Origin of the sequence: Arthrobacter sp. BL-252-APC-1A (genome assembly GCF_009696625.1) — a bacterium.
In the GTDB taxonomy this organism is placed as follows: domain Bacteria; phylum Actinomycetota; class Actinomycetes; order Actinomycetales; family Micrococcaceae; genus Arthrobacter_B.
Map to the genome: position 1 here is coordinate 1 of NZ_VULS01000004.1, position 115,343 is coordinate 115,343.

Annotated in this window: 86 protein-coding genes and 1 tRNA gene (1 of these 87 running past the window's edge); 56 read left to right on the forward strand and 31 right to left on the reverse strand. The window is 64.7% G+C overall.

Annotated features, from left to right (window positions below; genetic code table 11):
- Nucleotides 1–148: 148 nt before the first annotated feature.
- Nucleotides 149–1,381: a helix-turn-helix domain-containing protein gene (locus FYJ28_RS07465; RefSeq protein WP_154578871.1), complete on the reverse strand. Its 1,233-nt coding sequence runs from the start codon at nucleotides 1,379–1,381 to the stop codon at nucleotides 149–151.
- A gap of 232 nt (nucleotides 1,382–1,613) precedes the next feature.
- Between FYJ28_RS07465 and rsmA the strand changes: the two genes are divergently transcribed.
- Genes rsmA through FYJ28_RS07480 form a run of 3 tightly spaced genes read left to right on the forward strand, consistent with a single transcriptional unit; the run spans nucleotide 1,614 to nucleotide 5,331 of the window.
- The gene (gene rsmA, locus FYJ28_RS07470; protein WP_326831583.1) at nucleotides 1,614–2,492 is read left to right on the forward strand and encodes a 16S rRNA (adenine(1518)-N(6)/adenine(1519)-N(6))-dimethyltransferase RsmA; all 879 of its coding nucleotides are present in this window, start codon (nucleotides 1,614–1,616) and stop codon (nucleotides 2,490–2,492) included.
- Nucleotides 2,489–3,448 (forward strand): 4-(cytidine 5'-diphospho)-2-C-methyl-D-erythritol kinase, encoded by a 960-nt coding sequence (locus tag FYJ28_RS07475; protein WP_326831584.1) that lies wholly within the window; start codon nucleotides 2,489–2,491, stop codon nucleotides 3,446–3,448. The genes rsmA and FYJ28_RS07475 overlap by 4 nt, the downstream gene beginning before the upstream one ends.
- A gap of 23 nt (nucleotides 3,449–3,471) precedes the next feature.
- Nucleotides 3,472–5,331, forward strand: coding sequence for an ABC-F family ATP-binding cassette domain-containing protein (locus FYJ28_RS07480; protein ID WP_154578872.1), 1,860 nt, complete (start codon nucleotides 3,472–3,474; stop codon nucleotides 5,329–5,331).
- 81 nt (nucleotides 5,332–5,412) lie between these two features.
- Here the strand turns inward: FYJ28_RS07480 and FYJ28_RS17625 are convergent, their stop codons facing one another.
- Entirely contained in the window at nucleotides 5,413–6,507 is a 1,095-nt protein-coding gene (locus FYJ28_RS17625) for a TetR family transcriptional regulator (protein ID WP_154578873.1), read from the reverse strand.
- A 118-nt stretch (nucleotides 6,508–6,625) separates the two neighbouring features.
- Here FYJ28_RS17625 and FYJ28_RS07490 point away from each other — a divergent pair.
- The 7 genes from FYJ28_RS07490 (at nucleotide 6,626) to FYJ28_RS07520 (ending at nucleotide 16,546) form a co-directional block, all read left to right on the forward strand.
- Nucleotides 6,626–6,697, forward strand: a tRNA-Gln gene (locus FYJ28_RS07490).
- Nucleotides 6,698–6,779: 82 nt separating this feature from the next.
- A complete protein-coding gene (gene glmU, locus FYJ28_RS07495) occupies nucleotides 6,780–8,291 on the forward strand; it encodes a bifunctional UDP-N-acetylglucosamine diphosphorylase/glucosamine-1-phosphate N-acetyltransferase GlmU (RefSeq protein ID WP_154579021.1) in 1,512 nt (503 codons plus the stop codon).
- On the forward strand, nucleotides 8,288–9,271 hold the full coding sequence (locus tag FYJ28_RS07500; RefSeq protein ID WP_055240271.1) for a ribose-phosphate diphosphokinase: 984 nt from the start codon (nucleotides 8,288–8,290) through the stop codon (nucleotides 9,269–9,271). Before glmU ends, FYJ28_RS07500 begins: the two co-directional genes overlap by 4 nt.
- A gap of 322 nt (nucleotides 9,272–9,593) precedes the next feature.
- Nucleotides 9,594–10,202, forward strand: a complete 609-nt coding sequence (locus FYJ28_RS07505; protein WP_055240272.1) for a 50S ribosomal protein L25/general stress protein Ctc — start codon at nucleotides 9,594–9,596, stop codon at nucleotides 10,200–10,202.
- 6 nt (nucleotides 10,203–10,208) lie between these two features.
- Nucleotides 10,209–10,793 (forward strand): aminoacyl-tRNA hydrolase, encoded by a 585-nt coding sequence (gene pth, locus FYJ28_RS07510; protein WP_154578874.1) that lies wholly within the window; start codon nucleotides 10,209–10,211, stop codon nucleotides 10,791–10,793.
- 480 nt (nucleotides 10,794–11,273) lie between these two features.
- Nucleotides 11,274–13,856, forward strand: coding sequence for a helix-turn-helix transcriptional regulator (locus FYJ28_RS07515; protein WP_195840623.1), 2,583 nt, complete (start codon nucleotides 11,274–11,276; stop codon nucleotides 13,854–13,856).
- A gap of 14 nt (nucleotides 13,857–13,870) precedes the next feature.
- On the forward strand, nucleotides 13,871–16,546 hold the full coding sequence (locus FYJ28_RS07520) for a helix-turn-helix transcriptional regulator (RefSeq protein ID WP_154578876.1): 2,676 nt from the start codon (nucleotides 13,871–13,873) through the stop codon (nucleotides 16,544–16,546).
- 132 nt (nucleotides 16,547–16,678) lie between these two features.
- Here the strand turns inward: FYJ28_RS07520 and FYJ28_RS07525 are convergent, their stop codons facing one another.
- The gene (locus FYJ28_RS07525; protein WP_154578877.1) at nucleotides 16,679–17,296 is read right to left on the reverse strand and encodes an acyltransferase; all 618 of its coding nucleotides are present in this window, start codon (nucleotides 17,294–17,296) and stop codon (nucleotides 16,679–16,681) included.
- A 231-nt stretch (nucleotides 17,297–17,527) separates the two neighbouring features.
- Between FYJ28_RS07525 and FYJ28_RS07530 the strand changes: the two genes are divergently transcribed.
- The 11 genes from FYJ28_RS07530 (at nucleotide 17,528) to FYJ28_RS07580 (ending at nucleotide 38,466) form a co-directional block, all read left to right on the forward strand.
- A complete protein-coding gene (locus tag FYJ28_RS07530) occupies nucleotides 17,528–20,263 on the forward strand; it encodes a helix-turn-helix transcriptional regulator (RefSeq protein ID WP_154578878.1) in 2,736 nt (911 codons plus the stop codon).
- 267 nt (nucleotides 20,264–20,530) lie between these two features.
- Nucleotides 20,531–23,230 carry a LuxR C-terminal-related transcriptional regulator gene (locus tag FYJ28_RS07535; protein ID WP_326831585.1) on the forward strand — a complete coding sequence of 900 codons (2,700 nt, stop codon included), beginning with the start codon at nucleotides 20,531–20,533 and terminating at the stop codon, nucleotides 23,228–23,230.
- Entirely contained in the window at nucleotides 23,230–25,959 is a 2,730-nt protein-coding gene (locus FYJ28_RS07540; RefSeq protein ID WP_154578880.1) for a LuxR C-terminal-related transcriptional regulator, read from the forward strand. The genes FYJ28_RS07535 and FYJ28_RS07540 overlap by 1 nt, the downstream gene beginning before the upstream one ends.
- 461 nt (nucleotides 25,960–26,420) lie before the next feature.
- Entirely contained in the window at nucleotides 26,421–28,013 is a 1,593-nt protein-coding gene (locus FYJ28_RS07545; protein ID WP_154578881.1) for a sugar transferase, read from the forward strand.
- Nucleotides 28,013–28,468: an adenylyltransferase/cytidyltransferase family protein gene (locus tag FYJ28_RS07550; RefSeq protein ID WP_154578882.1), complete on the forward strand. Its 456-nt coding sequence runs from the start codon at nucleotides 28,013–28,015 to the stop codon at nucleotides 28,466–28,468. The genes FYJ28_RS07545 and FYJ28_RS07550 overlap by 1 nt, the downstream gene beginning before the upstream one ends.
- A gap of 21 nt (nucleotides 28,469–28,489) precedes the next feature.
- Nucleotides 28,490–29,290, forward strand: a complete 801-nt coding sequence (locus FYJ28_RS07555) for a WecB/TagA/CpsF family glycosyltransferase (protein ID WP_154578883.1) — start codon at nucleotides 28,490–28,492, stop codon at nucleotides 29,288–29,290.
- A 32-nt stretch (nucleotides 29,291–29,322) separates the two neighbouring features.
- Nucleotides 29,323–30,630 carry a hypothetical protein gene (locus FYJ28_RS07560; RefSeq protein ID WP_154578884.1) on the forward strand — a complete coding sequence of 436 codons (1,308 nt, stop codon included), beginning with the start codon at nucleotides 29,323–29,325 and terminating at the stop codon, nucleotides 30,628–30,630.
- A complete protein-coding gene (locus tag FYJ28_RS07565; protein WP_154578885.1) occupies nucleotides 30,623–32,197 on the forward strand; it encodes a hypothetical protein in 1,575 nt (524 codons plus the stop codon). Before FYJ28_RS07560 ends, FYJ28_RS07565 begins: the two co-directional genes overlap by 8 nt.
- Before the next feature lie 104 nt (nucleotides 32,198–32,301).
- Complete coding sequence (locus FYJ28_RS07570) at nucleotides 32,302–33,552, forward strand: O-antigen ligase family protein (RefSeq protein ID WP_154578886.1); 1,251 nt, start codon at nucleotides 32,302–32,304, stop codon at nucleotides 33,550–33,552.
- Nucleotides 33,549–36,896, forward strand: a complete 3,348-nt coding sequence (locus FYJ28_RS07575; protein ID WP_154578887.1) for a PKD domain-containing protein — start codon at nucleotides 33,549–33,551, stop codon at nucleotides 36,894–36,896. The genes FYJ28_RS07570 and FYJ28_RS07575 overlap by 4 nt, the downstream gene beginning before the upstream one ends.
- An 82-nt stretch (nucleotides 36,897–36,978) precedes the next feature.
- A complete protein-coding gene (locus tag FYJ28_RS07580; RefSeq protein ID WP_268235001.1) occupies nucleotides 36,979–38,466 on the forward strand; it encodes a glycerophosphodiester phosphodiesterase in 1,488 nt (495 codons plus the stop codon).
- A 22-nt stretch (nucleotides 38,467–38,488) separates the two neighbouring features.
- On the opposite strand, the gene FYJ28_RS07585 is transcribed toward FYJ28_RS07580, so the two are convergent.
- Nucleotides 38,489–39,619, reverse strand: a complete 1,131-nt coding sequence (locus tag FYJ28_RS07585) for a glycosyltransferase family 4 protein (RefSeq protein ID WP_154578889.1) — start codon at nucleotides 39,617–39,619, stop codon at nucleotides 38,489–38,491.
- A gap of 401 nt (nucleotides 39,620–40,020) precedes the next feature.
- Between FYJ28_RS07585 and FYJ28_RS07590 the strand changes: the two genes are divergently transcribed.
- The 6 genes from FYJ28_RS07590 to FYJ28_RS07615 all read left to right on the forward strand — a co-directional run bounded on the left by FYJ28_RS07590 (nucleotide 40,021) and on the right by FYJ28_RS07615 (nucleotide 46,804).
- A complete protein-coding gene (locus tag FYJ28_RS07590; RefSeq protein ID WP_229780348.1) occupies nucleotides 40,021–41,958 on the forward strand; it encodes a right-handed parallel beta-helix repeat-containing protein in 1,938 nt (645 codons plus the stop codon).
- A gap of 39 nt (nucleotides 41,959–41,997) precedes the next feature.
- On the forward strand, nucleotides 41,998–42,801 hold the full coding sequence (locus tag FYJ28_RS07595) for a CDP-alcohol phosphatidyltransferase family protein (protein ID WP_326831586.1): 804 nt from the start codon (nucleotides 41,998–42,000) through the stop codon (nucleotides 42,799–42,801).
- 97 nt (nucleotides 42,802–42,898) lie between these two features.
- Complete coding sequence (locus FYJ28_RS07600) at nucleotides 42,899–44,215, forward strand: cysteine desulfurase (protein ID WP_326831619.1); 1,317 nt, start codon at nucleotides 42,899–42,901, stop codon at nucleotides 44,213–44,215.
- A gap of 2 nt (nucleotides 44,216–44,217) precedes the next feature.
- Nucleotides 44,218–44,685, forward strand: coding sequence for a Fe-S cluster assembly sulfur transfer protein SufU (sufU, locus tag FYJ28_RS07605; protein ID WP_154578892.1), 468 nt, complete (start codon nucleotides 44,218–44,220; stop codon nucleotides 44,683–44,685).
- Between the two features lie 111 nt (nucleotides 44,686–44,796).
- Nucleotides 44,797–45,831 carry a GDP-mannose 4,6-dehydratase gene (gene gmd / locus FYJ28_RS07610; RefSeq protein ID WP_154579023.1) on the forward strand — a complete coding sequence of 345 codons (1,035 nt, stop codon included), beginning with the start codon at nucleotides 44,797–44,799 and terminating at the stop codon, nucleotides 45,829–45,831.
- Between the two features lie 4 nt (nucleotides 45,832–45,835).
- Nucleotides 45,836–46,804 carry a GDP-L-fucose synthase family protein gene (locus FYJ28_RS07615; RefSeq protein ID WP_195840627.1) on the forward strand — a complete coding sequence of 323 codons (969 nt, stop codon included), beginning with the start codon at nucleotides 45,836–45,838 and terminating at the stop codon, nucleotides 46,802–46,804.
- Here FYJ28_RS07615 and FYJ28_RS07620 read toward each other — a convergent pair.
- Nucleotides 46,801–48,474 (reverse strand): sensor histidine kinase, encoded by a 1,674-nt coding sequence (locus FYJ28_RS07620; RefSeq protein ID WP_195840628.1) that lies wholly within the window; start codon nucleotides 48,472–48,474, stop codon nucleotides 46,801–46,803. The genes FYJ28_RS07615 and FYJ28_RS07620 overlap by 4 nt on opposite strands.
- Nucleotides 48,475–48,622: 148 nt before the next feature.
- Here FYJ28_RS07620 and FYJ28_RS07625 point away from each other — a divergent pair, with 148 nt between their 5' ends.
- Nucleotides 48,623–49,411 (forward strand): response regulator transcription factor, encoded by a 789-nt coding sequence (locus FYJ28_RS07625; protein ID WP_055240305.1) that lies wholly within the window; start codon nucleotides 48,623–48,625, stop codon nucleotides 49,409–49,411.
- A 52-nt stretch (nucleotides 49,412–49,463) separates the two neighbouring features.
- Here the strand turns inward: FYJ28_RS07625 and FYJ28_RS07630 are convergent, their stop codons facing one another.
- From FYJ28_RS07630 to FYJ28_RS07640, 3 genes are all read right to left on the reverse strand, one after another.
- Nucleotides 49,464–49,838, reverse strand: a complete 375-nt coding sequence (locus FYJ28_RS07630) for an Hpt domain-containing protein (protein WP_152969902.1) — start codon at nucleotides 49,836–49,838, stop codon at nucleotides 49,464–49,466.
- 259 nt (nucleotides 49,839–50,097) lie between these two features.
- Nucleotides 50,098–51,495: an NAD-dependent succinate-semialdehyde dehydrogenase gene (locus FYJ28_RS07635; protein ID WP_326831587.1), complete on the reverse strand. Its 1,398-nt coding sequence runs from the start codon at nucleotides 51,493–51,495 to the stop codon at nucleotides 50,098–50,100.
- A gap of 89 nt (nucleotides 51,496–51,584) precedes the next feature.
- A complete protein-coding gene (locus FYJ28_RS07640) occupies nucleotides 51,585–52,064 on the reverse strand; it encodes a VanZ family protein (RefSeq protein WP_154578895.1) in 480 nt (159 codons plus the stop codon).
- 216 nt (nucleotides 52,065–52,280) lie between these two features.
- On the opposite strand from FYJ28_RS07640, the gene FYJ28_RS07645 reads away from it, so the two are divergent.
- The 5 genes from FYJ28_RS07645 to FYJ28_RS07665 all read left to right on the forward strand — a co-directional run bounded on the left by FYJ28_RS07645 (nucleotide 52,281) and on the right by FYJ28_RS07665 (nucleotide 55,886).
- The gene (locus FYJ28_RS07645; protein ID WP_055240309.1) at nucleotides 52,281–52,793 is read left to right on the forward strand and encodes an alternate-type signal peptide domain-containing protein; all 513 of its coding nucleotides are present in this window, start codon (nucleotides 52,281–52,283) and stop codon (nucleotides 52,791–52,793) included.
- 93 nt (nucleotides 52,794–52,886) lie between these two features.
- On the forward strand, nucleotides 52,887–53,465 hold the full coding sequence (locus FYJ28_RS07650; RefSeq protein WP_055240310.1) for a hypothetical protein: 579 nt from the start codon (nucleotides 52,887–52,889) through the stop codon (nucleotides 53,463–53,465).
- A gap of 8 nt (nucleotides 53,466–53,473) precedes the next feature.
- Nucleotides 53,474–54,223: a signal peptidase I gene (locus FYJ28_RS07655; RefSeq protein ID WP_154578896.1), complete on the forward strand. Its 750-nt coding sequence runs from the start codon at nucleotides 53,474–53,476 to the stop codon at nucleotides 54,221–54,223.
- The gene (locus FYJ28_RS07660; protein ID WP_154578897.1) at nucleotides 54,223–55,140 is read left to right on the forward strand and encodes a hypothetical protein; all 918 of its coding nucleotides are present in this window, start codon (nucleotides 54,223–54,225) and stop codon (nucleotides 55,138–55,140) included. The genes FYJ28_RS07655 and FYJ28_RS07660 overlap by 1 nt, the downstream gene beginning before the upstream one ends.
- On the forward strand, nucleotides 55,137–55,886 hold the full coding sequence (locus FYJ28_RS07665; RefSeq protein WP_154578898.1) for a hypothetical protein: 750 nt from the start codon (nucleotides 55,137–55,139) through the stop codon (nucleotides 55,884–55,886). The genes FYJ28_RS07660 and FYJ28_RS07665 overlap by 4 nt, the downstream gene beginning before the upstream one ends.
- Nucleotides 55,887–55,902: 16 nt before the next feature.
- Here FYJ28_RS07665 and nhaA read toward each other — a convergent pair whose 3' ends face one another.
- The 4 genes from nhaA to FYJ28_RS07685 all read right to left on the reverse strand — a co-directional run bounded on the left by nhaA (nucleotide 55,903) and on the right by FYJ28_RS07685 (nucleotide 58,956).
- Nucleotides 55,903–57,279 carry a Na+/H+ antiporter NhaA gene (gene nhaA, locus FYJ28_RS07670; RefSeq protein ID WP_154578899.1) on the reverse strand — a complete coding sequence of 459 codons (1,377 nt, stop codon included), beginning with the start codon at nucleotides 57,277–57,279 and terminating at the stop codon, nucleotides 55,903–55,905.
- Nucleotides 57,280–57,401: 122 nt separating this feature from the next.
- Complete coding sequence (locus FYJ28_RS07675; protein ID WP_055240314.1) at nucleotides 57,402–57,623, reverse strand: SCO4848 family membrane protein; 222 nt, start codon at nucleotides 57,621–57,623, stop codon at nucleotides 57,402–57,404.
- 25 nt (nucleotides 57,624–57,648) lie between these two features.
- Nucleotides 57,649–58,146: a DUF2505 domain-containing protein gene (locus tag FYJ28_RS07680; RefSeq protein WP_154578900.1), complete on the reverse strand. Its 498-nt coding sequence runs from the start codon at nucleotides 58,144–58,146 to the stop codon at nucleotides 57,649–57,651.
- A 114-nt stretch (nucleotides 58,147–58,260) separates the two neighbouring features.
- Nucleotides 58,261–58,956, reverse strand: coding sequence for a hypothetical protein (locus FYJ28_RS07685; RefSeq protein ID WP_154578901.1), 696 nt, complete (start codon nucleotides 58,954–58,956; stop codon nucleotides 58,261–58,263).
- Between the two features lie 271 nt (nucleotides 58,957–59,227).
- Here FYJ28_RS07685 and FYJ28_RS07690 point away from each other — a divergent pair, with 271 nt between their 5' ends.
- The 4 genes from FYJ28_RS07690 to FYJ28_RS07705 all read left to right on the forward strand — a co-directional run bounded on the left by FYJ28_RS07690 (nucleotide 59,228) and on the right by FYJ28_RS07705 (nucleotide 65,866).
- A complete protein-coding gene (locus FYJ28_RS07690; protein WP_229780335.1) occupies nucleotides 59,228–60,940 on the forward strand; it encodes a M28 family metallopeptidase in 1,713 nt (570 codons plus the stop codon).
- 214 nt (nucleotides 60,941–61,154) lie between these two features.
- Complete coding sequence (gene mfd, locus FYJ28_RS07695; protein WP_154578902.1) at nucleotides 61,155–64,766, forward strand: transcription-repair coupling factor; 3,612 nt, start codon at nucleotides 61,155–61,157, stop codon at nucleotides 64,764–64,766.
- Nucleotides 64,767–64,792: 26 nt separating this feature from the next.
- Nucleotides 64,793–65,530 (forward strand): class I SAM-dependent methyltransferase, encoded by a 738-nt coding sequence (locus FYJ28_RS07700; RefSeq protein WP_154578903.1) that lies wholly within the window; start codon nucleotides 64,793–64,795, stop codon nucleotides 65,528–65,530.
- Between the two features lie 111 nt (nucleotides 65,531–65,641).
- Nucleotides 65,642–65,866, forward strand: a complete 225-nt coding sequence (locus FYJ28_RS07705) for a GNAT family N-acetyltransferase (protein ID WP_154578904.1) — start codon at nucleotides 65,642–65,644, stop codon at nucleotides 65,864–65,866.
- Nucleotides 65,867–66,339: 473 nt separating this feature from the next.
- On the opposite strand, the gene FYJ28_RS07715 is transcribed toward FYJ28_RS07705, so the two are convergent.
- Genes FYJ28_RS07715 through FYJ28_RS07725 form a run of 3 tightly spaced genes read right to left on the reverse strand, consistent with a single transcriptional unit; the run spans nucleotide 66,340 to nucleotide 70,583 of the window.
- Nucleotides 66,340–67,773 carry an NAD(P)/FAD-dependent oxidoreductase gene (locus tag FYJ28_RS07715; RefSeq protein WP_326831588.1) on the reverse strand — a complete coding sequence of 478 codons (1,434 nt, stop codon included), beginning with the start codon at nucleotides 67,771–67,773 and terminating at the stop codon, nucleotides 66,340–66,342.
- A 49-nt stretch (nucleotides 67,774–67,822) separates the two neighbouring features.
- Nucleotides 67,823–69,280 (reverse strand): aminobutyraldehyde dehydrogenase, encoded by a 1,458-nt coding sequence (locus tag FYJ28_RS07720; RefSeq protein WP_154578906.1) that lies wholly within the window; start codon nucleotides 69,278–69,280, stop codon nucleotides 67,823–67,825.
- Nucleotides 69,281–69,323: 43 nt separating this feature from the next.
- Nucleotides 69,324–70,583, reverse strand: a complete 1,260-nt coding sequence (locus tag FYJ28_RS07725) for a nucleotide disphospho-sugar-binding domain-containing protein (protein ID WP_154578907.1) — start codon at nucleotides 70,581–70,583, stop codon at nucleotides 69,324–69,326.
- Nucleotides 70,584–70,717: 134 nt separating this feature from the next.
- Here FYJ28_RS07725 and FYJ28_RS07730 point away from each other — a divergent pair, with 134 nt between their 5' ends.
- Nucleotides 70,718–71,329 carry a TetR/AcrR family transcriptional regulator gene (locus tag FYJ28_RS07730; protein WP_055240320.1) on the forward strand — a complete coding sequence of 204 codons (612 nt, stop codon included), beginning with the start codon at nucleotides 70,718–70,720 and terminating at the stop codon, nucleotides 71,327–71,329.
- On the opposite strand, the gene FYJ28_RS07735 is transcribed toward FYJ28_RS07730, so the two are convergent.
- The 4 genes from FYJ28_RS07735 to FYJ28_RS07750 are packed head-to-tail and all read right to left on the reverse strand — an operon-like array spanning nucleotide 71,308 to nucleotide 75,295.
- Entirely contained in the window at nucleotides 71,308–72,462 is a 1,155-nt protein-coding gene (locus tag FYJ28_RS07735) for an ABC transporter ATP-binding protein (protein ID WP_154578908.1), read from the reverse strand. The genes FYJ28_RS07730 and FYJ28_RS07735 overlap by 22 nt on opposite strands.
- The gene (locus FYJ28_RS07740; RefSeq protein ID WP_229780336.1) at nucleotides 72,459–73,301 is read right to left on the reverse strand and encodes an ABC transporter permease; all 843 of its coding nucleotides are present in this window, start codon (nucleotides 73,299–73,301) and stop codon (nucleotides 72,459–72,461) included. Before FYJ28_RS07740 ends, FYJ28_RS07735 begins: the two co-directional genes overlap by 4 nt.
- On the reverse strand, nucleotides 73,298–74,200 hold the full coding sequence (locus FYJ28_RS07745) for an ABC transporter permease (RefSeq protein ID WP_326831589.1): 903 nt from the start codon (nucleotides 74,198–74,200) through the stop codon (nucleotides 73,298–73,300). The genes FYJ28_RS07740 and FYJ28_RS07745 overlap by 4 nt, the downstream gene beginning before the upstream one ends.
- A 6-nt stretch (nucleotides 74,201–74,206) precedes the next feature.
- Nucleotides 74,207–75,295 (reverse strand): polyamine ABC transporter substrate-binding protein, encoded by a 1,089-nt coding sequence (locus FYJ28_RS07750; RefSeq protein WP_082413424.1) that lies wholly within the window; start codon nucleotides 75,293–75,295, stop codon nucleotides 74,207–74,209.
- Nucleotides 75,296–75,457: 162 nt separating this feature from the next.
- Between FYJ28_RS07750 and FYJ28_RS07755 the strand changes: the two genes are divergently transcribed.
- Together FYJ28_RS07755 and FYJ28_RS07760 are read left to right on the forward strand one after the other, a co-directional pair.
- Nucleotides 75,458–76,678: a hypothetical protein gene (locus tag FYJ28_RS07755; protein ID WP_154578909.1), complete on the forward strand. Its 1,221-nt coding sequence runs from the start codon at nucleotides 75,458–75,460 to the stop codon at nucleotides 76,676–76,678.
- On the forward strand, nucleotides 76,657–77,658 hold the full coding sequence (locus FYJ28_RS07760; protein WP_154578910.1) for an SIS domain-containing protein: 1,002 nt from the start codon (nucleotides 76,657–76,659) through the stop codon (nucleotides 77,656–77,658). The genes FYJ28_RS07755 and FYJ28_RS07760 overlap by 22 nt, the downstream gene beginning before the upstream one ends.
- A 71-nt stretch (nucleotides 77,659–77,729) precedes the next feature.
- Here FYJ28_RS07760 and FYJ28_RS07765 read toward each other — a convergent pair whose 3' ends face one another.
- The 3 genes from FYJ28_RS07765 to deoC all read right to left on the reverse strand — a co-directional run bounded on the left by FYJ28_RS07765 (nucleotide 77,730) and on the right by deoC (nucleotide 79,065).
- Nucleotides 77,730–77,867: a hypothetical protein gene (locus tag FYJ28_RS07765; RefSeq protein ID WP_154578911.1), complete on the reverse strand. Its 138-nt coding sequence runs from the start codon at nucleotides 77,865–77,867 to the stop codon at nucleotides 77,730–77,732.
- Between the two features lie 196 nt (nucleotides 77,868–78,063).
- On the reverse strand, nucleotides 78,064–78,315 hold the full coding sequence (locus FYJ28_RS07770; RefSeq protein WP_055240323.1) for a hypothetical protein: 252 nt from the start codon (nucleotides 78,313–78,315) through the stop codon (nucleotides 78,064–78,066).
- A 42-nt stretch (nucleotides 78,316–78,357) separates the two neighbouring features.
- Nucleotides 78,358–79,065 carry a deoxyribose-phosphate aldolase gene (deoC, locus tag FYJ28_RS07775; protein WP_055240324.1) on the reverse strand — a complete coding sequence of 236 codons (708 nt, stop codon included), beginning with the start codon at nucleotides 79,063–79,065 and terminating at the stop codon, nucleotides 78,358–78,360.
- A 523-nt stretch (nucleotides 79,066–79,588) separates the two neighbouring features.
- Between deoC and FYJ28_RS07780 the strand changes: the two genes are divergently transcribed.
- The 3 genes from FYJ28_RS07780 (at nucleotide 79,589) to FYJ28_RS07790 (ending at nucleotide 82,811) form a co-directional block, all read left to right on the forward strand.
- Nucleotides 79,589–80,677: a hypothetical protein gene (locus FYJ28_RS07780; RefSeq protein WP_154578912.1), complete on the forward strand. Its 1,089-nt coding sequence runs from the start codon at nucleotides 79,589–79,591 to the stop codon at nucleotides 80,675–80,677.
- Between the two features lie 140 nt (nucleotides 80,678–80,817).
- Complete coding sequence (locus FYJ28_RS07785; RefSeq protein ID WP_152969903.1) at nucleotides 80,818–81,249, forward strand: DUF7793 family protein; 432 nt, start codon at nucleotides 80,818–80,820, stop codon at nucleotides 81,247–81,249.
- Nucleotides 81,246–82,811 (forward strand): putative bifunctional diguanylate cyclase/phosphodiesterase, encoded by a 1,566-nt coding sequence (locus FYJ28_RS07790; RefSeq protein ID WP_055240327.1) that lies wholly within the window; start codon nucleotides 81,246–81,248, stop codon nucleotides 82,809–82,811. The genes FYJ28_RS07785 and FYJ28_RS07790 overlap by 4 nt, the downstream gene beginning before the upstream one ends.
- Before the next feature lie 12 nt (nucleotides 82,812–82,823).
- On the opposite strand, the gene FYJ28_RS07795 is transcribed toward FYJ28_RS07790, so the two are convergent.
- Complete coding sequence (locus FYJ28_RS07795; RefSeq protein ID WP_154578913.1) at nucleotides 82,824–84,578, reverse strand: phospho-sugar mutase; 1,755 nt, start codon at nucleotides 84,576–84,578, stop codon at nucleotides 82,824–82,826.
- A 29-nt stretch (nucleotides 84,579–84,607) separates the two neighbouring features.
- Nucleotides 84,608–85,411: a purine-nucleoside phosphorylase gene (locus FYJ28_RS07800; protein ID WP_326831590.1), complete on the reverse strand. Its 804-nt coding sequence runs from the start codon at nucleotides 85,409–85,411 to the stop codon at nucleotides 84,608–84,610.
- Between the two features lie 94 nt (nucleotides 85,412–85,505).
- Here FYJ28_RS07800 and FYJ28_RS07805 point away from each other — a divergent pair, with 94 nt between their 5' ends.
- Both FYJ28_RS07805 and FYJ28_RS07810 read left to right on the forward strand, forming a co-directional pair.
- Nucleotides 85,506–86,909, forward strand: coding sequence for an NAD(P)H-quinone dehydrogenase (locus FYJ28_RS07805; RefSeq protein WP_055240330.1), 1,404 nt, complete (start codon nucleotides 85,506–85,508; stop codon nucleotides 86,907–86,909).
- Nucleotides 86,910–87,155: 246 nt separating this feature from the next.
- Nucleotides 87,156–88,556, forward strand: coding sequence for an MFS transporter (locus FYJ28_RS07810; protein WP_055240331.1), 1,401 nt, complete (start codon nucleotides 87,156–87,158; stop codon nucleotides 88,554–88,556).
- 59 nt (nucleotides 88,557–88,615) lie between these two features.
- Here the strand turns inward: FYJ28_RS07810 and FYJ28_RS07815 are convergent, their stop codons facing one another.
- Nucleotides 88,616–90,400 carry an acetyl/propionyl/methylcrotonyl-CoA carboxylase subunit alpha gene (locus tag FYJ28_RS07815; protein ID WP_055240332.1) on the reverse strand — a complete coding sequence of 595 codons (1,785 nt, stop codon included), beginning with the start codon at nucleotides 90,398–90,400 and terminating at the stop codon, nucleotides 88,616–88,618.
- A gap of 321 nt (nucleotides 90,401–90,721) precedes the next feature.
- Here FYJ28_RS07815 and FYJ28_RS07820 point away from each other — a divergent pair, with 321 nt between their 5' ends.
- The gene (locus FYJ28_RS07820; protein ID WP_154578914.1) at nucleotides 90,722–90,955 is read left to right on the forward strand and encodes a hypothetical protein; all 234 of its coding nucleotides are present in this window, start codon (nucleotides 90,722–90,724) and stop codon (nucleotides 90,953–90,955) included.
- Between the two features lie 72 nt (nucleotides 90,956–91,027).
- On the forward strand, nucleotides 91,028–91,546 hold the full coding sequence (locus tag FYJ28_RS07825) for an endonuclease domain-containing protein (RefSeq protein WP_326831591.1): 519 nt from the start codon (nucleotides 91,028–91,030) through the stop codon (nucleotides 91,544–91,546).
- A 363-nt stretch (nucleotides 91,547–91,909) separates the two neighbouring features.
- Here FYJ28_RS07825 and FYJ28_RS07830 read toward each other — a convergent pair whose 3' ends face one another.
- From FYJ28_RS07830 to FYJ28_RS17110, 6 genes are all read right to left on the reverse strand, one after another.
- Nucleotides 91,910–92,533 carry a Maf family protein gene (locus FYJ28_RS07830; protein WP_326831592.1) on the reverse strand — a complete coding sequence of 208 codons (624 nt, stop codon included), beginning with the start codon at nucleotides 92,531–92,533 and terminating at the stop codon, nucleotides 91,910–91,912.
- 87 nt (nucleotides 92,534–92,620) lie between these two features.
- Nucleotides 92,621–94,066 (reverse strand): dicarboxylate/amino acid:cation symporter, encoded by a 1,446-nt coding sequence (locus tag FYJ28_RS07835; protein ID WP_326831593.1) that lies wholly within the window; start codon nucleotides 94,064–94,066, stop codon nucleotides 92,621–92,623.
- Between the two features lie 230 nt (nucleotides 94,067–94,296).
- Nucleotides 94,297–95,964, reverse strand: a complete 1,668-nt coding sequence (locus FYJ28_RS07840) for a DUF885 domain-containing protein (protein WP_055242002.1) — start codon at nucleotides 95,962–95,964, stop codon at nucleotides 94,297–94,299.
- Nucleotides 95,965–96,033: 69 nt separating this feature from the next.
- Entirely contained in the window at nucleotides 96,034–96,306 is a 273-nt protein-coding gene (locus FYJ28_RS07845) for an acyl-CoA carboxylase subunit epsilon (RefSeq protein WP_235472033.1), read from the reverse strand.
- Nucleotides 96,303–97,898, reverse strand: coding sequence for an acyl-CoA carboxylase subunit beta (locus FYJ28_RS07850; protein WP_154578916.1), 1,596 nt, complete (start codon nucleotides 97,896–97,898; stop codon nucleotides 96,303–96,305). The genes FYJ28_RS07845 and FYJ28_RS07850 overlap by 4 nt, the downstream gene beginning before the upstream one ends.
- A gap of 650 nt (nucleotides 97,899–98,548) precedes the next feature.
- On the reverse strand, nucleotides 98,549–98,959 hold the full coding sequence (locus tag FYJ28_RS17110; protein WP_195840629.1) for a hypothetical protein: 411 nt from the start codon (nucleotides 98,957–98,959) through the stop codon (nucleotides 98,549–98,551).
- 335 nt (nucleotides 98,960–99,294) lie between these two features.
- On the opposite strand from FYJ28_RS17110, the gene FYJ28_RS07860 reads away from it, so the two are divergent.
- The 9 genes from FYJ28_RS07860 to FYJ28_RS07900 form a co-directional block, all read left to right on the forward strand.
- Nucleotides 99,295–100,146, forward strand: coding sequence for an SDR family oxidoreductase (locus FYJ28_RS07860; RefSeq protein WP_154578917.1), 852 nt, complete (start codon nucleotides 99,295–99,297; stop codon nucleotides 100,144–100,146).
- A 62-nt stretch (nucleotides 100,147–100,208) separates the two neighbouring features.
- Nucleotides 100,209–101,096: a biotin--[acetyl-CoA-carboxylase] ligase gene (locus tag FYJ28_RS07865; RefSeq protein WP_154578918.1), complete on the forward strand. Its 888-nt coding sequence runs from the start codon at nucleotides 100,209–100,211 to the stop codon at nucleotides 101,094–101,096.
- 28 nt (nucleotides 101,097–101,124) lie between these two features.
- Nucleotides 101,125–101,688: a PH domain-containing protein gene (locus FYJ28_RS07870; RefSeq protein ID WP_055240338.1), complete on the forward strand. Its 564-nt coding sequence runs from the start codon at nucleotides 101,125–101,127 to the stop codon at nucleotides 101,686–101,688.
- Nucleotides 101,689–101,758: 70 nt separating this feature from the next.
- The gene (locus FYJ28_RS07875) at nucleotides 101,759–102,823 is read left to right on the forward strand and encodes an adenylate/guanylate cyclase domain-containing protein (protein WP_229780353.1); all 1,065 of its coding nucleotides are present in this window, start codon (nucleotides 101,759–101,761) and stop codon (nucleotides 102,821–102,823) included.
- A 1,143-nt stretch (nucleotides 102,824–103,966) separates the two neighbouring features.
- A complete protein-coding gene (locus tag FYJ28_RS07880; RefSeq protein ID WP_154578919.1) occupies nucleotides 103,967–110,068 on the forward strand; it encodes an Ig-like domain-containing protein in 6,102 nt (2,033 codons plus the stop codon).
- Nucleotides 110,069–110,114: 46 nt separating this feature from the next.
- Nucleotides 110,115–111,086, forward strand: a complete 972-nt coding sequence (locus FYJ28_RS07885; RefSeq protein WP_055240340.1) for an AAA family ATPase — start codon at nucleotides 110,115–110,117, stop codon at nucleotides 111,084–111,086.
- Nucleotides 111,087–111,105: 19 nt separating this feature from the next.
- The gene (locus FYJ28_RS07890) at nucleotides 111,106–112,296 is read left to right on the forward strand and encodes a DUF58 domain-containing protein (RefSeq protein ID WP_235472099.1); all 1,191 of its coding nucleotides are present in this window, start codon (nucleotides 111,106–111,108) and stop codon (nucleotides 112,294–112,296) included.
- Nucleotides 112,293–114,770, forward strand: a complete 2,478-nt coding sequence (locus FYJ28_RS07895) for a transglutaminase-like domain-containing protein (protein ID WP_154578920.1) — start codon at nucleotides 112,293–112,295, stop codon at nucleotides 114,768–114,770. Before FYJ28_RS07890 ends, FYJ28_RS07895 begins: the two co-directional genes overlap by 4 nt.
- 56 nt (nucleotides 114,771–114,826) lie before the next feature.
- A protein-coding gene (locus FYJ28_RS07900) for a PP2C family protein-serine/threonine phosphatase (protein ID WP_082413427.1) crosses the window boundary here: on the forward strand, nucleotides 114,827–115,343 show its 5' portion. It continues 368 nt past the right edge of the window; only the first 517 of its 885 coding nucleotides appear in the window; its start codon is at nucleotides 114,827–114,829; the stop codon falls past the right edge of the window.

A 115,343-nucleotide genomic window follows, 5' to 3' on the forward strand; every position in this document is an offset into this window, starting at 1 on the left:
CCCAACCCAGCTCAAATAAGGCTACCGCTGCCTCACGCTGCTCTTCCGACAATGAACTGCTGCTGTGCATAGAACTGCTCCCCGAGAGTGAACTGATTTCTCAGTCCAACTTTCGGGGAGCAGTTCATTGCGGCCGGCTTTTTCCGTCCTACGGGATCCTGCGGTACCGGGCCAGTGAAGCTGAAAGAGCCCGGACATGTCCCCGACGGTCAACCGCACCGGCCGTGTTGAACAGGGATTCGCTCTCTTCCAGCCGATCCGCTGCCGCCTGAGTCTGCCCCAGGGACGCCAGGCTGAGCGCCAGCTGCAGCGCCACTTCGGCCGCTGTCTGGGGTGGAAGCGAACTGCGCTGGGCGTACGCCTCGGAGAGCAGGTCAACGGCATGCTCATAGTTGCCGCTCAGCTGCTCCCAGCGCCCGTGCGTATGAATCAGGTCCACCGTGTCGATTCGCGAGGCGCCCACGACGGCGAGAGCAGCCTCCGCCTGCCGGATACAGGTGAGCGTCTGGTCATCGTGAAGACCTGAGGACAGCCGCATACTGGCGGAGGCCTTGTTGAACGAAGCCCAAAGTCCCACGTCCAGCCGGGGACTGAGCAGTGCGCCGGCACGCTGGTGGAACCTCAGGCCGGCGGCGGAGTCGCCGCGGCGGAAAGCCACGTTGCCGACTGTCCAGAATCCCTTGCCGGCCAGCAGTGTATCCGGCACTGAATCGATGAGCGGCAGGACCATCACCCTGCAGAGTTCCCAGGCCTCCGGCAGCTGCCCGCTCTCAGCGAGCGCTGCGGTGAGGGACAGATAGGCTTCCAGGGTTGTTTCGGCCCCTGCCTTTCCATCCTGTGCGGAGACCACTGCAGCCCTGCCGTGCCGGACGGCGTCGGGCAGCTTCCCCGCCCCCTGGCAGGCACGGGCCGCCAGGCCCTGGGCGCGGGAACGCAGGTCCGGCCTTTTGAGGACCTGCCTGTGACCGGCAAGTTCGGTTGCCTGCCGGATGCAGCCGCTGTAGTCCTCCAGCTTGAGGCGGGCCTGCCCGGCAAGCAGGGACGAGAGCCACCACTCCTGGGGATCATGTTCGGCCGTCGCTGCCCGGGCAGCGGCAAGCGCCAGCCCCAGGCAGCCCGAATAGTCCCGTTCATCCCAGGACTGGCAGGCGGCCAGGGCCAGGAACAGTGCGCCGTCGGGACCGCCGGGCCGGGGGCGGCTCCCGGGAGCTGCCGCCAGGCGCCCGGCAAGGCTGGAGATCAGTTCAATGTCCGGTTCGCGGCGTCCAGCCTCCAACAGTGAGACTTCGCGTTCACGCAACCGGGGTGTCCCCAGTTCCCTGCGGCTAAGGAACCTCTCCTGCCGGACTGTTCGAAGCTTTTCACCAAAGGTTTTACCCATCACCGTTACCGCCGTTCTTCCGGTACGCCAGACTTGGATCAGCCGCGGAGAAAGACGCTACAGTCCGGTTTCCTCCAGCGGCAGAGCAACAGTGAAAGCACGGAAGGAATCCAATGAGTCTTTTCAAGCTACCGTTCCAGCAGCCGTCCGCCCGTTCCGTGGGGGACTGGCCTGACTAGCGCCTTTACCTGCCGACAAGGGCAGAGCCGGTCCCGGGCGCTAGTATGAGGCAGTGACTGAATCTGTTTCCGCGCCCGTTCCCCGGCCCAAACCGCTCCTTGGCGCCTCCGATATCCGGGCGCTCGCAGAAGAGCTGGGCGTGCGGCCCACCAAGACCCTTGGCCAGAACTTCGTCATTGACGGAAACACAATCCGCAGGATCGTATCCGCCGCGTCCGTGGACCCGGCCGAAACCGTCCTCGAAGTGGGGCCGGGCCTCGGCTCCCTCACCCTGGGCCTGCTTGATGCTGCCCGGGAAGTGGTGGCGGTGGAGATTGATCCGGTCCTTGCCGAAAGGCTTCCTCTGACCGTCCAGACCTGGCGGCCGGAACAGGCCCAAAACCTTCATGTGGTGCTGGCTGATGCCATGCGCGTTACCGATCTTCCGGCAGAACCCACGGCCCTGGTGGCCAACCTGCCGTACAACGTGGCCGTGCCGGTGGTACTGCACCTGCTCGAAACTTTCCCGACCCTGCGCCACGGCCTTGTTATGGTTCAGGACGAGGTTGCCGACAGACTGGCCGCCCGTCCGGGATCAAAGACCTACGGGGTTCCCTCCGTCAAGGCTGCCTGGTACGGCACCATGCGCAAGGCCGGCGTCATCGGCATGAACGTCTTCTGGCCCGCACCCAAGATCGCTTCCGGACTGGTTGGCTTCGAACGCCATGAGCCGCCGGCAACAACCGCCACGCGCGAAGAAGTGTTCGCGGTCATCGACGCCGCCTTTGCGCAGCGACGCAAGACCCTGCGTGCAGCCCTGGCAGGCTGGGCGGGCAGTCCGGCTGCGGCCGAAACCGCTCTGCGTGCAGCAGGCGTTGACCCCAGTGCCCGCGGCGAAGTGCTGGATATCAACGCCTACACCCGGATCGCCGAGGCGAAGGCGGCATCGTGACCGCTGTGCCTTCCTCCGTTCGCATCAGCGCGCCGGGCAAGATCAATGTCTCGCTGCAGGTTGGTCCGCGGCGCCCGGACGGGTACCACGCCGTGGCGAGCGTCTACCTGGCAGTGAGCCTGCGGGAAGAGGTTCTTGCTGCCGCCGGAGCGCATCCGGGAATCACCGTATCCGTCACCGGCGGCGGTCCGCTGGGAATTGCCGTGGACGGGATTCCGCTGGGACCGGACAACCTGGTGGCGCGCGCGGCTGCGGCACTGGCCGAGCATGCCGGGATCCAGGATCCTGCGGTGCACCTGGCCATTACCAAACGCGTCCCCGTAGCCGGCGGAATGGGCGGCGGGTCGGCCGACGCCGCCGCTGCCCTGATGGCATGCAACCTTTTCTGGGACACCGGCCTTGACCAGACTGAACTTTCCGGGCTGGCGGCAGGCCTTGGCGCGGACGTGCCGTTCGCCCTTGCCGGTGGTGCCGCCGTCGGGCTGGGCGTGGGCGACGAGCTCACAGCCGTAGCTGCGGACAAAGCGCTGCACTGGGTCCTGGTAGCGTCCGGCGCAGGGCTGTCCACGCCGGCGGTCTACGGACGGCTGGACGCGCTTCGGGCCGAAGCCGAAACCGTTGGAGCTCCGACGGCTTCCGAACCGCAGGCCGCGGATCCCCGCGTGCTTGAAGCGGTGCGTTCCGGGAACGCAGCGGCCCTGGCCGGCGTTATCACTAACGACCTCCAGCCAGCGGCGCTGTCCCTGGTGCCGGAGCTGGAAACGGTCCTGAACCGCGGACGCGAACTGGGTGCCCTGGCCGGATTAGTCTCCGGCTCGGGACCCACCCTCGCTTTCCTGGCCGGGGACGCCGGTGCTGCCGCGAAGCTCCAGGCGGCCCTGCGCGCCGAGGGGCACAATGCCCTGGCCGTCCACGGCCCCGTTGCGGGTGCCGGGATGACGGCAGACAAAACCTGAATCACCAACGAAAGTAGTTCCGATTGGCACACCTGCTTGGCGCTGAGAACCTCAGCATCGCCTTTGGCACCCGCACCATCCTCGACGGCGTCTCCCTGGGGCTCGACGAGGGGGACCGGATTGGCATGGTGGGCCGCAACGGCGACGGCAAGTCCACGCTGATGCGGCTGCTCGCTGAGCGGCAGAGCGCCGACGGCGGCCGCGTCACCCGCCGCCGCGACGTCACGGTGGGGTACCTGGACCAGTCCGACGTACTCGACGGCGACCTCACCGTGGGACAGGCAATCGTCGGTGATGCCGCTGACTACGAATGGGCCTCGGACCCGAAAATCCGCGACGTCATGAGCGGCCTCGTCCAGGAAGTGGACTGGAACGCGCAGGTGTCCTCCCTCTCCGGCGGCCAGCGGCGCCGCGTTGCCCTGGCGAAGCTGCTGATGGGCGACGACGACGTAATTATGCTGGACGAGCCCACCAACCACCTCGACGTCGAGGGTGTTGCCTGGCTGGCCCGGCACCTGAAGCAGCGCTGGCGGGCCACCGACGGCGCGCTGCTGGTGGTCACCCACGACCGCTGGTTCCTGGACGAAGTGTGCACCCGCACCTGGGAAGTGCACGACGCCGTGGTGGAACCGTTTGACGGCGGGTACGCCGCCTACGTGCTGGCCCGCGCCGAACGCGACCGCATGGCCGCCGTTGTGGAAGGCAAGCGCCAGCAGCTGATCAAGAAGGAACTGGCCTGGCTGCGCCGTGGCGCTCCCGCCCGCACCTCCAAGCCCAAGTTCCGGATTGAGGCCGCCAACACCCTGATCGCGGACGTGCCCGAACCCCGTGACACCCTGTCCCTTAACAAGATGGCGACGGCGCGGCTGGGCAAGGACGTGCTGGATCTGGAGAACGTGTCCCTGGAACTGGGGGACACCCAGCTCTTCCGCAACATCACCCTGCGGCTGGCTCCCGGGCAGCGCCTCGGCATCGTGGGCGTGAACGGTGCCGGCAAGACCACCCTGCTGCGGCTGCTGAACGGCACCGTGGAACCCACATCCGGCCGGCTGAAGCGCGGCAAGACCGTGCAGACCGCCGTCCTCACCCAGGAAGTCCGTGAACTGGACGACGTCGCCGATCTGCGCGTCATCGAGGTCATTGAAAAGGAAAAGCGCGTCTTCAATGTGGGCGGACGTGAGCTTTCCGCGGGCCAGCTGGTGGAGCAGCTGGGCTTCAGTTCCCAGCGGCAGTGGACGCCGGTGCGTGAGCTCTCCGGCGGGGAGCGCAGGAGGCTGCAGCTGCTGCGCCTGCTGGTGGGGGAACCGAACGTGCTGATGCTCGACGAACCGACCAACGACCTGGACACCGACACCCTGGCTGCGGTCGAAGACGTGCTCGACGGCTGGCCCGGAACCCTGATCGTGGTCTCCCACGACCGCTACCTGCTGGAACGTGTCACCGACACCCAAATGGCCCTGCTCGGCGACGGTAAGCTGCGGGACCTGCCCGGCGGCGTCGACCAGTACCTTGAGCTGCGCGAGGCTGCGCTGGCCTCCGGCGCCGGCGGCGGCAGTTCCTCGCAGGCCAGCAGGGCTGCGCAGGCAGGCGCCTCGCGGCCCGACGCCGCGGGGACCGGTTCCGTGGCTACGGCCGTGGCAGGTTCGGGGTATTCCGAGGCGGAGAAGCGCAACGCGCGCAAGGACCTGACCAGGATTGAGCGGCAGCTGACCAAGCTCGCCGGCCAGGCTGAGAAGATCCACACGCAGATGAATGCCGAAACGGCCGGAGGGAGCCCCGACTTCGAAGTGCTCGCGGACCTGAACGCCAAACTGCAGGCGGTGGCCGCCGAGCAGGAGGAGCTGGAAATGGAGTGGCTCGAGGCGTCCGAGATCCTCGAGTAACCCCGCCGAGATGACAGAAACTGCCCGTATCAGCGCTGATACGGGCAGTTTCTGTCATATCGATGACCGCGGGCGGCCGGGCTAGCCGTCGACGCCGGGAGCCGGGCTTTCCTGCGCCAGCAGTTCGGGAAGCACATGGTCGCGCAGCAGCGGGGAGATGTCGTTGCGGGCAAATGCCTCGGCCGGGGTCAGCCAGAGTGTTTCCTCGATCTCGGCGGCGGCCCTGGGCGCCACGGCGTTCCCGGTTCCGCAGGGCCCGGGGACAGTGAGCGCGAAAAGGCCTGCATCGATGAAGGTATTGGCCTCGTTGGCAGCCGGACCGTACCAGCGGCCAATGTCGGTCAGGTCCCCGGGGATAACGGACAGGCCCAGTTCCTCGTTTACCTCACGGGCTGCCGCGGTGCGGAAGTCCTCGCCCGGCTCCAGCTTTCCTCCCGGCTGCATAAAGCGCCGGGTGCCGCGCTTGCGGACCAGCAGGATCCGCCCGTCGCCGTCGCGCAGCAGGACCGCGGAGAGCGTGAGAACCAGGGGAATGCCTCCGCCGGGGATGTGCCCAAGGGCAGGTTCCTTCTGCAGCCCGGTCAGGCCGTTCCAGGACAGGTTCACCAGGTGGGCCGCCACAGTGGCTTTGTCCGGGGTGCGGGCATCGAGCCACCACTGGCCGGTCATGGCAACCATGCCCACCAGCATCTGGGCGTACATCCCGCCCACCTCGGCGCTGAGCCCCCGGCTGCCGAACTCCTTCGAAAGGATGTGCTCCACGTCCGCAGCAATGCGGGAGAGCAGCGTGGAGAAGGTGCCTTCGGGCTGGGACGGGGGAGCATCCCGGACCAGGATCCGGAAACCGTCCGTGTGGTTCTCAATGTAGTCAAGCAGCGAGTAGGCCGCGCGTTCGAGCAGTACCCGGGGGCCGGCGTCGGCCCCCAGCGCTTCCGTGATGGCTGCCAGCAGCCGGTCGAACTCGGTGTCCACAACCTCGGTGTAGAGGGCTTCCTTGGAGCCGAAGTGTTCGTACACCACGGGCTTGGAAACCCCGGCCCCGGCCGCGATGTCTTCAATGGTCGCGCCTTCAAGGCCCCGCAGGGCAAAAAGCGAACGGGCGACGCCGATCAGCTGGGCCCGCCGCTGGACTCCGGTCATGCGCGGCCGCGACCGCGCAGTTGTTATTCTCGCCACGCCCTCAGTCTACGCAATCACGGCGGCCGCACCCGCGGGCGCACTCACTCACCAAGTCGCGGAGGGGCCTTCGAGCATGGCAAACTGGTCTCTTGTGTGCAGCAGCAGCAGCACATTTTCCGCCCTGGTGTAATGGCAGCACCCCGGCCTTTGGAGCCGTGGAGTATAGGTTCGAATCCTATGGGCGGAACGCTGGGAAGCAGCCGCGCGGTGCGGTGGGGACAGCCCCTGCGCCGGAGCCGGACAACGTGTAGGAGCGCTTTTTCGTGAGCATGCAGGAAACGCAGGGTACCGGACCGAACGAAGGCGCAGCGCCAGCCGCCGTCATAGTCCTCGCAGCCGGGGCCGGCACCCGGATGAAGTCGCGCACCCCCAAGATCCTCCACCCCGTCGGGGGTATTTCAATGGTCGGCCATGCCCTGAACGCAGCCGGTGAGATGCATCCGGCCACCCTCGCCGTGGTCGTGCGCCACGAACGCGAGAAGGTTGCCTCCCACGTTGCAGCCCTGATGCCGGGCGCCATGATCGTGGACCAGGACGAGGTTCCGGGCACCGGCCGGGCAGTACAGGCAGCGATGGAAGCCATCGACGCGCTCAGCCCGGTTCAAGGAACCGTCGTCGTCACGTATGGGGATGTCCCGCTGCTGGAAGCCGGCACCCTGCGTGAACTGGTGGCCGTGCACAACGTCGATTCAAACGCCGTTACCGTCCTGACCGCACGGGTTGCGGATCCCGCCGGGTACGGGCGCGTCCTGCGTGCAGAAGACGGAACCGTCACCGGAATCGTGGAACAGAAAGACGCCACAGCCGAACAGCTGGCGGTCAACGAAATCAACTCAGGCATCTATGCCTTTGATGCAGCGGTGCTGCGCTCGGCACTGGGTGAAGTCAGCACTGACAACGCCCAGGGCGAGATGTACCTGACCGACGTACTGGCCATCGCGCGCGCCGCCGGCGGCCGGGTTGCCGCCGTCGTCACCACGGACCAGTGGCAGGTTGAAGGCGCCAACGACCGGGTGCAGCTGGCAGCCCTGAACGCCGAGCACAACCGCCGCAACCTCGAGCGCTGGATGCGCGCCGGCGTAACCGTCGTCGATCCGGCGACCACCTGGATCGATTCCACAGTCACCCTGGACGAGGACGTCACGGTCCTCCCGGGCACCCAGCTTCACGGCACCACCACTATTGCGCGCGACGCCGTTGTGGGGCCGGACACCACCCTCACCAACGTGAGGATCGGCGAGGGTGCCAAGGTAATCCGCACCCACGGATCCGACGCCGTGATCGGTGCAGGCGCCGACGTCGGGCCCTTTGCCTACCTCCGCCCCGGAACGCAGCTGGGCGAGCGCGGGAAGATCGGCACGTTCGTTGAGACCAAGAACGCACAGATCGGCACAGGCTCCAAGGTCCCGCACCTTTCCTATGTGGGGGACGCCACCATCGGCGAGTATTCAAACATCGGCGCAGCCTCCGTGTTCGTCAATTACGACGGTGAAAAGAAGCACCACACCACGGTCGGATCGCACGTACGGATGGGCAGCGACAACATGTACGTGGCGCCCGTCACCGTGGGGGACGGGGCGTACAGTGGAGCTGGAACAGTGATCCGCAAGGACGTTCCGGCGGGCTCGCTGGCCATCAACGTGGCTCCGCAGCGCAATCTCGAGAACTGGGTGGCAGCCAACCGCCCGGGCTCCGGAGCAGCGCAGGCCGCCGAGCGCGCCCAGACACAGACTTCCCTCTCCGGTACTGATAACCCCACGCGAGAAAGCGAACAGTCATGAGCAGCGTAATCACCGCACAAGGTGAAAAAAGGCTTGTCCTAGCCACGGGACGGGCACATCCGGAGCTGGCGGAGGAGATAGCCAAGTGCCTGGACACCGACCTGCTGCCGCTCGCTGCCTACGACTTCGCCAACGGCGAGATCTACGTCCGCCCCGGTGAAAGCGTCCGCGGCAAGGACGCCTTTGTGATCCAGGCGCATCCCGCCCCGCTGAACAACTGGCTGATGGAACAGCTGATCATGATCGACGCACTGAAGCGTGCCTCGGCCCAGCGCATCACCGTGGTCTCCCCGTTCTACCCCTACGCCCGCCAGGACAAGAAAGGCCGCGGCCGCGAGCCCATCTCCGCCCGCCTGGTGGCAGACCTGTACAAGACCGCCGGTGCCGACCGCATCATGAGCGTTGACCTGCACACCTCGCAGATCCAGGGCTTCTTCGACGGCCCCGTCGACCACCTCATGGCCATCCCGCTGCTGGCGGACTACATCCGCACCCGCGTTGACGTCTCCAACGTCACCGTGGTCTCGCCGGACACCGGCCGCGTCCGCGTTGCCGAGCAGTGGGCTGAGCGCCTGGGCGGCGCCCCGCTGGCATTCGTCCACAAGAGCCGCGACCTCACTGTCCCCAACCAGGCTGTTTCCAAGCAGGTTGTCGGCCAGATCGAAGGCCGCACCTGCGTCTTGATCGACGACATGATCGACACCGGCGGAACGATCGCCGGCGCCGTGCGCGTGCTGAAGGAAGCCGGCGCCAAGGACGTCATCATTGCCGCTACCCACGCAGTGTTCTCCGACCCGGCCGCCCGCACCCTGGCCGAGTCCGGTGCCCGCGAAGTGGTTGTCACCAACACCCTGCCGATCCCGGCGAACAAGCGCTTCGAGCAGCTGACCGTGCTCTCGATCGCCCCGCTGATCGCCCGCGCGATCCGCGAGGTCTTCGAAGACGGTTCCGTGACCAGTCTCTTCGACGGCAAGGCCTAGCCTTTCCGGAGTCCTTTTCACCGAGAGGCCAGTTGCGGCCGGTTTGAGCGCTCAAACCAGCCGTGACTGGCCTCTCGGCGGTTGTGGGGACCGGCTCGGCGGGCAGCTGGAAAGTCCGGTGGCGGCAAGCTGGTAACATTGACTGCGATGCCTAGGCGAGGGAGGCCCCGGAAAACTCCGGCGGCACTCCGTTATCGACGGTGGCTGGCAACTTCTCAACTGCACGCGTTCAATCTGAACGCAGACGATGCAGCTGGTTCGTTCCGATACCGGCGCCGAATAGGCAACTGAAATCCCGGAAGAACCACAACAGGAGTTAGCAATGTCTGAGCAGAAGCTCGCAGCCACCACCCGCACCGACTTCGGCAAGGGTGCAGCCCGCAAGGCCCGCGTCGCGGGCATGATCCCCGCAGTGATCTACGGGCACGGCGCCGATGTTATGCACATCCTGCTGCCCGCCAAGGCAACCACGCTGGCCGTCCGCACCCCGAACGCCCTGCTGGACATCGACGTCGACGGCGAAGCACACCTGGCCCTGGCCAAGGACATCCAGCGCGACCCGATCAAGCAGATCATCGAGCACATCGACCTCCTGACCGTCCGCAAGGGCGAAAAGGTTGAGGTTGAGGTCAACGTCCACGTTGAAGGCGAACTGGCACCGGGCTCCTCGGTCTACAACCAGGAAGCCAACACCGTCCTGGTTTCGGCCGACGCCACCAACCTCCCCGAGACCATCGTGGTCAGCATCGAAGGCCGCAAGGCCGGCGAGCACATCTACGCTTCCGACCTCGAACTGCCGGCCGGCGTTGAGCTGCTGCTCGACCCCGAGACCATGGTCATCAACATCTCCGAGTCCGCTGTCCAGGATCTGGGCGAAGGCGAAGAAGAGGCAGCAGCACCGGCTGCACCTGCCGCCACCGAAGAGGCGTAGTCCTTTTTGACCAGTAACACCTGGCTTGTAGCCGGGCTCGGGAACCCCGGGCCCGGCTACAGCCGTAACCGGCACAACGTGGGCCAGATGGTCCTGGACGAACTTGCGTCCCGTATGGGCGGCAGCTTCAAATCGCACAAATCCCGTGCACAGGTACTTGAAGGCCGCATCAGCATCGGTGGGCCACGCGTAATCCTGGCCAAGCCGCTGACCTACATGAATCTCTCAGGCGGACCGGTTTCCGCGCTGGCCCGCTTCTACGGAATCGAACCGGGGAACGTGGTGGCCGTTCACGACGAAATCGACATCCCCTTCGGCACCGTCAAGCTCAAGCTGGGCGGCGGCGAAGGCGGCCACAACGGACTGCGGGACATCAGCAAAGCACTGGGCACCAAGGACTATCTGCGTGTGAGGGTAGGGGTAGGGCGTCCTCCCGGCCGGATGGACACTGCGGACTGGGTTCTGAAGGACTTCGGCACCACCGAATCAAAGGACCTTCCGTTCCTGGTAGCCGACGGCGCGGATGCCGTTGAGCTGCTGCTCTCAGACGGTCTTGTGGCTGCCCAGCAAAAGTTCCACAGCGGCGCCTGACTGCTCCGCGCCCATCCCAGCAGGTCGCGAAGTACGAGTAACTGCCCGGACATTTTCGGGTATAAGACCAGTGCCAACGCGCTAAGGCGGAAGCATTGTATGGGTCCTTGCCCGGGCCTACACTGACGGTAGCCTTCGGGCTCCTGAAGCGGGGCCGGCGTCGGGAGGCCTCCGAGACTGGGCCACCCCCATCCCGGCGCCGGTCCCTTATCACTTTCCCTGCACACCCCATACCCGGATCAATCCAGCGGAAAATGCCTGTGCCCAGTCGGAGTTCCGGGGTTTTCATGCCTTCCTATGACGTCGGATGAAGCGTACTCTTGCGCAGTGGGTTCTGCATTGTTCCGAGCCCGCAGGACGCGCTTTGCCGGGGGTTGAAATAGGCATAATGGGGGGAAGTTTTATGGGAAGGCCTGTTCCAATTGGCCCGAAGAGGCTGCGGCACCGACCGGCGGACGGTCTCGCGTGATGCAGGCGGGGATGGCTGCAGGCCTCGTGGGCCGGGATGCTGTCCTCGAGCAGGTTGAATCCGCGCTGGCCGGCGGCCGGGGAGCACTTATTGTTGGCCCGGCCGGTATCGGCAAGACCGCGCTCGCCCGTGCCGTGGTGGAGGGTGCCCGCGGGTACTACGTAGAGACCCTTTACGGAACCGAGGTCTCGCGGCGCAGTCCCTACGGTGCGCTGGCTCCGCTGCTCAGCGAGCTTCCGCTGTCCGGGACCCTGAAGCCAATGCACGCACTGCAGCAGATTCACACCTTGCTGCGGCGCAATGCAGGCACCGCTCCGCTGCTGATCGTGGTTGACGATGCCGATGACCTGGATGTGTTCTCCGTCCTCGTGATTTCCCAGCTGGCACGGCGGGGAGACGCCGCGGTGGTTGCCACAGCCACCGATCTCCTAAGAGCCGACCCGGAGGTGCTGTCCCTTTGGGCAGACGGGTTCATACAGCGCATCGACGTCGAGCCGCTGACCCCGGCGCAGTCCCGCAGCCTCATGGAACGGATCCTTGGCGGTCCGGTCTCCGAGCGCGCCGGACGGGAAATGTGGCAGGAAACCCACGGGAACCCGCACTTCACCATGCTTATGACAAAGGAACAGGTGAACCGGGGCAGGCTGATCCTCTCCGACCGGACGTGGGTGCGCGCCCGCTCCTTTGTCCACAGCGGAATGGTTGCAGAGGTTTTGGCGGCGCGCCTCGCGAAGCTCCCGGCCGACCAGCGCAAGCTGATAGAGGTCGTCTCCCGCATCAGTCCGCTTCCCCTGGAACTCGGGCTGGGGCTGACGGCACCCGAAACCCTGGACGCGCTGGAAGAAGACGGAACAGTGGAGTTCGAACCGGGGCCGGTTCCCTCCGTCCGGCTGGGGAACGGACTTGGGGCCTCCGTGATCGCGGCGAACATACCGCTTGGACGCAGCCACCAGCTGTGGAATGAAGTTTCAGCACTGCTTGAAGACACAGACGTGCTGACGCCCCCTGCCCTGGCAGGTTTCGTCGCATGGACACTCGCGTGCGGAGCGGACCCGGGACCTGAGCGGATCCTGCGCGCAGCACAGTACGCGAATGACTCGGGCACACCATCGGATGCACTGGGCTTTGTTCGTTCGGTGGAGCCCGCGGTCCGGGGCCAGGAACTGGTCTGTGAAGAGGTACGTGCGCTGTCCGCCCTGGGAGAGTACCAGGATGCGTATGCGGTGCTGACGCAGTTTGAACCAGGGTTTGACCCGAACCAGCGGGAAAGCTGGATGAACCTGATGCTGCACAAGGCAGCCCTCCTGCGCAGCCTTCCCAAGCTCGGCGACGCCCAGGCGGTGCTGGACAGTGCCGGGGCCCGGGGAGACTCCACGGAGGCAGCAGCCGCAGTTGAGCTGGCCCGGGCGGAACTGCTGATGGCAGAGGGCGACTATGCCCTGGCTGTGGGGCCGCTTCGCGAATTGGCCGGGCGGGCCGGGGTATCCGACAGGGTGCGGGCCCTGGCATCGTCGGCAGCAGCCGAGGCACTGGCTGTCACCGGACATGCTGCGGATGCGCTGGCTCTGATCGGGGAGGCCCAGCGGTTCCTGCAGACGCCCCTGCCGGCTCCCGACCAGAGCGTCATTGTCACACGCCTGTTCTACGCCCTGTTCGCGGCAGGGGAACTGAACCAGGCCGTGCGCTTTGTCCACGAGAACATTGACGGTGCGGGGAACTCCTACCGGGGCAGCGCCGGCGAGCTGGTCGGCGGCGTTATCCGTGCAGCAGCAGGAGAAGCCGATGCCGCCATCGAGGCACTGGTGCCGGCCGTTGCCCAGCTGCGGTTCTGCGACCCTGAGGACCTGCTGCCCCTTGCTACGGCCCTTCTCTCCTATGCCTACGGGATGCGCGGCGACCCTGCCCAGGCGGCCGCCTACCGTTTCCTGGCGCCACGGCTCAGGCATCGCCCCTATTGGCATGCGGAACGGGTGACCACGTTCTTCCACACCCTTTCACTGCCGGAGGAGATGGCCGGAGCGGTCTGCCGGCGGCTGATCCGGATGGGTGAGGAAGCGGAGTCCCGCGGCAACGTCTCCATGGCCATGGCCTGCTATGAAGCAGCCGCGTCCCGCGGTGACCTGGCTGCAGCCGCGGAACTGGCCAGGATCAGTTCAACGGCAACCGGCCGTTGGGCCGAAGCGCTCTCCACCTACGGCAGGGGGCTCCTGTCCAACGACCCGCACCTGCTCCTGACAGCTGCCAGGGGAGCCGCCGAGCTGGGGCATCAGTTCCTTTCCTACCGGGCCGCGGGACTGGTGCGGACCAACGTACCGGCGCCCGGGGGCAGCCTGGCGCGCCGTGCCGCCGCCGTGGAGAACGCGGCGTACCGTAAGCTCCGGCGTGAAAACAGTTTGGAACACATACTTGGTTCACTCACTGACTTTGAAGCACGGCTGGTGGACATGGCTGCCGGGACCTGGTCCAGAACCCGGATCGCCGAAGAGCTGCATCTGTCTCCGCGCACGGTGGACTGGCACCTGAGCAAGCTGTTTCGGAAACTCCGGGTAACCGGGCGGACCGAGTTGAGGGAAGTCCTGCTTAGCGCAGGGTGAGGTTTGGGGGAATAATGCAGGGATTTGCTTCGCAGGAGCTGGTGGGACGGGACAGGGAAGTCGACGCCGTCCTGTCCGCCCTTCGTTCGCCTGAGCTGCGTGGTGCACTCATTGTGGCGGAGGCAGGGATGGGAAAAAGTGCCCTCGCCAACGTCGTGGCGGGGAAACTCGCCCAGGAAATGCCGGTGCACCGCATCCATGCCAGCTCGGCGCTGACGGGAATACCGTTCGGGGCACTGGCACCGCTGCTGCCGGTGCTCTCTGCCGAAGACACGGACTCGCCCCTCGCCGTAATGCGTGCACTGCTGGGCCGCCTGCGTCCTGCCGGGGCCGGCAGCGGACAGGCTACCCCGCTTGTCGTTGTGGACGATGCCCATGCACTGGACGAGTCCACAGCGGACCTGTTGTCCCAGCTGATGGCTTCGGGGAGGGTGCGCATCCTGATCCTCACCCGGAGCATCATTGACATCCCTGCAGGGATCCCTGCCCAGGTATGGAGCGGTGTCATTGCCAGGTTCCATCTGCACCCCTTGACCGACGCCCAGGTCCACGAGCTCTGTTCGCAGGTGCTGGGCGGAACGGTCCTGAGCACCACCAGCGCCGATCTTGCACGCAGGAGCGGCGGGAATCCGATGTTTATCCTGGCGCTCCTTGCCGAAACGAGACGGACCGGAAGCCTCACGGAACGGCACGGAGTATGGCTCATGGGGGTCAACGCGGATCCGCCCCAGGGCAGGCTGGCCGACCTCCTGAAGGCACAGCTCTCCGGGTTGTCGAGCGAAGAGCGTGAAGCAATGGAGATCATCGCCCTCGCTGAACCTGTGCCGGTTGCCGTCGCCTTCCGGCTTGGTCTGCACCGGTCAGTGGATGCCTTGACCGCTGCCAACCTGGTCAGCGTGGAGGAAGCAGGGACCCGGCTGCTTCGCCCGCGCCATCCCCTGTACGGGCAGCTGGTCCGGCATATGGTTCCAGCGGCGCGAAGTGCCCGCCTGCGCCAGCGCGTCCTAAGAGTCCTTCCTGAGGACACCGAGTCGATGGATGGACTGCTGCGCAGCGTCGGCTGGTCCCTGGACTGCGGTGCCACGGTGCCGGACGATACGCTGCTGCGTGCGGCGTACATGGCCAACAACTTTTTCGACAGTGACTTCGCGCTGCGCGCCGCACGTGAAATCCAGGATCCGGCACTCCAACCGGCCGCCCGCGTGCAGACGGCGCGCGCGCACTACCAGCGGGCGAACTTCGACGCCGCGCAGGAGCTTGTCACCGGCACCGTGGAACAGGCAGCGGACCTGACCACTGTCAAGCTCGGGACGCTGCTGCGGGTTCAGCTGCACCAGCGGCTGGCCAGCGACGTGGCCGGACTGGACCAGGCTCGCAGGGCCTGGCAGGAGGCCATCGAGCGCATAGCCGCCGAGGCGGAAGCTGCGGGGACGCTCGACGACGAACTGCGCGCCGACATCGAGTCATCCTGGCGGGGCGCAGCGCTTCTCGAAGCGCTGATCGACGTGGCCAAGGGCGCCTACAGCAGCAGCGAGGCGGGCATCTCTTCCCTCCTGGAGAAAGCACGGTCTGCCGGGGACATTGAAGCGGAACTGGTGTCACTGGCGCTGCTGGGTGAAATCCACTCTGCCTGCGGACGAGCGGAAACGGCGATGGTCTACACCCGGGAAGCCCTGGGGATTGTTAATCGAAGCGACCACCGGTTCCTGAACTATCACGAGTTCGTGCTCCACCGGCACCTCTCGGCATTGCTTTGGGCAGGTGCCTGGGATGAGATGGCCAATTCAGTGAATCAGGACCTGGTGATCTCCTCCCGCAGCGCCCTGCGGATCGGAGGCACGGTGGACATGTGCCTGGCAGTCAGGGAGCTACGCCGCGGAGATATGCCGGCCGCCCTGCTCAAGCTCACGGCAGCCGTTGAAGGCATGCGCACCCATGACCCCGAAGGCCATCTGGGGCTCGCCCTAGCCATCGCAGCCCAGTTGGCTGCCGGCGCCGGCGATACAGATACAGCCGACGAGATGCTCGCCGAGTGCGACAAAGTGCCGCCGCGGGGAGGGCTAAGCACCCGGGTAATTACCAGGGGCAACCGGCTGGCAGCAGGCTACGCCCGGACAAACGACCCCAGGATACTCGCGGCCCTGCGCGAGACGGCGGAGCAGGCAGAAGAGCAGGGACTGGTGGCAGCCGAATTCGAACTGCGCTGCCTGAGCATGTACCTGGGCGATCCCACCGTCATGAACCGCCTGCTGAAACTGGAAGTCGAAGGTCCCCGGGGCAGGGCCGTAAACATTTTTGCCCGGGCAGTCCTGGACCATGACATAGCCGGTCTCCTGCGGTTCGCCGCCGAACCGGCGGATCCGGACGCCCGGGCCCTGGGACCGCTCGCCCTGCAGGAAGCGCTCCGGCTCGCCAAAGCGTCAGGGGACCGGACCCAGATCCAGCGGGTCCAGCGTGTGATCAGCAAAACGGACAACGGCACAAGCAGCTCGCGCAGTTCCACCGCGCCGATCCTGACCCGCAGGGAGACGGACGTTGCCTCCCTGGTGGCAAAGGGCCTTCGCAACGCCGAGATCGCAGGCCGGCTTCACCTCTCGGTGCGCACGGTGGAGGGCCACATCTACCGGATTTTCGAGAAACTCGGCATCGGTAAGCGTGAGGAGCTGACGGCCGAACTGCTTCAGGAGTAACCCTCCTGGTCTCTGCGCGGGCAGCGGAGCTCGCAGAGGGTAATTCTGCGAGGTGCTACGCGAGTAGGAACCGTGGTTGGCCGGGACCCTGCGGGAGGGTGGATCCCAACCCGGTCGGCTAGTCCCGGAAGGTTAGTGCGGCGGCGTCCGAACCATGTCCCGAAACCGGTGCCAGAGAGCCGTCGTGAACGCGAAAAGCGCCCCGGTGTGCGGGCAGGTCCATTCGCCGTCGGAGGACCCGGGAACAAGGGGGTGCCCTGCCGGGCCGACCCAGCCCACCTGGCGTGCGGGGACTCCCGCAACGACGGCGTAGGCGGGAACGTCCCTGGTCACAACAGCGCCGGCAGCCACTGTTGCCCACGCCCCAATCCTGACGGGTGCGATGCAGACAGCACGGGCGCCGATGGCAGCACCCTCACTTACTTCAACACCCACCGGGTTCCAGTCCGCCGCGTTCTTCAGCGACCCGTCCGGGTTCACTGCCCGCGGATAAGTGTCGTTGGTCAAGACGACGGCGGGGCCCACAAATACCCCGTGGCCCAGCTCCGCCGGTTCGTAGACCAGGGCGTGGTTCTGGATCTTGCAGTTGTCGCCTACCCGCACACCCGGGCCAATGTACGCGCCGCGTCCGATGATGCAGTTCGCGCCCACTACCGCGTCTTCGCGCACCTGCGCCAGGTGCCAGATCAGGGTTCCGGTTCCGATCTGCGCGTTGGCGTCGACGTCTGCCGTGGCATTGATGTTGTCCATACCGGTGTCCTTTCGTGCCGGGGACAGCCTGTTTGTCATCCGGGCCTGCCACACCCTACCGCTTGGCCGCAGGGGAAGCGCACAAATAAGAGATGCCTAGGTAGTCGAGACAGTATTGAAGCTGATTCCACGGAACCAAGTGGTCAAAAGGCAGTAATAACTACGTGTAGGACTTCCAAGCCGCCAAACCTACGCTCTGTTTTCGGGCCCCAAAACTCGAGGCAGGAATCTATGCGCGTTGCACCACCCCCACAGCTTTATCCGCCTTCCGGACATATCTTCACTTCCCAAACCCGTCTCATTGGCCGCAGCGAGGAACTGCGGGCCGTCGTGTCCTCCATAGAGACCAACGGGGGCTCTGTGATCGTAGGACCCGAGGGGATCGGGAAAACTGCCCTCGCCAACGCTGCTGCGCGTGCAGTGCGGCAGGGCTTTCATGTGGTCCAAATCCGCGGCAGCAGGTTCTCCGCCGGCACCGGGTACGGGGCACTGGGCTGGCTGCTTAGTGAGCTGCCGGACACCCCGCTGGACGATCCCGTTCAGGTGCTGCGGGCGCTCAAGGCCTATTTGCAGGAGCGGGCAGGGGGACGGCGGACGCTGCTGGTTGTGGACAACATCCACGAACTGGATCCGCTGAGCCAGACCGCCACCGTTCAACTAATACGGCAGTCAGCCGCGGCGCTGGTAGCAACTACCCCCGACCTCCTGCGCTGCGGCGATGAGCTGGTCCGGCTGTGGTCTGAAGGCATGATCCGCCGCATCGATTTAGGGCCCCTGGAGCCTGCAGACTCGCTGGCCCTGATGGAGGACCTTACCGGCGGCCGTCTCTCCGCCCTCGCAGCCCACTCGGTCTGGCTGCAGACCAGGGGCAACCCGTTGTTCACCTCCCTGCTGTGCAGGGACCAGATGACAGCCGGCCGGCTGAAGGAACGCAGCGGCATTTGGACGCTTGCAGGGCCGCTGACTTTCAAGGGGGAGATCGCCGACTGGATGGCGTCCTGGTACCGCCGCATCGACGACGCGGAGCGCCGAGTCGTGGACCTGGTATCCCTGTGCCCCGGAATACAGCTTCAGGTGCTGCTGGCCATGGGGGACGAGCGGAGCGTGGAGAACCTGGAAGAACAGGGCATCCTCGTCGTTGCCCAGCGGGAAGGGACGGTATGGATGCGCGAACCGCTGTACGCGCGGCTGATTGCCGAACTGGTCCCGATGGGACATTTCTTCGAGTTGTGGCAGGAGCTTCTTGCCACCGGTCCTGATCTCGATACCTGGGCAGACATCCCGGCCCGTGCGTTTGCCGAATGGGCTGCCGCTGCCGGCGGCCCCGTCGACCCCGACCTCGCCGCCCGTGCGTGTGCGGTGGCGAACCTGGCAGGCGCGCCCGAGAGCGCAATCAAGATCGCTGCGGCAGTCGAGGACCCCCGGCCCCACCCCCGGCTGAAACTTGAACGGGCCAGGGCGCTGCGGGCGTGCTATCAGGCACCGGCTGCCGAGGTTGAACTGCGCAGCCTGACAGGACTCCAGGATCCCGAAACCCTGGTGCCCGCCCTGCTGGAACTGGCACAGGTGGCCCGCCTGGTGCCGCACCCTTACGTTTCGCCGCAGGATGCTCTTCGGCAGGCAGAGACCGCTGCTCAGGGCCAGCCTGAACCACTGCATACGCAATCCCTTCACCTGATTACCGCCGCGCGTGCGGCGCTCGCAGTGCTGGACGCAGACCCCCCCGCCGCCCCGGAGGAACTATCTGCCCTCTGCCTGGATTGGACTGCACCCACTGCCCTCGTACTGGGTGCGCAGGCCAGCCGGTGCCAGTTGCTCGCCCTGGAAGGCCGGACAGGGGAGGCGCAGAAGGAAGCTGCCGAGCTGTGGGAGAGACTGCGCCAGGTGCATTCCCTCCCGCTCACCACCGGCTCCGAGATCCTGAGCGGCGTCCTGTGCACGCACGTGATGTGCGCCGAACCCGGACAGGCCCTGGCCATGCTGAACCAGGCCAACGGGGTGCGCTACCTGGAACACCATCTGAGTGCCTGGTCGGAGCTGCCTGCTGGTGTTATTCACGCTCTGACCGGACGTGCAGACGCAGCGCTGGAGTGTTTAATTCCTGCACTCCGGCAGCTTGAAGTGGACGACCCCCGGGATCTGCTCCCTCTTGCCCGGGCAGCCATGGCGTACTGCTACGCAGAGCGCCAGGAATGGGACAAAATGGGGGAGTATTTGGGCTCTGTCCCGGAGTTCAGGGCCGCCCCGGCAGGCCACGTACTGGTAGGCACACGCTATTTCCAGCTGGCTGCTGCCCTTTCCCGCGGCACCACGAGCCGGAGCGGTGATCCAGCTGGCCAGCTGGCCAGGGAAGGTCAACGCGCAGCGGCCGCCGGCAGCTTTCCCGCGGCCGTCCTGTATCTGGCGGCTGCGGGCCTGGACGGGGACTTAGCCTCGGCGCAGCTGCTTGAAACGACGGCTGCCGCCGGAGACGGACCTATGGCCGGCACCTGGCAGAAACTCGGTGCCGGGCTTTGGAAACAATCTGCCCAGTTACTCTTCGAAGCCGCCGAAGCGCTGTTGGCACGGGGTTTCTACGGAATGGGTTACAAGGCCGCGCTCGCGGCACAGGAAACGGCCGACGCCGCAGACCAGCGTGAGCTGTCCCGCCGGGCCCGTGTGGTGGCCAACGAGTGCTACCGGATGCTCGCCGATGCCAACAGCCTTCAAAGCCGAATGGACACACTGTCCGACTTTGAGCGGGACCTGGCCGTCCGTGCGGCTTCCGGAGCGAGCAGCGCGGGGCTGGGGAGCGCACTGCACCTCTCACCCCGCACGGTTGACTGGCATCTTGGCCGGATCTTTCAAAAGCTGCACGTCTCAGGACGGGCTGAACTCCGCCGTCTGCTGGGGGAAGGGAGCGGCATCGCGGGCACGGGGAGGGACAGCGCCACCAGAACCACGGAATCCACCCGGGTGTACAAGTAGCGTCTGCAGCCGTCCGGGCATCCGGGCAGGTAGCGGGGTGCGGTTACACCCGTGTAATTCAAGTACCGCCTGCTGATTACTGGTGATTCCTACTCAGGCAGGTGCCATTTGCTCTACCTAGTCTTTTGAGCACTGCCCCCCCGTGGGCAAGATAGCTTGCTAGGAAGAGGTCTCACTGTGGAGAAACATCGTTTGTCCGGCGCACATGCACTTCTGGCGCATGCCCCGCTGATCCAAGAACAAGCCGTTGGAAAGCAAATCCAGGATGTGCCCTTTCTCGGGCGCTCCGGTCTCATTCAGGCCATGGCAGATTGCCTGAAACCGGAATCAGCAGTTTCGGGCTGCCTGGTCGTGGGCGATTCCGGAACCGGCAAGAGCGCACTGATCCGGCACGTGCTCTCCGTCTACGGTGGTGCCGCCTACGTGGTGAATGTCAGGGGATCTGCCTTTGCCGGACGAACTCCCTTTGGGGCCCTGACATTCATGCTGTCAGAGCTCGAACCCGAGTCTGCGTCCCACCCCGTCCTGATCCTGCGCGGGCTCACAGAGCTCATCCGGGAACGCGCTGCCGGCCGCCAGGTCATCCTCGCCGTGGACAACGCCGAGGAACTCGACGAATTCTCCGCCATGGTACTTGGCCAAATGGTCGTCAACCGCTCCGCTCACATGTTCGCGGCCTTCCGCGACTTCAGCGCCGCACCTGCCGAATTCATGGGCCTGTGGCGGGAAGGGCTGCTCACGCGGCTGGATTTGGAGCCCATGCTGCCCTCTGAGTGCGCCCACCTGCTCGAAGCAAACCTGCGGGGCCCGATCAGCAGGGCAGCGGCAGAGGAACTGGCCAGCGCCAGCGGCGGCAACCCGAGCATGCTGCTGGCAGTTGCGGAGGACTACCGGGAATGCGGAAGGGTGAAACCCAGGGATGGCGTCTGGGTCCTTGATAAGACCCGCCACTGCACCTTCCCGCGCCTCTATGCCGCAATGGCCGTGCGGCTAACAGGCCTTTCCGCAGGGCAGCGCGAGCTCCTTGACCTGCTGGCACTGTCCGGTGCGCTGCCGCTCGAGCAGGTTCTGGAACGGCTGGACAGCCTTGAGGTGGATGCTCTCCAGGAAGCGGGGCTGCTGCAGCTCCAGCACAGAGGAGCGCCGGCGCTTTCACTGGGCGATCCGGCCCTGGGCACGGCGCTGCGGGGACAGCTGGACTCCGGAAGGCGGCGGGAGCTCCTCGAGATCATGGTGCCGGACACCGCAGTTGCCTTGCCGTCGCATGCCGCGGAATGGCTGCTAAGCGCGGGAGCCAAGCTGTCCGCGCCGCTGGCGCTTTCCGCAGGCCGTGCAGCAAACGCGGCAGGAGACCCGGAGGCAGCCCAGGAGTACATTGAAGCTGATCCGGACTACCTGTCCTCCACCGCGGCGGTTCTGGAACTGTCCCGCGCCCAGCTCCGTCGGGGCAATGCCGCCCAGGCCGCCGACGCCATCCTCCGGCACCGCTCCTTCGACGAAACAGGCACTGTATCGCCTGACTCAGTGCGCCTGCTGTTGGTCGAAGCAGCGTCCGGGTGCCGCGCGCTCGCCGAGCAGCAATTCGTTGCCTCCGGCTCTGCGGATCCGCACGCTGCGCTGTTCGGCGACGCCGACCGGATGCTCGCCGAGCTCAGGACGCAGGGGCTGGCTCACCGTGAGGCGGCAATGCTGGAACGGGAACTGGTCCTGGAGCGCGCGCGCTGCCTCACACAGCACGGTCAGTACAGCGAGGCAGCTTCCTTTCTCTCCGGAATTTATGCCCGCGGCGATGAAAACGGCCGCGGATTCCGTGCCCTGGTGGGCTCCTGGCTCTGCGTAGCGTGGGGCATGAGCGACCGGCAGTCGGACGCGCACGAGCTTGCCGCAGCCCTGTGGCCAATCCTCACCGACGTGCACCAGCCGGATCTGGACGAGGGCCAGGCCGCGCCCGCCCAGGCGAGGATCCTGCATGTCCTAATGGTCACCGGCGCGCTTGATGCTGCCGCAGACTTCCTCTACCAGGATGCCGGAACGGAGGGGGACGGCAGTCTTGGCGGGACCCTCCGCGAAGTCTGCGAAGGGATGCTTCATGCATTCGCAGGCCGCGGGGCCGCAGCCATCGCCTTGCTTCACCCGGCCGCAACGCAGCTGGCCGTGTTTGATCCGGACGGGCTGCAGCACACCGTGAGCGCCGTGGCAGCGTACTGCGCTGCACTCCAGGGCCAGTACGAGCGGGCAGAGGAGCACCTCCGTACCGCCGGCGCGGTGCCGGCCACGCCATCATGGGCACTGCAGCGCACTGCAGCCCATTTCACCGTGCTCGCCCGGAATCTCCTGGGCTCGGAAGACGCCCATGAAGCGCTGGCTGAACTTGCGGCCAAGGACGACGCCCGCGGCGCTGGAGCCTACGCCGTCCTTAGCCTGCTGAGTGCCGTGCGGCTGGGGGACACCGCTGCCGCCCAGCAGCTGCTGGATACCGCCTCAGTTCTGCAGGGACGCTTCGCCCGGCTGTGCGAGGACTACGCCAAGGGCGCGGCGGGCTGCGATCCGCAGCAGCTCCTGCTCGCGTCCGACGCTGCGGCGGCCATGGGCCATGAACTGTTCGCACGGGAAACCGGAGAGCGGGCCCTGGAAATCGCGGCCGGATCGGGGGACCGCGCCACCGTCCGCTTCATCCACCGCAGCCGGCGGCTGCAGTCGGGGGAGACAGAAAACGACGCCGAGGTGGAAGACTGCCTGCGCGGGCTGACGGCACGCGAACGGGTGATCGCACGCCAGGCTGCCTCCGGAACGAGTAACAAGATGATCGCCGCAGAGCTCTCAATCTCTGTCCGCACCGTTGAAGGCCACCTTTACCAGATTTACTCCAAGCTGCACGTCGGCAGCCGGAGGGAACTGTCCCGCTTGCTGTCACCAAGCCAGACCGGCAGCGCAAACCAGTCCGGCGCAGTACGCGGGGTGCGGTGATGGAAACCCAGGTCCGAAACACCGGTCTCTTCCTCCGGATGGCCGAAGCTGAAGCCATCGCCAATCACCTGCTGGATCCGGTACTGCGGGGATCGATTGTCCTGGCCCCCGAAGGCATGGGCAAGAGTGTCCTCGCCGAAGCAGTCCTTGGCAGGCTGGAAGGAATCGTCACTCCTTACCGAGTCCACAGCAGCCCGGTGCTGGCCAGCATTCCGTACGGAGCGCTCACGCCGTTCATGGAGCGGGCATTGGCGGAAGACCTCGGGTCACCCCTGATGGTGCTGCGGAACATCCGCAGGTACTTCCGTGCCCGTGCGGAGTCCGGTCATCCCCAGGCATTGCTGGTCGTCGACGACGCCCACCATTTGGACGAATCCTCCAGCCATGTGCTGGTGCAGCTGGTCATGTCCGGCGAAGTCCGTTTGCTGGTGCTGGCGCGCAGCCGCAGCGAGAACATCCAGGAGCTGCTGTCCCTTGCCCACGACGGTCTGCTGTCACGGGTGGACCTGGAACCGCTCTCCCCGGGGGCAGTGCACCGGTTCTGCGCAGAGGAATTGGGCGGGCCTGTGCTGCGTGCGTCCAGCGCCGTGCTGGCCCAGGTCTCCGGGGGCAATCCGCTGTATGTCAAAGCACTGCTGGCCGCAGCGCGGAAACGCGGCGACCTGCTGCAGCGCAACGGCTCCTGGTATCTGCGGTCCCTGCCGGGAGTCCTGGAACCCACGGTTCAGGACCTGGCCAAAAGGCTGCTCGCGGGCAGGTCCGCGCAGGAGCGTACAGTTCTGGAAGCTGTGGCGCTGTCCGGGTCTCTCTCCCGTTCCAGCCTCGCGGCCATCGCAGGCCCTGCGGCTGTCCAGTCCCTGCTGGACGAGGGGTATCTGGCCACGGCTATGGACACCCCGGACCAGCTGCGAATGGCCCAGCGGCTCCATTCCGACGCCATCCGCAGCCTGGTTCCGCCCATGCGCAGCATCGAAATCCGCAGCCAGCTGGCCGGCGGCACATCCGATGAGCGCCTCGTCCAGGACCCGCGACAGGCGGGATGGGCGCTTGACAGCGGAGGAACTCCTCCCGATTCAGTGCTGCTGCAGGCTGCGCGGGCAGCGAACGCCGACGGCGATGCAGAGCTGGCGCTGCGGCTGGCACTTGCCGTCCGGCCAGGCCCCATGGCAGTCCGGGCCCGAGTGGAGGCTGCGTCCTCCGAATTGGCTTTGGGTAATCTTTCAGAGGCACGGGCAGGATTGGAAGGGGTGGTCAAATCCGCACCCGATCAGGAAACCCTGGACCTGGCTGTGCTGGTCACTGCCCAACTGGCAGCCTGTTCCGATCTGTCCGCAGAGCGGTTGCGTGCGCTGGCGGAGGACTGGGCAGCCCGCGACGCGCAGCTTTCCGGCACCGGCCCCGATGCTTCCCGGACCGCATGGCTCGCCGCCGGCCGAAGCGTGCTCGCGCTGTGGGCGAGGGCTGCTGACGGAAACCTGCTGACTCCGGGTGAGTCAGCAGTTACCACAATGGAGCTTTTGGAGGAAGAAACCGGGCTGGCGCCGGCGTCCGCATCCGCAGCCCGGCATGAGCTGAGGGCGCTTGGTTATGCCCTCGTATGCGAGGTTGAGACTGCAGCCGGGAACATCTCCGAAGCACTGCGCGCCGCCGGTCAGGCACAGAGGGAGCTCCATCAGGAGCCGATGGCACATAGCAGGGTCCGGGGCAGCGTCCTCGTGCGGCATGGGTTCGCGCTGCTCCACGGCGGTCACTTCGAGAAGCTCGGCACCCTGATCACCAGCGAGCTGGGAGCGGCACCTCACCATCTGCTGAGGATGGGCGGCAGCATGGGGGTGCTGGAGGGCGCACTGGAAATCCACCAGGGACGTTTCCGCGAGGGGCTGCGACGATTGAGGCCCGCCATCGAAGCGCTGCGAGCCGGGGACCCGGAGCGCCTGCTTCCTTATGCCCTGGCGGTGTCGGGCTATACAGCAGTTGTTGTGGAGGACACCTCGCCGGCCATCCGGTTCGCCGGGGAGCTCCGTAGCCTGGGGTACGCCGGCCCGCCGTCGCTGAAACTGACATCGCAGGCTTTTGCCGCGGCCGCATTGGCTCCGCAGGGAAGTGAGGATCCACCGCCCCCGCAGGTAAGGGAATTCGCGGAACAGGCACGGTCCCTTGGGCAGTACGCAGCGGAAAAAGACATCCTGGAACTCGCCCTGGCAGTCGGGGACCTGAAGCAGGCGCGGCGCCTTGTGGATCTTGCTGAGAGATTTGAAGGGGGAGAAGCAGAGGCACTGCACGCGTACGCAGCTGCAGTCGCGGCCGATAACCCCGAACGCATGGTCCTTGCCGCAGATGAAGCCGTCCGCCGCCGCAAGTACCTGCTGGCAGTCGAGTGCATCGGGCACGCCATCCGGTACTACGGCGCCCACAACAACCTGCGCAGGCAACGTGCCCTCATCCAGCAGCTCCGGCGCAGGCGGGAGGAGCTCGCCGGTGTCACCGTGTCCTACCTGAGCCCAAGTGTCCATCAGGTGAGGCTCACAAAACGTGAGCACGAAATCGTCGAGCTTCTGCTCGAGGGCGCCGGGACAAAGGACATCGCTGCGAAGTTCACACTCTCGCAGCGGACCGTGGAAGGCCATGTTTACCGCATATACGTGAAGCTTGGCATCAGCAAGCGCACCGAACTCGAAGTGGTCTACCGGGCACTGGAAGCGGAGCCGAAGGCGCACGCCAGCCTGTAGGACGAAAAAACGAAAATTGCTGAGGGGACGCAGTGTTTGCGTCCCCTCAGCTGCGTGTTGGCGAGCCGCTGACCCGGCTTCGGAGGCGGCATACCTCACGGAGTAAGTAGGGACGGGGCGGGACCCGGGTACCGTTCGCTCCACCCCGAGTGGGGAGCGGCCTTTTTGGAGTGCCGGCTACTGATGCAACCCCGTTCCAGGATGCGTTGACTGAGGTTTGTCAGCAGGAATGAAGTGCGAAGAAGGTCTCGAATGTCCGCCTCAAGTGATCTGCCGGGGAACACAAAAAACGCGGCAGAATGTCCCGTTTCCAGCAGGAACACCGCAGGCCAAACCATGCGTAACGTCTGGTTGGGGCCCCCAAAAGCGGAGCCGGCGGCGTCGAAGTCTGCTGAGACCCAGACTTCCCCCCAGCCGTCGCCGGCTCCTTCTCCTGCTTTCGCCTTGGCGGGTGCTCCGAAATGAGCCCACCTGTCAAGGCGCCGCGGACAACGGGGATCCGCAGGAACCGCCAGCACACGCACTCCATCGAATCGGAATCTTATGCGTCCCGCGTGCTTCCCGCCGAGCCCAACGTATTCACCGAACATTGGGAAACAGCGGCACCGCAACACAAACGCGCACGGAACCCGGAAGACAGATGGCGCCGCCGGTACCGCCTCGGCCTCTTTTTCACCGACCTTGGCATCACAGTCGCGGCAGTTGCCGCGGGATGGGCAGTAACGCTCTTTGTCATCGGCGCCAATCCAACGAATCCCGCGGCTCTCCGGCACATCGATTTCCTGCTCTTCCTGCTGCTGGCATGGAACACCGGCTTGGCCATATACCGGACCCGTGAGGAACGTCTGCTTGGAACCGGTTCCGATGAATACAAAAGGGTGACCTCGGGAAGCCTGCGGATGTTCGGCGGAGTAGCGCTGCTCATGGTTCTGATGCAGCGAGACATCCCCAGCATCGCGCTGGCTGTGTCCCTTCCGCTGGGGCTGGGCGCACTGCTTCTGGGCCGATGGTTCTGGCGCCGCTGGCTGACTTCCCAGCGCAAATTGGGCCACTATCTGTCGCGGGTCCTGGTCTTTGGCGAGTCTGAAGACGTGGAGTACGTGGTCAAACAGATCTCAGCCCACGCAGCAGCGACCTACCAGGTAGCCGGGGCCGTGGTGCTCGGTGAAACAGGACCGGTGCTCTCGGGCAAGCTGACTTCCAGAGTCCCCGTAGTTTCAGATCCGGATGCCATCCCGGACCTCGTCCGCGCGGAGCGTGCTAATGCCGTGATCGTGGCAGGACCGGTTCCGGGGGGAAACCGCTACATCCGCGAATTGGGCTGGCGGCTTGAAAACACCTCCACAGAGCTGATCTTGGCCTCGAGCCTGACTAACGTGGCTGGTCCGCGCATTCACTGGCGGCCCGTGGAGGGCCTCCCGCTTATGCATGTGGAGCTGCCCCAGTACAGCGGGGCGAAACACGTTCTCAAACGCTGTCTCGACATCGTCCTGGCCTTCGCGGCGCTGGTGGTGCTGGCACCGGTGCTGGGGATGCTCTCCCTCATCGTGCGGCTGGACAGCGAGGGCCCCGTGATCTTCAGGCAACAGCGCGTCGGGCGGCGCGGCCAGACCTTCCAGATGCTCAAGTTCCGGTCCATGGTCATTGATGCAGAGCAGAAGTTGCCGGCTTTGAAGAACCTCAATCAAGGCGCAGGTGTGCTTTTTAAAGTGAAGAACGATCCCCGGGTGACGGGTTGTGGCCGGTGGATGCGCAAGTTTTCGCTCGATGAACTGCCCCAGCTTTGGAACGTCCTTAAGGGCGATATGTCCTTGGTCGGGCCCAGGCCGCCGCTGCCCTCTGAAGTAAAGGGCTACGAAGGCTCCACACACCGAAGGCTCCTGATCAAGCCGGGACTGACTGGTCTGTGGCAGATCAACGGCCGCTCCAACCTTCCCTGGGACGAGTCAATTCGCCTGGATTTGTTTTACGTCGAGAACTGGTCGTTAACGGGGGATCTGATCATCATGTGGCGCACCTTCAAAGTGATGGTCAGTCCTGAGGGGGCTTACTGATGAGTGTTGTTGGATATGCAGCCGGTGCCTTTGACCTGTTTCATGTTGGCCATTTGAATATCCTGCGCCAGGCGAAGAAACACTGTGATGTTCTGGTCGCAGGCGTGGTTGCGGACGATGTGTGCCTGGCGACGAAAGGCCGTTTGCCCGTGGTTCCGCTGGCCGAGCGGCTGGAAATAGTCAGTCACATCAGTTATGTGGACCGTGCCGTCGCAGAGACCTCACGGGACAGGCTCGAGATCTGGCGGCAGGTCCGGTTCGACGTCTTTTTCAAGGGCGACGACTGGAGGGGCACGGCCAAGGGCAAACGAATTGAAGCTGAATTCGCCGAGGTGGGCGTGGAAGTCGTCTACTTCCCTTACACCGTGCACACGTCGAGCACCGCGCTGCGCGGGGCTCTTAATGTTCTGGCCGGAGCGCCTGCCCAAAATACTGCTGCACCAATGCGGCACTAAACAAGGAAGTTGAGGACTGTTATGGGGGGCAGCATCCGAGCGCAGGGAACAGAACCTGCGCAAACCCACGGCGGGGTACGCATCGCCGGCGTCGACGTCAGCGCCGTGGACATGGACCGGGCACTCGAGGTTCTGGGATCCCATATCCGGGACCGCAGGCGGGGTTACGTATGTGTCAGCGACGTTCATTCCCTGATGCGAGCGAGCAGGGACCCACAGCTAAGGGAAGTCTTCTCGCGTGCAGTCTTGACGACGCCGGACGGCATGCCGCTGGTCTGGGCAGGCAGACGCGCCGGTGCGGCGAACATGGGGCGTGTCTGCGGCCCGGACCTCCTCCCGGCTCTCCTGGCCGCGGGACTGGAACATGGATGGAAGAGCCACTTTGTAGGCGGGCGGCCTGAAGTTGTTGCAGCGCTGCGGGCCAACCTTGAACGGATGGTCCCCGGCGTGGATATCACCGGCATGGTTTCACCTCCCTTCCGAACGTTGTCAAAGGAGGAAGACGCCGCCCTGGTCGATGAGATCAACGCAGCGGGCCCGGACATCGTGTGGGTCGGGCTTGGCGCCCCCAAACAGGAATACTGGATGGCGGAGCACCGTGACTCGCTCAATGCGCCCCTGCTGATCGGTGTTGGAGCCGCTTTCGACATGCACGCCGGGAACATCCCGCGTGCTCCCGGCTGGATGCGCAAGTACGGTCTTGAATGGCTGTTCAGGTTCAGTAAAGAACCCAGGCGACTCTGGCGCCGGTATCTCTCCACTATCCCCGGATTCGTTTTCGCTTTGCTGAAACAAAAGCCACGGTTGGTTCCACCACAATGACGCGGCAGGGATGGCCTGGTCTCAGCGCGGTAATGACAGGCTCGGGAAGGAGAGTTGGGTGGGGGCTCGCAGGACAGGCGCTTAGCAGCCTGACCAACTTCTTTGTGGGGATCATCGTTGCCAGAAGCGTAAGCCTCGACGAATTCGGGGCGTATGCCCTTGCGTTCTCTGCGTACTGCCTCGTTCTGGGTGTCTCGCGAGCTTTGACAACGGAACCATTTGCGGTCCGGTTCAGCGCAGGGAAGGATGCAGGTGCCCGCCACGCGTTGGCGTCAGCCTCCGGGACCGCTCTGCTCATCGGGTTCGGCGCCGGTGTGGTGGCGGTGGGGGCGGCTTTTATGTTCCTGCCCCAGCACCGTGAACTTGTACTGGTCCTCGCGGTTGTGCTTCCGGGGATCATCCTCCAGGACGCTTGGCGAATGCTCTTTTTCGCTGTTGGCCGGGGCCGCGACGCATTTTTGAACGACCTGGTATGGGCCGTCCTGCTGGTCCCCGCATTCTGGATAGATTTCCTGGACGGCGAGGTCTCCGCGGCCTCCCTGACACTTGCATGGGGCTGCGCCGGGACGGCGGCTGGAATCTACGGAGCCGTGCAATTCAGAGGGTTGCCGGGATTTGCGGCGGCTGGCAAGTGGCTGAGGGACAACAAACGTCTGTGGCCCCGTTATCTGTGCGAAGGACTGGCCGTCAACGGATCACAGCAAATTTATATGCTGGCGCTGGCGGGTCTGACAAGCCTCGCGGCGGTGGGAGCCCTGAAGCTGGTGCTCGTAGTCCTGGGACCCGTCAACGTTCTGGCACAGGGAATAGGCGCCGTTGCTGTGCCGGAAGCAGCGAGGGCACGTTTACAGAGCCGCAGCAGACTCACTGCGACGGCGGCGGCTTTCTCAGTGGTCATTGCCGGCGGAGCCCTTGCTTGGGGGACGGCGATGATGCTTATGCCCGCTGGCTGGATAGCGGCTGCGGCAGGCAACGGGTGGCCCGCGGCAGCAGCGCTACTCGTACCTGTGGTCCTCTCCCAGGTCTTCAACGGAGCGAACACGGGACCTGTGGCGGGGCTCAGAGCCATGGCTGAGGCAAAACGAAGCATGTGGACAAGAATCTGTTCCTCGACCCTGGTGGTTCTCGCAGTGCTGGGAGGCGCTGTGGCAGCCGGAATCAGCGGGGCTGCGTGGGGGCTTGCGGCAGCTGCCGCCGTCAACACCGTCCACTGGATGGTTCAGTACAGACTCGCGGGCCGGACAAATCCGGAACCCGCACAACAGACAACCGAACGCATGGACGCGCGCCGCGTGGCTACAAGCGCCCCTATCAGGGGGAGAGGGAAAACCCATGTTTGAAACAACGGCGCCATGGCAGTCGTTCCAGAACCTGCTCAGGGCTTACTGGAAACTCATTACAGTCTTCGCGGTGTTCGGCGGCTTGCTGGGAGCATTGTTCCTCAGCCAGACGACGCCGGCATACAGGGCCACGGCGGAGGTCGTGACCGGAACCTACAGCCTTCCGGCCGAGGTGGGAACAGAACCCGCAGTGGATAAGGCCGGTCCACTCGGCCTTGAACTGCCTGCTGAGACGCAGGCGCGCATCATCGCGAGTCCGGCGGTCGCAGACATCGCAAGCCTGGAACTGGGCCTGGACGAGAGGCAGGCTGCCGAGCTGCCCCACCAGATCACTGCTGACCCAACCACGGACAACACGTTCGCTGTTCGAGTCGAAGGAACTACACCCGAAGCCGCTGCCGACCGGGCAAATGCTGTGGCCAATGCCTACCTCCAGTACCGCAAAGAGACCGGCAAGCAGGAACTGGAGTCGCTGGCGGTTAGGGCCAACGAACTCGCATCCGACAACATCGAGGCGGCCCGGGCGCTGGACGGCCCGATCGATGCCGAGGTCAAGGCAGGAAACTCAGCATTTGCATCCGTCATGCTCAGCCGCCGCCAGGAACTGGAGCGGACCGCGGCCACGGCCAGTGCATCGGCCGCCGCATTCGGATCCGCTGCCGAGCGCTTTGACGGTGGCGGGTCTGTACTGAATCCGGCGTCGTCCCGGACAGTCGCGAACGTGCTGCCGCCGGCGAACGTGATGATCTTCGGTGTACTCGCGGGGACCGTGGCCGGCATTGCGCTGGCTGCAGTCCGTCGACAGTTCGGCAACGTCAAGGTACGCGTGGATGACATCAGGCGGGCCGCACCGGAGGTTTACGCAATTGGCAACAAAGACAAACAGCAGTCCATGCAGCTGATGCTGCGTTCCGTGGCCCGCGCTGCGGCGGACCGGGAGGTGGACTCCTCCAGAATCATCGTCCGGCCGCTTGGCGAATCCGATTCATATGGCCGCGTCCTCCTCGCCTTGATGGAGGACTCAACGCGGATGGGGCGCAACACGGTCCTCAGCACCGAGGATCCGGCGGTATGGGCGGCGCTTAACCTCATGCGGTCGGAAGCGCACCCCAGCTGGGCTTGGAAGGAATCAAAGTCGGGCGGTGTGGTGGAGTCAGACCCAGCTGCTGCGCCTGCTTCAAGTCTTGCCACGCCGGACACCCCGGTTTTTTCGATTCTGGTGCTGCCTGGCAGCCGGGGCAAGACCACTTGGTACCTGCAGGATGAGAACGGTGCTGCGACCGTCCTCCTTCTCAGGCAGCGCAAGGAGAGAATAAGGGACTTTCAAGATATGGTCAGGGACCACGCGGCTGCCGGCATTCCGGTCGCCGGAGTGGTTGTGGTGGATGAGTCTGAGACACACTCCGGCCGCACTGCAGTACACGGGCACGTTCCTGCCGATACACGCGGGCAGCACAGTTCGGCGTCCGAACCGGACCGTCTGGATGTGAAGGGCTCCTCACACACTGGACGACACGGCGAGATGGCGACGACGGCTCCAACCCAAGGTTCCCGGCGGAAACAATGAGCTCCCTAGCCTCTGTACGCCCGGGAGGGGAAAACCGGCTGCTAACCGGAAACCCCCGTCGATCGGGTGTGCTGGCCGTCGTATGCCTCGTGTGGCTTGTTCTTTTGATCAATGTCCAGCCCTGGTCCTCCTCGGAATCGGGGTCGGTGGCGGTACTCAAGGGCGCAACGCTTATGGGGGTGGGGCTGGCGCTTCTTCTCGTGCTGCCCGCCCGTCCGGTTTTCACGATTCCCTGGCCGGTGCTGCCCTGGGCGCTCTACGCGTCATACCTGATCTGCTCAGCGTTGCTGCAGGACGGTGGAGCCGAGCCCCTAACCCGGGCGCTTCGCGTGGCACTGGGCCTTTTGATCCCTGTGGTTGTCCTTGTCTTCATCCGGAAGGACCAGGGAGTCCTGGAAACAGCAGCCTTTATTGGGTTTTCCGTACTGGCCCTTATTATTGTCGCCGGAGTTTTCCTCGACCCGGGCGGGGCCTGGTGGCAGGGACGGGATTTCAGCTCCGGGGCCAGGCTCAGGGGAGCGATTCTTCCCATGATGCCGCCAAGGGTTGCTGAAATCGGTGCGATTCTGTGCGGTTTCGCGCTGCTGCTGTGGACCGGAAAGAGAATAAGGCTCCCACTCGCGGTTGCGGCAGCCGTCGCCGGCCTGTCACTGCTAATCCTGAGCCGAACCCGAACTGCTGCACTCGCACTGCTCATCGGACTGCTACTGGCGTTTTTCTTCACCCGCCGCCGGCAAGTGGGCAAACGCGGTCTTTCCCTTCTGGCAGCGGGAGCGGTGCCTGTTCTGCTGGCGTGGCCGATCATCAGCGAATGGCTGACCCGTGGCCAGAGCCCGGAACTGATGTCGAAGCTCAGCGGCAGGACTGCGGTGTGGGATTTCGTAATCAATTCCGAACCCGACACCAGGACGTTCCTTTTCGGCCACGGCCTCGGAGAGAAGCGGATCCTGCTTCGCCGCGGCGAGGGCGACTTCCAGGCAGTCCCCATAGATAACAGCTGGATCGATGCGTACTGGGAGACCGGGATTATCGGTCTATGCCTCGTTGCTGGCGCAATGGCGGCAGCCTTCGTTTTCGCCTTCCAGACTCAGGGGCCGGTTGCAAAGGCTTTTTCCCTGTTTCTCCTCGGGTACGTTTCCGTTGCTTCGGTGAACGAGAGCGGCCTGTGCGATCTTTCCTCCCTTACTCTGCTCGTTCTCCTGGCAGTAACGATCAGCGCGGGAGACCGCCTCTACAGAAGCGGTCTCCGCTCCAATGCAGATGCCTTCCGCGGACGCATTTCCGACGTACCCAAACAACGCCGTGCTGCGATTCCCCGTGACCCGGCATCAGTGATCCAAGAAGGACCGCTATGAACAGAAACGTACGCCGAGCGCTGGCCGCGATCGCCGTCGCGCTCCTCTTGGCGACCGGGATTCCGGGGACCGCGAACGCGAGGGAGACCGCGCTCGCCGCCAATGACACGGCCACCTGGCAGACCAACAACACCGTCCGTAAGCTGGTGTACGCCAACGGGATGATCTTCGTCGGAGGTGAATTCACTTCCGTGCGCCCTCCCGGCGCTCCGGCAGGAACAAATGAAGTTCCCCGCAGTTACCTGGCCGCGTTCAGTGCATCCACCGGAGAACTCATCCGGGAATTCAACCCCTCTCCCAACGGAAGAGTCTGGTCCCTCGCCGCTTCGCCGGACGGAACGCGTGTATACGTGGGCGGCGATTTCACCCAGCTCGGCTCCTTAACGAGACAGCGGCTGGCGGCAATTGATACCAGGACTCTGGGAGTAGTGCAGAGTTTCCGCCCCAATGTGAGCTACCGGGTCACAGCGATCAGCGCGACAAACGATTCCGTGTACTTCGGAGGTTCCTTCGGCCGCGTCAACAACAACGACCGTGTTCGTGCCGCTGCCGTCACTGCCTCGGACAGCACCCTGCTCCCGTGGAACCCCGCGCCGGACGGAGACGTCTCGGCCATGCTGCTCTCCCCGGACAACACGAAAGTGTACGTAGGCGGATTGTTCAGCAACATAGGCGGGTCCGCGCAGTGGGCACTCGCATCGGTGGACACTTCCGCGGGAACGAATCTTCCCCTTTCAGCGGCCTCGGCTATCCCGCCACGGTCCGCCAACTGCGTCTCCTGGCCAAAAGACCTGATTACGGACGGCGATGACACAGTTTACGTAGCCAACGCCGGCGACGGCGGCGGTTGTTTCGATGGGACTTTCGCCTTCCGGGCGCTGTCCGGAAACCTCGTGTGGAAGAACACCTGCCTCGGGGCAACGGAAGCCATTGAGCTGGTCGGGGGATGGCTGTACAAAGGCTCGCACGCCCACGACTGCGCGTCCGAAGGACAGTTTGCCACCGGCGCACGGCAGCTGCTGGCACAGGACATCCACACGGGAGAGGTCAAAGGGTGGTACCCGAACACGAACGTCGGTGGAACAACCAAGGTTGGACCCTTCGCCATGGCGACGGATGGACGGCGGCTCTGGGTCGGCGGCGATTTCACCACTGTGAACAATCGGCCACAGCAGGGACTCGGGATCTTCGGACCTGATCCTCAGACCTCACCTACACGTCCCCTGACACCCTCGGTCACCAGCACAAAGCCGGGTACGGCGAAGATTGTTTTCCAGACGACCCTCGACAATGACGACGAGAATCTCACATATCGGGTGTACCGGGCGGGCACTGCGGACCCCATTCACACTGAGACGATTCGGTCCAGGTTCTGGTCCAAGCCAACTGCGACTGTCATCGACGCAGGGCTGCAACCGGGTTCCCAGGTTGCCTACCGCGTCGATGCCAGCGACGGAGCGACCACGGTGGCATCATACTGGTCGCTCTACACAACGGTAACGGACCGGCAGCTCTCGTATCAGGAAACCGTCCCCCTAGACGGTGCTGCCCCGTACTGGCGATTCGAGGAAACCAGCGGGACCTCCGCTGCCGACTCCTCGAGCGCGGGGATAACGGGTACCTACTCGGGTGTTTCGCCCGGACAGCCAGGCGTGCTGCCAGGCTCACGTGCTGCAGGACTGGATAGGAACGGGAAAATCACCAGCCGGAACTTCCAAAATAATCCGCAGACATTCACGGTGGAGGCCTGGATCCGCACAGATACCCGTTCGGGTGGCCGAATCGTCGGATTCGGCAATGAATCATCGAATACCAGCGGCAACTACGACCGCCACCTCTATATGCACAACGACGGCCGCGTCAGTTTTGGTGTCTACGACGGGTCCACGAACAATCTGCAAAGCGGTCTCGCACTCAACGACGGCGAATGGCATCATCTTGCAGGGACTTATGCCGCCGGGACCATGGAGTTCTTCGTCGACGGGATTAGCCAGGGCACACGTAATCTTGGTCCGGCCCAGAACTATCAAGGCTACTGGCGGGTTGGGGCAGATACACTCTCCGGTTGGCCGAATCAGCCGATCAATGCTGCAATGGAGGGCCTTGTGGATGAGGTTGCCGTCTACAGCACGGCGCTCGCTGCAGACGATGTCCGCTGGCACTATGGACTGGCACGCGGCCAGATGCCGCCGGTCGCAGCTTTCACATCGGCGTGCGTCGACTTGGTCTGCACCTTCAACGGGACGGGGTCCACAGATCCTGACGGCTCGGTTGCCCAATGGCAATGGGATTTCGGAGACGGAACCACTGCCACGGGCGCCATTGTGGAGCACACCTATTCGTCAGGCGGATCCAAAACGGTCCGCATGACGATCCAGGACGATTCAGGACTCATGGCTGAGCGCTCCTCAGTCGTGACCCCAACAGTACCTAACGTGCCGCCTGTCGCCGATTTCGCCATGGACTGCGCCGAGCTTGACTGCGTGGCCGACGGACGCGCTTCCTCTGACCCCGACGGTTCAATTACTGAATGGAACTGGGACTTTGGGGACGGTAAAACAGCCTCCGGCGCCACTGTCGACCACAAGTACGAGGCCGGTGGAGCCTACGCCGTTACGCTGACAGTTGTGGACGACTCAGGTGCTGCAGCGTCTTCGCAGCAAACCGTGACGGTCGAGGAAGCAGTTCTGCCCATACCGTCAGTTTTTGCCAAGGACACATTCGGCCGCCAGATCAGCCGCGGATTCGGATCAGCAGATCAAGGCGGCGCATGGTCCGTTGCCGGAACCAGCACCAGGTACAAAGTCGAACAGTCCACTGCACACATGACAATGCTCGCGCCGGGCAATGCTCCGTCAGCCATGCTCAATGCTGCACAGAGCCGGCAAAGCGATGTGAGCGCGGTGCTGGAATTGGATAAGGACGCAACCGGAGGGGGCGTGTATGTGTCCCTGGTCGGGCGCGGGACGGCCAACGGTGACTACCGGGCCAAGGTGAGGTACATCGCTTCGGGTCGGGTCTACGTCTCGATCGTTAGGACTGATGCATCGGGCAACGAAACCTACCTGGCCCCCGAAACACTCGTCCCGAATCTGACGGGACGTCCGGGTCAGAAAATCAGCATCAGATTCCAGGTTGCCGGGACAAGCGGGTCGCAACTGGGAGTGAAGGCGTGGCCTGCCGGCACGAATGAACCTGCGGCTTGGAACGCATCGGCCTCAGACACGACGGCGGTGCTCCAGGGGCCTGGCAGCGTCGGTATCCGGGCACATCTGTCAGGTTCAGCGACGAATGCGCCGGTAACCCTGCGGATCACTGAGTTCCTGGCCACTACACCTAGATGAGAAGCGTCCTGCTTCCCCTCGCGAGGGGAAGCAGGACAAGGCTGCTGACAGCCGGAAGGGACCAGCTGAATCGATGAAGCATATGACGCGGGAATCGCGCCAATGGCAGGAGCCGGCGGGAGTCAGCCGCCGCGGGCTCATCACCGCTGTTGGCTCTGCGCTTTTTCTTGCCGGGTGTGCAAAGCCAAGCGACCGCAGCGTCGCAAGCACTCCCACGACGTCCGCGGAGAGCCAACGGGGGACAACGGTCTCCAGCCTGCTGGCGACAAGCCCGTTCCTAATCGCGCACAGGGGATCTGGAGACAATTGGCCTGAACACACGATGGCTGCGTACGAGGGAGCCATCAACTCCGGAGCCGGCGCCATCGAGGTATCGGTGTGCGCCACACAGGATGGGGTGCTGGTGTGCCACCACGACACGAATACCCTGCGTATGACAGGGGTAGACCTGGACATAGCGGCAACAGACTACGGCCGCCTCTCCTTGTTGAAGAACGATGCACGCAGTTGGATCGGGCCCGGTGTGGGGCTGGAGCCAATCCCGCGGCTTAAAGACGTCCTGGACCGCTTCGCGGGCAGCCATGTCATCTTTATCGAGGACAAGCAGGGAACGAACACTGGGCCGCTTCTGGATTTGATGGACTCGTATCCGGATGCAACAGAACACTTCGTCTGGAAACAGACTGCGGCTGGTTCTGCCTACGAACAGGCGTCTTCCCGTGGGTACCGGACTTGGGGGTACTTTGTTGACAACACGGACGACCAGTTTTCCCGGTTCGCGCCCAACTTTGATTTAGTCGGCATCTACCACGGTGCCAGCGATCAGGAAATTGAAGACCTGGTGGCTTTCGGGAAACCCGTCATATGCTGGGAAATCCATACCAGATGGATGCGGGAACGAGTACTTGCCCTGGGCGTCACAGGTTTGATGTGCTCGAACTATCCGTATGTTGCCGCGGCAGCTGCTTCCGCTATGCGGGACACGTTCGGAGACGGGGTGCGGGCCTCAGGCGACCTTCCCTGGGTGCTTGGCCTCAAGTACCAGCCGGAGTTCCTGACCGGTGAACGCGCACTTCGGATGAGCCACGATACGAGTGCCGGATACTTGATGGGGTCATTGGGTCCGATGCCGGCTGAGGCGGCTGGAATCAATTTCGAACTCCGCTGGCCCAACGGCCTGCCCGGCAGACACGGAGCAGCCGGAGTATGTTTCGGACTGGCCGACGATCAGCCTTACCGTGCCGGCATTGCCGGCCCAACCGGAGGCTACCAGCTCCTGTTAAGAGCCTCCGGCGCTGTTGAACTGTACCGGCGGGACCCGGGCGTTCCGGAAGGAACTGAGGCAGACACCCTGCTTGTGTCATTCGCGAGCGCCGTCCCTGCGCCGGGGGAATGGACAACACTCCGAATCGTTTCAAGCCCGCAGGAGATCACCGTGAAGCGCGACGGACAGCCGGACTGGTCCGCCAGCGTCCCTGACAGTACCTACCGGGGTGGTTACCTGGGGCTGCTGAAAGGTTATAAGGATCCAGTGCCGGTCGATTTTCGTTCAGTAGGGGTGGTTGTCTAGGGCAGTAACGCAGGCTGCTGGACTACCGGGCCCGGGCAAATTCGTTCATGCATCCCCGGTAGATACCTTCAAGCATTTTGATGTTGCGGTCGGGGAGGAACCGTTCCTGATACCAGGCCAGGGCGTGGATTCCCATGCGTTCGGGCTCCCCGGGCGACAGGGTCTTCCTCAGTTCCTTGGCAAGCGACTCGGGATTGCCCGCCTCGAATATGTTGCCGTTATGCCCCGGCTGCACGAGTTCAGGAAAGACGCCCCGGTCCGGCACAATCGCGGGCACCCCGTGTGCGAAGGCTTCAGCGACGGTAAGTCCGAACGTTTCGAAGGCCATTGAAGGGTTTACCAGTACACGGGCGCCAGCCACGTACCTCATGGCCTCTGCGCGGTCGAGTGCGCCGGTAAAGACCACCGATTGTCCGTGGCGGGCTGCGTAGGTCTCCAGCTCGGTTCGCAGGGGGCCATCGCCCACGATGACCAGTTTGCCCATGGAGGGATCCCAGGCGCGGAGCAGGATTTCTGCGCCTTTCTCCTTTGAGAGCCGTCCCAGGTAAAGGACGTGGCCCCGTTTGGAGGACGGCTGAATGCCTTCGGCCGGCGGAATGAAGTGCGGTTTGATCACCAGCTGGTCCTCAGGGATCCCTGCTTGCTGCATGATGCCTTTGGCAAACTCGCTCATAACGATGAATCGACTAACCCCTTTGGGCCAGGTTCCAAGCGCTCGATGCACCCCGATGGCGCTTGTCAGCGGCAACGTCGCGGCCCTGCTGTCCCGGTAGCAGGCATGTACAAGTCCGGGCAGCGGCGTCCGCGGGAGACACTCCAGGCAGGGCGCGCCATCCCTCAGGAGCGTTCCAGCTGCGCACACAAGCCGGTAGTTGTGCAGGGTCATCACTACCGGGACGCGGTGTTTTCGGGCGGCGGACAGCACCGAAGGGCTGATGAGCGGAAAGGGGTTATGGAGATGGATTACATCGAAGCGCTTGTTCGTGAGCATAGTGTCGATGCCCTGGCGGTCTTTCGTCGACCAGACAACCCGGCCGGGAACAGCAGCCTTGCCCAAGAGCGACATCTCACGAATATCGTCGCTGTGAGCATAGTAGGGCTCCACCTCGTGCCCGTTTTCCCGAAGGGCGGCGAGCTCCTGGCGGACCACCATGTCTTCGCCACTGGGATGCTCGGATCTGTACGAATTGTGAATTAGTAGAATGCGCACTATGCTACCGTTCCAAGTTGAGGATTTGCCTCGCGTGGTCTCATGCTACAGCGTACGAAGCGCCAAACTACTGCGGAGACGGAAATCGCTTGAGTTTCAAAACCCCCAAACCCTTTGTACTGAGTGCTGCCCTGGGCCTGATTGTTTCAGGGCTTTCCGGTGCCATTCCGGCGGCCGCTGCGACGGCTTGCACAATTGAAGTTAGTCCCGGAAAAAGCATTCCGGAAGCCGTCAATAATCAGCCTGCCGGTGCTGTCATTTGCCTGAAATCAGGCACACACCGAGTGGACAAAACTGTCTCTCCCAAAGACCGTCAAACGCTGCGGGGCCTCCCCGGTTCGCGCATGGTGGGCAGCGTGGTGCTCTCCCGGTGGCGATCTGACGGGAACCTGAAACGGGCTGATTCTGCCCTGCCCTCACGGTATGCCTCGGCCGGGCAGTGCGAGACAGCAGGGTCAACTCTATGCCAGCAGGCGGAGGCCGTGTTTGCGGATGGTGTGCCCCTGACACCCGTCAGCTCCCGGGACCAGGTGCGCCCGGGGACTTACTTCGCGGATTATTCGTCGGGATCTGTCTTTGTCCAGGCTGCAGCGGGGACACAGCCAGTCTACGAGATCGCCAGGACACGGACAGCGATTTCCTCACGGGGGAACTCCGTCAGGCTCGAGGGACTTACTATCCAGGGCTTTGCCAATCTGCCGCAGAAAGGCGCGGTAGAGGTGAGCGGGCCTAACTGGACTGTCTCCGGTAATGACATCACGAAGAACCACGGGGTTGGACTGATCCTTGCCCGCGGCGACAACGCACTGATCACGGGTAACCGGGTTCATTCCAACGGGCAGCTCGGCATCGCCCAGTGGCAATCGTATAAGGCTCGAATAGAAAACAATGAGGTTCTGAACAACAATACCCGCGGCTTCTGGATCGCCGATTGGGAGTCCGGCGGTATCAAGATCACGGAGTCATCTTCCACGGTTCAGAACAACACCGTCGCGAATAACCTCGGGATTGGCATCTGGGCAGATGAAGCCGTTGACGGCGTCTCGATCCTGGGAAACACCATAACTGCCAATGCTGCAGACGGGGTTCGCTTTGAGATCAGCCGTAATGGCGAAATCAGAGACAACACCGTGCTGGGAAATGGGCTTGGGCTAAAGAGGGGCGGCGGAACAACCCTGATGTCCGGGGCAGGCATCAACGTGAATACCGCGTCCAACGTGCGGGTGTCCGGCAACCGGCTGGCCGCGAACCTCAACGGGATAGGCCTCCAAATGCGGGCACGGGGTGCCGGGCCGTGGGGCACTTACAAACTCAACGGTATCCGGGTCACTGGCAACACTGTTGACATGTCCACACCCGCTTCACCCTCCGGGGCCGTCTCCGGCCTTGTCCGTGCCGGGCAGGTGCAGGACTCGGTTGAGTCGGCGGACGTTGTGTTCTCCGGGAATACGTACGTTTATCCCAGTGCAGGCGCTGCCAAGATGGTCCGCGCCGGAGAGAACCTGACCTTCGCCGCGTGGCAGTCCAAAGGGTTCGACCGGGACGGCAGGCTTCTCACATCGCCGCCGGGAACCACACCACCCGCTCCTCCGGAACCGGGGCCCGCTCCTGTAGTGCCGGAGCCGACCCCGGGGACGTTCATTGCGAGGGACGATTTCAGCCGCGTGGCGGCCCGTGGTTTGGGCCGGGCGCAAACTGGCGGTACGTGGACCACGGCAGGCGCCGGATCTCTGTATTCAGTCGCTCAGGGGGCGGGTAATCTCACGATGAGCAGGCCCGGATATCTCCCGTCCGCGTATCTGCAGAGCATCAGTTCGGTGGTCACTGACACCTCGGTGTCGTTCAACCTGGACAAGGCCCCGGGCGCCGGCCAGGTTTACGTCTCGGTCGTGGGACGGTCAGTTCCTGGAAACGGTGAATACCGGGCAAAGCTCGTCCTCAGCGGACAGCGAGGTGCGGTGTCCATAGTCCGTACGGACAGCCGGGGCGCCGAGACGGTCATTGGTGGCGAACAGCAGCTTCAAAACATGGTGCTCACGAAGCCCATGAACGTCCGGCTGCAGGTGACCGACGCCTCCCCAACCCGCCTCCGCGTAAAGGCCTGGCAACAGGGGTCTCCTGAGCCGGCAGCGTGGCAGCGTGAGGTTACGGACAATACGTCCGGACTGCAGAAGGGAGGAGCCGTCGGAATACTGTCCTCATTGTCCGGTAACGCGACAGGTTTCCCCCTGACGCTGCAGGTACAGGACTGGTCTACTCTGGCCCCGGGAAACAGACCGTAGTACCCTCTGGCGGATTCCGTATCTACAGCAGGGGGAGCTGTGCCTGAAACCATATCGAGTGTCTCCAGTCGCGATCAGAAGACCACCTACAGTGAGCTTGTCCGAACCCTGCAAGACAGGCAGAAGACGAACAAGGGGGCTTCTGCCTACGCTCGCTGGGTTAACCGCCCGGCGGGCCGGCGGCTTGCAGCGCTGGCTTATCTTGCAGGGCTGACACCAAACCAGGTCACCGGGCTGAGCGCCCTGAGCAGCGCCGGCGGACTGGTTCTCATAGCGGCAGGACCCGCAAGCGTTCTCACCGGGCTGGCCGCGTCCCTCCTTCTTGTGCTGGGCTATGCGCTGGATGCAGCTGACGGTGCCCTGGCACGACTGCGCGGGGGAGGGACGTTCGCCGGCGAGTGGCTGGACCATGTGGTTGATGCGGCCAAGATGTCCCTGGTTCATTTGGCGGTCCTCATCGGCTGGTGGAGGGGCTATGGCTTGTCAGCTGAATGGCTGGCTGTCCCGCTGGCATACGAAGTCATAGCGGTGGTTTTCTTCTTCACGATTGTTCTGACGGATCAGCTTCGCAGGGCTCACCGGGGCTCCTCACAGATGCGTCTGGCCGGGGAGGGCTCCTCATCTGTTGCCTACAGCTTCGCTGTACTCCCAACCGAGTACGGTGTGCTGGCTCTAACCTTCGCAGTATGGGGCGTTCCTGAGGTCTTCGTAGCGTGCTATTTACTGCTCTTCGCTGCCAACGCCGCGTTCATCGCGTTGGCTCTCCCCAAGTGGTACCGGGAGATGAAAGCATTCGGACGGGCTGGGGAAAAGCGTAAGAATCTGGAAGCCGACCGAACTTAGGCCAGACTCAGATGCCGCTGCAGGCTACACCGTGGGATGATTACGACAGAGAAGTTTTGCGTAATCCCTGAGTGTCTGGCCCTGAGGAGCTATGAACGTGCCTGTAGTTACGACTCCAGCAAACCTCCGTCCGGCTGCAGCTGCACTGGATGACAACGAAGCGCGGCGTATCCGCAATGACTTTCCGGTGCTTGGCGAACAGGTGAACGGGCACCCGCTCGTGTACCTGGATTCGGGTGCAACGTCTCAGAACCCGACTTGCGTGCTTGAAGCCGAACAAGAGTTCTATGAGCAAAGAAACTCGGCCGTGCACCGGGGCGCCCACACCTTGGCCGTAGCTGCCACTGAAGCGTTTGAGGATGCTCGCGTGAAGGTTGGCGGGTTTATCAACGCTCAGCCGGATGAAGTTGTCTGGACATCGAACGCCACTGAAGGTTTGAACCTCGTGGCCTACTCGTTCTCCAACGCCGCCCTAGGGCGCGGCGGTTCTGCTGCCGAAAAGTTCCGGCTCGGAGCAGGCGACGAAATCGTGGTAACCGAAATGGAACACCACGCAAACCTCATCCCATGGCAGGAACTGGCATTCCGCACAGGGGCAACGCTGCGCTGGATTCCCGTCGACGATGACGGCGGTCTGAGGCTTGAAGAAGCTGAGAAGATCATCGGTGAGAGGACGAGAATAGTCGCCTTCTCGCACGCCTCGAATGTCCTAGGGACCATCAACCCGGTGAACCTCCTCGTCAGCCTGGCACGACGGGCCGGCGCATACGTTGTGTTGGACGCCTGCCAGTCCGTTCCCCACATGCCTGTGGACGTCAAGGCGCTGGACGTAGATTTTGCCGTGTTCTCCGGGCATAAAATGCTGGGGCCCACGGGAATCGGAGTCCTTTACGGGAAATCTGACCTGTTGAATGCCATGCCGCCCTTCCTGACGGGCGGATCCATGATCACCACCGTGACCATGGACCACGCGGAATACCTCCCGGCTCCACAGCGCTTCGAAGCCGGCACACAGCGGATATCCCAGGCCGTAGCGCTGGGAACGGCCGTGGATTATCTGACGGAAACCGGCATGAGCCGGATCCATGCGTGGGAATCCGAGCTTGGACAACGGCTCGTAGAGGGACTCGAATCCATCCAGGGCATCCGGGTCGTCGGGCCGCCCGCCGGCATGGAACGCATTGGGCTGGCCTCATTCGATGTCCAGGGTGTGCACTCCCACGACGTTGGCCAGTTCCTGGATGACCAGGGAATCGCCGTCCGCGTTGGACACCACTGTGCGCAGCCACTTCACCGGCGTCTGGGGCTGGTATCAACCACCCGAGCCAGCACCTACCTGTACAACACAACAGAGGACATCGACGCGTTTTTGGCTGCGGTGGCCGGTATTCGACCCTTTTTCGGAGTGAAGTAACCATGAGTTCTGATGACCTGCAGCAGCTTTATCAGCAAATCATCCTGGAGCATGCAAAGGCACGGCACGGCGACGGACTGGTTGACGCACCTGCAGGGACCCCCTCAGGCGAATCGCACCAGCTAAACCCAACATGCGGCGATGAGATCGTGCTGCGGGCGGTGTTGGACGGCTCATCCGTAGGTGAGGTCAGCTGGCAAGGGCAGGGATGCTCCATCTCCATGGCCTCGGCTTCGGTCTTGACTGATCTGGCCGGCGGCCGGGACAAGGGGGAAGTGAAGCAGCTCGTCAGCACCTTCCGGGACCTCCTCCGCTCCAGGGGGACCATGGAACCGGATGAGGAAGTACTTGGCGACGCAGCTGCCTTTGCGGGGGTGTCCCGGTATCCGGCAAGAGTCAAGTGCGCGATGCTTGCGTGGGTTGCCCTGGACGAAGCCCTTGAGCAGGCTGGAGCGCAAAGCGGTACTTAGTACCGCAGCCTAAGGCAGGTATATCGCTCTTCGTATTACGCTGTCGGGGGCCCTTCGTTTCGAGTTGACTGGCAAGTGTTCATGCACGTCAGCAAGCGGGGGGCCACAGGTTTGAAAAAGCGGGCACTTATTACGGGAATTACCGGCCAGGACGGTTCATACCTGGCTGAGTTGCTGCTCAGGAAAGGGTATGAAGTTCACGGCCTAATCCGCCGGGCTTCAACCTTCAACACAGCAAGGATTGACCATTTGTACGTCGATCCCCACGAAACGGGATCGGACCTCCATCTTCACTATGGTGACCTCACGGACGGTTCACGCCTGGTGACGCTTCTGGCCGGCATCAGACCGCACGAGGTTTACAACCTTGGAGCGCAGTCCCATGTCCGGGTCTCTTTCGATGAACCCGAGCACACAGGGGACACCACCGGTATGGGCACGATTCGGATGCTTGAAGCGGTTCGTCTGGCGGGCATCGAAACACGTTTCTACCAGGCATCGTCGTCGGAGATGTTCGGGGCGACGCCTCCTCCGCAAAATGAAGAGACACCGTTTCATCCGCGGTCGCCTTACGGAGCGGCGAAGGTTTACAGCTACTGGGCCACGCGTAACTACCGTGAGTCCTACGGCATGTTCGCGGTCAACGGGATCCTGTTCAACCACGAGTCCCCACGGCGCGGCGAAACCTTCGTGACGAGAAAGATAACGCGCGCCGTTGCGGCAATTCAGGCCGGCAAGCAGGAACTGCTCTATATGGGCAACCTCGACGCCCTGCGGGACTGGGGATACGCCCCCGAGTATGTGGAGGGCATGTGGCGCATGCTGCAGGTTGATGAGCCGGAAGACTACGTCCTGGCAACCGGAGAGAAGTACTCGGTAAAGGACTTTCTGGAGATCTCCTTCGAGCACGCGGGATTGAAGTGGGAGGATCATGTTCGCTTTGACGAACGCTATCTGCGGCCGGCGGAAGTCGATTCATTGATGGGGGATCCGTCCAAGGCACAAGCCAAACTGGGATGGAAGGCCACTGTGCACACGCCTGAGCTGGCGCGCATCATGGTCGAAGCGGATGCTGCCGCTCTGAAATCCAATGGCAGATGGGTGGACTCAGTCGACCTCGGATCCTGGCTGGCTGCCAGTGCGTGATTCAATGGGTTCCCTTCCCGGTCCGCTTGACCGCAAGGCCAGGGTTTACGTTGCTGGACACCGGGGTCTCGTTGGAGCCGCCATTACGCAATTGCTTTCGGAACAGGCGTTCAGCAACCTCATTCTCCGGACATCTTCAGAGCTGGATCTTCGTGACCGGGGAAGTGTGGACAATTTCTTCTCAGAAACCCGGCCAGAAGTGGTTATCCTTGCCGCGGCGAAGGTCGGCGGAATCATGGCAAATGACACGATGCCGGTCGATTTCCTGAGCGATAACCTGAGAATCCAGGTTAACGTCATGGACGCTGCGCTGAAATATGGTGCAGAGCGACTCCTGTTTCTGGGCTCATCCTGCATTTACCCCAAGCTCGCGCCCCAGCCGATCTGGGAAGACTCTCTGCTTACCGGTCCGCTGGAGCCCACCAATGATGCCTATGCGATCGCGAAGATCGCAGGTATTAAGCAGGTGCAGGCGGTTCGCCGGCAGTACGGGAAGTCCTGGATCTCGGCCATGCCCACGAACCTCTACGGTCCAGGGGATAACTTCTCTCCCACGGGTTCCCATGTGCTCCCGGCATTGATTCGCCGTTACGACGAAGCAAAGGCTCAGGGATTGCGCACGGTTATGAACTGGGGTTCCGGGCAGCCGCGCAGGGAGCTGATGCATGTCAGCGACATGGCCCGTGCGTGCCTGCATCTCCTGGAAACGTACGACGGCGACAGCCACGTGAACGTGGGTACGGGCACAGACCTGACCATTCGTGAGATCGCCGGTCTAGTTGCAGACGCGGTGGGATACGACGGCGCGGTGGAGTGGGATACGGGTAAACCGGACGGGACACCGCAGAAACTGCTGGATGTGACTCTCCTTGAATCCACTGGGTACAGGTCTCGGATCTCTGTCCAGGAGGGCATAGCTTCAACCGTTGACTGGTACCGGGAAAACTCCGCGAAACTGCGTATGCGGGGTTAGGCCTTCATGACGGAAAGGGTACGGGACGAATCCGTGTCGAGCGGCAGCTCCACACGGAACACGCTTCCCGTTCCGGGCCGGGACTTCAAGCTGATCTTTCCGCCGTGGGCTTCAACTATGTCCCGCGTAATTCCAAGGCCCAGACCGACGCCGGGGATGGCCGCCTTTTTGACCGCAGCGCTGCGGAAGAACCGGTTGAACACCTCGGACTGGTCCGCCGCCGTCATCCCTATCCCTTCGTCCTGGACTTCCAGGATGGCAGCCGTCTTCCCCCGTAATACCCGCAGGGTCACGGTTCCGCCGCCGGGGGAGTACTTGATGGCATTGGAGATGAGGTTGTCCAGGACCTGCTGCATTCGCATCGCATCAAAGGAACCAACGACGTCAGCAGGAGCCTGCAGTTCGATTTTGATGCCGGATTCAGCGGCTCGGGGAGCAGCCGAATCAGCAGCACATGACACCAGTTCACGCAGCGACATTTCAGCGAGTTCCAAATGGACCGAACCTGAAGCTGTGGTCAGCAAGTCAGCCACCAGGACCAGGAGCCGCTCAGCGTTGCGCAATGCCACTCCGAGTGAAGCCTGCAGCGAATCGGAATTCATCTCCTCTGCGTCTGCCAAAGCCAGATCCAGGTAGCCAATGATTGAGGTGAGCGGTGTCCGGAGTTCATGCGAAACGCTGGCCACGAAATCGTCCTTGGCCCGGAGAGCCAGCATCGTTTCCGTGACATCGCCAAAGGCCACCACTGAACCGTTGAACGCTCCGGTTTCATCCGCCATTGGTCTAGCCGAGACTATGAGCGCACGTTTCTGTGCTCCGCTGCCCACCCATAGGAGCGAGTCCGAGAAAGCTTCCCGCCGCCGGGCTCGGGCTAACGGGCGCTGATCAGATGCCATGGGTGTGGCGCCGTCGGGCTCGAAAAGGAACATATCTGCTTCACTCCACGGGCCCGGCCCTTCCGGCAGGGCCAGTTCATGGGTGGCGAACTGCCGGTGGTTCATCAGCATCACGTGTCCGTCCTTGCCCAGGACAATGACACCGACGTCGATGGTGTCCAGAACCGCGTCAAGAAGCTGCGCCCGGCGTCTGCTGTCTTGAAGACTCTGCTTCAGCTCCCGGTCCTTGGCCTCCAGGGCACGCTGCTGGCCGGAGGCATCCTGAGTCATCACCGTGGCTGACTTGTGGACCAGCAGCATAATGACGGGCACCAGGGCTGACCGGGCGAACTCCTGGGGAGACGGCTGCGTACCAAGCAACGGGCTCCAGATGATAAGCAGCGAACCGAAGATAGTCAGTACGGACGCGGTCCGCGGCGCGAAGCCGGACCAGGCGAGCCAAAAAACCGGGAAAACGGTAAGCAGGAGCATTCCGGTGACGTCAGGCTGGACCGCCCGGTAAAGCAGGGCAATGACGGCAAAATCCAGGATGGGAATAACCCAGTAGGCAGGCTGGAAATATTTCTCCCACGGAAGCGCGGCGGAGAGCACCGTCAATACGGTGATGAGTCCCAAGCCCGCGAGGAAAGCCGGATCGGCAAAAGCCGAGGGCTTGTTCATGAAAACGATGGGTACCGAAACGAGTACGGCGACGAACAGCGGGAGCTGGCTCAGAGCAACCCGGCGCCGGAGGGTAAGTTCGTGGAAATTGCGTTGAATTCCGAGGAAAGCCAAGGGGCCGCCCCTTAGACTGGACATGTGGCCCGGTACCTCGCAATTTCGCAGTGATATGGAGTCCTTAGTTTATCCGGCAAGGCTGTAGGATGCCGAATAAGGGGAGCGGGTACAGCAGGTCTCGCAGGACAGGAAAACCGGAAAAAGTATGGAAACACAGCGCGTCGCAGTCATCATCGAAGACGACAAAGACATCCGCGACTTATTACACGCTGTACTCCAGCAGTCGGGTTTTGAAGTCCACGCCAGTCCCACGGGAACCGAGGGAGTGGAAGCGGTTCGCAGGCACAAGCCTGCCGTCGTCACTTTGGATTTGGGACTCCCGGACATTGACGGCTTTGAGGTGATTCGGCAGCTGCGTCTCTTCAGCGATGCATACATTGTCATGCTGACGGCCCGTGCCGAAGAGCTGGACACCCTGATGGGACTTGAAGCGGGAGCGGACGACTACATTACGAAGCCGTTCCGTCCGCGTGAGCTGCGCGCACGGATTTCCGCCATGATGCGGCGTCCCCGCAAAGACGACGGCGAGACCGCACCGGCACAGCCGGCCAGTCCACAGGCAGACCCCATGGTCTCTCCAGCGGTGCCTGTTCCGGCTAGCGGGAACGAAGTCTTTACGCACAACGGGCTATTGCTGAACCCCGGTACGAGGACGACGTCACTCGGAGGCCAGGAAGTTGAGCTGACCCGCACGGAGTTCGATTTGCTCCACGCAGTGCTGGAAAGCGGACGGCGTGTGCGCAGCAAGACTGACCTCGTCAGGCGCCTGCGCGGTGAGGAGTACGACACCGGTTCATACATCAGCGAATCGGACGAACGGACTATTGAGGTTCATGTGGGTAACCTGCGCCGAAAACTGGGGGATGATTCACGTTCGCCCCGGTGGCTGGAGACTGTTCGCGGGGTGGGCTACCGTCTGGCACCGTCCAGGTAAATGCCCTGCTGCGGAGGCAGTCCTGCTGTTGTTTTGAAGTGGTGAGACACAGTCAGACGTTTGGGAGAGCCTGTTCCAGCTGATGGAGCGTGTCTTCTCCGCACTTTCGGAATGATTCCAGCATTGAGACCAGTCCACCCTGGTCCTGTTTATGGACCAGCTGCTCGGCGTGCTGAGCCAACTTCGCCAGACGGTCAGCGCCTGCCATATGACTTGAAATCTTAATGCTTAGGACGACGTCCAGCGCCGCCGGATAATCCTGCATGTGCAGTGTGGACACCAGCTTTGAATACCGCCCGTCCCACATTTCCATGTAGTTGCCGACGAACTGCCGGCAGACATCGGGGCCCATTTGATTGCTCAGCTCGCGCAGGGTGCCCACGGAGACCAGGCTCAGGGAAATCCTGCGGTCTGACATGGCAATCATGCCGCGGTTACGGGGACATGAGCGGGGCAGCAGCAGGTGCGGGTGGCGCATCCTGAAGGCGCGGTGCTCTGACGGGGAGACATGGGGGTCCTCCTGTGGCAGCGTCCTTTTGTGGGGACGCGGATGGATCAGTTGTGCCACCGTCCCATGGCAAGCTCAGGAACTATCCCCGCAGAGGCTCAAGATCGAGGCAATTATGCCTGCCGGACATGCGGAGGGCGGCGCCGGCCGTCTGGCTTGGCGCCGCCCCCGTTACTGATCAGTCAGCGACGTAGAAGAGCCGCTTGTTGACAAACTCATCCATGCCCAGCGGGCCAAGTTCCCGGCCGTAGCCGGAGCGCTTGACTCCACCGAACGGAATGTCGGCGCCTTCACCGACGCCGTTGACGTTGGCCATGCCCACCTCGAGCTGCTGGGCGACCTTGCGGGCACGCTCAACATCGGTGGAGAAGACGGCCCCGCCCAGGCCGTAGTCGGAATCGTTGGCCAGCTTGACCGCTTCCTCGTCGCTGCCAACCTTGTAAACCACCGCTACCGGACCGAAAAGCTCCTCCCGGTAAGCCCTCATCTCCGGGGTGATGCCGGTCAGGACAGCCGGGGCCAGGTAAGCGGCGGGCCCGTCCTGCAGGGTGCCGCCGGCATGCAGGGTAGCGCCCTTGGAAACGGCATCCTGGATCTGCTCGGCCAGGCCTTCTGCTGCGGAACGGGAGGAGAGCGGGGCGTAGGTCCCCTCGGCTGCTTCGGCAGGGTTGCCGGGCTTTAGGTCCTTGGCGAGGTTGGTCAGTTCAGCAACAAACTCGTCGAAGATGCCGTCAGACACGATCATGCGCTTGTTGGAGTTGCAGGCCTGGCCCGTGTTCTCCAGACGGGTAGCCCAGGCGTTGGCTGCAGCTTCCTTCACATCGTCGGTGTCCAGGACCACGTACGGGTCTGAACCGCCGAGTTCCAGCACAACCTTCTTGAGGTTCTTGCCGGCCAGTTCTCCAATGATTGCGCCGGCGCGCTCCGAGCCGGTTAGCGAAACACCCTGAATGCGGGGATCGGCAATGATGTCCGCAATCTGGTCATGGCTCGCGAAGACGTTCTGGTACACGCCCGAGGGAACACCGGCGTCGTCCATGATCTTCTGGATGGCCAGTGCCGACTTGGGGCAGGATTCGGCGTGCTTGAGGACGATGGTGTTGCCCAGCATCAGGTTCGGCGCGGCGAACCGGGCCACCTGGTAGTACGGGTAGTTCCACGGCATGATGCCCAGCAGCGGGCCAACCGGAAGCTTCTGGATCATGGCCCGGCCGCCGCCGATGGCCTTAATCTCCTGATCCGCGGCCAGCGAGGGGCCTTCTGTGGCGAAGTAGTTGAAGATGTCGGTGCAGTACTCGGCCTCGCCCGCAGACTCCGGCAGCGGCTTGCCCATCTCTTCGGTGATGATGGCGGCAAGCTCATCCTTGCGCTCGGTGAACAGCTCAGCAACGCGCGTGACGATCCGGCCGCGTTCCTCAATCGGAACCTCGCGCCAGGATTCAAAAGCCGACTGCGACGCCGCCAGTGCCTCCTGGATCTCGGCATCTGTGGCGACTGGGAATTCATCGCCCGGTTCGCCGGTAGCCGGATTGATAACCCGGTAGGACCTGGCCGATGTATTGGAAGTGGTGCTCACGTCCGTACTCCTTACGCATGTATGTGGGTTATGTCATCATGCCGTGAAACGCCTGCGGTGGTAAACAAAATGCCTCATGGTGACGCAAATTAGTGTTTTGCAGGGCGTGCAGGATGCTGCGTCTGTGTGGCCGGCTGCAACCGGCGCACTCGGAAGGCGTAGACAACGATCGTTCCAAGGGCAGCGCCGAGTCCGTTCGCTATAACGTCCTGCGGGGTGCCAAACCGCTCCGGCAAAAGCAGCGACTGACCCGCTTCAATCGCCGCTGAGCACACGATCCCCGCGGCAGCCGCACACCATGCCCACCTCAGGCTCAGCCAGGCTGCGAGGAGGAGCCCCGCGGGGAAGAACAGGAGCACGTTAGCCGCGCTCTCGACCATGCCGTAATCCACCCATGACGGGACCCCCAGGGAATGGATGCCGTCCAGGAAGCGCCCCAATTGGCTGGAGAAGCCGCGGTCTACTGGTTTCGGCCAGAAGACTATGGCCACCAAAAGAGCACCGTAAGAAGCCAGGGCGATGCCCAGGAGAGCACGTCGGGAGGTGCGGGTGGCATTGGCAGCTGGCATGCACGGTCCGTTCTTTATCAGGGTGGATCAGCCGGAACCGACTGGATTCCGGCCGTTGTGTCGATGTTGCGGATGTCTTGCGGACGCCTTGAGTATTGTCGCAATGTTCTCCGAACCCTGCGCCGCCGGTGGCCGGTTTCTCGAGTAAGGGCTAGCAGATTAGAGGTGTCGGCCGGGGAAATCCCCACGATGTAATTCAACTCAAAGGGGAACGATATGAACAAGATGGCAAAAGGCGCACTGGCAACCGGCGTAGGCGTGGCACTGCTGCTCGGCGGCGGCGGAACGCTGGCAACCTGGAATGCCTCCGCAGACGCCACGGCGGGGAGCATCGTGGCCGGCGAGCTGAACCTGGTGTCGACAACCGGTACGTGGACCAACGCCGCCGGCGTGCAGATCGATCTCCAGAACTACAAAATCGTTCCGGGAGAGACCATCAAGTACAGCCAGCCGCTGGAGATCAAGCTTGACGGCCCCGAGCTGAAGGCCACACTGACTCCTGACCTCAACGGCAGCACCGATAGCTTCCGAGGCATGGCTACCTACGACTACAGCATCAAGAGCGCCGCCGGCCGTGAGTTGAAGGGCCAGATCCTGACCCAGAAGGATGCAGGGGCCGCTACCGTAACTGCCACCGTCACGCTCTCCAAGGACGCAAAGAACGACATGCAGAAGGTCGCCCAGGACGTTTCAAAGATCCAGTACAACCTGCAGCAGGTTATCCGCTAGCGGTTCCCCCGCCACTTGTTCACCCCGGCTGTGCGCGGCGACGACGCCGCGCACAGCACCCCCCACCGGCCCCGACCTCCTGGAAAGCAGACCATGGCTAAGAACACAGCACTGAAAGCAACCGGACTTGTGTCCGGTGCCGTGCTGCTGGGCCTGCTGACTGTGCAGGGTACGTACGCCCTCTGGAACGCCGCAGTCCAGGCCGCTGAGGGCAGCATCCAGGCTGCGGCCTTCAACGTTGAGATGGACGGCGGCATCGGAACTGTCATGATGGCGCAGCCGGACGGCTCCCAGGGCACGGTTGCCCTTGCCACTACGGCGCTTGGGACAGTGGACGCAGGCAAGTCGGTCTACGCCGGCGTCCGGCTCACCAACCACACAGACGCAGGCGGGGAGTTCACTGTGCGTGCCTCCGCAGGACAAGCGAACACCGGCAGCCTCGGGGGCCTCCTTTCGGTCCAGCAGCGCGCAGTCTCCGGCTCGGATCTCAACGCCTGCTATGACCCCTCGCTGTACGCAGGGACGGCAACCGGCCATGTGGATATCCCCAAGCACGGTTCCGGTGTTCTTTGCTTCGAGGTCAGCCTCGCGGCGTCCGCCAGCGCAGAGGGCCAGGTATCCACCATCTCCGTCCCGCTCACCGTCGAACAAATCGTCGAACACAAAGGATAGTGACGTCCATGTCAACTGGTCGCAGCAACACCTCTCCGGCGCTCCGTGCATTGAAGTTCACCGGTTCGGCCCTGAGCCTCGTGGCCATGTCCGCAGCGGCACTGGCGGCCCTGGTGCTGATCATCGTTCCACTGCTGACCGGGTCGCAGACGTACTCCGTGCTGACGAATTCGATGGCGCCGAAATACGCGCCCGGTACGTTCCTCGTAGTGAAGCCGGCACCTGCCGATACCCTGCAGGTGGGCGACGTCATTACTTATCAGATTGAATCCGGGGATCCCACGGTCATCACGCACCGGATCATTGGTGTCGGCGCCGGACAGAGCGGTGAACGCGTCTTCACTACCCAGGGCGACAACAACGATCTCGCCGATGAGTTCCCGGTCCAGGAAGTCCAGATCCGGGGCAAGCTCTCCTACGCAGTGCCTTACATCGGGTTTATTGCCAATGGCCTCGGGAACAGCGACCGGGGAGCCATAGCCCAGTGGGCCGCCGTCGGTCTCTTGGGTTACGGGATCGTCCTCCTGGTCCGCGGCAGCCTCGAAAAGAAGCGCAGGGTCACGGAACCGGAGCTCGACGCCGTGCTGCTGGATATGCCGGCGCGCATCGACACTCCGGCACAGGAACGGGACGGCTCCTTCCCGCACCTGCACGGCACCGACGTTTCCCTCATGGGCGACGATCCGGTTCTCCACGACTGCGACCATTGCGACCACGAAACGTCGTCCCGCCACGCAGCCAAGAGCGTGGCCGTCTGATGATTCCTTCCCGCCGGACCGCCGCGCTCCAGGGTGCGAGGATCGGCCTGGCAGCCCTAACCGGAGGGATGCTGGCCGCTGCCTTCCTGGCCACTGCACCTTCTGCCCAGGCTGCCGAAGATTACCTCCAGGTCAGCCTGGACGGAACAACATTTGGCACCTCTACTGCGGGAGCCGTCTTCACCGACGGCGTCCGGCTGGTGCCAGGTACTTCAAACACAGCCCGGATCTGGGTGAGGAACGCTGGCCCTGAGGCTGCCTTCCTCACTGTTGCAGCCTTCAGCCGGACGATGCACCCTGAACTGTCGGGCCACCTGTCCCTGGCCGCAGACCCCGCATCTGTCACAGCACACGGCCGAACGCTGCTTGGTCCCGCGGGCACCTGCACCGATCTTGACCTGTCCGCGGCTGTGCCGGCCGGCACCGACTTGAGGCTGGACCTCGCCGCAGGACTCGCACCCGATTCGCCGAACACCACGATGAACAAACGGGGTTCATTCGACCTGGTGTTCCTGCTCGACGCCGCAGGGGACGGGACCCGCTCTGCCTGCGACGGGATCCCGGAGGCCATGCCTCCGATCCAGCTTCCACAAACCGGTGGAAGGCCCGTCGACGCCCCGGACGCACGCGCGCCAGGCGTATCAACACTGTTCATTCAGGGGACACCAGCCGCGGCAGCTGCTCCCGCGGGTCCGCCGGTTGTGCCCGCAGCACAGGCGGAGCCCCCGGCACAGCGCGCTGAGCCGCCTGCGGTCCCGGGCGCCCCGGCAGATGTGGAGCCGGCGTCCTTCATTGAAAGCACAGTGGAGCCGATCATCCGCACCTGGCAGGGAACGCTGATGGTGCTTCTGACCGTAGGCTTCTTCGCCGCCGCCGCTGTCCGGACGCGCATCAGCAGAAGAACGGCCCAGGTATGAACAAGGGAACCATGGACACGAACGACACCCGGCAGCAACGCCGCGGGGGCATGAAGCGGTTGGCGTGCCTGCCCGGCTCCCGGACCGCTGCAGCGGCCTTCGTCCTGACAGTGGCCCTGGGCGCAGGCGGCCCCGCCGCCTACGCCTGGTGGAATCAGCAGGGCACCGCCGCCATCACCGTTACAGCGGGCAAGCCCACTGCTCCTGCGGTGACGCCCCCGGCAACTCCGGATCCCACGCCGTCGCCCACTGTGCCCGGCCCAACGACTCCGGCCCCAACACCGACGACGCCGCCGGTAACCACTCCGGCGGCACCGGCAGCTCCGACAGTGCTCACCTGCGCCCGGAACCCCGGAACCGGTTCGAACGGCGGGCGTGACACCACGATCTCCTGGTCAGCTCCCGGAGCACCGGCAGGCACGTCCACAATCGTCGATGTCATTCTCATGAGCAAGAACGGTCAAGCAGTCTCCGGCACTCTGAGCTATGCCGTCCCCGGGGCATCCGGAACGGTAGCGCTGGCAGCCCTTCCCGGCCTCGAAACTTATCTGGCGGACGCACAGGGCAAAAACACCAAGTTCGCCGTTGCGGTGCGGAACGCATGGCTCAGCACATCCATCGCGGCACCAGTCGTCCTCGGCGGCCCGGTGACTGTGGCAGGAACGCCGTCGGCGGCGCTGACGAGGGACGGGTTCCAGTACAAGGAGAACGGCGACTGGTTCAACTGCCCCAACGGCACGCACTGAGGCTGGGGAGGGGCAGCTACCCCGCTGGCTTGTCGCCCTCCTCGAACACATCGGGAATCCCGTTGTCGTCCGCGTCGAGTCGTTCGGCTTTCTCCAGCACGGCGTAATGGCGGTTGCGGATGCTCAGGAGGATGGAAGCCAGCACGGCAGCAAGCACGGATGCCGTGAGGATGGCGATCTTGGCATCCTCGTGGTGGGCAGAGCCCAGGCCGAAGCTGAGGTCGTTTACCAGCAGGGATACCGTGAAGCCGATGCCGGCCAGGATGCCGATGCCGGTAAGGTCCACCCACTTCACGGACTTGTCCAGAGTGGCCCTTGTAGCTGAGGTCAGCAGCCACGTGGTCAGCAGCACGCCAATCGGCTTGCCCAGTACCAGCGCAGCCACAATACCCAAGGCCACGGGATCCATCAGTGCCCGGCTCAGGCCTTCGAACCCGCCAATCGCGACGCCGGCGGAGAAGAACGCGAAGACCGGCACCGCGAAACCGGTGGAGATCGGGCGGAAGCGGTGCTCAAAGATCTCGGCCAGGCCCGGCTTGTTCTCGTTGGGCGGGATGGGGGTGCCGTCCGGAGTGCGGCGCAGCACCGGTACGGTGAAGCCAAGCAGCACGCCGGCCACCGTCGCGTGAACGCCCGAGGCATGCATCAGGATCCAAACGGCAACGGCAAGAGGCGCCAGGATCACCCAGAACGGCCAGCGCCGGGCCCCGAAGAACCGGGGTTCGCGCTGCACCAGCAGGGCAAAGGCTGCCAGTGGAATCAGCATGAGTCCCAGCATCACCAGATTCACGTCTTCCGAATAGAAGAGCGCAATGATCGTGATCGCGATGAGGTCATCCACGACGGCGAGGGTCAGCAGGAAGATTCGAAGCGCGGTTGGCAGGTGGGAACTGATGACGGCGAGTACTGCCAGCGCGAAGGCGATGTCGGTAGCGGTCGGGATCGCCCAGCCGCGCAGGCCGTCAGAGCCGGAGAGCATGTTCACGCCAACATAGATCAGCGCCGGAATGATCACCCCGCCAAAGGCTGCAGCCACGGGCACAATGGCTTTGCTGATCTGCCGCAGATCCCCTGCGACAAACTCCTTCTTGAGCTCCAGGCCCACCAGGAAGAAGAAGATGGCCAGCAGCCCGTCGGCTGCCCAGGCCCCGACGCTCAGGTCCAGGTGCCAGGGCTCGTAGCCGAACCGGAAATCACGCAGTGCAAAATAACTGTCCGACGCCGGTGAGTTGGCCCAGATGAGGGCGGCGACGGTGGCGATGAGCAGCAGGACACCGCCAACGGTTTCCTTGCGCAGGATCTCCCCGATGCGCAGGTGCTCCCCGTAGCTGTTCCGTCCAAAAAAGACGGGGTTTGCGCCGGAGGGCTGGCGGTTGGGCTCGTTTGAGGCCATGAAGGCTCGGCTCCTAAAAGGTAAGCGGGTGCGGCTGAGTTATTGCCGACCAGACTTCCCGGCTCACCTTTCCCTACTTTACTGGTGCTGCGGCCCGGGAACAGGGACGCATGCCACTACGGTCAGCTGATTAGCCCACGGACTCCGATCACCGCGGTGGCGAGGGCGAAGATGATGGCCGTGCTGATCATCATCAGATTGGTGGTCAGGAAACGGGTGGGTGCGCCGTTGGCGTCACGGGCCTGGGGATCCTTCAGCACGCGTTTCAGGAACACGGGCCAGACAAGGATCGACCAGAGGCCGGCAATGACCAGGACAAGGGCAAGCGGGGTGGGAAGGTCCACGGGAATCTCCTACTGGCAGGGCCGGCTAGTTGTTTTCAATCCACTTGCCGGCCTGGGCGGCCTGGATGGTCAGGGCCTTGCCGATCATCGGCTCTGCCGCCTTGGCGATCTTGTCCCCGAGGAAGGGGATGGAGGAGGAGACGCCGCCCTCAACATCAACACGGGTGCCTTCGGCCAGCACTACGAGGCGCTGCACGGCGCTGACCTTCAGCGGAACTCCTCCGACTGAAAGGTCAATGGATGCGGTGCGTGAACCGTCGGCAGCCGGAGCGTCCCAGGACTCTTTCTGGGTAACGGTCAGGGAGGAACCCACAAGCTTTTTGGCCATGTCCGGCAGGCGGTCCGTAGGCAGCTGGCGCACAGCGGTGAGCTTGAACGGACCGCTTGTGTCGCCGTCGACCGTCAGCGAAACCAGAGTGCCCCCGACGTGCTCGCTGATGCTGCGGACGAACCCTTCATCGGTGAAGGTCTTGGTCAGCGTCGCGGCGTCGTAGGGCAGAGTGGTGGAAGCAGACAGGGCCATGGGGTCCTCCGGTTGGGAATGTGCGGCAGATCCGGCGGTTTCGGTGCCGGACCCGCCAATCATCCTAGTCCGTGAACCGGTGCAGTCCCCAACGGGCTTTGGGCGCCCGCGGAGTCAGGGGATGTTCACGCACCCCACCACTGCCATCTGCTGGTCGGTCAGGATAATGGAGTTCCCCTTTGCCTGGTTCGGAACCTGGAACGGGACAGTGACAGTGGTGTCTGCGGACCCGTCGGACTCGGTGGTGAAGTCCAGCGTCACGGTGGCGTTCGGGTTGTCCCCGCTGCCCGGGTGCACGTATTGCGGTCCCAGCTCGCCGGGATTCTCGGTGCAGGGACCCTCGTGGAGCATCCCGGTGTAGGCGGTGGAGGCCGCAAAGTCCTGCACCTGCATTTCGACGGTGGTGTCCATGTCGGTTTCGGTGATGCGCAGTTCGGTCTCGGCGCCCTCCGGGATGAGCCCCCCGGTGTCAGAAGTGGGGTAGGCCGTCGCCACGGCGCCTTCGCACCAGGGGCCAAAGGCGCCCTCGATCACTCCGCCCTCCAGCGGCGTCGGGGACGGCGCGGCGCACCGGTCCGCATTGACCGTCGTGCCCGGGCCTGCTGCCTCGCAGGAGGACGACGTCGCCTCCGGTCCGGTTTGGCAGTCGCTGCTCAGGGTGGACGCGGCCGCGGAGGAGGTGGCGTTGTTCGCCGTGTCCTCCTCGTTTCCCGCGTTGGAGCAAGCGGTGAGGAAGAGGGAGAAAGCTGTCAGGGCGGTGAGCAGGAACAGGATTCTGCGTCCCGCGGTGCGTTCCGGTGTGGATTCCATGGGGCCGGCCTCCGATGCGCTGGGGAAAGGCGGTTGCGGTGCCTTTCAAGCGTGGCAGTCACCCTGCGCAAAAGCCACACCCCGGCCAGCTGGGCCGGGAGGAAACCTAGCCGAAAACCAGTGCTTCGAGAAGGGCACCTGCCGGTATTGCCTCCCAGATGCCCCGCACTCTGTTAGGACACCGAAACACTCCCATAGCATCGCGGCACGGCTTGCGCCTCGGGGGCGGCGCGCAGCAGGCCATTCATTCACTCGCACTCTTAGGGGAACGATGAAACTCAGTAAATCCATGCGCGGTGCTGCCCTGGCGGCCACCGTTGTCCTCACCTTCTCAGCGGGAGCACCGGCGGCGTTTGCCGCTGAAGTGAACTCCGGTGGAAAGGCCGGCCAGAGTCCGCACCAGGGGCCGGGCAAGAACCAGCCGGGGCACGGCAACGGCAAGCCGGACAAGCCCGGAAAGCCGGGGCACGGCAACGGCAAGCCGGACAAGCCCGGAAAGCCGGGGCACGGCAACGGCAAGCCGGACAAGCCGGGCAAGCCAGGCAAGTCCGACTCCGAGAAACTGCTGGAAAAAGTCTCGCTGAAGGGCCTGATGGGCCACCTCGAGGCGTTCCAGGCCGCAGCGGATGCCAACGATGGCAACCGTGCCGCAGGAACCCCAGGGTACGAAGCCACCGCCCAGTATGTGGAGAAGCAGCTGCGTAAGGCCGGCTATGAGCCGTTCCGCCAGGCCTTCACGTACGAGCAGTTCATCCTCAACGGGGAATCGCTGGAACAGGTGAGCCCGGAGCCCGTGGTCTATACGGCAGGCACAGATTATCGCGCCATGAGCTACTCCGGTCCCGGAGACGTTACGGCGGAAGTGTCAGAGGTAGACATCAACCTCACCGGAGACCGCGCCAACACCTCCGGCTGTGAACCGGAGGACTTCGCGGACTTCACGGCAGGGAACATCGCCCTCATGCAGCGCGGAACCTGTCCCTTCGCGGACAAGGTCGCCAATGCGGCGGCAGCCGGCGCCTCAGCTGCGATCGTCTTCAACCAGGGAGTGATTCCCACAGAGGACCGCACCGGTCTGGTCAACGGGACGCTGGGTGGCGTTACGTCGGCGATTCCCGCCGTCGGCACCACCTATGCCCTTGGCGAGACGCTGGCCGGCACCGAGGGAGCGACGGTGCGCGTCGTCGTCGACTCGACCGTCCAGGAAACCGAAACGTTCAACGTCATTGCGGACACCCCCAAGGGAGATCCCACGCGGCAGGTAGTTGTGGGCGCGCACCTTGATTCCGTGCAGGAGGGTGCAGGCATCAATGACAACGGAAGCGGTTCGGCCGCCATCCTGGAAACCGCCATCCAGCTCGGCAAGACCGGGAAATTCAAGCTCGAGAACCAGGTTCGGTTCGCCTTCTGGGGAGCTGAGGAAGACGGCCTGCTGGGATCGACCCACTACGTTGAGCAGCTCAGTGAGGCTGAACTGGGGAACACCCTGCTGAACCTGAACTTCGACATGGTGGGTTCGATCAACGGCGGCCGGTTCGTCTACGACGGAGACGGCGACGCCTTCGGTCTGACGGGCCCCACCGGTTCGGACGTCATCGAGGGCGTCTTTGAGGACTACTTCGCTTCGCAGGGGCAGGCATCTGCACCCAGCGAGTTCAGCGGACGCTCGGATTACCAGGCCTTCATCAACAATGGCATCCCTGCCGGCGGCCTGTTCACCGGCGCCGAGGGCGTCAAGACCGAAGAGGAAGCAGCTCTCTTCGGCGGCACTGCCGGGGTTTCCTACGATCCCTGCTACCACAGTGAATGCGACGACCTTTCCAACATCGACCGGAAGCTTTTCCACGAGATGTCCGACGCCGTTGCCCACTCAGTGCTGACCTTCGCCCAGACCGATGCGGACATTCGGGGCGGTGCCGGACTCTTCTCCGCACGTGCCCTGCCCGCTGCGCCTGAGTACCGGGGACACGAGGCACTGCGCTAGAAACTGCAACCACCGGGAAGGCCGTCCACAGGAAACTGTGGGCGGCCTTGCTGTTGCGCCCCGCATACTTCGATGGTGAAGGGAATAAGACTTCGCCCTCAGCGGTATCCCCGGTGCCGGCGGCCAGGCACCGGGTAGGCTGGAATTACCTACCCGGGGTTGATTGCCAGCTTCGGGTTCTTGCGTTGCCTGCCCTGAAGGAGATACCCCCGCAATGAGCCTGAACGGACTGCGCGCCGCCCTGGCCGAGGACCCGTCCTACGCCCGCCTTCGGGCGCACGCCGCGCGTCCGCCCGCCAAGCGCAGCCAGGATCTGGAGATCGGCGCGCCGCAGGGTATGCGGGCAGCGTTGCTGGCGGAAATGGTGGACGGGCTGGCAGAAGCGCACGACGGCGCCGCGGGGGACACTGCCGGCGCACCCGTAGTCCTCGCCGTCACTGCCACGGGCCGTGAAGCGGAGGACCTCGCCGCCGCGCTGCGCTCCTACCTGCCGCTGGCCGGCATCGAGGAGTTCCCCAGCTGGGAAACCCTGCCGCACGAACGCCTCTCTCCCCGCTCGGACACGGTAGGCCGCCGGCTCTCCGTCCTCCGCCGCCTTGCGCACCCGGAGAACGATCCGGTGCAGATCGTCGTCGCACCGGTCCGCGCCGTGGTGCAGCCCCTGGTCAAAGGGTTGGGCGACCTGCAGCCGGTCTCCCTGGCGGTAGGGGATGAGCGGCCCTTTGACGACGTGGTCAAAGCGCTCGCCGACGCCGCCTACGCCCGGGTGGACATGGTCTCCCACCGCGGTGAGTTCGCCGTGCGCGGCGGCATCCTTGACGTTTTCCCGCCCACGGACGACCACCCCATCCGCATCGACTTCTTCGGCGACGAAGTGGAGTCCATGCGCTGGTTCGCCGTCGCCGATCAGCGCACCCTTACCGGCGAGCACGTTATCCATCCCAAGGAGCTCTACGCCCCGCCGTGCCGCGAACTGCTGATCACCCCGGATGTGATGAGCCGCGCCGCGAAACTGCAGGGCCAGATGCCGGCCGCCGCGGACATGCTGGAGAAGATCGCCGGAGGCATCGCCGTCGAAGGCATGGAATCCCTGGCCCCGGTGCTGGTGGATGAAATGGTGCCGCTGATGGCGCAGCTGCCGCCGGGGTCCATCTCCGTGGTGATTGAACCCGAGAAGGTCCGCGCCCGCGCCCACGACCTTGAATCCACCAACGAGGAGTTCCTCGCCGCCGCCTGGGCCACAGCGTCCGACGGCGGTGCGGCGCCCGTTGATCTCTCCGCCGGGCTGAGCGCTGATCTGGAAGCTGCCAGCTTCCGCTCCCTGACGGACACCCGCTCCGCGGCCCTGGCCAACGACGTCGCGTGGTGGGCCATCACGTCCTTCAACCCGGACGCGGAGACCGTGCTGGACATCGACACCCTGTCCATCAACGCCCGCGAACCGCGCGGCTACAAGGGCGACGTTGTAGAGATGATGGACTTCATCGGCTCCCGGATTAAGGACCAGTGGCGCCTCGTCGTTGTCACCGAAGGTCCCGGACCGGCGTCCCGGCTGGCCGAACTGTTCCACGACAATGACATTCCCGCCGCCCGCGTGGAGTCCCTGGACTCCGAACCGCAGCCGGGCATCATCGAGATCACCACCGCCAGCGCCGGGCGCGGCTTCGTCTTCGACAACCTGAAGACCGGGCTGCTGACCGAAGCGGACCTGCTGGGCCGGGCGAGCACCTACTCCACCCGGGACATGCGCAAGATGCCCTCCCGCCGGCGCAACGCCGTCGACCCCCTGCAGCTGCAGGAGGGCGATTACGTGGTGCACGAACAGCACGGCGTGGGCCGGTTCGTGGAGCTGCTGCAGCGCGCCACCGGCGCCGGAGTGAACAAGACCGTCCGCGAATACCTGGTGCTCGAATACGCGCCGTCCAAGCGCGGGGCGCCGGGGGACCGGCTGTTTGTGCCCACCGACCAGCTGGACCAGATCACCCGCTACGTGGGCGGGGAAACCCCGGTGCTGTCCAAGATGGGCGGCTCGGACTGGGCCAAGACCAAGTCCAAGGCCCGCAAGGCCGTCAAGGAAATCGCCGGTGAACTGATCCGGCTCTACTCGGCGCGGATGGCGTCCAAGGGCCACGCGTTCGGGCAGGACACCCCGTGGCAGCGTGAGCTGGAAGAGGCGTTCCCGTATGTGGAGACCCCGGACCAGCTGACCACCATCAACGAGGTCAAGGCGGACATGGAGCGCGAAGTTCCGATGGACCGCCTGGTCTCCGGCGACGTCGGCTACGGCAAGACCGAGATCGCCGTGCGCGCTGCGTTCAAGGCCGTGCAGGACGGCAAGCAGGTGGCGGTGCTGGTGCCGACGACGCTGCTCGCCCAGCAGCACATGGAAACCTTTTCCGAACGGTTCTCCGGTTTCCCGGTCCGCGTCGCCACGCTTTCCCGCTTCCAGACGGCCAAGCAGGCCAAGGAAGTGATCGAGGGTGTGCGCAACGGGTCCGTGGACGTCATCATCGGCACGCACCGGCTGCTCTCACAGGAGGTCCAGTTCAAGGACCTGGGACTGGTAATCGTTGATGAGGAGCAGCGCTTCGGCGTCGAACACAAGGAAGCGCTGAAGAAGCTGCGCACCAACGTGGACGTGCTGGCCATGAGTGCCACCCCGATTCCGCGAACCCTGGAAATGTCGCTGACCGGCATCCGGGAGACCTCCACGCTGGCCACTCCGCCGGAAGAGCGGCACCCGGTGCTAACTTACGTTGGCCCGTACACGGACAAGCAGGCCTCGGCAGCGATTCGCCGCGAACTGATGCGCGAAGGCCAGGTCTTCTTCGTCCACAACCGGGTCTCCTCGATCGACCGGACCGCCGCGCACCTGCAGGAGCTGGTCCCGGAGGCGCGCATCGCCGTCGCGCACGGCCAGATGAGCGAAGCGAAGCTTGAGCAGATCATCGTGGACTTCTGGGAAAAGCGCTTCGACGTGCTGGTGTGCACTACCATCATCGAAACCGGCCTGGACATCTCCAACGCCAACACCCTGATCGTGGACCGGGCGGACCACTTTGGCCTCTCCCAGCTGCACCAGCTGCGCGGACGTGTGGGCCGCGGCCGGGAACGGGCATACGCGTACTTCCTCTACCCGTCAGAGAAGCCGCTGGGCGAGGTGGCGCTGGAACGGCTCAAGGCCGTCGCTGCGCACAACGAACTCGGTGCCGGCATGCAGCTGGCCATGAAGGACCTCGAAATCCGCGGTGCCGGCAATCTGCTGGGCGGGGAGCAGTCCGGGCACATTGCCGGCGTCGGCTTCGACCTCTACATCCGGCTGGTCGGCGAAGCTGTGGCGGACTTCCGCGGCGAGGCCGAGGAGAAGGCTGCCGAGATGAAGATCGAGCTGCCGGTCAACGCGCACCTGCCGCACGACTACGTGCCGGGGGAGCGGCTGCGGCTGGAGGCCTACCGCAAGCTGGCTTCGGCGCTGACCAACGAGGCGATCGACGAAGTCCTGGCCGAGCTGGTGGACCGCTACGGCGAGCCGCCGCAGGAAGTGAAGAACCTGATCGACGTCGCCCGGTTCCGGGTGGATGCCCGCGCCGCCGGCCTGACAGACGTCGCGCTGCAGGGCAACTTCATCAAGTTCTCCCCGGGCGACCTGCCTGAATCCCGGATCATGCGCCTGCAGCGGATGTACCCGGGCTCGCAGGTGAAGCCGGCGCTGAACGCGATCCTGATTCCGAAGCCCAAGACTGCGAAGATCGGCGGCCGGGACCTGCAGGATGCCGAGATGCTGCAGTGGGCGCACCAGGTGCTGGACGCGATCTTCAAGGAATAGGGTCCAGCGGATTGTAGGGTCGGGGGATGCCGGACGCGATCTTCTCCCATCCCAGGCTTGCCCGGGTGTACGACGCCCTCGGAGGCGGCCGCAGCGACCTCGACACGTATCTTGGCCTGGCCTCTGAGCCCGGCGTGAATGCCGTGCTCGACGTCGGCTGTGGAACGGGGACGCTCGCCTGCCTGCTCGCTGCGAAGGGGGTGGAAGTGCTGGGTGTGGATCCGGCGTCGGCTTCCGTTGACGTTGCCCGCGCCAAACCGGGAACCGGTGCCGTGAGGTGGGTGGTGGGAACAGCGCCGGACGCTGCGGCTGACCCGGCGAACCACCAGCGGTTTGACCTCGCCACCATGACGGCGAACGTCGCCCAGGTTTTCCTGTCCGACGCCGACTGGATTCGGACGCTGCGTTCCATTCACACCTGCCTCCGGCCGGGAGGGATGCTTGCTTTCGAAACCCGGAACCCGGCGGACCGGGCCTGGGAAAGGTGGACGAAGGAACGTTCCTATCAGGTGGTCGACGCCGGGGCCGAAGGATTGGTCGAGGACTGGGTCGAGGTCACCGGCGTCGACGGCGAGCTGGTGAGCTTCGAGTCGCCCACCATTTTCCAATCCGACGGGGAAAGGCTGGACTCCACCAGCACCCTGCGCTTCCGCAACCGGGATGCGCTGCGGTCCAGCCTGGCGGAGGCTGGATTCGGGGAAGTGGAGATCCGGGATCTGCCCTACGCTCCAACACGCGGATGGCTGGTCCTGGCCCAGGCCTGAACCGGGGCACGTGCTCAGGGTGTTCCCTCATCCGGCTCCGGTACACCACGGCGGACACAGAAAGGCGGGCAGGGTAACAACCGGAAATCCGCCCCGGATCCCGAGGACAGCATGGGCGAGGTCTATGTCCCGGCCGTCGACCCACGGTACCAGCGACACGGCGTCGGGCGGGCTCTGCTGGAGCACTCGTTCGCCAGGTCCCGGCACGCTGGAATGGCGATGGTTATGGTGGAAACCGGCGACGACGGCGGTCACGCCCCGGCGCGGCTGGCCTACGAAGCCATGGGCTTCGAATGCTGGCCCGTGGCGCGCTATTTCAAGGACCTCGGCCGCTGAGGGTGCTCCACACCAGGACTCTGGGGACCTTCGGGGAGGCGCCCGTCGCGCGGCATCCCCACAACCTTCGGGCAGGTAACGTCCTTTAGGAAGTGTTCCCTCGATCCTTCGGGCAGTTGACGTCGCTTTGAGAGCTTCAAAACGACGTCAACTGCCCGAGAGATATGCGGAAGGTGCCCAGAGCAGCGTTATCTCCCCGAAGGTTGGACGGCGGAGCCCAGGAACGTTCGCGCCCGGGCCCCGGCAGATCAGCTCAGGAGATACCGCGGCAGCCCGCAGCCCCCTGCAGCCCGCAGCCCTCCGAAGCGCGGCAGCCCGCAGCGGCAGCCCGCAGCCCTCCGCAGCCGACAGCCCGCAGCCCGCAGCCGGCAGCCCGCAGCCCGCAGCCCGCAAACCGCACACCAGGATGAGCGTGCCTCCTTCGGGAGGGGGAATCAGGCCGAAGGAGGCACGCGGTTTTTGCGGGAAGCGGGCTAGGAGTCGAACCCCATCCCCACGGCATCCATCAGCTTCAGCCACGGACCCCGTTTGCCCTGCCGGCGGTCCGAGCGGACCATGGCAGCAGTCGTGATCTTCACGCCCAGCCAGGCAACAGGTTCCGGCGGGAACGGGATCGGAAGCTTGCGCACCAGCTCCAGCGACGTCCGCCGGGTCTGCACTCCGGAGAGTAAATCCAGCAGCACATTCGCGGCAAACCGGCTGGCGCCCACACCCAGGCCGGTGAATCCGGCGGCGTAGGCCACCCGTCCGCCATACGCCTTCATAAAGAAGGAGAAGAAGCGGCTGCAGGTATCGATCGCCCCGCCCCACTTGTGGCTGAAGGTGATGCCTTCCAGCTGCGGGAACGTCGCAAGGAAATGCGCAGCCAGACGGCGGAAGGATTCCTCGCTCTGCTCATACTCCGGCTTCATGCTGCGGCCGTAGTGGTAGGGCGCGTCGTAGCCGCCGAACAGGATGCGGTTGTCTTCGGTGAGCCGGTAGTAGTGGAACCGGTTGGAAACGTCATCCAGTCCCTGCCGCCGGGTCCAGCCGATGGATTCAAGCTGCTCCTCGGTCAGCGGCTCGGTCATCAGGGCGTAGTCGTAGACCGGCACAGTGTGCAGGCGCGCCCGGCGCAGCAGCGACGGAAACACGTTCGTCGCCAGGGCAACTTTCGCCCCGGAGACTGAGCCGCCGTCGGTCTCCACCTCCACACCGTGCCTGGACTTGGCCAGGGACCGAACGGGGGAGTGCTCGAAAATCCGTACGCCCAGCTCCAGGCAGGCGCGCTTCAGGCCCCAGGCCAGCTTGGCCGGATCCACCAGCGCGCTGCCCTTTTTGTTCCAGGCCCCGGCCAGGTACAGCGGGGACTTCACCTCGGACTGGACCTGCTCCCGGTCAAAGAACTCGACGCCGTCATGGCCGGCTTCCTCGCGCAGCCACTGGACCTGGTGCGGGTCGGTGGCCAGTGCCAGGGTGCCGTTCCACTGGAAGTCGCAGTCGATCCCGTAACGCTGGATCGCCTGGGCAAACTCGGCGAGGTTCTCGTCTCCCATGTCCTTGAGCAGGTCCACCTCCTGGGGCAGGTGCTTGACCCCGTTGCTGTAGCCGTGGGTCAGGCTCGCAGAGACAAAACCGCCGTTGCGGCCCGACGCCGCCCAGCCGACTTCCCGGCCCTCCAGCAGCACGACTGAGGCCGATGGATCCCGTTCCTTGGCCAGCAGCGCCGTCCACAGTCCGGTGTATCCGCCACCGACTACAACGAGGTCCGCTGAGATCCGGGAATCCAGCGGGGGCAGGGGCGCAGGGCGTTCGGGGCGGTCCAGCCAGTACGGAGCCGGTGCCGCCCCGGCAAGGGCAGCGGTGACGGTGGCGGCCGGGATGCGCTGCTCGGCCAGCTCATAGGTGGTTGGGGTGGTGCGTGGCACGGTATCTGCTTTCGTTCGGTAGTGGTTCGCAGTTGCTGGCAGGACCGGATTAGGCCGGACGGTAGCCCGTGGTTTCCGGCGGCACCGCGTGGCGGATCATCAGGTGGCGGGTCACCGAGTAGTCCAGCAGCGGCTCGATGCTCATGTCCTTGCCGAAGCCGGAGCCCTTCACGCCGCCGTGCGGTGCCTCCGAGGCGAGCGGCAGGTGGTCGTTGATCCAGGTGACGCCCACCTCCAGCTGGTGGCTGACGCGGATGGCACGCCCGACGTCGGCGGTCCAGACTGAGGACGCCAGCCCGTAGGCGCTGTCGTTGGCCAGCGCAACGGCGTCGTCCTCCGTGTCGAACGGGAGGGCAACGAGCACCGGTCCGAAGATTTCACCCTGCACCAGCTCCGAGGACTGCGCAGCGCCCACCACCAGGGTCGGCGGGAAGTAGAAGCCGGGTCCCTCCAGGGGCGAGCCGCCTTCAAGCGCCTGGGCGCCGGAGTCGACCGCCCGCTGCACAAACCCGGCAACCTTCTCCCGGTGCGCGGCGGAGATCAGCGGGCCGATGTGCGTGGCGGGATCGTGCGGGTCGCCGATGTTGATGCCCTTCAGCTCCGCGCGCAGGGCCGCTACGGCGTCGTCGAAGATGCTGCGGTGGATGTAGACGCGGGTGGCAGCGGTGCAGTCCTGTCCGGTGTTGTAGGTGGCACCGAGAGCGACGGCGCGGGCCATCTGGGGGATGTCTGCGTCGGCGAAGACCAGCGCGGGGGCCTTGCCGCCGAGCTCCAGGTGCACGCGCTTGACGTCCTTGACCGCTCCCTGCATCACGGCCCGCCCGGTAGCGGTGGATCCGGTCACGGAGACCATGTCCACCCCGCGGTGGGACGCCAGCGCAGAGCCGATGTCCCCGCCGCCGGTCACAACGTTCAGGACGCCGGCGGGCAGCCCGGCACCGGCGGCAAGCTCGGCCAGCCGCAGGGTGGACCCCGGAGTCAGCGGAGCGGGCTTGAGGATCACAGTGTTGCCCGCGGCAAGTGCCGGGCCGGCCTTCCACAGTGCCATGATCAGCGGGAAGTTCCACGGCGTGATGCCGGCGACCACACCCACCGGACGGCGGACCATCATAGAGGTGTAGCCGTCAGAGAACATGCCGGCTCCGGTGCCGTCCACGGAGCGCGCAGCTCCGGCGAAGAAGCGCAGGTTGTCCGCCCCGAACGGAATCTCCCCGTCCAGCACCGTGGTCCAGGGCTTGCCGCCCTCCGTGACTTCGCGTTCGGTGAGCGCTTCGGCGTCCTCTTCGAGCGCGTCGGCGAGCTTCAGCAGCACACGGGCACGCTGGCCCGGGGTCTGCGCGGCCCAGCCGGCAGCGGCGTCGCGGGCGGCAGCGACGGCGGAATCGACGTCGTTCACGGTTGAGGAGGTGAGGGTGCCCGAGACCTCGCCGGTGGCGGGATTAATGAGTTCCTGCACTTCGCCGGCGGAGTCGCGGTAGTCGTTGGAGATAAAAGTTCCGGATGCCATGGTGGTTCCTTGCATTGGTGGTGATTTGGTGATGTGGTGCGGGTCAGTGTGAGGCGGCAACGTTTTCAAGCGCTGTGGCCGCTGCGGACAAGCCGTCGGCGGCGCGGATCCGTTCCCCGGCTGCACGGCAGCGGGCCTGGAGGTCCGTATCATTCAGCAGCTCGGCGACCGTGCCCAGCAGTTCTTCCGGCGTGCAGGTGTAGGTGTCCAGCCGCCGGCCGTAGCCGGATTCGTGGACGCGCTGGGCGTTGTCGTACTGGTCCCAGAACAGCGGCAGCAGGATCATCGGCTTGCCGAAATGCAGGGCTTCGGTGGTGGTGTTGTTCCCGCCGTGGGTGATCACCAGGTCCACCAGGGGAATGATGCGGGTCTGCGGCAGGAACTCCGAACCCCACATGTTCTCTGCGAGGGTGATTTCATCATGGCGCGGGCCCTTGGAAACAATGAAGTTGTACTCCGTCGCGGCTCCGAGGATGTCCACGGTGCGCTGCATCAGTTCGACGTCGGCACCGCCCAGGGAGCCCAGGCTGAAGTAGATCAGCGGCTTGGACGCATCCAGGAAGTGTTCGGGCAGTTCGACCGCGGACTCGGTCTCGCGGACGGCCGAGTCCACCCGGGTCCAGTTCCCGTCCAGCGGGCGGCTGCCGGTGTAGTCGAGTTCTTCCGGATAGACGTAGATGTTGTGCACGCCGGAGTGGATGAACTCAAGGCGCGGCAGCGCCGGAGCGCCCTGGTCCTGGACCCAGGCGTTGAAGTCCTCCCAGAGATCCTTGTGGGTGCGTTCGTATTCGGCACGGTATTCCGCCCAGGCACCCTCGTCATCCTTGCCCAGCCCGGAATAGGCCGGGGCGATGCCGGGGCCGGGCACCTCCAGCGGATTGCAGGAGACGATCCGCACGAAGGGCTTGCCGGCGGTGACCAGTGCAGGAAATGCCACCACGTTATCCTCGATGATTACATCGGGATTTACTTCCGCAATTATCCGGCGCAATTCCGGTTCGCAGTACTTTGCGCCGTCAATGGCACCTTCCCAGATGGGCCGGATAACCGTTTCCGCCTGCTCAAGCGTCGATTTCCGGAATTCCGGGGAGATGGCTTTGATGTATTCCTTCCAGAAGTCACCGGCACCGGCGTCCTCGTCCGCCGGCGGGGCGAAGTCCACCAGTGCTTCCTCGAAGCCCAGCGGGGCCAGCTTGCCGCGCCAGGAGGATTCCGCCGCGAACACAACGCGGTGTCCGCGCTTGAGAAGTTCATTGCCGATGCCAATGCAGTTATTGGTGGGGCCGTAGGCGCTTTCCGGCATGAAAAGAAAAGTCCGTGAATTTGTCAATGGGTGCCTCCTGGAAACAGCGGGTGATGGAAATTACTTTTTGCAGGTTGGATAATTCCGGGTGATGTGCCTTATTGTGGTGAATCTGCAAACGAGGAAGGTTTCACATGGCACGCCCGAAGAACCAGACCGCACGCCGCAGCGAAATTGTGGCGGCCGCACAGCGGGCGGTTGCCAAGCACGGACCCGACGGTGCTCGGCTGAACCGTGTTGCGGAGGAAGCCGGGCTGACCAGCGGAGCGGTGCTGTACTACTACCCGAACCTCGACGACCTGATCCTCGAAGCCAACCGGGAAGTCATGGAACGCTTCTACGAGGGCCGGGTGCAGATGCTCGCGTCCATGCCGGATGATCCGGGCACCAGGCTGCTGGCGCTGATCCGTTCCGGGCTGCCGTCCGGGCCGGACGACGTCCAGGTGGCCATGCTGTGTGCCCTCGGCGGGTCCGCTGCCAACCATCCGGTCACCGCGAGCCTGCTGACCACCCTCTACGAGCGGCAGGTGGGTATGTACCAGGTGGTCCTGGAACAGGGAGCAGCCCGCGGGGAGTTCCATCTGGCGCAGGATGCGCTGACCGTGGCCCGGAACCTGGTGGCCCTGGAAGACGCCTACGGCTACCGGATCATTGCCCGCCACCCCAGCATCGATTCCGAAACTGCTGCCGCGCTGATCGCTGACTACGCGAGGATCGCAACCGGTCATGAGCTGACAGTTTCCTGAGCGGCTCCCCGGGCATCGCCCTGCGTGGCTCCGGCCGCAGCGGCCGCCGCTCCGGCGTCGCGGTCATCCGCCACGGCAACCGTGCGTGCCGCATCCAGCACCAGTCCCACCCGGGAACCGCGCTCCGGAACCTGCACTGCCCGCACGTTGGCGGTGAAGGGCGCCCGCAGCCCCGGGACCTGCACGGAAACCGTGGACGTGCCGCCGAGGAAGAACGTGTCCACCACGGTTCCCTCCAGAGTGCCGGAACCGGCAGGAGCCAGTGACACATCCTCAGGACGTACGACGGCGGTTGCCGGGCTTCCGGCGGGCAGCTGGTGCTCCACTGCCACCACCAGGCCTGAGCCCAGGCTGATGCCCCCGGCGACGGCGGTTCCGTCCAGCAGGTTGGCGGTGCCGATGAAATCGGCCACGAACCGGGTGCGGGGAGCGGCATAGAGCGTAACGGGGGTGTCCACCTGTTCCAGCCGTCCGGCGTTGAGCACTGCAACCCGGTCCGCCATGGACATGGCTTCCTCCTGGTCATGCGTGACCACCACGAACGTCATGCCTGCCTCGTGCTGCAGGCGCTTGAGTTCCAGCTGCATTTCCGCCCGGACCTTGCGGTCCAGCGCGGAGAGCGGCTCATCCAGCAGCAGCAGGCGCGGCCGCTTGACGATCGCGCGTGCCAGGGCAACCCGCTGCCGCTGACCGCCGGAGAGCTGGCCCGGCCGGCGTTTGGCGAACTTGGTCAGGCCGATGGTCTCCAGGACTTCGCCGACCCGCTGGCGTACTTCTGTTTTGGCGGTGCCTTCTGCCTCCAGCCCGTAGGCCACGTTCTTCTCCACGCTGAGGTGGGGGAACAGTGCATAGGACTGGAACATCATGTTCACCGGGCGTCGGTGGGCCGGGAGCCGGGTCAGCGGTTCGCCGTCGAGCAGGATCTCTCCTTCGGCAGGAGTCTCGAAGCCGGCAATCGAGCGCAGCAGCGTGCTCTTGCCGCAGCCGGAAGGTCCCAGCAGGGCAAAGAACTCGTTGCCGGCAATGTCCAGGTCAATCCCGTGCAGGGCCTGGACGGCACCGTAGCTGTGGCTGAGTCCGCGCAGCTGAAGCAGCGGCTGGGGACCGGGAACGGGGGCAGGTCCGGTGGTCATAGTGAATCCGCAATCTTGGTCAGTCGCTGCGTGCCGAGGACCGCAAGGACGGTCAGACCGAGCAGCATGGTGGCGAGGGCATTGATCTCGGGGGAGACGCCGAAGCGCACCATCGAGTAGATGTTGATGGGCAGGGTGGAGACGGTGGGGCTGGTGGTGAAGAAGGCGATCACGAATTCATCCAGGGACAGGGTGAAGGCCAGCAGCCCGCCGGAAATGATCGCCGGTCCCAGCTGCGGAACCGTCACCTTCAGCAGGGTCCGCGCCGGGGAAGCGCCCAGGTCCCGGGAAGCTTCCTCCAGGGACGGGTCCACCTGGGCCAGCCGGGCCAGGACGATCGCGGTGACAAAGGCCATCGCGAATACTGTGTGCGCCAGGATCACCGAGACCAGGCCCAGGGTGAAGTTCAGCAGCGTGAAGAGGCTGAGGAGCCCGATGGCAAGCAGCAGGTCCGGCAGCATGGCCGGGGCAATGGCAATCGCGCGGATCAGCCCGCCGCTGGTATAGCGGTGGATTCCGACGGCGGTCAGGGTACCCAGCACCGTGGCCAGGACTGCCGCTGCCGCGGCCACCACCAGGGTGTTGCCCAGGGACGCGAGGATCTCCGGGGAGCGGAAGACCTCTGCGTACCACTTCAGCGAGAACCCGGACCAGGAGAAGAGGTTGGACGAGGCGTTGAAGGACATGGCCGTGACCACGAAGATCGGCAGGTACAGGAACGCGATGGCCGCCCAGAACGGGACCCTCAGGTGCCAGGCCTTACCTTGCTGCGCGCCGCGGCGTCGTACCATGCTCACTGCTGCCGGACGGGTGCCCGGCGCGGCTGCGGTGGTGCTCATGCGCCCGCCTTCCGTGGGGTCTTGCCTTCGCTGACGGCGCGGGATGCGCGCTGCTGCAGCACGAGCAGCAGCACCAGGAACGCGGTCATGACCAGCGCCAGGGCTGCGCCGAACGGCCAGTCGCGTGCCTTCAGGAACTGGTCGCGGATGAGGTTGCCGATCAGGACGGTCTTACCGCCGCCGATCAGTTCCGGAATGATGAAGTTGCCCATCGCCGGGACGAACACGAAGATGCAGCCGGTCAGGGCGCCCGGGGCGGACAGCGGCAGGGTGACCGTCCGGAAGACCCGGAACGGGGAAGATCCCAGGTTGGTTGCCGCTTCGGTCAGCTGCGGGTCCTGCGAGGACAGGGAGGCGTACAGCGGCAGGATCATCAGCGGCAGGTACATGTACACCAGCCCGACGACGACGGCCGGTTCGGTATAGAGCATCGCCACCGGTTCGCTGGTGATGCCCAGCCACTGCAGCCCCTGGTTGATCCAGCCGGCATTGTTCAGCAGCAGGATCCAGGCATAGGTGCGGATCAGGAAGTTGGTCCAGAACGGGAGCAAGACGGCGATGAGTGCCAGCGTGCGCCAGCGCTTGGGCAGGCGTGCGATGAACAGGGCCGCCGGGTAGCCGATCAGCAGGGCAATGGCGGTGGCGGCACCGGCAATCAGGATGGACTTCAGCACCACGCCCAGGTACAGCGGGTCCGCCAGGCGGACGAAGTTCTCCAGGGTGAAGTTGTATTCGACGCCGCCAAACCGTCCGCGCTCAAAGAACGCGTAAACGGTGACCAGCGCAACGGGCAGGACGGCCAGCACAAACAGGAACACGACGCCGGGCCCGAGGATTGGGAGCCCGGCGAGCCTCCGGCGCCAGGCGGCGCCGGAGGCTGCGGAGCGGGTAACAGGCACGGAGAGCTACTTCGCGGAGATTTCCGTGGCCAGGCGTGTGTATTCGGTGCTGTAGTCACCGAGGTCAACAATCACTTCCTGCTCAGCCAGCTCGGCAGGGGTCACGGTCAGGTTCGGGTAGGTGGCAAGCAGTTCCGCGTCCAGTGCCTCCATGGCGGCCTTGTTCGGGACCTTGTAGAGGATGTTTTCGGCTGCCCAGGAGTGAACCTCCGGCTCCAGTACGTAGTTCAGGAACGCCATGGCGGCTTCCTTGTTCTGCGAGGACTTCAGTACGGTCATGGTGTCCACCCAAAGGTCACTGCCTTCCTCGGGAACCGTGAACTTGATGTTCGGATCCTCGGCAATGCCGTAGTTGCACCAGCCGTCCCAGGCCTCGGTCAGCACGGCTTCGCCGGTGACGAGCTTGGAGTAGAAGGTGGTGTCATCGAAGGACAGCAGGGTGGGCTTGGTGGCGGTGAGCTGCTCCTTCACGGCTGCCAGCTCGTCCGGGTTGTCGGAGTTAACCGAGTAGCCCAGCGCCTTCAGCGCCGGCAATGCCATCCAGCGTTCAGTGGAGAGCATGGTGGTCTTCCCGGATGCTTCGGCTGACGGTTCCAGCAGATCCTTCCAGGACGTAGGCTCCGCCGGGAGCAGATCCGAGCGGTAGCAGAGCCCGGTGGTTCCCCAGGTATAGGGCAGGGAGAAGGTGTTGCCGTCGTCGTAAGCCATTTCCATGGCCTCGGGATAGAGGTTCTCAATGTTGGGAATCAGGGAGTGGTCAAGTTCCTGGAGCATTCCGCCTTCATTGAGGGCCTGGGCGTACTGGCCGGAGACGAAGGCGACGTCGATTCCGGAGTCACCGCCGGCAGTCAGCTTCGCCATGATCTCTTCGTTCGTGGCGTGGTGGACAATCTGGACGGGCACGCCCGTCTCCGCTTCGAAAGTCTCGGCGAGGTCCTCGGGGTAGTAGTCGGCCCAGATGCCTACTACAAGTTTCTGCTGGCTGATGTCGGCTTCGGGATCCAGGTCCGAAGACCCGCTTCCTCCGCCGCAAGCCGACAGGGCAAAGACCGCTGATGCTGCAACTGCGGTCCGGGTAATGCGCTGGAAACTCACGATGGCTCCTACTCTGCGCGCTATGGCGTGGATCACACTCCGGGTGGGTGGTGAGATGATCTTTGCACTAGAGTTCAAGGAATACAACGGTTGTTTTCAGGTGTAACAAGCATTTAACAATCGGTTCTTGAATCTAAGTTCAAGGAATGTGAAGGTGGATTCATGGACGAAGTGCGGGCCGGTCACGGCTCTTTGCGGCTGGAGACGGACGGCGCCCTGACGGCCCTGGATGCTGCCGGCCTCCCCGCCGCCGCCGGATCAGGCCTCGCCGCGGACCTCACGCACGCCGTCCTTTCCGGCAGCCCGGACGCGCTTAAAGCCTCCGTGGGGGAACTTCACGTGGTGCGTACGGCACTGGCCGCGGGGGAGTGCCTGGAGGAAACTCCGGTGCCGGTGGATATGACCAACCTGTCCGTGGTGGTTGGCGGGGACAAGATCATCAAGCTGGTGCGCCAGTGGAGCGGTGCCGACCGTTCCGCCCGGCTGCTGGCCCGGCTGGCGGATGCAGGCGTGGACTCGGTGCCTGGCTATTACGGTTCCCTCGACTGGGAGCATCCTGAGCACGGACGCGGCACCCTGGCACTTCTCAGTGCCGTAATTCCCGACGCCGGTGACGGCTGGACCTGGGCTGTGGACGACGTCGTAGCCTGGTTCCGCGGGGGAAAGGCACCGGAGTTTCCTGCTGCCCTGGGGCGCCTGGCGGCGGAAGTGCACGCGGCACTGCTTGCCGGCGGGGCACATCCCGCACCCGGCGCGGCAGAAGTACGCGCCCGCGCCGACGGTGTGCTGGACGTGGCGCTTGCCCTCACCGGCGGCGACGCCGGAATCCGTCTGTCGAACCGCGCAGGCAGGATCCGGGAGCAGCTGGCAGCTGTTCCGGAAACCGCTGCGCCGGCGTTCGACCTGCATGGCGACCTGCACGTGGGGCAGGTGCTGCGCTCCGGCGAACAGTATTGGCTCTTGGATTTCGACGGCGATCCGCAGCTGCCCAACGCCGAACGTGACCGTCCGGACAGTGCAGCCCGCGACGTCGCACATCTGGCCGCCAGCCTGGAAATGGTTGCCTCTGTGGCGGCCAAGCGGCTGCAGGCGGCGGACGAAGCGTCCCTCGGGCGGCTCTATGGCTGGGCAGATGAAGCCAGCGTGCAGCTCACGGGGGCCTACCAGCTGGCCGCCGCGGAGGCGGGGTTGCCGGACCTGCTGGATGAAGCGATGCTTCCAGGCCTGATCGCCGAGCAGCTGCTGCGTGAACTGATTTACGCCCACCGTTTCCTGCCGCGCTGGCAGTACGCCGCGGACGGCGCCATAACCCACCGATTCGCCCGGGATTCGGCCCGTGCACCAAGGACAAAGGAGCCCGCATGGACACCTCCCGCTTTATAGAGGACCTGCAGCAGGTCCCGGACTACCTGGGCCGTATGGCTCCCCTGCTCGACGGCGGTTACCCGGGCTTGGCGGAGCTGCCGCCGGCCGGGCGGATCCTGATTCTGGGAATGGGCTCCAGCGCCTACGCCGCCGCCACGGCTGCTCGGAAGGCACGGGCGGACGGGCTCAACGTGCAGGTGGAACTGGCCAGCACGGAGCTGCTGCCCGCACCGGCGCCGGATCTGCTGGTCGTTGCTGTATCTGCCACCGGAACCAGTGTGGAGGTGCTTGCGGCGGCGGAACGCTACCGCGGCAGCGGCGGACTGGTAGCAGTGACCAACAAGCCCGATTCAGCCCTGGCCGAGATGGCCGATTACACGGTGCTGATGAATGCGGGGGACGAGGTCTCCGGGATCTCCTGCCGCAACTTCCGGCATTCGCTCCTGGTGATAGCTGCGATTCTGGAGCGCTACGGTGCGTCCTACGGTGTGCTCTCCGAAGCCGCGTCAGGTGCGGCTGCCGGCACGCAGTCGCTGCTGGAGCGTGCGGACGAGTGGCTGCCCGAGGTGTCCCGGGCCCTGCAGGGGCCGGACGGCACCTTCCTGCTGGCCCCGGCGGAAAGGTTCTCCAGTGCAGCCCAGGGGTCACTGATGATCCGCGAAGTTCCGCGCAGGCCTGCATTCGGCAGCGAAACCGGTGACTGGTCCCACGTGGACGTCTACCTTTCCAAGACCCTGGATTATCGGGCCCTGCTGTTCAACGGCTCGCGGTGGGACCAGCAGGCACTGGACTGGATGGTGCCCCGCGGGGCGAGCATCGTCGCCGTCGGCGGAAGTTTCCCGGAAGCATCCGTGTCGGTGACGTATCCCGGCCAGGAGCAGTGGCTGGTCTCCGCACTGGTGGAGACCTTGGTACCGGAGCTCGTTGCCTGGGACTGGTACGTGACCGACCCAGGGTTTTCCTGGAGCGCTTGGTTGTCCCGGGAAGCTGCGCAGTAGCGGGGCAGGCAGCACGGAGCGCAGTCGTCGCAGGAGGGCACCAGGCTCGTCCGGTGCCGGATCCGGCCGGATTATGTCTGGATGGCGATCGCGAACACCACGGCCGCGGCCAGCACAAGGGCAGCGATCGTGGAGTAGGAAATTCGGGTAAACCGCAACTGGCGGGTGCGTTCTGCCCGCCATTCCCTGCGCGTCAATGTTGTGCTCATGCGGACGACTTTAAGAACGTGCCGGACTAATTGCTAAGAGTACTTACTACTTGTTTTCTGCAGGTTGGTACCTATTTGCGCGCTGGAATCGCAGCTGTCGCCAAAACGGAAAACTGCCCGTCAGAACTGTGTCTGACGGGCAGTTTTCATTCACGTTTACGTCCCGGCAAAGCTCCGCAGGGGCGCGAATATGAGGTTACTCGTTGTGGGACTGGCCCTCTGCAAGCTCCACGGTGGTGTCCGAGCGGCCCATCATGAACGGGACGAGGTACACGAGGGTGCCGACGACGAGGCAGACGACCATCGGCCAGACTACGTCGAGGGTGAGCCAGTTCAGGGCGTAAATCGAGGCGAGGAAGAGCCCGAAGAAGACGATGAAGGTGACGAGGTTCGAGACCAGGTGTCCTTCGCCCGAGTGGGTGGGCTGCTTGGCCTTGGTTCGTGCCATGGGGAGTTTCTCCGTTTCAAAAAGTTTCTCGCGGCGGACGGATCAGTAACCGGACCCGCCGTTACCACCCTTAACAATAGCGATTCCGGAGCTAGCTCCAATTCGCGTGGCGCCCGCGTCGATCATTGCGAGGGCATCTTCGCGGCTGCGGACGCCGCCGGAAGCCTTTACTCCCAAGTCAGGGCCAACAGTACGGCGCATCAGTGCGACGTCCTCAACGGTTGCCCCGCCGCCGTTGAATCCGGTGGACGTCTTCACAAAGTCGGCTCCCGCGGCTACGGCAGCTTCGCAGGCAAGGACCTTCTGCTCATCAGTAAGCAGTGAGGTTTCGATGATGACCTTCAGGATGCTGCCTGCCTCGTGCACGGCGTCGGCGACGGCGGCGATATCCCGGACCAGGGTTTCCCGGTCTCCACGGCGTGCAGCTGCGATATCGATGACCATGTCGATCTCGTCTGCTCCGTCCTGGAGCGCGCCCTGCGCTTCAAAGACCTTGACTTCAGTGGTGGTTGCCCCGAGGGGGAAGCCGATGACCGAGCAGGTGTCGACTCCGGAGTCCTTCAGGGCTGTGTGGACGGTTGAGACCCAGAGCGGGTTTACACAGACGGACTTGAATCCGTACTGGGCTGCTTCTTCGCAGACCCGCAGGATGTCCTCGCGTGAAGCTTCGGGCTTCAGCAGGGTGTGGTCAATGTAGGAGGCGAGGTCAGCGGTGGACTGATTCTCTTGAGGCGCGGCGTTCGTGGGCATAGCGGTCCTTTCCAAACTGGTCTTCCAGTCTCCCATATGACGCCTTGCGCACAGGCCCGCGATGGGCGGCAAGGTTACTTGGGCAGTTAAGTAAGAAAAGCCGGGCGATGATCCATTTCGGAATCGCCGCCCGGCCTCATCTCAACGACTTAGTTCGGCCACCAGCCAACTAGCGGCGATACAACACTGCCACCGTTGCCGTTCCCGAAGGACGGAGCCGCATTTGCGGGTGCTGCTACGCCAACGGCCGTGACGGCAGCTGCGAGAAGAAGGGATGCCCCCAGTTTCTTCATTTCGTACTCCTATGAATGTGTCGCCGAGTTGCTGACAAGGAAAAACTATACCTACGATTCGTGGCTTTTGTGCCGTAGATTGGGAATTGAGGATATCTTGTGGAGGAGCCAAGCGGCTCGTAGTGTCTTGGAACGTAACGTTGGACCTGACTGCCCTAGCATGCGCACAATCGAATAACTCGCGTTCGCGACACGTAGTCCGACATACAGAGAAAGTTCCGTGGCTTTGAATGACAAGTGACTTCATCCTGAATGAGTACAAGGCCCGGCAAATGTGGGAACGGCGGGAATACTCTTCAGCCATGGCAGCCGCCAAGACAGCGGCTGAATCGGCTGCCCTGCGGAATGATGACGCAGGATGGTGGCGGATGATGTTCCTGTACGGGGAATGCCAGCTTGAACTGGGATTTATGGATGGATGCGCTGAGACAGCACGGTTGCTGGCGGACCATCCAGTGGCCCAAAACGCCCCGGAAGTCGCCGGGAAAGCTAAGGCTCTTATGTCGCTGGGGCTTCAGGGCATGGGGCTTTTGCCAGAGGCTCTTGTCGTTGCCCGGTCTGCGGCGTTGGATTCGCCAGAGGCCGGTATGGGAGGACGCGGACGGATTGAGGCGCAGCAGGCGCTGGTCGCGGTTCTTAGCGAGAGCGGGCACTTGGAAGACGCTTGGCATGAGGCGCAAACTCTCGCACAGATGGTCGGTGATGAGGCAGTTCTGGAGAAAGCTGGGAAGGCCTACTGGTCTATCGGAAACGTTGCATTCCTGGCAGGCATGGAGCGGGAGGGAACGTATTACCACGGTCTTGCTGCCTCTAGTCTCTCCCCAAGCAACGACGTGAACCTCTGGGCGTTGTTCAACAAGGCATCTGCGTTCATGAGATTGACCGCCAACCTGGTCGAGCCCGAGACCCTGCAGTGCATTGAACGGGCAGAAATGGCGCTTTCTATTACGGGAGGGACGCGTCAGGATGAACTGGATATTGAAGTCATCCGTGCTTACTGGAGTTACCTGACGGGGGACATCGCGGCAGCCAGACGTCAAATGTCAGCCGTACTCGACGAGTCTGCCGCCCTCTCACCTCTAAGCCATGGAGATGCCCGGCTGCTTTTCGCGCGAATAATTGCCGACGACGGTGACCTTCATGCGTCGGTCGACCATGCCACAACAAGTGCCGAAATCTTTGGTAAGGCCGGGGCCGTAGCCAGGGAAGAACTAGCCAGGGAATTTGGCCGCCAGGTTCGTGCCAGAGCCGAGCAGAGGGCGGGACGTGCCGCTTCGTCTTTGGGACATGGTGTCATGGGACAAGAAATCGACCATTGATTGTCCTCGATTTTAGGGATAGCTAAGGTAGCTTTGGGTTTTGGGGGGAAACATGGGAAAGCATCGAGTTTTATCTATAGGGCAAAAGGCGGAGCTTTTCGCCTTGCATGCCGAGCGGCGACAGGTTGGTGGGGGACGGCATGACGTTGGTGGATAGTGCTGTACCGATACCGGACGAGACTGCTACAGCAGCGGACGACTGCGTTTCAGAACCCAGGGAGAGCCACGCAGAGGTCTACCAGGACGACGGACACGTAACCATCGTCCTGCCGGCCGGCGAAGTCATAACCGGAGGCATCGCAGCCCAGGCTGCCAAGGAGTTCGAAGGGCTGGCCGGAACCGGATTCAGCCCGCTGCTGCTTGAGCTGACCGGGGTCGAATCACTGACGCGCACCGCCCGGAAGATCTTCGGCGCGGCACGCAATGCCTCTGCTGTTGCCGTAGTTGGCTCATCGCAGGTTGACCGGGTCATTGCGAACTTCCTGCTCGGGGGTGACTTGCCGCCCTGTCCCACCAGGTATTTTTCCTCGAAGAGTGACGCGCTGAACTGGCTCAGGGGCAAGGCGCGATGACGGAACCCGAACCGGGGGACACACGGCTCCAGCAGGTTGTGGATGGCATCGTCAGGATCGCTGCGGGCGATCTGAGTACAAGGATTCGTACCTCACCGAGGCGTGACGACGTTGATGCTGTCATCACCGGGATCAACCTCCTTGCCGAGGAACTGAATTCTGTATACCAGGAGTTCGAAGACAGGGTTGAAACCCGGACCCGGGAGCTGGAAGCCGCGCACCGGCAAATGCAGCGCATGGCCATGAGCGATGCGCTGACGGGAACAGCGAACCGAACGGCCCTGATGCACGAGCTGGCAGTGGCCCTGCTGGCCGCAGACGGCGGCGACAAGCGTCCGGCGGTGCTGATGATCGACTTGGACGAGTTCAAGGACATCAATGACAGCTTCGGCCACCAGACCGGAGACCAGGTGCTGGTGGAGGTCGCGCGCAGGATCCGCTGGGCGGTCCGCCGTGGGGACACCGTGGCCAGGCTTGGCGGTGACGAGTTCGCCGTCCTGCTCCCCGAAACAGGCCTGACGACCGCCATGAGCGTCGCCGCGCGCATCCAGGAAGCGCTGGGGGAGTGCATCCGGGTGGAAGAAATCGATGTCTGGCCGCACGCCAGCATTGGTGTCCACGCGGCCCTGCCGGGTGAGAGCGCCGAGGACATCATGGTGCGCGCGGACACCGCTATGTATTCTGCCAAGGACTCAGGCCGCAGCCAGAGCAAGGCCTTTGAACCGGTCATGCTGTACTCCCGCCAACTTCGCCGGGACATGGCCGCAGAGCTCCGCGAGGGCGTGGGGCGCAGCGAGCTCTTCCTTGATTATCAGCCCGTGGTTGAACTCGCGACGGGCCGGATGACCGGCGTTGAAGCCCTGGTCCGCTGGCGGCATCCGGAACGCGGGCTGATCATGCCCGACGATTTCATCCCCATTGCCGAGGAGACAGGCATCATCCTGGACATGGGCAGGTGGGTCCTGCGCGCTGCGCTGGAACAGCTTGCCCGCTGGGAAGATGAACTGGTCCTCGACGAGGACTTTAAGGTCAGGGTCAACCTGTCAGCCATGGAGCTGCAGCGGCTGGATCTCATCGACCACGTTCGGCAGACGCTGGCCGAAACCAGGATCGCCCCCTCGAGACTGGTCATCGAAATCACCGAGAGCGCGTTTGTCAGCGGCGGTGATGTGGAGATGTACTCGCTCAAGTCCTTGAACGCACTTGGAGTCGGGATCGAGATAGACGATTTCGGCACCGGATACTCATCCATCAGTTATCTGCGCAGGCTTCCGGTCCATACGGTGAAGGTGGACCGCAGCCTCATCCGCGACATCAGCGCTGATCCTGGACAGCGCCGTTTCGTCGACGCCGTCCATGGACTCATCCAGGCAGCCGGAATGGAAGCCGTCTTCGAGGGGATCGAGACCCTGGACCAGGCCGCCGATCTCCTGGTCCTCGGCTGCCGGAACGGGCAGGGCTACTACTTCAGCAGGCCATTAACCGGGCAACAGGTCGCGGCGATAATCACCGCGGGAACGACGCTGCCCCTGGTTGACTCGGCAATAGCTGCAGGGGAATAGCGAACACCGGCCCTACAGGCCCAGGGCCGCCGAGATGTCCGCCTTCGCCGCAGCCAGCCGGTCCGCAGCCGCAGCACGTGCCGCCGGAAGCTCAGCGCCGCCGGCAACCGGCACGATGACCTCCAGATAGCACTTGAGCTTCGGCTCTGTCCCCGACGGGCGGACGATGATCCGTGTGTCGTCCTGGGTACGGTAGAGCAGCCCGTCGGTGGGCGGGAGATCCGCGGACCCGGCAGACAGGTCGACAGCGGAGATTACGGCTGAGCCGCCCAGCGAGACCGGAGGCTCCTCCCGCAGACGCGTCATCATCTGCGGAATCAGCGCCAGATCGTCGACCCGCACCGAGAGCTGGTCAGAGGCGTGGAGGCCATGTTCAAGTGCCAGATCGTCGAGCATGTCGAACAGCGTGCGGCCGGATGCCTTCAGCGAGGCGGCCAGTTCGGCGATGAGCAGGCCGGCGGAGATTCCGTCCTTGTCCCGGACCAGGCCCGGAGCCACGCAGTAGCCCAGTGCTTCCTCGTACCCGTAGACCAGGCCCGGCACGCGGGAAATCCATTTAAACCCGGTGAGGGTTTCGTGGTGGGCAAACCCTGCGGACGCCGCGATGCGGGCAAGCAGCCGGGAAGAGACAATCGAGTTTGCGAAGACCGGCGGGCGGCCCGCTGCGCCGCGCAGCTTCAGATGTCCCGCACGGATCCGGGTGGCGAGGTGGGCGCCAAGCAGCGCTCCGGTTTCGTCACCGCGCAGCATGCGCCACTCGCCGGTCGAAGGGTCCTTCGCGGCGACGGCCGCACGGTCTGCATCGGGGTCGTTGGCAAGGACGATGTCCGCGTCAGTCTCCGCTGCCATTGCGACGGCGAGGTCCAGTGCACCGGGTTCTTCCGGGTTCGGGAACGCCACAGTCGGGAAATCAGGGTCCGGCTCGGCCTGTGCCGCTACGAGCTTCACGGAGGTGAATCCGGCATCGCGGAGGACCGCCGTCATGGTTTCGCCGCCGACCCCGTGCATGGGGGTGAGCACAATCTTGAGGTCACGCGCGGGGTAGCCGTCCCGTGACACCAGGCCGTCAACGGCACTGATGTAGTCTGCCACGATCGATTCGGAGACCTCGGTCCAGCCTTCCGGAGCGGTCTCAATCGAGCCCAGGGGGACCGTGTAGTCGATCCGCGCGGCGATCTCGGCGTCGTACGGCGGAACAATCTGCGCGCCGCGTCCCGGACCCTTCACCGTCCGGCCGCCAAGATAGACCTTGTAGCCGTTGTCCTGGGCCGGGTTGTGGCTGGCAGTGACCATCACTCCCGCATCGGTGTCCAGCGCCCGCACAGCGTAGGCGAGCACCGGCGTCGGAAGAGTGCAGGGGAGGAGGAATGCTTCAATGCCGGCAGCGCTGAAAACTGCCGCAGTCTCCAGGGCAAACGCCTTGGAGTTATAGCGTGCGTCGTAGCCAATCACTGCGCTGGGGACCCAGCCTTCGGACTTGTCCTGCAGGAACGAGGCGATACCCGCCGCGGTCCGGCGCACGACGGCGCGGTTCATCCGCATCGGTCCGGCACCAAGGGCAGCACGCAGGCCTGCGGTACCGAACTCCAGAGTGCCGGAGAACCTGTCCGTCAGCTCCGCCAGTGCCGCTTCCGCTGCTGCGCCTTCTGCTGAAGCTTCATCCAGCAGTTTGCGCAGCTGGGCTGCAGTTGCGTGGTCCGGGTCGGAATCGGCCCAGTGCCGGGCTTCAACCAGCAGTTCGTTGCGTTCCGTGGCGGTCAGGCTCATGTCGTACCCCTGTAGATCGGTATGTGTTGCTAGAGGGCGCCGATGAATCCGGCGAGCAGCCGCGAGATGCGGGGACCTGCTTCGGCGCCTGCTTCCAGAACTTCCTGGTGGCTCAGCGGCTGAGGGCTGATGCCGGCGGCGAGGTTCGTTACCAGGCTGATGCCGAAAACCTCCATTCCGGCGTGGCGTGCGGCAATGGCTTCCAGCGCGGTGGACATGCCGACCAGGTCCGCGCCGATTGTCTTGGCGTAGCGGACTTCGGCCGGGGTTTCGTAGTGCGGGCCGGGGAACTGGGCATAGACGCCCTCGGCCAGGGTGGGGTCAACGGTTCGGGCCAGGTCGCGTAGCCGGGGAGAGTAGAGGTCCGTGAGGTCCACGAACGTGGCGCCCTCGAGCGGAGAGGTGGCGGTCAGGTTGATGTGGTCGCTGATCAGCACGGGGGTGCCGGGCTTCCAGTCCAGGTTCAATCCGCCGCAGCCGTTGGTCAGCACCATCACCTTGGCGCCTGCGGCAGCTGCCGTCCGGACACCGTGGACGACGGCGCGTACGCCCTTGCCCTCGTAGTAGTGCGTACGGGCGCCCAGGACCAGGGCGCGCTTGCCGCCCGGAGTCAGGATGGAACGGATGGTTCCAACATGGCCCTGTACTGCGGGGGCGGAGAAGCCGGGGATTTCCGACGCCGGGATGGTGGCCGTGGTTTCGCCGATCAGTTCAGCGGCCTCACCCCATCCGCTGCCCAGGACCAGGGCGATGTCATGGCGGGGTACGCCGGTTTTCTCGGCAATGTACGCTGCGGCGTGCCGGGCAAGTTCAAAGGGTTCATCGTTGCTCACCCGTACAACTTACCGTGTGTTGGGCAGGCCTGCCGGTGCCCGCCCCAGCCGGCTCGTTTGAGCGGCATCCCCGGATGCGACAGAATGGACAATTGTGACGAGCCAACTAGATTTCACTGCCCGAAAAATCGCAATCCTCGGCGGCGGCCCCGGCGGGTATGAGGCCGCCATGGTGGCAGCATCGCTGGGGGCGGACGTCACCATCGTTGAGCGCAACGGGCTGGGAGGCTCCGCCGTCCTCACCGACGTCGTTCCTTCCAAAACCCTCATCGCCACCGCTGACGTGATGACCCGCTTCAGTTCCGCCTCCAACCTTGGCGTGGACTTTGGCGACGCCCAGCCGGTGGCCGCTGACCTGAAGATGGTCAACCACCGCCTCCTGGCGCTGGCCCGCGAGCAGTCCAACGATATTCGCCGAACCCTCGAGCGGATGGGCGTCAAGGTGGTCCTGGGCAACGGACGCCTGCTGGACAACCACACCATTGAGGCCACCGCAGAGGACGGCACCGTCACTACGGTGGACGCCGAAGCACTGCTGATCTCTACCGGAGCCAACCCCCGCGAGCTGGAAACCTCCATGCCGGACGGCGAGCGGATTTTCACCTGGAAGCAGATCTACAACCTGACCGAGGTGCCTGAGCACCTGATCGTGATTGGCTCCGGCGTAACCGGTGCCGAGTTTGCCTCCGCTTACAACGGGCTCGGTGCCCGCGTCACCCTCATCTCCAGCCGCGACCGCGTGCTTCCCGGCGAGGACGCCGATGCCGCCCGCGTCCTGGAGGACGTGTTCCAGGCCCGCGGCATGACCGTTCTCTCCCGCTCCCGCGCAGATTCGGTGAAGAACACGGGCGACGGCGTGCTCGTCACGCTCTCCGACGGACGCACCGTGGAAGGCTCCCACTGCCTGGTGGCCGTCGGCGCCATCCCGAATACACAGGGTATCGGGCTGGAGGAAGCCGGCATCGCGCTGGATGACCGCGGACAGATCAAGGTCGACGGCGTCTCCCGCACCACCGCTCCTAACGTCTACGCTGCCGGTGACTGCACCGGCGTGTTCAACCTGGCCTCCGTGGCCGCCATGCAGGGACGCATCGCAATTGCCCACCTGATGGGGGACAGCGTCAAGCCGCTGAAGCTCAAGCACGTAGCGTCCAACATTTTCACTTCGCCGGAAATTGCCTCGGTGGGTGTTTCCGAAGCCGACGTGGACGCGGGGCGTTACCAGGGCGACGTCATCAAGCTCTCGCTGCACACCAACGCGCGGGCAAAAATGATGGACGTGAAGGAAGGCTTCGTGAAGATCATTGCCCGCAAGGGATCCGGAACGGTGATCGGCGGCGTCGTCGTCGGCCCCCGTGCCTCCGAACTGATCTTCCCGATCGCACTGGCCGTCACGCAGAAACTGCACGTCGACGACGTGGCGAACACCTTCACGGTCTACCCGTCGCTGACCGGGTCCATCTCCGAGGCAGCACGCCGCCTGCACGTGCACATCTAGCGGTTCCCACCTCCACAAACGAGATAACAGAAACTGCCCGTATCAGGTCTGATACGGGCAGTTTCTGTTATCTGGATAGGAGAGGAAGCCCGCTTCCGGATGAATCCAGGTTCCTGAGGCGGGCTTTTTTGCGCGGAAAATCAGGGTTTGTCCAACGTTACGTCCACATTGTGGACAGATGTCCGAATGGCGGACGCGGGGTTTTAGGATGAACCTACTTTCCAACCCGCACCCGAAAGACTTGCCATGTCAACTAACACTCCAAGTGCCGAGACCGAAAAGGCCCCGGCCAATTCCCGCGGACGCGTGATCGTAGCGTCCCTGGTCGGCACCTCCATCGAGTTCTACGACTTCTACGTTTACGCGACGGCTGCGGTCCTGGTCTTCCCGATTCTCTTCTTCCCGAATGCGGAAGGCGTTACCGCACTGCTGAGCTCCTTCGCCGTGTTTGGCGTGGCCTTTATTGCACGGCCGCTGGGTTCAATCGTCTTTGGCCACTTCGGAGACAAGGTCGGCCGCAAGGGGACCCTGGTGGCGTCCCTGCTGACCATGGGTATCGCCACGTTCCTCATCGGCTGCCTGCCGACCGCAACAATGGACGGCTGGACCTTCTGGGCTCCGGCCCTGCTGGTGGTCATGCGCTTCGCCCAGGGCCTGGCACTCGGCGGCGAATGGTCCGGTGCCGCACTGCTGGCCACCGAGAACGCCCCGGCCAACAAGCGCGCCATCTACGGCACCTTCCCGCAGCTGGGTGCTCCGATCGGCTTCATCCTGGCCAACGGCCTGTTCCTGATCCTGAGCTTCAACCTGGCTGAAGAGCAGTTCATGTCCTGGGGCTGGCGCATCCCGTTCCTGGCCAGCGCCGTCATGGTCATCATCGGCCTGTACGTCCGCCTGAAGCTGGTTGAAACTCCGGCCTTCCAGAAGGTTGTGGACTCCGGCGAAGTGAGCAAGCTGCCCCTGGCTGCCGCGTTCAAGTTCTCCTGGCGCCCGATGATTGCCGGCACTTTCATCATGCTGGCCACCTACGTGCTCTTCTACCTGATGACCACCTTCACCCTCTCCTACGGCACCGCTGCCAAGACTGAGGAAGAAGCTGCGGCCAAGGCGGAAGCAGCAGGCAAGGCCTTCGACCCGGATGCCTTCGCTTCCGGCCTGGGCTACGCCCGGAACGACTTCCTGATCATGCTGATCGTCGGCGTCGTCTTCTTCGGCATCTTCACCATGGTTGCCGGTCCGCTCGCGGAGAAGTACGGCCGCCGCAAGACCCTGCTCTGGGTCACTGCAGCGATCTTCGTATTCGGCTTCGCCTTCGACCCGCTGTTCGGCGGCGGATTCGTGGGCACCATGGCACTGCTGATCATCGGCTTCACGCTGATGGGTCTGACCTTCGGGCCGATGGGTGCTGTGCTGCCGGAGCTGTTCCCGACTAACGTCCGGTACACCGGCTCGGCGATCGCCTACAACGTCTCCTCGATCCTCGGTGCTGCTGTTGCCCCGTTCATCGCAGTGGCGCTGTGGCAGGCTGCTGACGGCAGCCCCTGGCTAGTGGGTATCTACCTCTCCTCGATGGCCGTGCTGACGTTCATTGCGCTGTGGGTTACCCGCGAAACCAAGGACGTGGACTACGTAAACCACTCCAGCTAGTTCCACCGCTGGTACGCAAGAGGCCCGGATCCGATTGGATCCGGGCCTCTTTGCTGCGGTTAGTCCAGGATTGTGGCGATGACGGCCCCGGCAGACACCGTGGCACCGGGCGCTGCGGTCAGTCCGCTGACCGTGCCGGCCTTATGGGCGGTAAGGGGCTGTTCCATCTTCATGGCTTCGAGCACCACCACCAGGTCGCCTTCGGCTACCTGCGCACCATCTTCGACCGCCACCTTTACGATTGTGCCCTGCATCGGGGACGTCAGGTCATTGCCCGTTGCCGCAGCAGTCGCGGACCGGGAGCGGCCCTTGCGCTGCTTGCCGTTTGAGGATGCCGAGCCGCGGCCGGAAAGCTGTGCCAAACCGGCCGGAAGGGTGATCTCAAGGCGCTTGCCGCCCACCTCAACCGTGAGGCGCTGGCGGGAGGCGTCGTCGTCGTTTCCGTTTGCCGGCTCACCGCTGAACGGCGCGATCGTGTTGTTGAATTCGGTCTCGATCCAGCGGGTGTGGATGCTGAACGGGCCCTGTTCCGGTGCGAATGCGGGGTCCGAGACAACTGCTGCGTGGAACGGGAGAACAGTCGGCAGGCCGGTGATTTCCATTTCCTGCAGGGCGCGGCGGGCACGCTGCAGCGCCTGCTCACGGGTGGCGCCGGTGATGATCAGTTTTGCGAGCATGGAGTCGAAGTTGCCGCCGACGGTTTCGCCGGCTTCGATGCCCGAGTCGACGCGGACGCCGGGGCCGGTGGGCAGGCGCAGGGTTTCAACGGTGCCGGGGGAGGGCATGAACCCGCGCCCGGCGTCTTCGCCGTTTATGCGGAACTCGATGGAGTGGCCGCGGATTTCGGGATCGGTGTAGCCAAGCTCTTCGCCGCGGGCGATCCGGAACTGTTCGCGGACCAGGTCCAGGCCGGTGACTTCTTCGGAAACGGGGTGTTCCACCTGCAGGCGGGTGTTCACCTCGAGGAAGGAGATGGTGCCGTCCGTGCCCACGAGGAACTCGCAGGTTCCCGCGCCCTGGTAGCCGGCCTCGCGGAGCAGCGCCTTGGAGGATTCGTAGAGGCTGCGGGTCTGCTCTTCGGTGAGGAACGGTGCCGGGGCCTCTTCTACCAGCTTCTGGTTGCGGCGCTGCAGCGAGCAGTCTCGTGTCGAGACTACGACGACGTTGCCGTGCGCATCGGCCAGGCACTGGGTCTCAACGTGACGCGGTGCATCGAGGAATCGTTCGATGAAGCATTCGCCGCGGCCGAAGGCAGCTGTGGCCTCCCGTACGGCGGAGTCGTACAGTTCGGGGATTTCCTCAAGCGTGCGGGCAACCTTGATGCCGCGTCCGCCGCCGCCGAAGGCGGCCTTGATGGCAACGGGCAGCCCATGTTCCTGCGCGAAGGCGAGGACTTCGTCGGCGCTTGTGACGGGATCCGGGGTGCCCGGAACCAGCGGAGCGCCAACCTTTGCAGCGAGGTGCCGCGCCTGGACCTTATCGCCGAGCTGTTCGATGGCTTCGGGCGACGGGCCAATCCAGGTCAGTCCGGCATCGATCACCTTGCGGGCGAACTCTGCGTTCTCGGACAGGAACCCGTAGCCGGGGTGGATGGCGTCGGCTCCCGCGCGCGTTGCCGCGGCCAGGACCTTGTCCATGTCCAGGTAGGAGTCAGCAGCCGTGCTGCCGCCCAGGGCGAACGCTTCGTCAGCGAGACGGACATGGAGTGCATCCCTGTCCGGATCGGCGTAGACGGCGACCGTGCCGATGCCCTCGTCGCGTGCGGCCCGGATAATCCGGACGGCGATCTCTCCGCGGTTGGCAATCAGGACCTTGCCCAGTGGGGCGGGGGTGTTCTGGCTCATGAAATGCACTGGCTCCTTTGATCTCTTGGGAGCGTAGCGCGGTTTTGTTGTCTCCCGCCATAAACCGTGCTGTTTCTGCGTGGGGCGACGGCTTTCGTTGTGGGGACCCTACAAAGGTGTCGCCCAGCCCGGAGACATGTTTGCGTCTGTGGATAACTCCGGCTCCGCCGGACCAGCAGGTAGAAGTGGGGGCTGCGCCTACCCAAGCCGCTCCCGCCGTCGTTGTCCGGGCCTTTCCTGATCTCCGAGGCGCGGGACCTTGGGCTCAGTGATGGGCGGCTGCGGGCATCAGACCTCCGGATCCCGAGCCGGGGGATCCGCGTGCCGCGTTTGTCCGGCAATGCCGGTGATGACGGGGACCTCACGGCCCGGGCGAGGCCGTACCTCGAGCTCCTGCCCGATGCTGTCCTCAGCCACACAACTGCGGCGAGGCTGCACGGGATGCCGCTGCCGGCGTTATACCGGCACGAGTCGGTGCTGCACCTGGCGCGGGAACCGGCGAAGCCCGCTGCGAGACGCAGGCACATCCGGGGTCACCGGCTGGCGCTCCGTTGAGGGGACATCCTCAGCCCCCTGCCGGGGATCCGTGTCACGTCGCCCGCGCGGACATGGTTTGACCTCGGCGGAGTGCTGCCGCTTCCCGCGCTGGTCGCCGCGGGCGACTGGCTGGTCTCGGCACATGGACGCAGCTTCGGGTATCCGCGGCAAGCCCTGGTGGCGCTGAACGAACTGCAGGACTTCGTAGCGGAGCTGCGGGGCGTGCCGGGAATCCGCACTGCACGGATCGCTGTCGGTCTTTTGCGGTCCGGGGTGGACTCACCACAGGAAAGTTACCTTCGCCTTATGCTGCAGAAAAACGGCCTGCCGGAGTTCCGGCCGAGCTGTCCACTGCTGGACGGAGCCGGCCGTCCTGTGGTGTGGGCCGACCTCGGCTGTCCGGAGTTCCGCACCTGTGTGGAGTACGACGGCGAACACCACCTGACCCGCGAACAGCAGTTGAGGGACCACAACCGGGACCTCCTGGTACGCGAGCTCGGATGGCACCAGGTCAAGGTTTCGAGCGGGGACATGCAACGCGGCAGCAGCTGGGTTGCGGCGAAGGTGGCCCGCGGACTCAAGCTCGGGGGCTGGATCCCGGAGGGGTGACCCGCTGGGAGGTTGAGGGGCTGGGACAGACCTGTATGTACGTAACCTTCGGTGAGATAACGCAGCTTAGAAGGGGTCCGCGGGAAGTCTCGGTGCGATATCGCTGCTCTGGGGCAACCAGAGGGACATTATCTGCACGAGGGTTGGGCACAGAGGGCTCTAAGGGACGTTATCTGCAAAAAGGTTGGGCCGGAGGTTGCCAGCGGTGGGTTTCGGGACGCGGGCAGCGGCGCGGAACGTGCCTGAAACCGGCCACGCCAGCTCACCCCGGCGCCGCTAGCTCGCCCGGCCACAGAGCCGCGCCAGCTCACCCCGGCTCGCCCGGCCCACCGGCCCCGGTGCAGCCCCGGCCACCGAAGCGGCCTACTTCCAGAGCGAAGTAACCCCGACGCCGGCACTGGCCAGCAGATGGCGAAGCGTCGAGACCGAAAGCCCCACGACGGCATGCGGATCACCAACAACCTTCTCGATGAAGGCACCGCCCAGGGAATCGATCGTAAAGGAGCCGGCAACCTGCAGCGGTTCACCGGTGGCGATGTAAGCCTCGATCTCGTCGTCGAGCAGCTTGGCGAAGTGGACCTCGGCCGAGCTGACGGCACCAAGGGTGGCACCGGAACCGTCTTCGTCGGTGTCGCGGCAGTCCACCAGCCAGTGGCCGGTGTGAAGGACGCCGTAGGTGCCGCTCATCCGCCGGATCCGTTCGCGGGCGACGTCGGCCTCCCACGGCTTCCCGTGTGCCTCGCCCTGGAACTCAAACACCGAGTCGCAGCCCAGGACCAGGGCACCTTCGGCTTCGGGGAGCGATGCCACTGCTTCGGCCTTGGCGCGGGCCAGCAGCAGTGCGGTGTCGTGCGGGTCGGTGAGGCCGTAGCGGGCAGTTACCGCGTCCTCGTCGACGTCGGACACCATCACCCGATGGGCTATGCCTGCATTGTCGAGCAGCTTGGTGCGGGCCGGGGATGCGGAAGCAAGAATCAGTTCAATCACGCCTCCAGCCTAATGGCCGAGAAAACTAAGAACGGCCGCCCCAGCAGTGGGACGACCGTTCTTTTGAAAGTGCGAGCAGGAAAAACCTTACCCTCTGGACGCGGATCCTGCAGGAACGGATGAGGAGGAAGCGTCCTCCTGCGCAGGAAGTTCCGAAGGATCGGGTGTAATCGTTTCAGAATCGTCGTCGAACGGGTCGCCGTTGCGCTTGGCGTTGTACAGCTCCGGCAGCAGCAGGCCGTTGCGCTTGGCAACGATGGTCGGCACAACAGTCTGTCCGGCCACGTTCACCGCGGTGCGTCCCATGTCCAGGATCGGGTCGACGGCCAGCAGGAGCGCCACGCCTTCGAGCGGCAGCCCCAGAGTTGAGAGCGTCAGGGTGAGCATGACGACGGCGCCGGTGGTTCCGGCGGTTGCCGCGGAGCCCAGGACTGCAACGACGGCGATCAGCAGGTACTGCCCGATGTTCAGGTCGATGCCGAAGAACTGTGCCACAAAGATCGCCGCGATGGCCGGGTAGATCGCCGCGCAGCCGTCCATCTTGGTGGTGGCACCCAGCGGCACGGAGAAGGAAGCATACGCACGGGGTACACCGAGGTTTCGTTCGGTGACCCGCTGCGTCAGGGGCAGGGTACCCACCGAGGACCGGGAGACGAAGCCAAGCTGGATGGCCGGCCAGGCGCCGGAGAACCATTGGCGGACCGAGAGGCCATGCGCCTTGATGAGCACGGGGTAGACCACGAACAGGACGATTGCCAGGCCCAGGTAGATGGCCAGCGTGAAGGTGCCCAGGGATCCGATGGTGTCCCAGCCGTAGGTTGCGACAGCGCGGCCGATCAGGCCAACGGTACCCAGCGGGGCCAGACGGATGATCCACCACAGGACCTTCTGGATAACGGCCAGCGCGGAAGCGTTCAGCGCCAGGAACGGTGCGGCAGGCTTGCCGACCTTGAGGGCAGCTATGCCGACGGCGATTGCGATGACCAGCACCTGCAGCACGTTGAAGTTCAGAGTGGTCGTCAGGGTTTCGCTGGTGGAGGCGGTCAGGCCCAGGAAGTTACCCGGGATCAGGCCGGTGAGGAAACCGATCCAGCTGCCGGTGCCGCCGTCGTACCCGTCAGGGGCGGTGGCATCAGCGTTGGCGCCGGGCTGCAGGATCACGCCAAGCGCGATGCCGATTGCGACGGCGATCAGTGCAGTGATGGCGAACCAGAGCAGCGTCTGCCAGGCCAGGCGCGCAGCATTGGAAACCTGGCGCAGGTTGGCGATGGAGCTGACGACGGCGGTGAAGATCAGGGGAACGACGGCGGCCTTCAGCAGCGAGACGTAGCTCGAGCCGATGGTCGACAGCGTGGTGGTGAGCCAGTTGGGTTCGCCGCCGACGGTGCCCATGTTCTTCGCCAGCAGGCCCAGGCCAAGGCCGATCAGCAGGGCAGCGATGATCTGCGGACCAAAGGAGGTGGCCCAGCGTGGAAGCCTGCGCCGGGTCTCGGCGGCGGCGGGGGACTGTGGGGTTGTCTGTGGTGATGTCACCCGTCGATGCTAGACGGGGTTTCTTAGCAGAGCCTTTTTGAGATTGCGAAATGTTACGGTCCGCGGAGTTGGTCATCCCTGGAATTGCGAGCCGAAAACGCGTTCTGTGGCGCGGGACCGCGGATGTCCGCCCTTATTCCCGTGGGCGCTGTGACGATTGTCCCACTGGAGAACCATCCATGGCAGCAAAAACGCCCGGCCGGAAACCCGGCCGGGCGTTCAGGCAGGCGCTAGTTTTCCAGCAGCGCCCGGCGCAGGGTGTCCAGGCCTACCGAACCCAGACGCAGGGCGCGGGTGTGGAAGGTCCGCGCGTCGTAGGCGTCGCCTTCGCGGCTGCGCACTTCGTCGCGGATCTGCTCCCAGAGGCGCTGGCCCAGCTTGTAGGCCGGTGCCTGTCCCGGCCAGCCGAGGTAGCGGGTGAACTCGAAGTTCAGCTGGCCTTCGGAGATGGCGATGTTCTGCTTCAGGAAGTCATATCCCTTCTCCGGAGTCCAGGTACCTGTGCCCCAGCGCTCGGGGATTTCAAGTTCCAGGTGCACGCCGATGTCGAAGACCACGCGGGCTGCGCGCATACGCTGGGCGTCCAGCATGCCCATCCGGTCCCCGGGATCGGAGAGGTAGCCGAGCTCCTCCATCAGCCGCTCGGCGTACAGTGCCCAGCCTTCGCCGTGGCCGGAGACCCAGCAGACGTTGCGGCGCCAGCTGTTCAGGGTTTCCCTGGCCGCAGTGGCCGTGGCGATCTGCAGGTGGTGGCCCGGAACGCCCTCGTGGTAGACCGTGGTGGTTTCCTTCCACGTGGTGAACGTGTCTTCGCCCTCGGGGACGGACCACCACATGCGGCCGGGACGGGAGAAGTCCTCGGACGGACCGGTGTAGTAGATGCCGCCCTCGTTGGTGGGCGCGATCATGCACTCAAGCCGGCGCATGGGCCCGGTGATTTCGAAGTGTGTTTCGGAGAGCTCCGCGACGGCGCGGTCGGAGAGTTCCTGCATCCAGGCCTGCAGCTCGGCGGTGCCGTGCAGCTGGCGCTCGGGATCGGCGTCGAGCAGTTCCATGGCTTCGCGGACGGAGGCGCCTTCCTTGATCTGGTTCGCCACCTTCTCCTGCTCGGCAATGATGCGGTCCAGCTCTGCCACGCCCCAGGCATAGGTCTCTTCCAGGTCCACGGCTGAGCCGAGGAACTGGCGGGAGAAGAGCGCATAGCGTTCCGCACCGACGGCGTCCTTTTCCGGCGCCGCGGGCAGCAGCTCGGTTTCCAGGAAGTTCACCAGCGAGCGGTAGGCGGCACGGGCGCCGTCGGAGTTTTCCTTCAGGGCAGCCTGCAGCTGCTCGGGCAGGGCGGAGCCGTCCGGAAGCTTGGCGCCGGAGGTGTAGGCGTCGAAGAATCCACCGTCCTCGGCATACTTCGTGGCCTGTTCCATGACGATCTTCACCTGGCGGCGGGCCGCAATCCGGTCCTGCTCGGCACCGCTGCGCAGCGAGGTGATGTACCCGGCGACGGCGTCGGGAACGTTGTGCAGGCGGCCGCAGATGTGTTCCCAGGCCTCCACGGTGTCCGTGGGCATGAGGTCGAAGATGGCCCGGATGTCCTGCGCGGGGGACGCAATGTTGTTCAGGTCGGCCAGATCCCAGCCGGATGCATGGATTTCCAGGGCCAGCCCAAGGCGTTCGCGCATGGCGTCCAGGGTTACGCGGTCGACGTCGTCCGCAGGCTGGAGGTCTTCCAGCCGCTCAAGGGTTTCGCGCATGGCCTCGGCCATGGATTCCAGCCCGGCGGGGGAGTAGTCGGCGTACTCCGTTTCATGGCCGGGAATGCCCAGGGAAGTCGCGAAGGAAGGATCCAGGGAGAGGAGGTTCTCCGTGAAGGCTTCGGCGACGGCATCAATCGCGGTGGGCATGCGCGAGGCGGCGTTGGACAGGGTATCTGATGAGTTTGTCTGTTCAGTCACACGTCCGAGCGTAGCGCGTCAGCGGTAGCTGCGCCGCCACGAACCTGGCCCTGGCATGGGCTGCAGGCTCAGCGCACGGCGCCGGGTCCATGCCCTGCGGTTGCGCGCTGGATCCAGCCCGGACGCGGATCCGCTGGCCTGGACAGAGTCCGGGGAACCGGCGCCCAGGCCAATAACGACGGCGGTCAGCGCCGCGAGTTCTTCCTCCGTCGGGTTGCCGGAAAGAACCTGCAGCAGGGGCTCGGGCGGGGCCTGGAAAGCGGGGGTGCCGTCTGGCTCGAAAATGCTCACAGCGGAATGTTCCCGTGCTTCTTGTGCGGCAGAGTGGCACGCTTTTCACGCATGACCCGCAGTCCGCGGATCAGCTGCAGCCGCGTTTCGGACGGCGCGATCACGGCATCCACGTACCCCAGTTCTGCCGACTGGTAGGGATTCAGCAGTTCTTCTTCATACGCGGTGATGTAATCCTGGCGGGCTTCCTCTACGTCGCGCCCGTCGGCTGCGGCAGCTGCAAGCTGGCTCCGGTAGAGGATATTCACCGCCCCCTGCGCCCCCATGACGCCGATCTGTGCGGTTGGCCAGGCAAGGTTCAGGTCCGCGCCCAGCTTCTTGGAACCCATGACGATGTACGCGCCGCCGTAGGCCTTGCGGGTGATGACGGTCAGCTTGGGAACTGTCGCCTCAGCGTAGGCATAGAGCAGCTTGGCTCCGCGGCGGATGATGCCCTGGAACTCCTGGTCCTTGCCGGGCAGGAAACCGGGCACGTCCACGAAGGTCAGGATGGGGATGTTGAACGCGTCGCAGTGCCGGACAAACCGGGCTGCCTTTTCCGAGGCGGCAATGTCCAGGGTGCCGGCAAACTGCAGCGGCTGGTTGGCCACCACGCCTACCGTGTGCCCCTCCAGGCGGCCGTAGCCAATGATGACGTTCGGGGCGTAGAGGGCCTGCATCTCCAGGAAGTGGGCGTCGTCCACCACCTGTTCGATGACGGTGCGCATGTCATACGGCTGGTTCGCCGAGTCGGGGATGAGCGCGTCCAGGGCCAGGTCGCCGTCGTTGGTTTCTTCGTCCTGGTCGAAGGGTGCCAGGGGAGCTTCGGCGAGGTTGTTGCTGGGCAGGAAGTCCAGCAGCTCGCGGACAAAGTCCACGGCGTCCTCTTCATCCGAGGCGAGGTAGGTGGAGGTGCCGGTGGTGGCATTGTGCTGGCGGGCGCCGCCGAGGGTTTCCATGTCCACGTCTTCGCCGGTGACTGTCTTGATGACGTCGGGGCCGGTGATGAACATGTGGGAGGTCTTGTCCACCATCACGACGTAGTCGGTGAGGGCGGGGGAGTACGCGGCGCCGCCGGCGGAGGGACCCATGATCAGGGAGATCTGGGGTACGACGCCGGAAGCGTGGACATTGTTGCGGAAGATATCGGCGAACATTGCCAGGGAAGCAACACCTTCCTGGATGCGGGCGCCGCCGCCGTCCAGGATTCCGACGACGGGGCAGCCGTTGCGGAGCGCAAACTCCTGGACCTTGACGATCTTCTCGCCGTTGACCTGGCTCAGGGAGCCGCCGTAGACGGTGAAGTCCTGGCTGTAGACCGCCACGGGCCGGCCGTCCACTGTGCCGTAGCCGGAGACCAGGCCGTCGCCCAGGGGCTTCTTCTTTTCCATGCCGAACGCTGTGGAACGGTGCACGGCCAGGGCGTCGAATTCAACAAACGAGCCTTCGTCCAGCAGCAGGTCAATGCGCTCTCGGGCCGTGTGCTTCCCGCGGGCGTGCTGCTTCTCAACAGCTGCCTCGCCGGAAGGAACCCGGGCCTGGGCCTGGCGGCGCCGGAAGTCGGCGATCTTCCCGGCGGTCGTCTGCAGATCGATGTCCTGGTCGATGCTCATTTACTCTCCGGTGCTGGGTCTGACGGATGGCAGGTGGATCGCCACCCCAAGGGCCGCACAGCCGGTTCAGTAGGTTTCTTACAAGCGTGCGGGCGATTCACCCAGTCTAGTGAGGACCAACACGCATGCCGGGTGTAGGAAACCTACAATTTGTGTCTGCGTGCCTTGGCCTGCCTGAAGCTGCCGGCGGGTTGACAACCGCAGACTGGCCGGACACTCGCAGGAAACTTGCGGACTACTTGGAGCAGTCCGTCTCCATACCCTGTTTAGGCGCGTGGGGCACACGTAGTCTCGACGAAAGGCGCCCAGTCTCCGGATCCTCTCTGACACACGCAGTACAGACGATTGCGAGGAGCAGGTCATGCACAGAATCCGCCTCTTCCGGTTTCACATTCTCTCCTTTACGGCCATCCTCGCGTTGCTGGTCCTCGGCATAGCCGGGCCGGCCCAGGGGGCGGCCGCACCCGCCCAGGTGGGGCTCCTCCGGGCGGGAAGGTAACCCTCTGCCACGCAACGTCGTCCGCCTCGAATCCTTACGTTTCAATCACTGTGGACCCGGCATCTGTCTATAAGCAGGGACACGATTCCCATGCAGGGGACATCATTCCGCCGTTCGAGGACTATCCGGGCAGTGCCGCGTGGGCTGACCCCTACAACCAGGCGGTCCTGGCCAACGGCTGCAAGGCTCCGCCTCCGTGTCCCACCCCCACCCCGACCCCGACGCCGACGCCCACCCCGACGACGCCCACCCCAACTCCAACGCCAACCCCCACGCCGGAGACCACGACGCCGACGCCGACGCCCACCCCGACGACGCCCACCCCAACTCCAACGCCAACCCCCACGCCGGAGACCACGACGCCGACGCCGGAGACGACAACCCCCACGCCGGAAACGACCTCCCCAACCGCGACTGATACGGGCACCGGTACGCCGACCGGCACGGCAACCCAAAGCGGAACCGGCACAACGACGCCGACCGGAACCGGCGGTGGCGCAACCGGCGGCGGCGCTGCCGCTGATTCGTCCTCCTGCGTCTGTCCCGCTGCTGCGGGCAGCACTTCAGGTCCAGGCGGTGCAGCTGCAGGTGGCGACGGGGCTACGGCCGGGTCGACTGCCGGGAACACCGGGGGGCGCTGTAACAACGGCCCCGGGCGGAACCCTTCGTGGCCCCGGTGGCTGCGTCACCCAGACTGCCCTTGCTGATACGGGGATCGAAGGTTCGTCCTCATCCACCGGGCTGATGGTTGTAGCGCTCGGCGCGCTTATTGCCGGGGCCGCAGCTCTGGCGCTGACGATGCGTCCGAGAGGAAACCACAGCTAGTCCTAACCGGGGCGCACCCGCGGATGTTACTGGCGAGTAACATTTTCTCCGCGGGTGCATTACCCTGTCCGTATGACTTCGAACACAGCATCCTCCTCTCCGCGTTCGCTGGCCGGACGTACCATCCTGATGTCCGGCGGCAGCCGGGGAATCGGCCTGGCCATCGCGCTGCGGGCGGCTGCGGACGGGGCCAACGTCGCGATGCTCGCCAAGACCGGCGAGCCGCACCCCAAGCTGGAAGGCACCGTCTACACCGCGGCCGAACAACTGGAAGCTGCCGGCGGAAAGGCCCTGCCGATCATTGGCGACGTGCGCCGCGACGAAGACGTCGAGAATGCCGTGGCTGCCACAGTGGAGCAGTTCGGTGGAATCGATATTGTGCTGAACAATGCGTCAGCCATCGACCTGCGCAAGACCGACGACGTGACCATGAAGAGTTACGACCTCATGCAGGACATCAACGCACGCGGAACTTTCCTGCTGTCCAAGACTGCGCTGCCGGCCCTGCGCGAATCGGACAACGGGCACATCCTGACTCTGTCGCCACCGCTGAACCTGGACCCGAAATGGGCGGGCAGCTACCTGGCCTACACCATGGCCAAGTATGGAATGTCCCTCACCACCCTCGGCTTGGCAGAAGAACTGAGGAAGGACGGCATTGGCGTGAATTCGCTGTGGCCGTGCACGTCCATCGACACCGCAGCCATACGGAACATGCCCGGCGGCTCCGAACTGGCACGGGTATCCCGCAGTGCAGACATCATGGCCGACGCCGCGCATGCCATTTTGACGCGCTCCGGCCGTGAGGCGACCGGCAACTTCTATACGGATGAAGAGGTGCTGCGCCAGGAAGGCGTCACGGACTTCACGAAGTACAGCCTGGGCGCCCCGGAAGACAAGCTGATGGCGGATTTCTTCCTTTAACCCGGGAGCGCTGCCAGCGGGTCCCAAAGGGAGTGGGGGAGGGGGCGCGTAAGATCGAAAGCATGCACCTGCACTACTCCAGCATGGAGCGTCCGCCCCTGGAGCCGGAGCGTCTCCGTGCAAGCCTCGTAGCACCGGTCGGCCCGCTGGCACGCCTGGACGTTATTGCCGAAACCGGCTCAACCAATACTGATCTGGCAGAGTTCGCACGGCTGGTGCCGTCCGAGTACCCGGACATGTCCGTGCTGACGGCTGAGCTGCAGACCGCAGGGCGCGGCCGTATGGGACGCTCCTGGCAAGCTCCGGAGCGGTCCTCGCTCTTCGTCAGCGTGCTGCTGCGTCCCGTTAATCCCGCCGGGCGGCCACTGCCCACGCAGTCTTACGCATGGTTGTCCCTGCTGGCAGCACTGTCGCTGACCAAGAGCGTGGCAGCGCGGACCGGCGTCGCCCCCCGCCTCAAATGGCCTAATGACGTACTGGTTGACGGACGCAAACTGGCCGGGGTCCTGGCGCAGCTGGTCCCGGATAGCTCAGGCAACCCTCCCGCCGTCGTGGTTGGTGTGGGCCTGAACGTCTCATTGACGGATGAGGATCAGCCCGTTCCCACGGCCACGAGCCTGCTGATGGAGTACGCCTCAACCACGGACCGGAACGTCCTGCTGCAGGATTTCCTGCTCCAGCTGAACCTGGACTACCGCGCCTTCTGCGCCGTTGACGGCGACGCCTCGGCACCCTGGTCCGGGGACGGATCCCTGCGGGACAACATCGCCGAGCGGATGGTGACCCTCGGCCAGAGGGTCCGTGCGCATCTTCCCGGCGGCGGTGAGGTAGTAGGCCGTGCCGTCGAGCTTGCTGCCGACGGCGGACTGGTGATCGTCGACTCGGAGGCCGGAGTCCGGCAGGCCATCACGGCAGCCGACGTCATCCACTTGAGGCCGTCAGAAGCATGAGTGTTCGATTCCCCGGATTCCGGTGCGGATGAGGCTGGAGCCCGGCGAACAGGTGATCGTTTCGGCACGGCCCCACGCAGGGCCGTTGGCTGGACCTGTCCTGCTCGCTGTGGTTGCTTGTGCTGCCGGCGGATTTGTGCTCGGTTATCTGGGCAGGGACAGTGCTCCGTCAGAGCTGCTGGACTGGGCGCCGGTGCTGGGTCCCGCAGTCGTTCTGCTGGTGTTTCTGGTCCTGCTGAGGTTTTCCGTCCCGGCCGTGCTGCGCTGGAACACGACCCGCTACGTTCTCACCAACCGCAGGATGATCCACCGCCGCGGCGTACTGAGACGGCGCGAACACGACCTTCCCCTCGCCTCGGTCTATCAGCTGGAAGCGAGGCAGGGGATACTGCAACGCATGCAGCGTGCCGGGACCCTGCGCGTGGACCTGGGGAGAGGGAGGGTTATCGACTACCCGTCGGTTCCGGAAGTGCACAGGTTCAAGTCGATTGTGTTGGCCACCATAGAAGACCTGCCGATGACCGTTATGTTCGATGGTGTAGATATTGAAGGAAGCGCGGTCTACGAAGACGAATGGAGCACCGATGAGTGAGCAGGGCCAGGACGCACCGGACGGTGCCGCCGAGCCCGAGCCGCTGACACTGTCGATGAATGCGGTGCCGATGCCGGAGAAACCAGTCAATCCGGACGCGTCGGGAACGATCGACCGTGAAGACGTGCGCCGGCTTGAGGCGCAGCTGATTGGCGGGCCCCGCACGCTCAAGCGGCGCGAGGCCGCCGCCGGCGCCGGCGTCTCCCTGCTCTCTGCCCGCAAGCTCTGGCGGGCCATGGGTTTCCCAAACCTTGACGACGACGCCGTGTTCTTCACCGAGGCCGACCGCGACGCGCTGAGCACCGTGATCCAGCTGGTCCGTGACGAGCAGCTGACCGAAGAAGCGGCAATCTCCATCATGAGGTCCATCGGTCAGATGACCGACCGCATGGTGGTGTGGCAGATCGAAGCCCTGGTCGAGGAAATGGTGGTTCAGCGCGGGATTACCGACGCCGAGGCACGCAAGAAGCTTGTGGCCGCGCTTCCGGACCTGATTGAGCCGCTTGAAAAGACGCTGGTCTATGCCTGGAAACGGCAGCTGAACGCCGCGATCCAGCGGCTCGCGCTCCGTGCCGAAGCCGGGCTGGCCAGCCATGAAGGGGAAACGGACGACAACCCGCTGCCGCTGGCCCGCGCCGTCGGCTTTGCTGACCTGGTTTCCTACACCAGCCTCTCGCGCCAGATGAATGAGAAGACCCTGGCGCAGATGGTGCAGCGTTTCGAGCACAAGTGCTCCGAGATCATCTCCGTGGGCGGCGGCCGGCTGGTCAAGACAATCGGTGACGAAGTGCTCTTCAACGCCGAGACCCCTGAAGCCGGAGCTGAAATCTCCCTGGCTCTGGCGAAGGCGTTCACCGAGGATGAGCTGCTGCCGTCGGCACGTGTGGCCATGGTGTGGGGCCGGGTGCTCTCCCGGCTCGGCGATATTTACGGGCCCACCGTAAACCTCGCTTCTCGGCTGACTTCGCTCGCCGAGCCCGGCACAGTGCTGACTGATGCTTCAACCGCCGCAGCGCTGCGCAACAACGACCGCTTCATCCTCATTCCGCACTCTCCGCGCAACGTACGCGGGTTCGGGGAGATTCACCCCGTGACCCTGGCCCGCGGCACCGGTCCGGGACTGGTCCTGGACTAGGGGTTTCCCGGCGGCTCGACCGGGGACGTTTGCCGGGCTGATCCGGTCATTCCTGGTCGTGTGCGGGCTGCTTGGACCGGATGCAGGGCGGCGGCGACGTTCCTCGGCGGCCGTGTGCGTATGACTTCGTCTGGTTCGTTCGTTCGTTCATCCGGGCCCGCTGCCGAGCTGAGCTGGACGCTGGCCTGCCGTTACGGTCCTTGGCGGCGGCGGCGGCGGCGGCGACGTCGGTGTGGGATTGGATCCCCGGGCTCATTTGCTCCACTTTGGGACATGCCTCCGTTTGGGGCAGCTTGGCGCGGGCATTTCCCTGCCTTTTGGGACAATCCTCCCTAACGGGACACCCTCGGACTCCGTTTTCCGCCAGCTTAGGGACTTCCCTGCCGGTTTGGGACTTTCCTGCGCGGCGCCACGGAAGGAAAGTCCCAAAGTGGCAGGCATGTCCCAAGACGGAGGGAAAGCACCGCGGCTGCGCGGCCGCACCCGGCAGGGGTCCTGGGCGAGTGTTGCCGGGTGGATCTTCCTGTGCTCCGGGTCGGAGGCTAGGCGGATCGGCCTCTGTTATCCATTGTCGCGATAACGCCATTTTCGAAGACGCTCGTTCGTCCTGTGGCGCAATAACGTCGCTTTCACAACCTGAAAACGACGTTATTGCAGCAAAGGATTCTGTGACGGGTTCCTAAACGGCCTTATCTCACCACTGGATGAACGCCCCAGCCCGGCAGACCTCCGCAGTCGGCACCTTGCGGACGGAAGAGTCACGGCTCCTTCAGCCGCGTGCCAAGAGCAGCCACAGCCTCGGTGGCCCCGACTGGCCCGGCCCCGACCGGCCACACCCCGACCGGCCCCACCCCGACCGGCCCGGCCCCGACCGGACCGGCCCCCGACACCAGCCGGCCCCGACACCAGCCGCAGCGCCCCGTACACACGGATTCAGCACCATCCGGAATCACAGCCCACCTGGATTAGACAGCAACCTTAACTTTTTGGGCAGGAACCTTAGCTATATGCGACACTAAGTCCGTCTGCCTGCCGTTCTGCCACTGCCGTGCGACTGGACACCGTACATACAGGGCGCTGGAAGCCGGCAAGGTCTTGGGGAACCGCAACAGGGGGAAGCACGTGTCAGCATTGAGGGGGGCTGTGCCCGCGCGTCTGCGTGCGCACCGGAAAGCCATCTCGGCCGGCGCAGCCGTGGCAGCAGCAGGCGCTCTGGTCGCCACTGCGATCCTTTACCCCGGTTTCGCCAGCGCTGACGTGGACCTGAACGACGGCGGTGTCTGGGTCACCAACCAGACCCAGGGCATGGTGGGCCACCTCAACTACCCTTCGAGGATGCTCGACGGCGCCTATGCCTCAAACAGCGACCGCTTCGATGTCACCCAGCACGAAAAAACCGTCTTCCACACCAACTCGGACCAGGCCAAGGTTTCGCCCGTAGACGTGGCCAACGTGGCACGCGGCACCGAAGTGCAGCTCCCGGCGTCGGCCGTCCTTAGCCAGGGCGGCACCGCCGTGGCCATAACCGACCCGGCGACCGGAAGCGTCTGGCTGACCAGTACCGGGTCCCTTCCCTTCTTCAGCGAAACCGAGGCAGAGCCGGTACTGGAGAACTCGCCTGGTGCCGCCGCTGATGTATCGCCCGAAGGGACGGCGGTGATCGCTGACCCGCGCGGCGGCCGGATCCATACCTATGACGTAGCCGCTGACGGCAGCTACGGTGAACCGAAAACCACGGACGTCGAGGAGCTTCAGGGCTTTGGCGACGTTCAGGTGGCCGCGGTGGGGAACAAGCCGGTGGCGTTCGATGCCGAATCGGGAACCCTGCTGCTCCCGGGTGGGCGCAGCGTTGGCTTCGCAGACACCCGCGGCGCGCAGCTTCAGGATTCCGGCCCCGAGGCGGACTTCGTTGTCCTGGCCACGGGAACGTCCCTGATCAAGCAGCCGCTGAACGGGTCCGAAGCCACTGTCACCGAGATTGGCGACGCCGGTACCCCCGCGCCGCCGGTGCTTGTCGACGGCTGTGTGCACGCAGCCTGGACCGGGGCAGGTACTTACCTGCGCGACTGCGCAGATGATACGGACGACGTCCGCGAGGACATTCCGGGCGTGGGTGCTTCCTCCGAGCTGGTCTTCCGAGTCAACCGCTCCGTGGTGGTGCTCAATGACATCAACGGCGGCAACGTGTGGCTGGTGCTGGAGAACATGCAGCTGGTGGACAACTGGGGGGACGTCATCCCGCCCAAGCAGGAATCATCGGACGACGAAGAAGAATCTGCCAGCGAAAACCCGGTCAACACGCTCCCGGACCGCACCGCGGAAAACCGTCCCCCGGTGGCATCCGACGACCGCTTTGGCGTCCGCGCCGGGCGGACCACTATCCTGAACGTCCTCGACAACGACACCGATCCGGACGGCGACCTGCTCACTGTCCGGCCCGCCGGAGAGCAGCCGGCAGCCGGAACAGTCCAGGAAATCTACAACGGCGCCGGTCTGCAGATCGTGGTGCCGCCCGAGGCGGCCGGTACCAGCTCCTTCAGCTACGAGGTGGCGGACGGCCGCGGCGGAACCGCGTCCGCTACCGCTACCGTGCAGGTGCTGGGCGCCGGAGAGAACAGTCCCCCTGAAGCTCGCCGGTCCACCAGGATCCTGGTGGAAGAGGGCAAATCCGTCAGCCAGAACATCCTTAATGACTGGATGGATCCAGACGGCGACGACCTGGTTCTCGTCTCAGCGGAACCGACCGCGGACGGCGACCAGGTCCGCACCCGCTCCGACGGACTCCTGACCTTCCGCGACATCGGCAAGACCCAGGGAGTCAAGGACGTTGCAGTCACTGTGTCCGACGGATCTGAAACCGCCGCCGGTACCGTGACGTTCGATGTCCGTCCCGCAGGGGTGCTGCCGCCGGTAACTAATTTCGACCACTTCACCGCCACCGTCGGGGAACCCGTGACGCTCTACCCGCTGCAAAATGACCTGGATCCGGCCGGCGGACAGCTCAGCCTGGCCAGGGTGAATGCCGAAGAAGAAGACGGTTCGGCGCTGGTCCCCAACTATGAGACCGGTGCCGTCTCGTTCACGCCTGCGGCGGCAGGCACCCACTACCTTGAATATCTGGTCACCAACGGGCCGCAGAGCGCCGGCGGCCTCATCCGCGTTGATGCCGCGGAGTCCGGCCGGCAGGGCGCCCCGGTGGCAGTCCGCGACGTAGCACTGCTGCCCCGCGGTGGAAGTGTGCTGGTGGATGTACTGGGCAATGACACCGACCCGACCGGCGGTGTGCTGGTGGTCCAGTCGGTCAACGCCGGAGCCAGTTCACCGCTGGACGTGGAGGTGCTGGACCACAACATCCTGCAGATCCACGACGTGCGCGGACTTCAGCAGCAGGGCACCATCCGCTACACCGTCTCCAACGGCACAGCCAGTGCCAGCGGCGAGGTCAGCGTGCTGCCCGTTGAACCGCCGGAGACGCTGCTGCCTCCCTCCGCCTCGGCGGACACCGCCACCGTCCGGGTGGGAGATGTTGTGGACATTGCCGTCCTGGACAACGATTCTTCGCCGACGGGCGACGAACTGACCCTGAACCCGGTGCTGGCCCAGGGCATCGATCCACTGGACGGACAGCTGTTCGTCTCAGAAAACACGCTCCGTTTCGTCGCGGGGGACACTGCCAAGACGGTGTACGCGATCTACGAGGTCCAGGATTCCACCGGGCAGAGCGACTCCGCGCAGGTGCGCATCAACATCCGTCCCCGCGATGACGAGAAGAACACCCCGCCGGTGCCTCGGAACCTGGAAGGCCGGGCGATCGGGGGAACCACCGTGCGCATCCCCGTTCCCCTGAACGGCCTCGACGCCGACGGCGACTCGGTGTTCCTGGACGGTATTGCGGCCGCTCCGGCCCAGGGGGCAGCTGTTCCCGGGCCGGATTACATCGACTACACAGCCTCTGCCTCCGGTGCCGGGACCGACTCCTTCACCTACACGGTGCGCGACCGGCTGGGACTGGTGAATTCGGGAACAGTCCGGGTGGGCATCGCTCCCGCTGCGGAGGCCAACCAGAAGCCCGTGGCCGTGAATGACGCCGTTACCGTGCGTCCCGGACGCGAAGTCGCCGTTCCGGTCCTGGAAAACGACTCGGACCCCGACGGCGACCCGATCTCCCTGGTCCCCGACGGCGTCACTACCCAGGCTGCCGGCATGGAGGTCCGGGCCGACGGTCCGCGGGTTCGCTTCACCGTGCCCGAAGAAGCAGGCACCTACAACGTGCGCTACGCAGTGAGGGACAACCGCGGCGGAACCGCCAACGGCAACGTCGCCGCTGTTTCGGACCCGAACGCTGAACTGCTGGCCCCCATTGCCCGCGATGACCGGGTGGAAGTCTCAGAGATCCGTGGACGCACTGCGGTGGATGCCGCCGTCCTGGACAATGACGAGGATCCCGACGGCGTAGCCGAAGACCTGGAGGTTTCCGTGGACCCGTCCCGGACCACGGCTTCCGTGGTGGGGGACAGCGTGCGGGTGGAGCTGCTCGAGGAAGCCCAGGCCATTCCCTACACCGTGCAGGACATGGACGGCGGCACGGCCACCGCAGTGCTCTGGGTGCCGGGCCTGAGCGCCCAGTACCCCACGCTGCGCAGCAGCGCCGTCCAGGAAGTGCAGGCGGGGGACACCCTGAACCTTGAACTGCGGGATCTGGTAGACGTGCGCGAGGGCAGGACACCGCGCATCACCGAAACCGCGAAGGTCAGCGCCATCGGCTCCTCCAACCGGGACACCTGGGTCACTGACGAAGACACACTCGCGTACACCGCCGACGAAGACTACGTCGGCATGGGGTCCATCACCTTCGAAGTCACGGATGGTACCGGACCGGATGATCCCGAAGGGCTCAAAACCACCCTCACCGTGCTGGTCAACGTGACCCCGCTGCCGGAGCAGAACCTGCCCCCGGCCATGAGCCCCGGTTCGCTGGAAGCCGCCAAGGGTGAGGACGCGCTCACGCTGGACCTGGCACCGCTGGCGTCCGATCCCAACCCGGAGGACGCCGGCAGGCTTTCATTCGCCCTGGCGGGCCCGGTTCCGGAGGGTTTTGAAGCCCGGCTTTCCGGCACTGTTCTCCAGGTCGCCGCCGCGGACGACGCCGCAGTCGGCACCCTGGGCCAGCTGGCCGTCACCGTTACGGACGGGCGCAGCGACCCGGTGCCCGGGCGTGTGGACCTCACTGTCCTCGCCTCCACCCGACCACTCCCGGTGGCTTCCGACGATTCAGTGGACGACGCTGTCCAGGGCCGTCCGGTAACAGTGGATGTGCTGGCCAACGACGACAATCCCTTCCCTGATACTCCGCTGCAGATCGTGGAAGCGACCGCTGACGGCAATGGAACCGCAGAAGTGCAGGGGGACTCGATCGTGGTGACCCCCGACGCCGAGTTCGTGGGCAGCATGAGCGTGCAGTACCGGGTGGAGGACAAGACCGGCCAGGCCGACCGGCAGGCGTCGGCCCAGATCCGGCTTTCCGTCCAGGGCCGCCCGGATCCGCCGTCGACTCCCGTTGTTGAAAGCACCCGGAGCCGCACGGTGGTCCTCGCCTGGGACCCGCCTGCCGCCAACGGCTCGCCCATCACCGGCTACACCGTTACCGGCAGCAGCGGCTTCACCCAGGAATGCCGGGCGACCACCTGCACACTTACCGGGCTGACAAACAACGTCGAATACACGTTCGCCGTCACCGCCACGAACGCCAACGGTACCTCCGACCCGTCCCCGCAGTCCGCTGCCGCCCGCCCGGACACGCAGCCTGCCCAGCCGGCCCCGCCGGTCCTGGCGTTTGGGGACAAACAGCTGGACATCTCCTGGACGGCACCGGCGAACGACGGGTCGCCCATTGAGAGCTACGACCTGCAGATTTCTCCGGCACCGCCCGGAGGCACCGCACAGAAAACCGTCCCTGCATCCATGACGCGCACCACCTGGACCGGGCTGTCCAACGGCACCAGCTACCGGGTTCGCGTGCAGGCACGGAACGCCGCACCGGAACCGTCCGGCTTCAGTGACTATTCCTCCCCGGAAGTACCCGCCGGAGCTCCCGCAGCTCCCGGTGCACCGACGACGGCCAGGGCCAACCCGGTAGGCGTGCAGAGCCAGCTCACTGTGGACTGGCCCGACGCCGCTGCCAACGGTGCCGACGTCACCGCCTACCAGCTCCGCGAGTTCCGTGGCTCAACGCTGGTCCGTACACATGAGGCCGGCGCCACCTCGAACATGACCATTCGCGTGGACAACTCGGAGCAGGACTACTCCTACTCGGCCCGCGCCAGGAACAAGGCGGGCTGGAGCGAGTGGGGGCCCGCCTCTGCACCCCGCCGTGCAGTAGGCATACCGGACGCACCGGCAGCTCCGGCACTGGCTGCGTCGCGCACCGGAGCCGAGGGACGAGCGCTCACCATTACCTTTACACCGCTCTCTGCCAGCGCACGCAACGGTGCGCGCGCCGAGGAAATCAGCTACCGCGCCAGCTTCAGCGACGGCCGGTCAATGATGGTTAGCAACGGACAGGAGATCACCGGTTTCGGCAACGGGGCCAGCGTCACCGCACAGCTCACAGCAGTGGTGAACTCCGACGGCTCCTCCTATGACAGCCCTGCTTCAGCGGCCTCGGGCGCGGTAAAGGTGTTCGGCAGCCCCGGAACGCCGTCGGCGTCGGGGTCTAACGGGGGACAGGGCAGCCGGACCGCCACACTGTCCTGGGGCCCGCCCGACCAGAACGCGCACGATGTTGCGCAGGTCCAGATCTCGGTCAACGGCGGCGGCTGGGAGAACGTGGGAGTTTCCGGCAGCCGCAGCGTCGGTGACGGCTACAACCAGGACCACGGCATCCGCGTGCGGGTCCTGAATTCCCAGGGAACCCCCGGACCCGAAGTGTCCGCGTCCGCCCGGACGGGCAGCCAACCGCCGCCGGCCACCTGGACCCTGACGGTGGGCAACCAGCTCTCCACGGGAGACCGGCGGACCTGCATGGACCCTGTGGGCTCCACCAACTACACGGGCGACCGCCGTTGCCTCGGAAACCACTGGGCCTACCACGGCGACCGCATCGACACCCGCTGCTACATCGTGCGCGGCGGCGGAGCCATCTGGTACCGCCAGCACTCCGGCCGCCCGGAAAACGACGGCCTGCACATCAAGGGCACGCACACCAGCTTCGGCAACAACCCGCCCGGCGGGATGGGCCGATGCTGAACCGGCTTCCACCACCTCGTCCGCACCACCTAGGGGAAACACCACCATGTCCATGACCGAAGAACAGGCCGCCTGGTTCGCCGAGACCTTCGCCCAGCTGGTCACCAACGTCGGCAAGGCGGTCCTGGGTAAGCCCCAGGCCGTTCGGCTGATCCTCACGTCCATGCTCGCCGAGGGCCACGTGCTGCTCGAAGACGCTCCCGGCACCGGCAAGACCATGCTGGCCCGCGCCCTGGCCGCCACCGTGCAGGGAACCACGTCCCGCATTCAGTTCACCCCGGACCTGCTGCCCTCCGACGTCACCGGCATCACCATCTACGACCAGAAAACCCAGGCGTTCGAATTCCACCGCGGCCCGATCTTCGCGAACGTGGTCCTGGCGGACGAAATCAACCGTGCCTCGCCCAAGACCCAGTCCGCACTGCTGGAAGTCATGGAAGAATCCCGCGTCACCGTGGACGGCACCACCTACACGCAGGAACGCCCGTTTATGGTCATCGCCACCCAGAACCCAATCGAGCAGGCCGGCACCTACCGGCTGCCCGAAGCGCAGCTGGACCGGTTCCTGATCAAGACGTCCATGGGCTACCCGGACCACGCCGCAACAGTGGAGCTGCTGGCAGGCTCCGCCACCCGGGACCGGACCACGGCGCTTGCCGCTGTCATCACGTCCGCGGCGGTGCGGGACATGGCCGACCTCGCCGCGACCGTGCACACCGACACCTCCGTGCTCGAATACATTGCACACCTGACCGCAGCCACCCGTGACGCACCCGAGACGAGGCTTGGCGTCAGCGTCCGCGGCGCGCTGGCCATGGTCCGGGCCGCGAAAGTCTGGGCCGCCTCGGAAGGCCGGAACTACGTCCTGCCCGACGACGTGCTGACGCTCGCCCCCAGCGTGTTTACCCACCGCCTGGTTATGGACCCGGAAGCTGAGTTTGCCGGAGCGACTGCCTCGGCCGTGCTGGAACAGGTCCTGGCTTCCACCGCCGCGCCGCAGCAGCGTGTGAACGCCTAGGCCCGGCACCGTGCCGCAAATCTCCGCGCTCCCTGCTGCCCTCCGGCGTGCCCTGCCGGCAGCATCCCGCAGCGTCACATCGCTGGGCTGGATCACGGCTGCCCTGGCGGCTGCGTTCTGGCTGGCCGGGGGCGTGCTGGGCTGGCGCGAGGCGCTGATCGCGGCACTGGCCCTGACCCTGGTGCTGGCATCCGCCGTCGCGTTTGTCACGGGGCGGCAGGCCTATGCCGTCCACCTGGACCTTGCGCGCACCCGGGTGGCGGTGGGGGATGACGCCGTCGGGTCCCTGACCGTCCGCAACCCCGGCGCGCGGCTGCTGCTGCCGGCCCTGCTGGAACTGCCCGTGGGGTCCTCCACCGCTGTCTTCGAACTGCCGCGTATGGCGCCGGGAGCCGAACACGAGGAACTCTTCCGGATCCCGACGCAGAAACGTGCCGTGATTGTGGTTGGTCCCGTCGAATCAGTGCGGCGGGATCCGTTTTGGCTCCTGGGCCGCCGGCTGCGCTGGACGGATCCCGTGGACCTTTTTGTGCATCCGCGGACGGTAAACCTGCAGGGTTCCGCCACCGGGTTCATCAAGGACCTTGAAGGGCTGCCCACCCGGGACCTGAGCACCGCTGACGTTTCCTTCCACGCGCTGCGCGAGTATGTTCCGGGCGATGACCGCCGGCACATCCACTGGAAAACCACGGCCCGCACCGGCACCCTCATGGTGCGCCAGTTCGAGGAAACCCGCCGATCCCACCTGGCCGTGGCGCTCTCCACCCGACTGGCCGACTACGGCAGCGCCGCAGACCTTGAACTGGCAATATCCGCCGCCGGCTCCCTGGGGCTGCAGGCTCTGCGCGAGCAGCGGGACCTGAGCATGCTCACCCAGGACGGAATCCTGCGAAGCGGAAGCGGGAGCATGCTGCTGGACGGTCTCACCCGGCTCGAAGGAACCGACCGCCGTGAGGGTACCCGTGAACTGGCTGCAATCACCACAGATGCCGTGCCGAACGCTTCAGTTGTCATCCTTGTCACCGGCACAACCCCCACCGCAGCGGAACTGCGCTCGGCGGCCGCCGCCATTCCGCCCGGCATCCGCTGCCTGGCCGTCCGCTGCGCCGAGGGAGAACCACCCGGGCGCCGGGACATCGCAGACCTGACCGTTTTGACGTGCGGCAGCCTTGATGACCTGCCGGCGCTGATCCGGAAGGGAACGGCATGAGCACAGAAACAAGGGCAAGTGTCCGCTCCCGGGAACGGAACCGCGAACGCACGCAGAAACCTGTCGGCGGGGACAGGTCCGCCCAGCTGCGCCGGGCACTGGAAGCGGGGGCCCTGGCGGTCCTGCTGGGCGCCGGTGTGCTTGGATTCGGTCCAAGCTTCGGCGGCGATCCGCGTTACCTGGCGGCCGGACTCGGCGGAGTGGTGCTGGGACTGCTCACGGCTGCTGCAGCGCTCGCCCGGAGGTGGGGGCCCTGGACCGTCACCGGAGCAGCAGCAGGTGGTTACCTGCTGCTCGGCTCGGCACTGGCTGCGCCGGTAGAGTCCGCGGCAGGCGTTTTGCCTACCCTCGCATCCCTGCGGGTGCTGGTGCTGGGCGCTGTGTTTGCCTGGAAAGACCTGCTCACCGTTGCCGCACCCGTTGGCACCGCCGGGGGCATGCTGGTAGTCCCCTTCCTGCTTGGCCTGCTTGCGGCGCTTGCAGCAGGCTTGCTGTGCTGGCGGGCCAGGGGCGCCTACTGGCCCGCGCTGCCCGTACTGGGGCTGTTTGCCGCGGGCATCGCCTTCGGCACCAAGGACGTCCCTCTGCCTGGCCTGCGTGCGCTGCTGCTTGCAGCCGGGCTGTTGGTATTCCTGTCCTACCGCCGCCGCTCGGTGCAGGAGACCTCCGCGGCTCCGCAGGCAGCACTTGGATCAGCGCCGGCCCGGGCTGCCCGCCTGCGCCGCCGGATCTACGGTGCCGCTGTGCTCGCCGGTGCAGCAGCGCTGTCCCTGGCCGCAGCCCCGCTGCTGGGCGTCGACGCCGAGCGCAAAGTGCTTCGCGACGTCGTCGAGCCGCCTGTGGACCTCTTCAACTTTCCCAGCCCGCTAACCGACTTCCGCCGCTACGTTAAGGACAACGCGGAGACCGCACTGTTCACCGTGGAGGGCCTGCCGGAGGGCCAGCGGATTCGGCTTGCTGCGATGGATGCCTATGACGGCGTGGTCTACAACGTGAGCGGCCAGGCTGCCGGCGGCTTTGCCCGGGTAGGTGACGCGGGCACGCTGGGTGCGGGTTCGGACACCGGAACGGAAGCCAGCCTGCGGTTCACCATCCAGGATTACACCGGTGCCTGGCTGCCTGCCGGAGGGAAGATCCGCGCCCTGGACCCGGCAGGCGACAGGGCACGGGACATTGCCGGCGGACTGTATTACGACGCCGGATCCGCCACACTGCTCTCCACCGCCGGCGTGCGCTCCGGAGACACGTATGACGCAGACGTGGTCTTCCCGGACCAGTACGACGACGCGCAGCTGGCACAGTACGGCTTCGCCCAGTCCGCCATGCCGCGGCTGCAGCAGGAACCCCCGATCATCGGGGCGAAGGCCGCGGAGTTCGCGGGGGAGGAAACCACCCCCATCCAGAGGGTTCGCCAGCTGCAGCAGATCCTCGCGACGGAAGGCTATTTCAGCAACGGCAAGGACGGCCAGACGCCGTCGCTGCCCGGGCACGGCGCCGCCCGGATGGTCAGTCTCCTTGATGCCGAGCAGATGGTTGGCGACGACGAACAGTACGCCGTGGCCATGGCCCTGATGGCCCGCAAGCTGGGGATCCCGGCCAGGGTGGTAATGGGCTTCTACCCGGACTGGGACGAGCTCGACGGGGCGCCCGCGAAGATCGAAATTACCGGCGACGATGTGCATGCCTGGGTGGAAGTCCAGTTTGAACGGGTGGGCTGGGTACCGTTTTTCCCCACCCCGGATGAGGACAATGAGCCTGTGCCCCCGCAGCAGCAGCCCAAGTCAACGCCCAAGCCGCAGGTGCTGCAGCCGCCGCCTCCGCCGCAGGAACCGGCGGAACTGCCCCCGGACACCGCAGCAGATCCGCAGGACGCGGAACAGAAGGACGAAGACCTGTGGGAGACAGTCTCCGGGTTCCTTCGGATTGCGGCAATCGTGGCCCTGCCGCTGCTGGTCCTGTTCGGACCGCTCCTGGCGATCCTGCTTTTCAAGCGCAGGCTCAGCCGCAAACGGCGGACTTCCGGAGGAACTGCGCAGCGGGTTGCCGGAGGCTGGCGCGAGGTGCTTGGGGCGGCAGCCGATCTGGGCGTGGCGGTCACGGGCCGAAGGACCCGGCGGGAAGAAGCCGCAGCCCTGGGCCGTGCCTTTCCCACACGCGCTGGTGCCACCACATCCCTGGCACGCCGCGCCGATGCAGGCATTTTCGGTCCGGGAAATCCCAGCGAGGAAGAAGTGCAGGACTACTGGCGGGAGGTCGAGGCCGTGAGGGAGTCCCTGACAGGCACCGCAGGCTTCTGGCAGCGCCAGCGCGCCCGCTATTCACTGCGCTCGGTCAGGCTTGAATCACGGCTTCAGCAGCCTCGGCGGACCGGACGACGGCGGGTGGCGGAATTCGCGGCGAACGCACGCGGCTCAGCCGGCCGTATGACCCGCCGCCGCGGCGATGCCCAGGGGCCTTCCAGTCCGTTAGGGTAATGGAGAGAACAGGTAAGACAGATCACTACAGTGAGCAGCTTCCGGATAGGGCGTGAATGAACTCCGACGAAAAGACATCTGAGCCCCTGGAACTCGAAGCGGTCTTTGGGTATGCCTCAGACCGCGGCCTGCGGCGGGAACTGAATGAAGACTCGCTGATTGCGGCTGACCCGGTGTTCGCCGTGGCAGACGGCATGGGTGGACATGAAGCCGGTGAGATAGCCAGCAGCATCTGCGTGCGGACGCTTGCCGATTCGCGGCTGGTGGGCGAACACCTGCCTGAGGTCCCTGCTGCCGAGATTGAGGAACTGCTGGCCAAAGCCGACCGCCAGATCCGTGAAGCCACCGGCGGACGGGCCGGAACCACCCTGACCGGCGCCATCCTGGTTCAGGAAGAGTCCCGTCCGTATTGGCTGGTCTTCAACGTAGGGGATTCACGGACCTACCGCGTTTCCCGCGGAGCCATGGAACAGATCACGGTCGACCACAGCGAGGTCCAGGAGCTCGTGGATCTTGGCCAGATCACCCCGGAGGAAGCGCTGGTGCATCCCCGCCGTCACGTGGTCACGCGGG

Coding starts and splice junctions, on each gene's coding strand:
- sufU (WP_154578892.1), top strand. CDS start 44,218: ATGAGTTCTGATGACCTGCAGCAGCTTTATCAGCAAATCATCCTGGAG.
- FYJ28_RS07500 (WP_055240271.1), top strand. CDS start 8,288: ATGAGCAGCGTAATCACCGCACAAGGTGAAAAAAGGCTTGTCCTAGCC.
- FYJ28_RS07865 (WP_154578918.1), top strand. CDS start 100,209: ATGCACCTGCACTACTCCAGCATGGAGCGTCCGCCCCTGGAGCCGGAG.
- FYJ28_RS07770 (WP_055240323.1), bottom strand. CDS start 78,315: ATGGCACGAACCAAGGCCAAGCAGCCCACCCACTCGGGCGAAGGACAC.
- FYJ28_RS07520 (WP_154578876.1), top strand. CDS start 13,871: ATGCAGGGATTTGCTTCGCAGGAGCTGGTGGGACGGGACAGGGAAGTC.
- FYJ28_RS07755 (WP_154578909.1), top strand. CDS start 75,458: ATGGACGAAGTGCGGGCCGGTCACGGCTCTTTGCGGCTGGAGACGGAC.
- FYJ28_RS07765 (WP_154578911.1), bottom strand. CDS start 77,867: ATGAGCACAACATTGACGCGCAGGGAATGGCGGGCAGAACGCACCCGC.
- FYJ28_RS07530 (WP_154578878.1), top strand. CDS start 17,528: ATGCGCGTTGCACCACCCCCACAGCTTTATCCGCCTTCCGGACATATC.
- FYJ28_RS07545 (WP_154578881.1), top strand. CDS start 26,421: ATGAGCCCACCTGTCAAGGCGCCGCGGACAACGGGGATCCGCAGGAAC.
- FYJ28_RS07650 (WP_055240310.1), top strand. CDS start 52,887: ATGGCTAAGAACACAGCACTGAAAGCAACCGGACTTGTGTCCGGTGCC.
- FYJ28_RS07505 (WP_055240272.1), top strand. CDS start 9,594: ATGTCTGAGCAGAAGCTCGCAGCCACCACCCGCACCGACTTCGGCAAG.
- FYJ28_RS07780 (WP_154578912.1), top strand. CDS start 79,589: ATGACAAGTGACTTCATCCTGAATGAGTACAAGGCCCGGCAAATGTGG.
- FYJ28_RS07840 (WP_055242002.1), bottom strand. CDS start 95,964: ATGCCCACCGCGATTGATGCCGTCGCCGAAGCCTTCACGGAGAACCTC.
- FYJ28_RS07735 (WP_154578908.1), bottom strand. CDS start 72,462: ATGACCACCGGACCTGCCCCCGTTCCCGGTCCCCAGCCGCTGCTTCAG.
- FYJ28_RS07655 (WP_154578896.1), top strand. CDS start 53,474: ATGTCAACTGGTCGCAGCAACACCTCTCCGGCGCTCCGTGCATTGAAG.
- FYJ28_RS07550 (WP_154578882.1), top strand. CDS start 28,013: ATGAGTGTTGTTGGATATGCAGCCGGTGCCTTTGACCTGTTTCATGTT.
- FYJ28_RS07815 (WP_055240332.1), bottom strand. CDS start 90,400: ATGAGCCAGAACACCCCCGCCCCACTGGGCAAGGTCCTGATTGCCAAC.
- mfd (WP_154578902.1), top strand. CDS start 61,155: ATGAGCCTGAACGGACTGCGCGCCGCCCTGGCCGAGGACCCGTCCTAC.
- FYJ28_RS07560 (WP_154578884.1), top strand. CDS start 29,323: ATGACAGGCTCGGGAAGGAGAGTTGGGTGGGGGCTCGCAGGACAGGCG.
- deoC (WP_055240324.1), bottom strand. CDS start 79,065: ATGCCCACGAACGCCGCGCCTCAAGAGAATCAGTCCACCGCTGACCTC.
- FYJ28_RS07685 (WP_154578901.1), bottom strand. CDS start 58,956: ATGGAATCCACACCGGAACGCACCGCGGGACGCAGAATCCTGTTCCTG.
- FYJ28_RS07665 (WP_154578898.1), top strand. CDS start 55,137: ATGAACAAGGGAACCATGGACACGAACGACACCCGGCAGCAACGCCGC.
- FYJ28_RS07625 (WP_055240305.1), top strand. CDS start 48,623: ATGGAAACACAGCGCGTCGCAGTCATCATCGAAGACGACAAAGACATC.
- FYJ28_RS07875 (WP_229780353.1), top strand. CDS start 101,759: ATGCCGGAGAAACCAGTCAATCCGGACGCGTCGGGAACGATCGACCGT.
- FYJ28_RS07730 (WP_055240320.1), top strand. CDS start 70,718: ATGGCACGCCCGAAGAACCAGACCGCACGCCGCAGCGAAATTGTGGCG.
- FYJ28_RS07700 (WP_154578903.1), top strand. CDS start 64,793: ATGCCGGACGCGATCTTCTCCCATCCCAGGCTTGCCCGGGTGTACGAC.
- nhaA (WP_154578899.1), bottom strand. CDS start 57,279: ATGGCCTCAAACGAGCCCAACCGCCAGCCCTCCGGCGCAAACCCCGTC.
- FYJ28_RS07885 (WP_055240340.1), top strand. CDS start 110,115: ATGTCCATGACCGAAGAACAGGCCGCCTGGTTCGCCGAGACCTTCGCC.
- FYJ28_RS07590 (WP_229780348.1), top strand. CDS start 40,021: ATGGTGGGCAGCGTGGTGCTCTCCCGGTGGCGATCTGACGGGAACCTG.
- FYJ28_RS07870 (WP_055240338.1), top strand. CDS start 101,125: ATGAGGCTGGAGCCCGGCGAACAGGTGATCGTTTCGGCACGGCCCCAC.
- FYJ28_RS07525 (WP_154578877.1), bottom strand. CDS start 17,296: ATGGACAACATCAATGCCACGGCAGACGTCGACGCCAACGCGCAGATC.
- FYJ28_RS07680 (WP_154578900.1), bottom strand. CDS start 58,146: ATGGCCCTGTCTGCTTCCACCACTCTGCCCTACGACGCCGCGACGCTG.
- FYJ28_RS07585 (WP_154578889.1), bottom strand. CDS start 39,619: ATGGTGGTCCGCCAGGAGCTCGCCGCCCTTCGGGAAAACGGGCACGAG.
- FYJ28_RS07725 (WP_154578907.1), bottom strand. CDS start 70,583: ATGCCGGAAAGCGCCTACGGCCCCACCAATAACTGCATTGGCATCGGC.
- FYJ28_RS07565 (WP_154578885.1), top strand. CDS start 30,623: ATGTTTGAAACAACGGCGCCATGGCAGTCGTTCCAGAACCTGCTCAGG.
- FYJ28_RS07860 (WP_154578917.1), top strand. CDS start 99,295: ATGACTTCGAACACAGCATCCTCCTCTCCGCGTTCGCTGGCCGGACGT.
- FYJ28_RS07720 (WP_154578906.1), bottom strand. CDS start 69,280: ATGGCATCCGGAACTTTTATCTCCAACGACTACCGCGACTCCGCCGGC.
- FYJ28_RS07740 (WP_229780336.1), bottom strand. CDS start 73,301: ATGAGCACCACCGCAGCCGCGCCGGGCACCCGTCCGGCAGCAGTGAGC.
- FYJ28_RS07580 (WP_268235001.1), top strand. CDS start 36,979: ATGACGCGGGAATCGCGCCAATGGCAGGAGCCGGCGGGAGTCAGCCGC.
- FYJ28_RS07795 (WP_154578913.1), bottom strand. CDS start 84,578: ATGAGCCTGACCGCCACGGAACGCAACGAACTGCTGGTTGAAGCCCGG.
- FYJ28_RS07705 (WP_154578904.1), top strand. CDS start 65,642: ATGGGCGAGGTCTATGTCCCGGCCGTCGACCCACGGTACCAGCGACAC.
- FYJ28_RS07790 (WP_055240327.1), top strand. CDS start 81,246: ATGACGGAACCCGAACCGGGGGACACACGGCTCCAGCAGGTTGTGGAT.
- FYJ28_RS07850 (WP_154578916.1), bottom strand. CDS start 97,898: ATGAGCATCGACCAGGACATCGATCTGCAGACGACCGCCGGGAAGATC.
- FYJ28_RS07615 (WP_195840627.1), top strand. CDS start 45,836: ATGGGTTCCCTTCCCGGTCCGCTTGACCGCAAGGCCAGGGTTTACGTT.
- FYJ28_RS07785 (WP_152969903.1), top strand. CDS start 80,818: ATGACGTTGGTGGATAGTGCTGTACCGATACCGGACGAGACTGCTACA.
- FYJ28_RS07760 (WP_154578910.1), top strand. CDS start 76,657: ATGGACACCTCCCGCTTTATAGAGGACCTGCAGCAGGTCCCGGACTAC.
- FYJ28_RS07575 (WP_154578887.1), top strand. CDS start 33,549: ATGAACAGAAACGTACGCCGAGCGCTGGCCGCGATCGCCGTCGCGCTC.
- FYJ28_RS07515 (WP_195840623.1), top strand. CDS start 11,274: ATGGCTGCAGGCCTCGTGGGCCGGGATGCTGTCCTCGAGCAGGTTGAA.
- FYJ28_RS07555 (WP_154578883.1), top strand. CDS start 28,490: ATGGGGGGCAGCATCCGAGCGCAGGGAACAGAACCTGCGCAAACCCAC.
- FYJ28_RS07660 (WP_154578897.1), top strand. CDS start 54,223: ATGATTCCTTCCCGCCGGACCGCCGCGCTCCAGGGTGCGAGGATCGGC.
- FYJ28_RS07690 (WP_229780335.1), top strand. CDS start 59,228: ATGAAACTCAGTAAATCCATGCGCGGTGCTGCCCTGGCGGCCACCGTT.
- FYJ28_RS07645 (WP_055240309.1), top strand. CDS start 52,281: ATGAACAAGATGGCAAAAGGCGCACTGGCAACCGGCGTAGGCGTGGCA.
- FYJ28_RS07630 (WP_152969902.1), bottom strand. CDS start 49,838: ATGATTGCCATGTCAGACCGCAGGATTTCCCTGAGCCTGGTCTCCGTG.
- FYJ28_RS07465 (WP_154578871.1), bottom strand. CDS start 1,381: ATGGGTAAAACCTTTGGTGAAAAGCTTCGAACAGTCCGGCAGGAGAGG.
- FYJ28_RS07540 (WP_154578880.1), top strand. CDS start 23,230: ATGGAAACCCAGGTCCGAAACACCGGTCTCTTCCTCCGGATGGCCGAA.
- FYJ28_RS07810 (WP_055240331.1), top strand. CDS start 87,156: ATGTCAACTAACACTCCAAGTGCCGAGACCGAAAAGGCCCCGGCCAAT.
- glmU (WP_154579021.1), top strand. CDS start 6,780: ATGCAGGAAACGCAGGGTACCGGACCGAACGAAGGCGCAGCGCCAGCC.
- FYJ28_RS07895 (WP_154578920.1), top strand. CDS start 112,293: ATGAGCACAGAAACAAGGGCAAGTGTCCGCTCCCGGGAACGGAACCGC.
- FYJ28_RS07640 (WP_154578895.1), bottom strand. CDS start 52,064: ATGCCAGCTGCCAATGCCACCCGCACCTCCCGACGTGCTCTCCTGGGC.